The sequence below is a fragment of the Chryseobacterium sp. DT-167 genome (genome assembly GCF_058310155.1).
The window spans coordinates 1-114,831 of sequence record NZ_JBZEEQ010000006.1 but is presented as its reverse complement, the minus strand read 5'-3'; the positions used below and the strand labels follow the sequence as shown (position 1 = coordinate 114,831).

120 protein-coding genes and 3 tRNA genes (1 of these 123 only partly in view) are annotated in these 114,831 nt (G+C 34.5%); 88 read left to right on the top strand and 35 right to left on the bottom strand.

The annotated features are described in order from the left end of the window. The 6 genes from AC4FQ5_RS10040 to AC4FQ5_RS10015 all read right to left on the bottom strand — a co-directional run. On the bottom strand, positions 1–253 hold the 5' portion of the coding sequence (locus tag AC4FQ5_RS10040) for an ABC transporter ATP-binding protein (protein ID WP_491142915.1). The gene continues 1,028 nt to the left of window position 1, outside the view; only the first 253 of its 1,281 coding nucleotides appear in the window; its start codon is at positions 251–253; the stop codon falls past the left edge of the window. 68 nt (positions 254–321) lie between these two features. Then, positions 322–1,170, bottom strand: coding sequence for an ABC transporter permease (locus AC4FQ5_RS10035; RefSeq protein WP_491142913.1), 849 nt, complete (start codon positions 1,168–1,170; stop codon positions 322–324). Between the two features lie 105 nt (positions 1,171–1,275). Continuing rightward, positions 1,276–2,136 carry a glucose-1-phosphate thymidylyltransferase RfbA gene (gene rfbA, locus AC4FQ5_RS10030; RefSeq protein WP_491142911.1) on the bottom strand — a complete coding sequence of 287 codons (861 nt, stop codon included), beginning with the start codon at positions 2,134–2,136 and terminating at the stop codon, positions 1,276–1,278. After that, a complete protein-coding gene (locus tag AC4FQ5_RS10025; protein WP_491142909.1) occupies positions 2,133–2,597 on the bottom strand; it encodes a hypothetical protein in 465 nt (154 codons plus the stop codon). The genes rfbA and AC4FQ5_RS10025 overlap by 4 nt, the downstream gene beginning before the upstream one ends. 1 nt (position 2,598) lies before the next feature. After that, positions 2,599–3,678, bottom strand: a complete 1,080-nt coding sequence (gene rfbB, locus AC4FQ5_RS10020; RefSeq protein ID WP_491142907.1) for a dTDP-glucose 4,6-dehydratase — start codon at positions 3,676–3,678, stop codon at positions 2,599–2,601. A 116-nt stretch (positions 3,679–3,794) separates the two neighbouring features. Next, on the bottom strand, positions 3,795–5,105 hold the full coding sequence (locus tag AC4FQ5_RS10015) for a UDP-glucose dehydrogenase family protein (protein WP_491142905.1): 1,311 nt from the start codon (positions 5,103–5,105) through the stop codon (positions 3,795–3,797). Positions 5,106–5,375: 270 nt separating this feature from the next. Between AC4FQ5_RS10015 and rimP the strand changes: the two genes are divergently transcribed. The 4 genes from rimP (at position 5,376) to AC4FQ5_RS09995 (ending at position 12,754) form a co-directional block, all read left to right on the top strand. Further along, positions 5,376–5,843: a ribosome assembly cofactor RimP gene (rimP, locus tag AC4FQ5_RS10010; RefSeq protein WP_491142903.1), complete on the top strand. Its 468-nt coding sequence runs from the start codon at positions 5,376–5,378 to the stop codon at positions 5,841–5,843. Positions 5,844–5,861: 18 nt separating this feature from the next. Then, positions 5,862–7,097, top strand: a complete 1,236-nt coding sequence (gene nusA, locus AC4FQ5_RS10005) for a transcription termination factor NusA (protein ID WP_491142902.1) — start codon at positions 5,862–5,864, stop codon at positions 7,095–7,097. Between the two features lie 79 nt (positions 7,098–7,176). Next, positions 7,177–10,170 carry a translation initiation factor IF-2 gene (gene infB / locus AC4FQ5_RS10000; protein WP_491142900.1) on the top strand — a complete coding sequence of 998 codons (2,994 nt, stop codon included), beginning with the start codon at positions 7,177–7,179 and terminating at the stop codon, positions 10,168–10,170. Positions 10,171–10,360: 190 nt separating this feature from the next. After that, positions 10,361–12,754 carry a hypothetical protein gene (locus tag AC4FQ5_RS09995; protein ID WP_491142898.1) on the top strand — a complete coding sequence of 798 codons (2,394 nt, stop codon included), beginning with the start codon at positions 10,361–10,363 and terminating at the stop codon, positions 12,752–12,754. Positions 12,755–12,860: 106 nt separating this feature from the next. Here the strand turns inward: AC4FQ5_RS09995 and AC4FQ5_RS09990 are convergent, their stop codons facing one another. Both AC4FQ5_RS09990 and AC4FQ5_RS09985 read right to left on the bottom strand, forming a co-directional pair. Continuing rightward, entirely contained in the window at positions 12,861–13,601 is a 741-nt protein-coding gene (locus tag AC4FQ5_RS09990) for a DUF6261 family protein (RefSeq protein WP_491142897.1), read from the bottom strand. Between the two features lie 165 nt (positions 13,602–13,766). Beyond that, positions 13,767–14,120, bottom strand: a complete 354-nt coding sequence (locus AC4FQ5_RS09985) for a helix-turn-helix domain-containing protein (protein ID WP_491142895.1) — start codon at positions 14,118–14,120, stop codon at positions 13,767–13,769. 152 nt (positions 14,121–14,272) lie between these two features. Here AC4FQ5_RS09985 and AC4FQ5_RS09980 point away from each other — a divergent pair, with 152 nt between their 5' ends. The 8 genes from AC4FQ5_RS09980 (at position 14,273) to AC4FQ5_RS09945 (ending at position 20,863) form a co-directional block, all read left to right on the top strand. After that, on the top strand, positions 14,273–15,874 hold the full coding sequence (locus AC4FQ5_RS09980) for a single stranded DNA-binding domain-containing protein (protein ID WP_491142894.1): 1,602 nt from the start codon (positions 14,273–14,275) through the stop codon (positions 15,872–15,874). Between the two features lie 17 nt (positions 15,875–15,891). Beyond that, positions 15,892–16,476, top strand: coding sequence for a DUF6705 family protein (locus tag AC4FQ5_RS09975; protein ID WP_491142892.1), 585 nt, complete (start codon positions 15,892–15,894; stop codon positions 16,474–16,476). A gap of 1 nt (position 16,477) precedes the next feature. Beyond that, positions 16,478–17,050 carry a DUF6705 family protein gene (locus tag AC4FQ5_RS09970; protein ID WP_491142890.1) on the top strand — a complete coding sequence of 191 codons (573 nt, stop codon included), beginning with the start codon at positions 16,478–16,480 and terminating at the stop codon, positions 17,048–17,050. Positions 17,051–17,052: 2 nt separating this feature from the next. After that, entirely contained in the window at positions 17,053–17,637 is a 585-nt protein-coding gene (locus AC4FQ5_RS09965; protein WP_491142888.1) for a DUF6705 family protein, read from the top strand. 2 nt (positions 17,638–17,639) lie between these two features. Next, the gene (locus AC4FQ5_RS09960) at positions 17,640–18,212 is read left to right on the top strand and encodes a DUF6705 family protein (RefSeq protein WP_491142886.1); all 573 of its coding nucleotides are present in this window, start codon (positions 17,640–17,642) and stop codon (positions 18,210–18,212) included. Between the two features lie 90 nt (positions 18,213–18,302). Next, positions 18,303–19,760: a hypothetical protein gene (locus AC4FQ5_RS09955; protein WP_491142884.1), complete on the top strand. Its 1,458-nt coding sequence runs from the start codon at positions 18,303–18,305 to the stop codon at positions 19,758–19,760. Between the two features lie 17 nt (positions 19,761–19,777). Beyond that, complete coding sequence (locus AC4FQ5_RS09950) at positions 19,778–20,368, top strand: DUF6705 family protein (protein ID WP_491142882.1); 591 nt, start codon at positions 19,778–19,780, stop codon at positions 20,366–20,368. A gap of 117 nt (positions 20,369–20,485) precedes the next feature. After that, positions 20,486–20,863: a hypothetical protein gene (locus tag AC4FQ5_RS09945; RefSeq protein ID WP_491142880.1), complete on the top strand. Its 378-nt coding sequence runs from the start codon at positions 20,486–20,488 to the stop codon at positions 20,861–20,863. 123 nt (positions 20,864–20,986) lie between these two features. Here AC4FQ5_RS09945 and AC4FQ5_RS09940 read toward each other — a convergent pair whose 3' ends face one another. Further along, entirely contained in the window at positions 20,987–21,640 is a 654-nt protein-coding gene (locus AC4FQ5_RS09940) for a hypothetical protein (RefSeq protein ID WP_491142878.1), read from the bottom strand. 39 nt (positions 21,641–21,679) lie between these two features. After that, positions 21,680–23,596, bottom strand: coding sequence for a S8 family serine peptidase (locus AC4FQ5_RS09935; protein WP_491142877.1), 1,917 nt, complete (start codon positions 23,594–23,596; stop codon positions 21,680–21,682). A 135-nt stretch (positions 23,597–23,731) separates the two neighbouring features. Here AC4FQ5_RS09935 and AC4FQ5_RS09930 point away from each other — a divergent pair, with 135 nt between their 5' ends. The 9 genes from AC4FQ5_RS09930 to pckA all read left to right on the top strand — a co-directional run bounded on the left by AC4FQ5_RS09930 (position 23,732) and on the right by pckA (position 37,795). Beyond that, a complete protein-coding gene (locus tag AC4FQ5_RS09930; RefSeq protein WP_491142875.1) occupies positions 23,732–26,497 on the top strand; it encodes a SusC/RagA family TonB-linked outer membrane protein in 2,766 nt (921 codons plus the stop codon). A gap of 12 nt (positions 26,498–26,509) precedes the next feature. Continuing rightward, positions 26,510–27,928, top strand: coding sequence for a RagB/SusD family nutrient uptake outer membrane protein (locus tag AC4FQ5_RS09925; protein ID WP_491142873.1), 1,419 nt, complete (start codon positions 26,510–26,512; stop codon positions 27,926–27,928). A gap of 26 nt (positions 27,929–27,954) precedes the next feature. Then, positions 27,955–28,749: a hypothetical protein gene (locus AC4FQ5_RS09920; protein WP_491142872.1), complete on the top strand. Its 795-nt coding sequence runs from the start codon at positions 27,955–27,957 to the stop codon at positions 28,747–28,749. A gap of 152 nt (positions 28,750–28,901) precedes the next feature. Next, a complete protein-coding gene (locus AC4FQ5_RS09915; RefSeq protein WP_491142870.1) occupies positions 28,902–30,839 on the top strand; it encodes a putative porin in 1,938 nt (645 codons plus the stop codon). Positions 30,840–30,850: 11 nt separating this feature from the next. Next, a complete protein-coding gene (gene bshC / locus AC4FQ5_RS09910) occupies positions 30,851–32,437 on the top strand; it encodes a bacillithiol biosynthesis cysteine-adding enzyme BshC (RefSeq protein ID WP_491142869.1) in 1,587 nt (528 codons plus the stop codon). 37 nt (positions 32,438–32,474) lie between these two features. Then, positions 32,475–34,199, top strand: a complete 1,725-nt coding sequence (locus AC4FQ5_RS09905; protein WP_491142868.1) for an amino acid ABC transporter substrate-binding protein — start codon at positions 32,475–32,477, stop codon at positions 34,197–34,199. A gap of 57 nt (positions 34,200–34,256) precedes the next feature. After that, the gene (gene fabD, locus AC4FQ5_RS09900) at positions 34,257–35,132 is read left to right on the top strand and encodes an ACP S-malonyltransferase (protein WP_491142867.1); all 876 of its coding nucleotides are present in this window, start codon (positions 34,257–34,259) and stop codon (positions 35,130–35,132) included. Between the two features lie 13 nt (positions 35,133–35,145). Further along, a complete protein-coding gene (locus AC4FQ5_RS09895) occupies positions 35,146–36,048 on the top strand; it encodes a GYDIA family GHMP kinase (protein WP_491143103.1) in 903 nt (300 codons plus the stop codon). 130 nt (positions 36,049–36,178) lie between these two features. Beyond that, a complete protein-coding gene (gene pckA, locus AC4FQ5_RS09890) occupies positions 36,179–37,795 on the top strand; it encodes a phosphoenolpyruvate carboxykinase (ATP) (RefSeq protein WP_491142866.1) in 1,617 nt (538 codons plus the stop codon). Positions 37,796–37,917: 122 nt separating this feature from the next. Here pckA and aroQ read toward each other — a convergent pair whose 3' ends face one another. Continuing rightward, entirely contained in the window at positions 37,918–38,325 is a 408-nt protein-coding gene (gene aroQ / locus AC4FQ5_RS09885) for a type II 3-dehydroquinate dehydratase (protein WP_491142865.1), read from the bottom strand. 100 nt (positions 38,326–38,425) lie between these two features. Between aroQ and AC4FQ5_RS09880 the strand changes: the two genes are divergently transcribed. From AC4FQ5_RS09880 to AC4FQ5_RS09845, 8 genes are all read left to right on the top strand, one after another. Next, positions 38,426–38,845 carry a Fur family transcriptional regulator gene (locus AC4FQ5_RS09880; RefSeq protein ID WP_491142864.1) on the top strand — a complete coding sequence of 140 codons (420 nt, stop codon included), beginning with the start codon at positions 38,426–38,428 and terminating at the stop codon, positions 38,843–38,845. Between the two features lie 44 nt (positions 38,846–38,889). Further along, positions 38,890–40,845, top strand: coding sequence for a heavy metal translocating P-type ATPase (locus AC4FQ5_RS09875; protein WP_491142862.1), 1,956 nt, complete (start codon positions 38,890–38,892; stop codon positions 40,843–40,845). 102 nt (positions 40,846–40,947) lie between these two features. Continuing rightward, positions 40,948–41,352, top strand: a complete 405-nt coding sequence (locus tag AC4FQ5_RS09870; protein ID WP_491142860.1) for a hypothetical protein — start codon at positions 40,948–40,950, stop codon at positions 41,350–41,352. Between the two features lie 72 nt (positions 41,353–41,424). After that, entirely contained in the window at positions 41,425–41,700 is a 276-nt protein-coding gene (locus tag AC4FQ5_RS09865) for a YHS domain-containing protein (RefSeq protein WP_491142858.1), read from the top strand. Then, positions 41,687–42,370 (top strand): SCO family protein, encoded by a 684-nt coding sequence (locus AC4FQ5_RS09860; protein WP_491142857.1) that lies wholly within the window; start codon positions 41,687–41,689, stop codon positions 42,368–42,370. Before AC4FQ5_RS09865 ends, AC4FQ5_RS09860 begins: the two co-directional genes overlap by 14 nt. Positions 42,371–42,435: 65 nt before the next feature. Further along, positions 42,436–43,110, top strand: a complete 675-nt coding sequence (locus tag AC4FQ5_RS09855) for a superoxide dismutase (RefSeq protein WP_491142855.1) — start codon at positions 42,436–42,438, stop codon at positions 43,108–43,110. A 250-nt stretch (positions 43,111–43,360) separates the two neighbouring features. After that, positions 43,361–45,676 (top strand): N-6 DNA methylase, encoded by a 2,316-nt coding sequence (locus tag AC4FQ5_RS09850; protein WP_491142853.1) that lies wholly within the window; start codon positions 43,361–43,363, stop codon positions 45,674–45,676. Between the two features lie 9 nt (positions 45,677–45,685). Next, positions 45,686–46,315, top strand: a complete 630-nt coding sequence (locus tag AC4FQ5_RS09845) for a hypothetical protein (RefSeq protein ID WP_491142852.1) — start codon at positions 45,686–45,688, stop codon at positions 46,313–46,315. A 151-nt stretch (positions 46,316–46,466) separates the two neighbouring features. Here the strand turns inward: AC4FQ5_RS09845 and AC4FQ5_RS09840 are convergent. From AC4FQ5_RS09840 to AC4FQ5_RS09815, 6 genes are all read right to left on the bottom strand, one after another. Further along, positions 46,467–46,538 (bottom strand) — tRNA-Glu (locus tag AC4FQ5_RS09840). A gap of 70 nt (positions 46,539–46,608) precedes the next feature. Next, positions 46,609–46,680: transfer RNA gene (locus AC4FQ5_RS09835), tRNA-Glu, on the bottom strand. Positions 46,681–46,688: 8 nt separating this feature from the next. Beyond that, positions 46,689–46,943, bottom strand: a complete 255-nt coding sequence (rpsT, locus tag AC4FQ5_RS09830) for a 30S ribosomal protein S20 (RefSeq protein ID WP_219970180.1) — start codon at positions 46,941–46,943, stop codon at positions 46,689–46,691. Between the two features lie 73 nt (positions 46,944–47,016). Then, entirely contained in the window at positions 47,017–47,331 is a 315-nt protein-coding gene (locus AC4FQ5_RS09825; protein WP_300350248.1) for a hypothetical protein, read from the bottom strand. Between the two features lie 10 nt (positions 47,332–47,341). Then, positions 47,342–47,416 (bottom strand) — tRNA-Glu (locus AC4FQ5_RS09820). Between the two features lie 56 nt (positions 47,417–47,472). Further along, positions 47,473–48,762, bottom strand: coding sequence for an N-acetylmuramoyl-L-alanine amidase family protein (locus AC4FQ5_RS09815; RefSeq protein WP_491142849.1), 1,290 nt, complete (start codon positions 48,760–48,762; stop codon positions 47,473–47,475). A 53-nt stretch (positions 48,763–48,815) separates the two neighbouring features. Between AC4FQ5_RS09815 and AC4FQ5_RS09810 the strand changes: the two genes are divergently transcribed. The 3 genes from AC4FQ5_RS09810 to AC4FQ5_RS09800 all read left to right on the top strand — a co-directional run bounded on the left by AC4FQ5_RS09810 (position 48,816) and on the right by AC4FQ5_RS09800 (position 52,362). After that, on the top strand, positions 48,816–51,404 hold the full coding sequence (locus AC4FQ5_RS09810) for a putative LPS assembly protein LptD (protein WP_491142847.1): 2,589 nt from the start codon (positions 48,816–48,818) through the stop codon (positions 51,402–51,404). A 124-nt stretch (positions 51,405–51,528) separates the two neighbouring features. Beyond that, positions 51,529–51,909, top strand: a complete 381-nt coding sequence (locus AC4FQ5_RS09805; protein WP_129535133.1) for a RidA family protein — start codon at positions 51,529–51,531, stop codon at positions 51,907–51,909. Further along, complete coding sequence (locus AC4FQ5_RS09800; RefSeq protein ID WP_491142845.1) at positions 51,910–52,362, top strand: hypothetical protein; 453 nt, start codon at positions 51,910–51,912, stop codon at positions 52,360–52,362. 63 nt (positions 52,363–52,425) lie between these two features. Here the strand turns inward: AC4FQ5_RS09800 and AC4FQ5_RS09795 are convergent, their stop codons facing one another. Beyond that, the gene (locus tag AC4FQ5_RS09795; protein WP_491142843.1) at positions 52,426–53,955 is read right to left on the bottom strand and encodes a trypsin-like peptidase domain-containing protein; all 1,530 of its coding nucleotides are present in this window, start codon (positions 53,953–53,955) and stop codon (positions 52,426–52,428) included. 288 nt (positions 53,956–54,243) lie between these two features. Here AC4FQ5_RS09795 and trhO point away from each other — a divergent pair, with 288 nt between their 5' ends. Then, entirely contained in the window at positions 54,244–55,599 is a 1,356-nt protein-coding gene (gene trhO, locus AC4FQ5_RS09790) for an oxygen-dependent tRNA uridine(34) hydroxylase TrhO (protein ID WP_491142841.1), read from the top strand. Positions 55,600–55,662: 63 nt separating this feature from the next. Then, a complete protein-coding gene (locus AC4FQ5_RS09785) occupies positions 55,663–56,235 on the top strand; it encodes a 5-formyltetrahydrofolate cyclo-ligase (RefSeq protein WP_491142839.1) in 573 nt (190 codons plus the stop codon). Here AC4FQ5_RS09785 and AC4FQ5_RS09780 read toward each other — a convergent pair. Both AC4FQ5_RS09780 and AC4FQ5_RS09775 read right to left on the bottom strand, forming a co-directional pair. Next, on the bottom strand, positions 56,187–56,762 hold the full coding sequence (locus AC4FQ5_RS09780) for a hypothetical protein (RefSeq protein WP_491142837.1): 576 nt from the start codon (positions 56,760–56,762) through the stop codon (positions 56,187–56,189). The genes AC4FQ5_RS09785 and AC4FQ5_RS09780 overlap by 49 nt on opposite strands. Continuing rightward, the gene (locus tag AC4FQ5_RS09775; protein WP_491142835.1) at positions 56,746–57,924 is read right to left on the bottom strand and encodes a hypothetical protein; all 1,179 of its coding nucleotides are present in this window, start codon (positions 57,922–57,924) and stop codon (positions 56,746–56,748) included. The genes AC4FQ5_RS09780 and AC4FQ5_RS09775 overlap by 17 nt, the downstream gene beginning before the upstream one ends. A gap of 183 nt (positions 57,925–58,107) precedes the next feature. Here AC4FQ5_RS09775 and AC4FQ5_RS09770 point away from each other — a divergent pair, with 183 nt between their 5' ends. Continuing rightward, on the top strand, positions 58,108–58,341 hold the full coding sequence (locus AC4FQ5_RS09770) for a hypothetical protein (RefSeq protein WP_491142834.1): 234 nt from the start codon (positions 58,108–58,110) through the stop codon (positions 58,339–58,341). Positions 58,342–58,426: 85 nt separating this feature from the next. Here AC4FQ5_RS09770 and AC4FQ5_RS09765 read toward each other — a convergent pair whose 3' ends face one another. From AC4FQ5_RS09765 to AC4FQ5_RS09740, 6 genes are all read right to left on the bottom strand, one after another. After that, complete coding sequence (locus AC4FQ5_RS09765) at positions 58,427–59,197, bottom strand: TrmH family RNA methyltransferase (RefSeq protein WP_491142832.1); 771 nt, start codon at positions 59,195–59,197, stop codon at positions 58,427–58,429. Between the two features lie 33 nt (positions 59,198–59,230). Then, the gene (locus AC4FQ5_RS09760; RefSeq protein ID WP_491142830.1) at positions 59,231–60,577 is read right to left on the bottom strand and encodes a DNA recombination protein RmuC; all 1,347 of its coding nucleotides are present in this window, start codon (positions 60,575–60,577) and stop codon (positions 59,231–59,233) included. Positions 60,578–60,726: 149 nt separating this feature from the next. Further along, positions 60,727–61,482: a DUF5995 family protein gene (locus tag AC4FQ5_RS09755; protein ID WP_491142829.1), complete on the bottom strand. Its 756-nt coding sequence runs from the start codon at positions 61,480–61,482 to the stop codon at positions 60,727–60,729. 59 nt (positions 61,483–61,541) lie between these two features. Continuing rightward, positions 61,542–62,009 carry a YciI family protein gene (locus tag AC4FQ5_RS09750; RefSeq protein ID WP_491142827.1) on the bottom strand — a complete coding sequence of 156 codons (468 nt, stop codon included), beginning with the start codon at positions 62,007–62,009 and terminating at the stop codon, positions 61,542–61,544. 12 nt (positions 62,010–62,021) lie between these two features. Further along, positions 62,022–63,200, bottom strand: a complete 1,179-nt coding sequence (gene pncB, locus AC4FQ5_RS09745; protein WP_491142825.1) for a nicotinate phosphoribosyltransferase — start codon at positions 63,198–63,200, stop codon at positions 62,022–62,024. Between the two features lie 91 nt (positions 63,201–63,291). Next, the gene (locus AC4FQ5_RS09740; protein WP_491142823.1) at positions 63,292–63,768 is read right to left on the bottom strand and encodes a Dps family protein; all 477 of its coding nucleotides are present in this window, start codon (positions 63,766–63,768) and stop codon (positions 63,292–63,294) included. Between the two features lie 128 nt (positions 63,769–63,896). Here AC4FQ5_RS09740 and AC4FQ5_RS09735 point away from each other — a divergent pair, with 128 nt between their 5' ends. From AC4FQ5_RS09735 to AC4FQ5_RS09695, 9 genes are all read left to right on the top strand, one after another. Continuing rightward, complete coding sequence (locus AC4FQ5_RS09735; RefSeq protein ID WP_491142821.1) at positions 63,897–65,480, top strand: DUF8728 domain-containing protein; 1,584 nt, start codon at positions 63,897–63,899, stop codon at positions 65,478–65,480. Between the two features lie 125 nt (positions 65,481–65,605). Further along, on the top strand, positions 65,606–66,019 hold the full coding sequence (rpsL, locus tag AC4FQ5_RS09730; protein WP_027383325.1) for a 30S ribosomal protein S12: 414 nt from the start codon (positions 65,606–65,608) through the stop codon (positions 66,017–66,019). A 23-nt stretch (positions 66,020–66,042) separates the two neighbouring features. Beyond that, entirely contained in the window at positions 66,043–66,519 is a 477-nt protein-coding gene (gene rpsG, locus AC4FQ5_RS09725; protein ID WP_034962875.1) for a 30S ribosomal protein S7, read from the top strand. Positions 66,520–66,525: 6 nt separating this feature from the next. Next, on the top strand, positions 66,526–68,643 hold the full coding sequence (gene fusA / locus AC4FQ5_RS09720) for an elongation factor G (protein ID WP_491142819.1): 2,118 nt from the start codon (positions 66,526–66,528) through the stop codon (positions 68,641–68,643). A 17-nt stretch (positions 68,644–68,660) separates the two neighbouring features. Further along, positions 68,661–68,966 (top strand): 30S ribosomal protein S10, encoded by a 306-nt coding sequence (rpsJ, locus tag AC4FQ5_RS09715; protein WP_002661363.1) that lies wholly within the window; start codon positions 68,661–68,663, stop codon positions 68,964–68,966. A gap of 141 nt (positions 68,967–69,107) precedes the next feature. After that, positions 69,108–69,941 (top strand): GLPGLI family protein, encoded by an 834-nt coding sequence (locus AC4FQ5_RS09710; protein WP_491142815.1) that lies wholly within the window; start codon positions 69,108–69,110, stop codon positions 69,939–69,941. Between the two features lie 109 nt (positions 69,942–70,050). Further along, a complete protein-coding gene (locus AC4FQ5_RS09705; RefSeq protein ID WP_491142814.1) occupies positions 70,051–70,536 on the top strand; it encodes a low affinity iron permease family protein in 486 nt (161 codons plus the stop codon). Positions 70,537–70,770: 234 nt separating this feature from the next. Then, positions 70,771–71,136, top strand: coding sequence for a hypothetical protein (locus AC4FQ5_RS09700; RefSeq protein WP_491142812.1), 366 nt, complete (start codon positions 70,771–70,773; stop codon positions 71,134–71,136). Positions 71,137–71,198: 62 nt separating this feature from the next. Beyond that, positions 71,199–72,038: a GLPGLI family protein gene (locus tag AC4FQ5_RS09695; protein WP_491142810.1), complete on the top strand. Its 840-nt coding sequence runs from the start codon at positions 71,199–71,201 to the stop codon at positions 72,036–72,038. Positions 72,039–72,074: 36 nt separating this feature from the next. Here the strand turns inward: AC4FQ5_RS09695 and AC4FQ5_RS09690 are convergent, their stop codons facing one another. The 3 genes from AC4FQ5_RS09690 to AC4FQ5_RS09680 are packed head-to-tail and all read right to left on the bottom strand — an operon-like array spanning position 72,075 to position 76,193. Next, positions 72,075–74,777: a hypothetical protein gene (locus tag AC4FQ5_RS09690; protein WP_491142808.1), complete on the bottom strand. Its 2,703-nt coding sequence runs from the start codon at positions 74,775–74,777 to the stop codon at positions 72,075–72,077. Between the two features lie 19 nt (positions 74,778–74,796). Beyond that, positions 74,797–75,783, bottom strand: coding sequence for a hypothetical protein (locus tag AC4FQ5_RS09685; RefSeq protein WP_491143101.1), 987 nt, complete (start codon positions 75,781–75,783; stop codon positions 74,797–74,799). Beyond that, positions 75,783–76,193, bottom strand: a complete 411-nt coding sequence (locus AC4FQ5_RS09680; protein ID WP_491142806.1) for a hypothetical protein — start codon at positions 76,191–76,193, stop codon at positions 75,783–75,785. The genes AC4FQ5_RS09685 and AC4FQ5_RS09680 overlap by 1 nt, the downstream gene beginning before the upstream one ends. Positions 76,194–76,434: 241 nt before the next feature. On the opposite strand from AC4FQ5_RS09680, the gene rplC reads away from it, so the two are divergent. From rplC to rplQ, 28 genes are all read left to right on the top strand, one after another. Continuing rightward, positions 76,435–77,061 (top strand): 50S ribosomal protein L3, encoded by a 627-nt coding sequence (gene rplC, locus AC4FQ5_RS09675; RefSeq protein WP_491142804.1) that lies wholly within the window; start codon positions 76,435–76,437, stop codon positions 77,059–77,061. Beyond that, positions 77,052–77,681: a 50S ribosomal protein L4 gene (rplD, locus tag AC4FQ5_RS09670; protein ID WP_169320830.1), complete on the top strand. Its 630-nt coding sequence runs from the start codon at positions 77,052–77,054 to the stop codon at positions 77,679–77,681. Before rplC ends, rplD begins: the two co-directional genes overlap by 10 nt. A 3-nt stretch (positions 77,682–77,684) precedes the next feature. Continuing rightward, positions 77,685–77,975, top strand: a complete 291-nt coding sequence (gene rplW / locus AC4FQ5_RS09665; RefSeq protein ID WP_047442263.1) for a 50S ribosomal protein L23 — start codon at positions 77,685–77,687, stop codon at positions 77,973–77,975. Positions 77,976–77,997: 22 nt separating this feature from the next. Beyond that, complete coding sequence (gene rplB, locus AC4FQ5_RS09660; protein WP_050378484.1) at positions 77,998–78,819, top strand: 50S ribosomal protein L2; 822 nt, start codon at positions 77,998–78,000, stop codon at positions 78,817–78,819. Positions 78,820–78,821: 2 nt separating this feature from the next. After that, positions 78,822–79,100, top strand: a complete 279-nt coding sequence (gene rpsS, locus AC4FQ5_RS09655) for a 30S ribosomal protein S19 (RefSeq protein WP_034702850.1) — start codon at positions 78,822–78,824, stop codon at positions 79,098–79,100. Positions 79,101–79,102: 2 nt separating this feature from the next. Beyond that, positions 79,103–79,501 carry a 50S ribosomal protein L22 gene (gene rplV / locus AC4FQ5_RS09650; protein WP_050378486.1) on the top strand — a complete coding sequence of 133 codons (399 nt, stop codon included), beginning with the start codon at positions 79,103–79,105 and terminating at the stop codon, positions 79,499–79,501. A gap of 8 nt (positions 79,502–79,509) precedes the next feature. Further along, complete coding sequence (gene rpsC, locus AC4FQ5_RS09645; protein ID WP_300350338.1) at positions 79,510–80,253, top strand: 30S ribosomal protein S3; 744 nt, start codon at positions 79,510–79,512, stop codon at positions 80,251–80,253. A 78-nt stretch (positions 80,254–80,331) separates the two neighbouring features. Further along, positions 80,332–80,757 carry a 50S ribosomal protein L16 gene (gene rplP / locus AC4FQ5_RS09640; RefSeq protein WP_263003354.1) on the top strand — a complete coding sequence of 142 codons (426 nt, stop codon included), beginning with the start codon at positions 80,332–80,334 and terminating at the stop codon, positions 80,755–80,757. 11 nt (positions 80,758–80,768) lie between these two features. Then, a complete protein-coding gene (gene rpmC, locus AC4FQ5_RS09635) occupies positions 80,769–80,954 on the top strand; it encodes a 50S ribosomal protein L29 (RefSeq protein WP_047442257.1) in 186 nt (61 codons plus the stop codon). An 11-nt stretch (positions 80,955–80,965) separates the two neighbouring features. After that, entirely contained in the window at positions 80,966–81,220 is a 255-nt protein-coding gene (gene rpsQ, locus AC4FQ5_RS09630; RefSeq protein ID WP_027387210.1) for a 30S ribosomal protein S17, read from the top strand. Continuing rightward, positions 81,220–81,588 (top strand): 50S ribosomal protein L14, encoded by a 369-nt coding sequence (gene rplN, locus AC4FQ5_RS09625; protein ID WP_034684837.1) that lies wholly within the window; start codon positions 81,220–81,222, stop codon positions 81,586–81,588. Before rpsQ ends, rplN begins: the two co-directional genes overlap by 1 nt. Positions 81,589–81,608: 20 nt before the next feature. After that, on the top strand, positions 81,609–81,935 hold the full coding sequence (gene rplX, locus AC4FQ5_RS09620) for a 50S ribosomal protein L24 (RefSeq protein ID WP_034702866.1): 327 nt from the start codon (positions 81,609–81,611) through the stop codon (positions 81,933–81,935). 13 nt (positions 81,936–81,948) lie between these two features. Then, positions 81,949–82,500, top strand: coding sequence for a 50S ribosomal protein L5 (gene rplE / locus AC4FQ5_RS09615; RefSeq protein WP_491142797.1), 552 nt, complete (start codon positions 81,949–81,951; stop codon positions 82,498–82,500). Between the two features lie 3 nt (positions 82,501–82,503). Beyond that, on the top strand, positions 82,504–82,773 hold the full coding sequence (gene rpsN, locus AC4FQ5_RS09610; protein ID WP_047442254.1) for a 30S ribosomal protein S14: 270 nt from the start codon (positions 82,504–82,506) through the stop codon (positions 82,771–82,773). Positions 82,774–82,917: 144 nt separating this feature from the next. After that, positions 82,918–83,316, top strand: a complete 399-nt coding sequence (rpsH, locus tag AC4FQ5_RS09605; protein ID WP_047442253.1) for a 30S ribosomal protein S8 — start codon at positions 82,918–82,920, stop codon at positions 83,314–83,316. A 17-nt stretch (positions 83,317–83,333) separates the two neighbouring features. Continuing rightward, on the top strand, positions 83,334–83,879 hold the full coding sequence (gene rplF, locus AC4FQ5_RS09600; protein ID WP_491142794.1) for a 50S ribosomal protein L6: 546 nt from the start codon (positions 83,334–83,336) through the stop codon (positions 83,877–83,879). Between the two features lie 14 nt (positions 83,880–83,893). Continuing rightward, a complete protein-coding gene (gene rplR, locus AC4FQ5_RS09595) occupies positions 83,894–84,247 on the top strand; it encodes a 50S ribosomal protein L18 (RefSeq protein WP_047442251.1) in 354 nt (117 codons plus the stop codon). Between the two features lie 19 nt (positions 84,248–84,266). Beyond that, positions 84,267–84,788: a 30S ribosomal protein S5 gene (rpsE, locus tag AC4FQ5_RS09590; protein WP_491142792.1), complete on the top strand. Its 522-nt coding sequence runs from the start codon at positions 84,267–84,269 to the stop codon at positions 84,786–84,788. A gap of 10 nt (positions 84,789–84,798) precedes the next feature. After that, positions 84,799–84,975 carry a 50S ribosomal protein L30 gene (gene rpmD / locus AC4FQ5_RS09585; RefSeq protein WP_007839493.1) on the top strand — a complete coding sequence of 59 codons (177 nt, stop codon included), beginning with the start codon at positions 84,799–84,801 and terminating at the stop codon, positions 84,973–84,975. Positions 84,976–84,994: 19 nt separating this feature from the next. Next, entirely contained in the window at positions 84,995–85,444 is a 450-nt protein-coding gene (gene rplO, locus AC4FQ5_RS09580) for a 50S ribosomal protein L15 (RefSeq protein ID WP_491142789.1), read from the top strand. 8 nt (positions 85,445–85,452) lie between these two features. After that, positions 85,453–86,832: a preprotein translocase subunit SecY gene (secY, locus tag AC4FQ5_RS09575; RefSeq protein WP_491142787.1), complete on the top strand. Its 1,380-nt coding sequence runs from the start codon at positions 85,453–85,455 to the stop codon at positions 86,830–86,832. Positions 86,833–86,835: 3 nt separating this feature from the next. Next, positions 86,836–87,051, top strand: coding sequence for a translation initiation factor IF-1 (gene infA, locus AC4FQ5_RS09570; protein WP_034684855.1), 216 nt, complete (start codon positions 86,836–86,838; stop codon positions 87,049–87,051). 113 nt (positions 87,052–87,164) lie between these two features. Beyond that, entirely contained in the window at positions 87,165–87,281 is a 117-nt protein-coding gene (rpmJ, locus tag AC4FQ5_RS09565; protein ID WP_007839480.1) for a 50S ribosomal protein L36, read from the top strand. 3 nt (positions 87,282–87,284) lie between these two features. Continuing rightward, positions 87,285–87,662, top strand: coding sequence for a 30S ribosomal protein S13 (gene rpsM / locus AC4FQ5_RS09560; protein ID WP_050378498.1), 378 nt, complete (start codon positions 87,285–87,287; stop codon positions 87,660–87,662). Positions 87,663–87,674: 12 nt separating this feature from the next. After that, positions 87,675–88,064: a 30S ribosomal protein S11 gene (gene rpsK / locus AC4FQ5_RS09555; protein ID WP_050378499.1), complete on the top strand. Its 390-nt coding sequence runs from the start codon at positions 87,675–87,677 to the stop codon at positions 88,062–88,064. 19 nt (positions 88,065–88,083) lie between these two features. Further along, positions 88,084–88,692, top strand: a complete 609-nt coding sequence (gene rpsD / locus AC4FQ5_RS09550; RefSeq protein WP_050378500.1) for a 30S ribosomal protein S4 — start codon at positions 88,084–88,086, stop codon at positions 88,690–88,692. Positions 88,693–88,725: 33 nt separating this feature from the next. After that, positions 88,726–89,721 carry a DNA-directed RNA polymerase subunit alpha gene (locus AC4FQ5_RS09545; RefSeq protein ID WP_491142777.1) on the top strand — a complete coding sequence of 332 codons (996 nt, stop codon included), beginning with the start codon at positions 88,726–88,728 and terminating at the stop codon, positions 89,719–89,721. Between the two features lie 6 nt (positions 89,722–89,727). Further along, positions 89,728–90,255 carry a 50S ribosomal protein L17 gene (gene rplQ, locus AC4FQ5_RS09540; RefSeq protein WP_491142775.1) on the top strand — a complete coding sequence of 176 codons (528 nt, stop codon included), beginning with the start codon at positions 89,728–89,730 and terminating at the stop codon, positions 90,253–90,255. Positions 90,256–90,308: 53 nt separating this feature from the next. On the opposite strand, the gene AC4FQ5_RS09535 is transcribed toward rplQ, so the two are convergent. Next, a complete protein-coding gene (locus AC4FQ5_RS09535; protein ID WP_491142773.1) occupies positions 90,309–90,737 on the bottom strand; it encodes a hypothetical protein in 429 nt (142 codons plus the stop codon). 178 nt (positions 90,738–90,915) lie between these two features. On the opposite strand from AC4FQ5_RS09535, the gene AC4FQ5_RS09530 reads away from it, so the two are divergent. From AC4FQ5_RS09530 to AC4FQ5_RS09475, 12 genes are all read left to right on the top strand, one after another. Next, positions 90,916–91,548, top strand: a complete 633-nt coding sequence (locus AC4FQ5_RS09530; RefSeq protein ID WP_491142771.1) for a response regulator — start codon at positions 90,916–90,918, stop codon at positions 91,546–91,548. Positions 91,549–91,554: 6 nt separating this feature from the next. Next, positions 91,555–92,328, top strand: coding sequence for a hypothetical protein (locus AC4FQ5_RS09525; protein WP_491142769.1), 774 nt, complete (start codon positions 91,555–91,557; stop codon positions 92,326–92,328). 630 nt (positions 92,329–92,958) lie between these two features. Next, the gene (locus AC4FQ5_RS09520) at positions 92,959–93,747 is read left to right on the top strand and encodes a sensor histidine kinase (protein ID WP_491142767.1); all 789 of its coding nucleotides are present in this window, start codon (positions 92,959–92,961) and stop codon (positions 93,745–93,747) included. Between the two features lie 135 nt (positions 93,748–93,882). Next, positions 93,883–94,209 carry a hypothetical protein gene (locus AC4FQ5_RS09515; RefSeq protein ID WP_491142765.1) on the top strand — a complete coding sequence of 109 codons (327 nt, stop codon included), beginning with the start codon at positions 93,883–93,885 and terminating at the stop codon, positions 94,207–94,209. A gap of 33 nt (positions 94,210–94,242) precedes the next feature. Next, complete coding sequence (locus tag AC4FQ5_RS09510; protein ID WP_491142763.1) at positions 94,243–94,620, top strand: hypothetical protein; 378 nt, start codon at positions 94,243–94,245, stop codon at positions 94,618–94,620. 1 nt (position 94,621) lies between these two features. Then, positions 94,622–95,695: a hypothetical protein gene (locus AC4FQ5_RS09505; RefSeq protein WP_491142762.1), complete on the top strand. Its 1,074-nt coding sequence runs from the start codon at positions 94,622–94,624 to the stop codon at positions 95,693–95,695. 199 nt (positions 95,696–95,894) lie between these two features. Next, entirely contained in the window at positions 95,895–97,187 is a 1,293-nt protein-coding gene (gene eno / locus AC4FQ5_RS09500) for a phosphopyruvate hydratase (protein ID WP_491142761.1), read from the top strand. Between the two features lie 82 nt (positions 97,188–97,269). Beyond that, positions 97,270–98,556 carry a citrate synthase gene (locus AC4FQ5_RS09495; RefSeq protein WP_491142759.1) on the top strand — a complete coding sequence of 429 codons (1,287 nt, stop codon included), beginning with the start codon at positions 97,270–97,272 and terminating at the stop codon, positions 98,554–98,556. Positions 98,557–99,204: 648 nt separating this feature from the next. Then, a complete protein-coding gene (locus AC4FQ5_RS09490) occupies positions 99,205–100,119 on the top strand; it encodes a dimethylarginine dimethylaminohydrolase family protein (RefSeq protein ID WP_491142758.1) in 915 nt (304 codons plus the stop codon). Next, positions 100,089–100,616, top strand: coding sequence for a hypothetical protein (locus tag AC4FQ5_RS09485; protein WP_491142757.1), 528 nt, complete (start codon positions 100,089–100,091; stop codon positions 100,614–100,616). Before AC4FQ5_RS09490 ends, AC4FQ5_RS09485 begins: the two co-directional genes overlap by 31 nt. A 56-nt stretch (positions 100,617–100,672) precedes the next feature. Next, entirely contained in the window at positions 100,673–101,596 is a 924-nt protein-coding gene (gene ctlX, locus AC4FQ5_RS09480) for a citrulline utilization hydrolase CtlX (protein WP_491142755.1), read from the top strand. Between the two features lie 115 nt (positions 101,597–101,711). Further along, entirely contained in the window at positions 101,712–103,469 is a 1,758-nt protein-coding gene (locus AC4FQ5_RS09475; RefSeq protein ID WP_491142753.1) for a discoidin domain-containing protein, read from the top strand. Positions 103,470–103,623: 154 nt separating this feature from the next. Here the strand turns inward: AC4FQ5_RS09475 and AC4FQ5_RS09470 are convergent, their stop codons facing one another. Both AC4FQ5_RS09470 and AC4FQ5_RS09465 read right to left on the bottom strand, forming a co-directional pair. Beyond that, the gene (locus tag AC4FQ5_RS09470; protein WP_491142751.1) at positions 103,624–104,529 is read right to left on the bottom strand and encodes an alpha/beta hydrolase fold domain-containing protein; all 906 of its coding nucleotides are present in this window, start codon (positions 104,527–104,529) and stop codon (positions 103,624–103,626) included. Between the two features lie 32 nt (positions 104,530–104,561). After that, on the bottom strand, positions 104,562–106,844 hold the full coding sequence (locus tag AC4FQ5_RS09465; RefSeq protein ID WP_491142749.1) for a TonB-dependent receptor domain-containing protein: 2,283 nt from the start codon (positions 106,842–106,844) through the stop codon (positions 104,562–104,564). Between the two features lie 285 nt (positions 106,845–107,129). On the opposite strand from AC4FQ5_RS09465, the gene AC4FQ5_RS09460 reads away from it, so the two are divergent. Beyond that, a complete protein-coding gene (locus AC4FQ5_RS09460) occupies positions 107,130–108,896 on the top strand; it encodes a carboxypeptidase-like regulatory domain-containing protein (RefSeq protein ID WP_491142747.1) in 1,767 nt (588 codons plus the stop codon). 45 nt (positions 108,897–108,941) lie between these two features. On the opposite strand, the gene AC4FQ5_RS09455 is transcribed toward AC4FQ5_RS09460, so the two are convergent. The 3 genes from AC4FQ5_RS09455 to recJ all read right to left on the bottom strand — a co-directional run bounded on the left by AC4FQ5_RS09455 (position 108,942) and on the right by recJ (position 111,684). Then, positions 108,942–109,280, bottom strand: coding sequence for a DUF3817 domain-containing protein (locus AC4FQ5_RS09455; protein ID WP_491142746.1), 339 nt, complete (start codon positions 109,278–109,280; stop codon positions 108,942–108,944). A gap of 83 nt (positions 109,281–109,363) precedes the next feature. Next, a complete protein-coding gene (gene nadD, locus AC4FQ5_RS09450) occupies positions 109,364–109,948 on the bottom strand; it encodes a nicotinate (nicotinamide) nucleotide adenylyltransferase (RefSeq protein ID WP_491142744.1) in 585 nt (194 codons plus the stop codon). A 20-nt stretch (positions 109,949–109,968) separates the two neighbouring features. After that, the gene (recJ, locus tag AC4FQ5_RS09445) at positions 109,969–111,684 is read right to left on the bottom strand and encodes a single-stranded-DNA-specific exonuclease RecJ (RefSeq protein ID WP_491142743.1); all 1,716 of its coding nucleotides are present in this window, start codon (positions 111,682–111,684) and stop codon (positions 109,969–109,971) included. A gap of 217 nt (positions 111,685–111,901) precedes the next feature. Between recJ and AC4FQ5_RS09440 the strand changes: the two genes are divergently transcribed. The 3 genes from AC4FQ5_RS09440 (at position 111,902) to AC4FQ5_RS09430 (ending at position 114,359) form a co-directional block, all read left to right on the top strand. Next, a complete protein-coding gene (locus tag AC4FQ5_RS09440) occupies positions 111,902–112,612 on the top strand; it encodes a ferritin-like domain-containing protein (protein ID WP_491142742.1) in 711 nt (236 codons plus the stop codon). A 24-nt stretch (positions 112,613–112,636) separates the two neighbouring features. Beyond that, positions 112,637–113,446, top strand: a complete 810-nt coding sequence (locus tag AC4FQ5_RS09435) for a ferritin-like domain-containing protein (protein WP_491142740.1) — start codon at positions 112,637–112,639, stop codon at positions 113,444–113,446. Between the two features lie 97 nt (positions 113,447–113,543). Continuing rightward, the gene (locus tag AC4FQ5_RS09430; protein WP_491142738.1) at positions 113,544–114,359 is read left to right on the top strand and encodes a M48 family metallopeptidase; all 816 of its coding nucleotides are present in this window, start codon (positions 113,544–113,546) and stop codon (positions 114,357–114,359) included. The last annotated feature ends 472 nt before the right edge of the window (positions 114,360–114,831 follow it).

Here is a 114,831-nt window from a genome sequence, read left to right as displayed (position 1 = left end):
TTCCGGCGCCGTTTTTGCCGATAATTCCAACGGCACTTCCTTGCTCGATTTCAAAATTGATATTTTTGAGCGACCAAACGTACTCAGATATTCCTTTGGTGGAGCGGTCGTTGGCTTCGCCAATTTTCAGATAAGGGTTTTCTTTTCCTCTCACTTTGTACCAAAACTTATTGAGGTCGTGAGATAAAGTACCAGTTCCGACTTCTCCGAGACGATATTGTTTTGATATGTTTTCTGCCTTTAATGCAAGCATGTAATTTAAATTTTAAATTTGGTTTCTTTTGTGTTTTAGTAATCTGGATTATTACCCGTTTTGTCAATTTAAACTGTATCCATGAAAGTTTTCTCAACTTTATTGAAGATAACTGTTCCTAAAGCAAGAATAAAAAATATAATAATAGTACTCAAGCTAAGCATAAGCACTGAAAATTCTCCTTTACCCAACCATCCGTATTTGAAACATTCAAAGATTCCGGTGAGCGGATTATAGTAGGCGAGTTCTCTCCACGGTCCTTTTAGCACCGAGATTGGATAAATTACAGGAGTTGCATACATATATAAACTTACTCCAAATCCTAAAAGCATACTGAGATCTTTGTATTTTGTCGTTAATGCTGAAAAGATCATTCCTGCCCCTAAGGCAAAAGCAGCCATGAGAATAATTAAAAACGGAGTAGCCAACATCCAGATATTTGGTTGCACTTCACCTTTGAAAAGGAAATAACTCCAAAATCCTAAGAATAATAAAAATTGTACCCCAAATCTCATAAGGTTTGAAATAACTACCGAAATAGGTGTTACTAATCTGGGAAAATATACTTTACCAAATATACCTGCGTTTCCTGAAAAAGTGGAAGAAGTTCCTGTAAGGCTACTTGAAAAATAATTCCAGAGCATTACTCCGGCAAGATAAAATAGTATTTTTGGAGCCCCGTCCGTAGGTAAGTTTGCAATATTGCCAAAAATTATAAGGTAGGCTAAAGTAGTGAAAATAGGATTTATAAAAAACCAGATCGGTCCTAAAACAGTCTGTTTGAAACTTGATACAAAATCTCTTTTTACAAACATATAAATAAGATCTTTATATCGCCAGACTTCTTTGAGTTTCAGATCAAATAAAGAGTGGCTGTCTTCTATAATTTCTGTCCACTCTTGTTGTGGTTCATTCATTTGTGGGAATTTTTGCAAATTTATAATAATTAATTGATTATTACCTTTTAATACTAAACTGGGATTGATAATAGTGAGAAAAAGATTTTAATTTTAATATGGCGGTTATAAAACCAGCTTTTTCAAATACTCTCCATAACCGCTTTTGCCATACTTTACAGCCGTTTCTAGCAGCTTTTCTTCATTGATGAATCCATTTCTGAAAGCAATTTCTTCAATGCAGCCGATCTTAAAGCCTTGTCTTTTCTCGATCACGCTTACAAATTCTGATGCATCTTGCAGAGAGTCAAAAGTTCCGGTATCCAGCCATGCGGTTCCTCTGTCGAGAACACCGACCTCCAGTTTTCCTTTACTTAAATAAACATTATTGACATCCGTAATTTCCAGTTCTCCTCTTGGAGACGGTTGTATGTTTTTTGCAATTTCCACCACTTCATTATCATAAAAATACAATCCCGGAACGGCATAATTGGATTTCGGATGGGTTGGCTTTTCTTCGATAGATTTTGCTTTAAAATTTTCATCAAATTCTACAACACCATATCTCTCAGGATCTGCAACATGGTAAGCAAAAACTACACCTCCATCAGGGTTGGTTTTGTTTTTCAACAAAGTTCCCATTTCCGAACCGTAGAAAATATTATCTCCTAAAACCAGAGCTGCTGAATCATTACCGATAAATTGATCTCCCAAAATAAAAGCCTGAGCAAGACCATCCGGACTTGGCTGTACCACATATTCAATATTACAACCAATCTGTGACCCGTCACCTAAAAGCTTGATAAAACCTGCCTGATCATGAGGCGTGGTGATGATCAGAATATCTTTTATTCCCGCCAGCAAGAGTGTGGAAAGCGGATAATAGATCATTGGTTTGTCGTAAACCGGCATTAACTGTTTGCTAACCGCAATTGTCAGTGGAAATAGTCTTGTTCCTGAACCGCCTGCTAAAATAATTCCTTTCATTTATTTGGTGTTATTTTTATTTTTTCAATTTCACTATTAATATATCCGGTGAAGTTTGTGATGATAACATTATTGTTGATAAATAAATCACCTGAATTATCTATTTTCCCTTCTAAAGATTTATAAAATTCTTTTAGTAATATTAAATTTTCTTGTGATACGAATGAAAATGCATTATAAATACTATATTCCTTAAAAGCTGTAAAATCAAAATTATCAATAATGTTTTCTGCTTGTTTCTTCGTTAAAACCCTTACGTTTTTTCCATTTTCAGATTTGAACATTTTAGAATACAGATAATTCATTCCGAATTTTTTTATAGATTCTTCATAATTAGAAACTTTAACAAATTCGTCAATTAATTTAATCTGTTCTTCAGATGGCATCGCAACTGGAGGAGGATTTTGAGAAAACGCAGAAAACGAAATAATAATAGCGAAAAAAGTGAAAAATACTTTCATATTAGTTATATTGCCCGTCGTAATATTTCTGATAATCTCCGGAAGTCACATTTTCCAGCCATTCTTTATTTTCTAAAAACCAGTCGATCGTTTTTCCTAATCCTTGTTCGAAAGTTACAGAAGGTTTCCAGCCTAAATCGTTACTCAGCTTATTAGCATCAATTGCATAACGTTTGTCGTGTCCCGGTCTGTCTTTTACATAAGTAATCAACTTTTTAGAGTAACCTTCAGGATTTCCAAGCTTTTCATCCATTTGCTTGATCAATTCGTTCACCAAATCAATATTTTGCCATTCGTTGAAGCCTCCGATATTATACGTTTCTCCGGTTTTAGCTTCATTGAAAATCTGATGAATCGCTTTTGCATGATCAATCACAAACAGCCAGTCTCTCGTATATTTTCCGTCACCATAAATTGGTAATGGCTTTTCATTAATGATATTTGAAATACAAAGCGGAATCAGTTTCTCAGGAAAATGATTCGGTCCATAATTATTTGAACAGTTAGAAACGATAAAAGGCATTCCGTAGGTGTTTCCGTATGCTCTCACCAAATGGTCTGAAGCTGCTTTTGAGGCAGAATATGGTGACTGCGGATCGTAAGCAGTTGTTTCAAGAAAAAATCCTGTTTCTCCTAAACTTCCATAGACTTCATCAGTTGAAACATGATAAAAGAGATTCGTTCTTTTTTCATTTGGAAATCTTCCGTGCGTGTGATCAGGGTTTAATGTCCAGAACTCTTTGCATAAATTAAGAAGATTTGCTGTTCCATTCACATTGGTATTAATGAATGCCATCGGATCGGTGATGCTCCGGTCAACATGACTTTCTGCAGCCAGATGAATCACTGCATCAGGATTGTATTTTTCAAAAACTTTTCTCAGTTCTTCAGGCTTTGTGATATCAGCTTTTTCGAAAACGTAATTAGGTTCGTTTTCAATATCCTTTAAATTTTCAAGATTCCCCGCATATGTCAGTGCATCAAGATTGATAATCGTTGAGTCCGGATTGTTTTTTACAAACTCTCTTACAACGTGAGACCCGATGAAGCCGGCGCCGCCGGTGATGATGATGTTTTTCATTTTTTATGACATTTTTACAGAGCTATTGTTTATTATTTGAAGCTCTTTTATGTTTAAGTTAGCTTATATTTAAGAAAAGAATGTTGGTTCTTTATACTTTTACCTTTACTTAGCTTTTATATAATGGTTTTTCTTCCAATACTTTTATAATAAAAGCCATTCTGCTGTGGAGTTTCAAGCGGATACATATTTCTTCCGTCGAAGATAGCCTTGTTATTCATTTTGTTGGTCATCAGTTTAAAGTTTGGATTTTTAAATTCAGGCCATTCTGTAGCGATAAATAATGCATCTGCGTTTTCCAGCGCTTCGTACATGGTTTTAGCATACTGTATTTTGTCACCAAGAATTTTCTGAACATTTTTTTCAGCTACAGTATCGTATGCAACAATTTTTGCTCCCTTTTCTAGAAGTAAATTGATATTGTCCAGAGAAGAAGCCTCTCTGATGTCATCAGTATTTGCCTTAAAAGCAAGTCCCCAAACAGCAATTGTTTTACCTTGAATATTTCCGCCAAAGTATTTTTCAATTTCGGAAACTAGAATTACTTTCTGGGAAATATTTACATTTTCTGTGGCTTCTAAAATCTGGAAATTAAAATTTTCTTGTTTTCCGGATTTTATTAACGCTTTCACATCTTTCGGGAAACAGCTTCCGCCATATCCGATACCAGGAAATAGAAATCTGTGACCTATTCTGTCATCGCTTCCCATTCCGAGTCTTACTTTATCAACATCAGCACCCACTTTTTCACAATAATTAGCAATTTCGTTCATGAAAGTTATTTTTACTGCTAAAAATGAATTTGCCGCATATTTTGTCAATTCAGAAGATTTCTCATCCATAAAAATAATAGGAATTCCCGTATTGGTAAATGGCTGATAAATTTGAGCCATGATTTCTTTCGCTTTATCAGAGCTTGATCCTACAACGACTCTTGCCGGATTCATAGAATCTTCTACAGCAAAACCTTCTCTCAAAAATTCGGGATTAGAAACTACATCAAATTCTAATTTTGTTTTTGAAGCAATGACTTCGCTTACCCTGTCAGCGGTTCCTACGGGTACAGTACTTTTATTGACGATAACTTTATATTCTGTCATCATTTCACCGATATCATTAGCCACTTTCAAAACATAAGAAAGATCTGCAGAGCCATCTTCTCCGGGCGGAGTGGGTAATGCAAGATAAATAACTTCACTTTTATCTAAAGCTTTTTTCAGATCGGTGGTGAAAAATAATCTTTCTGCCTGTATATTTCTCAGGAACATTTCTTCGAGATTCGGCTCATAAATCGGCACAATGCCATTTTTCATGTCCGCTACTTTTTTTTCATCTATATCAACACAGTATACAGAATTTCCAAGTTCTGCGAGAGTGGTTCCTGTAACCAATCCTACATAGCCTGTTCCAACTATTGTTATATTCAAAATGTATGTTTTTTTAAAAATTCCTGACAAAAATACTAAAAATTACTTTCATGATCTTTATTAAATGAGCAACAACTTATTCAATATCATTGCAAAGGCTTATTTTTGTAAAGTCAGACTATGATATTTTTTTTAACTTATTTAATTGATTATGAAGCGTATTTGGTTATTTTGTAAAAATGTCTTATATTTGCATAAGATTTACGGAAAAATGAGAAGGCTTCGCAAGAAAGCCTTTTTTCGTACAGGTAGATTGTCATTAATAAATATATGGAGTTTAGAAAAAATATTGAAACATTATTAAGTAATTTCCTTGAGACAAGAGAGGATTTATTTCTTATTGATTTAAAGATTTCTGCAGCCGATGATGTTACTGTAATTTTAGATGGTGACAACGGTGTAACGCTGCAGGATTGTCTGGACGCAAGCCGTGCCATAGAGTTCAATGCAGATCGTGATGAGTATGATTTCAGCCTTCAGGTAATGTCTGCAGGATTGAGCGAGCCTTTGGCGACGCCTAGACAGTTTAATAAAAATATCGGAAGAGAAATCGAGGTAATGCTTCAGGATTCTTCGACAATAGAAGGTGAGCTGGCTAAAGTAGACGAAGATAAAATTACATTGATTCTCCGTTACAGAAAACCGAAAGACATCGGTAAAGGTAAAGTTGATGTGGAAGAGGAAAAAGAAATTTTGTACTCTGATATCAAAAAAGCGTTGGTAATAGTTAAATTTTAATAAAAAGAAAAAAGATAAATGGATAATATAGCGTTGATTGAATCCTTTGGTGATTTTAAAGACGAAAAAGGGATCAGTAAGATCGATCTGATGGCAATTATTGAAGATTCTCTGAAAACTCTTCTGAGAAAAAGATTTGATTCTGATGATCATTTTGATGTCATTGTAAACCCTGATAAAGGTGACTTTCAGATATTTTTAAATAAAACAATCGTTGAAGACGAAATGTCTGAAGATGATGATTTGGAAATTGAAATTACCGAAGCTAAAAAAATTGATCCTACTTTTGAAGTAGGAGAAGATTTTACCATGGAAATTCCTGTGGCTCAATTGGGAAGAAGAAATATCCTTACCCTGAAGCAGATCTTGGCTACGAAATTGCAGGAGCATAATAATGCAATGCTTTATGAGCAGTTCAAAGACAGAATTGGGGAAATCGTTACAGGAGAAATCCACCACATCCGTCACAAACACGTGATTTTGCTGGATGATGAAGATAACGAATTTATTTTGCCAAAAGAGAATCAGATTTCTTCAGATTTCTTTAAAAAAGGTGAAAACATCAGAGCAATCGTAGAAAGTGTAGATTTTAAAGGTTCAAAACCTCAGATCATTATTTCCCGTACGGCTCCGAAATTCCTTGAAAAATTATTAGAATTGGAGATTCCTGAAATTCAGGACGGAACCATTATTCTTAAAAAAGCAGTGAGAATTCCCGGTGAAAAGGCAAAAATCGCTGTTGATGCTTACGATGACAGAATAGATCCGGTAGGAGCTTGTGTCGGAGTGAAAGGATCAAGAATCCATGGTGTGGTAAGAGAGTTGAGAAACGAAAATATAGATGTAATTCAGTGGTCAAAAAACCCTGAAATATTGGTGAAGAGAGCTTTAGGAAATGTTACCATCAATAAAATTGACATCAACGAGGAAACCAACTATGCAATGGTTTATACTCCTGTTGAAGAGATTTCTAAAGTAATCGGTAAACAAGGTCAAAATATCAGACTTGCTTCTTGGTTGACGGGGTATGAAATTGACGTGTACAGAGAATCCAGTGAAGATGATGATGTTGATTTGAGAGAATTCAACGATGATATCGAACAGTGGATTTTGGATGAATTTAAAAAAGTAGGTCTTACCACTGCAAAATCTGTTTTGGATAAAGAAACGGAAAGTCTTTTGAATATGGTTGATTTGGAAGAAGAAACTATCGAAGATGTAAAACGCGTCTTAAGAGAAGAATTTGAAGATTAAAATTTCGGAATAAATTTTAATAAGCAGTAAAAAAGAATACTTTAATTTTAAGAATTAAAAAAAACAGTAAATAATATAGATGCCAAAAATAAGATTAAATAAAGCGGTTAAGGAATTCAATATATCGATGTCCAGACTAGTGGAGTTTTTACAGTCTAAAGATATCGTGGTTGAAAACAATCCTAACGCTCAATTAGAAGAAGCGGCATATTCTGCATTGGAAGCTGAGTTTGCCAAAGACGGCGAGCAACGTAAAGCTTCTCATGAGGTGGTTATTTCTAAAGTTCCGGAAGAAAAACTGGAGATCGAAGAAAAGAAAACACCTGAAGTAATAAGAGCTAAAGCTAATAAACCAGAAACCAGAATTTTAGGTAAAATTGATCTGGAGCCTAAAAAACCTGAAGCTGTGGAAGAAACTCCTACTCCGACACCTGCTGCTCCCGTTGAGGAGAAAAAAGAGGTCGTGGAAGAAGTAAAAGAAGTGGCAAAGGAAGAACCGAAAGTGGTTTCTGAAACTAAACCGACACCTGAAAAGCAGGAGTTTAAAGTGTTGGATAAAATTGATTTGTCTCAGATTGAGGGAAATAGAAACAGACCTGCCAAAAAAGATAAGCCTAAAGTTGAGGAGGTAAAAGCTGAGGTAAAACCGGTGGAGCCCGTAAAAGAAACACCAAAACCGGTTGAAAAACCAATTGAGAAAGTGGAAGAAAAAAAACCGGCACCTGTAGCAGAAGAACCTCAGGAATCTCAGAAAATTGAAACTGTTTATCAGAAGCTTGACGGACCAAAGATTGTTGGTGAGAAAATTGACTTAACTCAGTTTGCGCCCAAATCAAATTCCGGAGCTAAAAAGAAAAGAAAAAGAATTGAAAAGCCGGGTGGTCCTAACCAGAATACTGGGAATAACCAACAAGGCGGAAATAATCAAGGCGGACAAAATCGTCCTCAAGGTCAGAACGGCCCAGGTGGAAACCGTCCTCCGGGGCAAGGTGGTCCTCAAGGAAACAGACCTCCGGGACAAGGCGGTCAAAACCGTCCGGGTGGTCCGGGTGGAAACCGTCCTCCGGGACAAGGTGGTCCTCAAGGAAACCGTCCTCCGGGACAAGGTGGCGGAAACCGTTTTGGAAACAACAACAGACCGGGTCAGAGAACAATGCCTGTCGAATTAACCGACGAGCAAGTTAAAAATCAGATCAAGGAAACCCTTGAAAAACTAACCAATAAAGGAGGTAAATCTAAATCTGCTAAACACAGAAAAGATAAGAGATCTTACCGTAGAGAACAGGATGAGCGTCAGCAGGAAATTGATGCACAAGACAGAAGCTTGAAGGTTACAGAATTTATTACAGTTGGTGAATTGGCCAGCTTAATGAATGTTTCTGCAACTGAAGTGATCTCTGCTTGTTTCTCTCTTGGGGTAATGGTAACCATGAACCAAAGATTGGAAGCTGATACTTTACTATTGGTAGCAGACGAATTCGGATTTAAAATTGAATTCTCTGATGCTGATCTTGAAGAAGCAGATTCTGAAGAAGATATCGATACCGAAGAAAGCCTTGTTTCTAGGGCTCCGATTGTAACGGTAATGGGTCACGTTGACCACGGTAAAACTTCATTATTGGATTACGTCAGAAAAACCAACGTTATCGCTGGTGAATCTGGTGGAATTACCCAGCACATCGGTGCATACAATGTGAAACTGGAAAACGGTCAGAGAATTACCTTCTTAGATACACCGGGTCACGAAGCCTTTACCGCGATGAGAGCGAGAGGTGCACAGGTTACCGATATTGCCATTATTGTAATCGCTGCCGATGATGATGTGATGCCTCAGACAAAAGAAGCAATCTCTCACGCACAGGCTGCAGGGGTACCGATGATTATTGCAATTAACAAAGTAGATAAGCCGAATGCAAACCCAGACAATATCCGTCAGCAACTTTCTGGAATGAATATTCTTGTGGAAGAGTGGGGAGGAAATGTTCAGGCACAAGAAATTTCTGCTAAGATGGGGAACAATATGGATATCCTTTTAGAGAAAGTATTGCTTCAGGCAGAAATGCTTGAACTGAAAGCTAATCCTAACCGTGCTGCACAGGGAGTTGTTATTGAAGCATCTTTGGATAAAGGTAGAGGATATGTAGCCACGATGTTGGTACAAACCGGAACTTTAAAAGTTGGAGATTATGTAGTAGCAGGTAAAAACCACGGTAAAGTAAAAGCTTTGCTTGATGAAAGAGGTAAAAACCTTGAAGAAGCAGGTCCTTCTATTCCGGCAACGATCTTAGGTCTTGACGGAGCACCAACTGCAGGTGATAAATTCAGAGTTTATGCTGACGAAAGTGAAGGTAAGGCGATCGCTAACAAGAGAGAGCAGTTACAAAGAGAGCTTTCGATCAGAACCAAGAAACATACAACCCTTGAAGAATTGGGTAGACGTATCGCTTTAGGAGAATTCAAGGAATTGAATATCATCCTGAAAGGTGACGTGGATGGTTCAGTGGAAGCACTTTCTGATCAGTTACAGAGATTATCTACAGAAGAGATCAGTGTAAACATTCTTCACTCAGGTGTAGGGCAGATCACTGAGTCTGATATCAACTTAGCTGCGGCTTCAGATGCGATTATCATTGGATTCAACGTAAGAGCTGGTGCCAACGCAAAAGAATTGGCAGACCGTGAAGAAATCGAGATCAGAACGTATTCTGTAATCTATAAAGCAATAGATGAGGTAAAAGAAGCGATGGAGGGAATGCTTTCTCCGGAAATTCAGGAGCAGGTAATCGGTAATGTAGAGATCCGTGAGGTCTTCAAGATTTCTAAGATCGGAACGATTGCAGGTTGTATGGTTCTTACCGGAAAAGTAACGAGACAGTCGAAAGTACGTTTACTGAGAGACGGTATTGTGAAATTTGATGGTGAGCTCGAAAGTTTAAAACGTTTCAAAGACGATGTAAAAGAAGTTACAAAAGGCTACGAATGCGGATTAAACCTGAAAGGTTACAACGATATCGAACAGAACGATATTCTTGAAGTATATGAAGAAGTTGCTGTGAAGAAAAAATTGAAATAATTTAATTTGTAGTATTATAAAAAGCACCCGCATTTTTGATGTGGGTGCTTTTTTATGAAAGGATAACTAATATTATTTTATATTGTTGGAAGCATTTGTGATATATCAGTAATTATTACCTTAATAAAAATTAACTACTTGATTAGAAAAACGTATTTTTGAAATTCAATTTAAAAATACGAATTAAATTATGTCGAAAAAATTACTTCTATTATTTTTTATTAGCACCTTAAATTATCTTTATTCTCAGAGCAAAGCTGAGGAAGCACTACAGAAATTTGAGCAAAATTTTCCACAGGAAAAAATACATTTGCTTTTAGATAAAAAAAAGCATATTGCTGGAGAAAATTTATGGTTTAAGGCTTTTGTATTCGAAGGATATAGTCTTTCAAACATCTCAACTAATCTATTTGTGGAGTTATACGATAAAAATAAGAATATAGTGGATAAAAAAATGCTGCCTTTATTAAAGGGTGAAAGCAGAGGAAGCCTCACCTTGCCTGAAACTTTAAATGAAGATATTTACTATATTAGAGCATATACAAAATGGATGACCAATTTTAGCGAAGATTTTCAATATATACAGCCTATCGAAGTTTTTAATGTAACATCTTCAAACAAATTAATTAAAAACAATATTACGAATTGGTCAGCCTCTCTCTATCCGGAAAGTGAAACCTTTATCGACGGTGTAGCTACAAAATTTACGGTAAGATTACAGTCAAAGGGAATACCTCCTTCTGAGTGGGGTGGATATGTCGTCGATACAGAGAATCCTGATACAAAAATTATTAGTTTTAAAGGATTTGATCAAAATGTAGGATCATTTATTCTTACTCCTAAACTGAACAAAAAATACAAACTTATTGTTCAAAGCGATAATAAAATACAACAAGATATTGAGCTACCAAATGTTTCTCCTTCGGGGATTCATCTAAAGGTGACAAGCAATAAAGATGAAATTAAATATTCTTTTAATTCAAAAAATGTTTCTCAGAACTCCAAATTTTATACTTTATTGGCTACTATAAATAGCAGATTAGTCTATAAGGCGGAATTCAAAAAAATACCTACTCAAGCATATTCTATACCTACAGAAAACTTAATAAACGGAATTTTGCAACTTAGTCTTTTTGATGATCAAGGGAATTTAATATCTCAGAGACTTTGTTTTGTACAACCGGAATTATTAAAGATAAAAACACCGTCTTTAGAATTATCTTTGAATAAATCTCCGCGAAAACTAAACTCTTTCAACATTAAAAAAGATCCCAACATTAATAATTATACAGTTTTAGTTCAGGATTCTGAAGTAGAAAGCTCAGAAGACGAAAGAAGTGTTTTAAGTACACTGTGGCTTACAGGAGATATTACTTCCGATATTGTAAATCCGGCACAGTATTTTACAAAAAACAGAAATGCTGAAGCCTTAGATGCTTTACTGATTTCTGAAAAATGGAAAAGATTTGATTGGAAGAGCATAATTGCAAATATCTATCCTGTTTTAAAAAATCTGCCCGATGAGTATATTACTTACAAAGCAAAAGTGACGATTAATAATGAACCCGCAGTAAATAAGAATCTACACCTGATATTTAATGTTCCGGATTTTGGGGCTAAATTTGTGGAGGTGCAGACGGATAAAAGTGGTTTTTTTACATTAAGGGGGATGATGTTTGAAAACAATATAGATGTTGCTTACCAGTTAAGCAAAGATCAGTTAAACGATAATGACGAAGTGAAAGTTTATTTTCAGCCAAATTATAGTTTCACTCCTTATGGAAAAGCGTTACCCGAAAATAAGTTTATTCTAGTCAAAAAAATGCCTAATGAGGAGCCAGACCCTGACGTAAAAAGATATATTACAGAAAAGAAAAATCAGATTATTATTAATGAAAAAATTACGGATATTGAAGAGGTTAAAATAAAGCTGTCAAAAAAAAATAATACCGATAAACTTAATAAGGAATTAAGCAGTCCTTTATTCCGAAGTATAAATGAACAGGTTTTTGATTTCGTTAATGATAATAAAGAAGCACACACATCATCTAATGTTTTGCAGTGGCTACAAAGTAGGGTAGCGGGATTACAAGTAAATTTTGAGCAAGGAATCTATGTACCATATATAAGAGACACAAGAGCAGATATTTATCTGAATGAAATGAAGGTTACTTCAGAACAGATTTCCAATTTCCCGGTATCAAGTATTGCAATGGTAAAGGTAATTAAAGGGATGTTTTTAGGTAGCTTCAGTGGTGGTGGCGGTTCTATTCTTGTGTATACAATCAAAGGAAGTATGGTAACAGATACATTTAAAGAAAAGTTTTCGGGATTGAGAAAATATATATTTAAGGGATATGATAAGGTGACTGCTTTCAATTCACCAAAATATAACGAATCAAATTTTTCTGGACTTCCAGATGACAGGAGGTCTGTGCTGTATTGGAACCCTGATTATAATGCAGAAACCAATGAATCAAATACAGTAAATTTTTATAACAATGATCATGCAGACAGATATAAAGTAATTGTTGTGGGATTCGATAAAAATGGTGAACCATCTTATTATAATGAAACTTTGTAAATAATTGAAGATATAATTTTTAGAACGTTATCAAACAATTTAAAACACAACCGTCTGCATATTCTATACAGGCGGTTGTATTTTTTTGGTGTCAGTTAATCAAGACTTATGAGAGTGGATTTTCAGGTGCTTGTGTTGATGAGTTATCCGTCCTGTTGATGAGCAGCTTATTATACTGATCGGTCAATGCATTCAGCTGATTGATGACTGTAGCATACGGCGAAGGCGGAGTTTCTACCAATAAATGAAGCGCATCTATTCGGTCTCTCAGTGCATAATAAGCAGCATTGGTTTCTTCCCTTTTTGTTTTGATGGTTTCAGGACTCGCATCACCATATTCCTGTGTACGGGATAGATATTTGGTATTAAATTCTTCATTGGCAGTCTTTAGTTCATTCACCCAAGAGTTTAGATTAAATGAAGTGATTGCATCTGTAAGCTCAGGTTTGTTTTCCCAATCACGAAGAAGATTGTTGACAGTGGCTGTCTCTGCCTGATAGTTTAGACGCGAGATTCCGCTTCCGTAGAGCGCCAAATTGGTGAGTAGCAGCTGAGCTTTGTTTTTTTGGTCTGCATCATAATGATAAGTATAGCCAAGAAGGAAATAATAAATACCGTTGATGGCGTTGTCTCTTCTTTCATCCAGTAGTAGAAGTTCTTGTGTTTTATCACTTGCCAGTGCTTTTTTGTACAATGCTTCCAGCTCTGTTGCTTTTGTTGCCAGCGTTGTTAATTTTGATTCAATCTCTAACTGTTCCGGAGTGTTCAGGTTGATGATTCCTAAGTAGTCTTTTACGTATTGCAAATATTCTGCATTACGAAGTAATTTTAATTCAATTGCGTTCATATTTTAAAAATGTTTTGTTTTGTCTTATTTCCCGGAATACTTGTCGCAGGGGTGCAAGAGGGTTTCCCGGTTACCGGAAAGCTTGTTGCAGGGGTGCGGCAACTTTTCCCTGCTTCCGGAAAGTCTGTTGCGGGGGTGCAGGGAGCTTTCCGGAAAGGTGGAAAGCTAGTTGCTGCCCTCAGACTTATTTTTCCAGTAGTCTACCTGCTCCTTTAATTCTTTGATGCGTTCTTCGTATTGCTCGATGAGTTTTTCAGGAAGTTGATTTTGATAGATAAAACCATTATTTCCGCCATGAGTATTGTCATAATTGAAAGACATCCCATCATTGCTCAAAAAATCTAAAACACTTACATCTAAATGCCTGGCAATATCTTCTACCTGTGCAAAAGCGGGTTTGCTTTTATCGTTCTCAAAGTTGGAATAGGTTTTTTGCGAAACATTCAGAACCTCGGCAAGATATTCCTGCGTAAAGTTTTTGTTGATTCTTGCTTTTTTCAGTTTCTCACCTAGCGTCATAATCGAAGTATTTTTTTCAAAAGTACACAAAATTTCTTTTAGAAAAATAATACGGAAATCAGTAATTTTCTACCTGCGGTTATTAAAAATATTTTTTCACTTTTGTAAGGTGAATTATTTATATATTTAACCACTTAAAAACATCAAATGTTATGAAAAGAAATTTATTTCTCAGGCTCTGCCTGATGACGATAGCTTTGCTATCTCTCCCGTCCTGTCGACAGGATATTCTGCACGAGCAGGAAACTTACAATAATGCGAGCGCATTTCAGCTCACCTCCAAAAGAATCTCTTTAAACGAATCTAAGCACAAAGCAAAGCTTCTTCCTGAATTAGGGAAAGTTGAGGCTGAGTTTAAAGCTAAGACAAAAAGCAGTGCTTTTGGGAAAACAGTGAATTACGGAAACGGAGTTTCTATAAATACGGATGATGTGATCTATATTGAGAACGGACCTAATTATTATACCTATACCTTCAGAGTCAACAGAGAGAATGCTCCTGCAGATGCACCTGTAGAAAATTTGGTATTAAGTCCTCTTTTGGATGGTAGCTGGAAAGAAGTTCTCGTTACTTATGATCTTACCGCGCAGGAAAAACAAACGATGCTTTCCGGAGGTGCGGTAAACCTTGCAGGAAAAGTGACCAAGGAACTCCTTCAAAGCGGAACGTACTCATCAGGAATAATGAATAAAGAACTTGCTGATGAATGTTACCTGATGACCTATTCTTATTACACATCGTGTAGCGAAAATGCGCATCATCACGGTGAAGCAGCAGACGAAGATGGCGGGCCTTGTGAGGCTGAAACGCAATCGGTTCTGGTGGTAACTCAAGCTCTCATCTGTCCGAATCCCGGAGGAAGCATATCTAATCCGGGTGGTAATGAAAGTGGAACGACACCCGGAGGATTTAATCCAAGTGGTGGCGGATTTGGAAACCCAACCGACCCAAGCGGAAGCAATGGGAGTAATAATCCTAACCAACCATGCGATGGAAATGGAATCCCATCACAACCACAAGACCCAAGTTCTACTTTAGGAAACCAGCCTTGTAATAATGGGACGGTTACGCTGCCGAATTTGGGAGGAAGTATTAATAACCCATGCTCCAAAATAAAAGCTAAATTTGCTGATCAAAGGATAAAAAACCAATTTAATGCATTAAATACAAATGCTAACTTTGCAAAGAACCATGAAGAAGGCTTTTATGAAAAATCTTCTACTGTAAATAATTCTAATATACAAAATTATACTACCGTAAGCGGAGATCCTTGCACAGATTATATAGAGCTACCTACAGTTAAAACAGGAATTACGGGTTTTGGGCATACCCATAACGATTATAATTGTAAAGGAAACAGAAGTATACTTGCTCCTTCGGCAGAGGATATTATGAATTTTCTTTTTGTCATGGTAAAGCAGGCGGGTAATGTGTATGGAGATTTTTCCAAAGCCTACTATTTTACGGTAACTTCGGGAGGCAGCTATATGTTCCATTACTCGGGATCTGTTGCACCGCAAAATTTATCTTTTGATATTGCATCTTTAAGAAATAAATATGATGATCTGTTTGGGGATTTAAAAGAAGAATATCCCAATATGCCACAAGATAAAGTGGAAGAAACCTTTGCGAGATTCTTAAAAGAAAAAGTAAATATAGAGGGTCTGGAGGTATATAAAGTAACTCCCAATTCTGCAGAAAAGTTAGAATATGACCCCAATACAAAAACAATGACCACAACACCATGTCCATAAACTTAAAATCTACACCTATGAAAAATATATTATTAATTCTACTCATCGTAGTTTCTTGTAAATCTTTTCCTCAATCAAATTGCCAGTCAATTACCACTGTTCCGTTACGAACATATGGACTTCCGGATAAAGAATGTCATTATTTTAAAGATACCAATAATGAGCTTTCAGATTATGAAGGAACTTGGAAAGGAACTTGGAATGGGAAGACTATTTTTATTACTTTTAAAAAAATTGTAAACAATTATAATGAGACTTTAAAATATAATAGAGATTTTCTTATTGGGAAATTTAAAACAATAGATAGCAATGGAACTATTTTATTTGATAATTTAGCTTTAGCAGATAACCAGAGTAAAATAAGAGGAATTAATTTTCAAAATATAACAGGTAAATATTTGATGTCGTATAGAGATAATGATATATGTGGGATTGGAGGAGACATTTATTTAACCTTTGCTAATACATCTAAAACACAGCTCAATTTTTCATACAATCAAGATAGTATGGTTTTAAGTTCAGATTGTTATTTTCACGGCTGGTTACAAGCAGACAGACCGGAACCATTGCCAAAGCCTGATATTGTATTAACAAAACAATAGCATGAAAAATATTGTATTAATTCTACTCATCGTAGTTTCTTGTAAATCATATACCCAACAAACCATTGTACCACTACGAACTTATACAGATATTCCTGAAGACGCAGGGTATTATATGAAAGATATCAATAATGAGCTTCAGGCCTTTGAGGGAACTTGGAAAGGAACTTGGAATGGAAAAACTATTTTTATTACTTTTAAAAAAATTACTAATGGTTATAGAGAAGTGCTAAAATATAATAAAGATTATATAATAGGTAAATTTAAAACGTTAGATAGTAATGGAATTGTTTTATTTGATAATACAATGTTATCCAATAATGATGCAAAAACATTTGGAATTGGTTTTCAAAACATAACCGATAAGTATTTGATGTCTTATGTAGATAATGATGTTTGTGGCATAACAGGGAGTATTTATCTTACTTTTGCCAATGCAGCGAAAACACAGCTTAATTTTTCATACAATCAAGATAGTATGGTTTTGAATTCGGATTGCTATTTTCACGGTTGGCCACAAGCAGACAAGCCAGAACCACTACCAAAGCCAGATATTGTATTGACAAAGCAATAAGTATGAAAAATATATTTTTACTATTATTAATTGTAGTTTCATGCAAATCCTTTCCACAATCTAATTGTCAGTCTATCACAACTGTTCCGTTACGAACATATGGACTTCCGGATAAAGAATGTCATTATTTTAAAGATACCCATAATGAACTCTCTGACTATGAAGGTATTTGGAAAGGAACATGGAATGGGAAGACAATTTATATAACTTTAAAGAAAAATGTAAATAAATATGATTCAGATTTAAACTATAATTTAGACCATTTAATAGGAAAATTCAAAACATTAGATAATAATGGTAATATTTTATTTGATAATACGATGTTGTCTGATAATAATGCAAAAATATTTGGAATTAATTTTCAAAACATAACTGGCAAATATCTGATGTCTTATGTAGATAATGATGTTTGTGGCATAACAGGGAGTATTTATCTTACTTTTGCCAATGCAGCCAAAACACAGCTTAATTTTTCATACAATCAAGATAGTATGGTTTTAAATTCGGATTGCTATTTTCACGGTTGGCCACAAGCAGACAAGCCAGAACCACTACCAAAGCCAAATATTGTATTGACAAAGCAATAAGTATGAAAAATATATTATTAATTCTACTCATCGTAGTTTCTTGTAAATCATATACCCAACAAACCATTGTACCACTACGAACTTATACAGATATTCCTGAAGACGCAGGGTATTATATGAAAGATATCAATAATGAACTTCAAGCCTTTGAGGGAACTTGGAAAGGAACTTGGAATGGAAAAACTATTTTTATTACTTTCAAAAAAATTGTAAATAAATATAACACTACCATGAAATATAATGCAGATATCATCATTGGAAAATTCAGAACAATTGATAGTTCTGGTAATATTCTATTTGACAATACTCTATTGACTGATAATGACGCCAAAATAGAAGGGATAGGTTTTCAAAATATAACGGGTAAATATTTGATGTTTTATTATGATAAGGATGTATGCAGAATAGGAGGAGATATTTATTTAACCTTTGCCAATGCAGCCAAAACACAGCTTAATTTTTCTTATTCTCAAGAAAATAAATTTTTGGATACAGATTGCTATTTTTACAATTATCCTCCAAACCAATATCCCGAACCTTTGCCAAAGGGGGATTTGATATTGACGAAGCAGTAGTGAAAACCTCTGTAATGGAGGTTTTCTTAGCTCACTTCCAAAAGAATCTCTTTAGATTAAGCCCAACATAAAACGAAGCTTCTTCCTGAATTGGGGAAAGTTGAGGCTGAGTTTAAAGCTAAGACAAAAAACAGTGCTTTTGGCAAAACAGTAAATTACGGAAACGGGGTTTCTATAGATACCGATGATGTCATTTACATTGAGAACGGACCCAACTATTACACCTATACCTTCAGAATCAACAGAGAGAATGCTCCTGCAGATGCACCTGTAGAAAATTTGGTATTAAGTCCTCTTTTGGATGGTAGCTGGAAAGAAGTTCTCGTTACTTATGATCTTACCGCGCAGGAAAAACAAACGATGCTTTCCGGAGGTGCGGTAAACCTTGCAGGAAAAGTGACCAAGGAACTCCTTCAAAGCGGAACCTATTCATCAGGGATAATGAATAAAGAGCTTGCTGATGAATGTTACCTGATGACCTATTCTTATTACACATCGTGTAGCGAAAATGCCCATCATCACGGTGAAGCAGCAGACGAAGATGGCGGACCTTGTGAGGCTGAAACACAATCTGTTTTGGTGGTAACTCAAGCTCTTGTATGTCCTAATCCCGGAGGAAGCACCACCAACCCTGGAGGTAATGAAAGTGGAACGACACCTGGAGGGTTCAATCCCGATGGTGGTGGTGCAACTACAAATCCTACCGAACCACCGGGAAGTAACGGAAGTACAAATCCTGAAAATCCCTGCGGAGGAAGCGGTGTTCCTTCTCAGCCACAAGATCCCGGTTCTGCTTTAGGAAATGAAGAATGTAATAATGGGACGGTTACTTTGCCGAATTTGGGAGCTTTAGAAGTTGAGGAACAGAAAACAGATTGTGAACGCTTAAAAGAAAAAACAGATGATGCTGCATTTAAACATAAAATGGATAGTCTGAAACAAAGAGTGACACAACAAATGCCAGATCCTCATGAAACAAGCATAACCGTTGAAAAATTTAAAGGAAAAATTACATATTCTATTGCGCAAGGTCCTCCAAATTTTCAAGCAGATGGCACAAAACGTGTAATCAATACACAAAGTAATTATGATGTTGCGGGACTGCATAATCATTGTCCGGGAGGAATTCCTATCTTCTCTTATCCCGATTTAGTAAGTTTTTATAGTCACTATAAATTTCTAGTTCCATTTAGGAAGAATGAGTTTTCAATGTTTTTGGTAACTTTTAAGGGAACATCATATGCATTAAGAATGCAGGATATTAGTGTGCTAGATACTTTATTTAATGGTATTGACTTAGATACAAAAGAGGGCAAGACATTAGCAGAGAAAACCGTTAAAGAAATTTATGAAACGATTGGAAATCTCAATACGAACCAAAACTACACCGTTGATATGGCAGAAATGATGCTTATGAAAGTACTCAATTCAAAATATTTTGGCAATGGAAATTCAGTATTTTTGTATCAGCAGGAAGGTACTCAATGGAAGAAGCTAACACTAAATCCAGACGGAACCATACAGAAAATACCATGCCCTCAACCTTAATATTAAAATCAATAATTATGAAAAAAATATTCCTATTATTAAGCCTTATATTTTTATCTGTGCAATGCACAGCACAAAGTAATATAGTTGCATTAACAAATTGTGACAAACAATACGATCATAGTACAGGAGATTATTATTTGAAGGACACAACCAACGAAATGAATAAATATTCAGGCGTGTGGAAATGGACTAGTGGAAACAAAGAATTTATTCTAACATTAATAAAACAGGTGAAGCATCATTATAATCAATATGGAAATAATAATTATTACAAAGATAGATTGATAGGTTATTATCAGTATAAAGAAAATGGCTTACTGATAGCCGATACTTCATCGGATGATTTATCTAAAGATTATGTGTCAAGAGTAATTTTTAATTTAGGTTGTAATTCGCATATTTCTGCTATTAGTTTTGAAGATTATAAAAAGTATAAAAACTTTGATGTGGTATTAGAAAACCTATCGCCTACTCAAATAAAGATGAAGATGTTTGAGACTGAACATGTGATAACAGTTAATAAGCATACTGGAGAAAGAAATCCTCCTAATGATCCACAAGGTGGCAGTACTTTTCCTATGGAAATGATACTTACCAAGCAGTAATAAAAAAACCTCCAAAATGGAGGTTTTCTTCTAGGGGAAGCTGGAAAGAAGTTCTCATTACCTACAATCTTACAGCGCAAGAGAAACAGACCATACTTTCCGGAGGTGCTGTAAATCTTGCAGGAAAAGTTTCAAAGCGGAACCTATTCTTCCGGTATCATGGGAAAAGGTCTTGCTGATGAATGTTACCTGATGACCTATTCTTATTACACATCGTGTAGCGAAAATGCGCATCATCACGGTGAAGCAGCAGACGAAGATGGCGGAACTTGTGAGGCTGAAACACAATCGGTTTTGGTGGTGACTCAGGCTCTCATCTGTCCGAATCCGGGAGGAAGCATATCTAATCCGGGAGGTAATGAAAGTGGAACGACACCAGGAGGTTTCAATCCAAGTGGTGGCGGATTTGGAAACCCAACCGAACCAAGCGGAAGTAATGGCAATAATAACCCTAATCAGCCTTGTGATGGAAGCGGTATACCTTCTCAGCCGTAAGATCCAAGTTCTACTTTAGGAAACCAGCCTTGTAATAATGGGACGGTTACGCTGCCGAATTTGGGAGGAAGTTCAATTTAATTTTAATAAAAAAGAGACTGTATTATTACAGTCTCTTTTTTATTATTTGTTATTCTTTAAAAATGTTAGGATTTTAACCAAATCCTGCTCTTTTTCATAACTAAGATTATTTTTTCTTATGTAATCTTTCAAATCTTTTTGCTGATTTGAGAAGTTTTTTTCAATACTCTTTTTCGATATCTCGATCAAATTTCCGTTTGTTGACCAATAATATTTTGGTGCAACTTGCTCAAAACTAGGTGGATAATCTTGTTCGTAGTTAGTAGTAGCTTTTTTAAATTCTCTAAAAAGAGTAGTGTTCTTTTTAAATAAACCAACTTCGCTATTAACTTCTTCTAAATATTGTTTGTTCCCGTCAAGATTAAAAAGAATATAAGCTTTTTTTCGGTTTTGAAAGACCACTTTAGATAAGTTATCTTCCTTTGGCAATATGTAATTTTTACCATCTTGCTTAAATTCAAAAGAATCTGTATAGCTATTATATCTTACAGGTATATCTTTATATTCACCAATTTGAGCCAACTGAAAATCTACATTCTGATAAGGACTTCCTTTAATGTCTTTATATTCATATTTATTGTCCTTAAAATAAAGACTCTCATAGAATGAGTTTGGAGAAGAATTCAGACCTACCCCGATTTGAGAGAAAAATGTTTGAGAGCTTATAATAAAGGCGAATAAAATAAGGTTTTTCATAATTTTTTTTATAAAGATAGAGAAATATAACCAATTACATTACTCTTTAGTAAATTTAAAGCTTTTTTTAGTTCCTTTATTATTTGTATAGTTCACAAAGTAATTTCCTTTGATGAGTCGGCTAATATTTATTTTATTATCAGCGTTTTTATCAGTGAGAACCAATTTGCCTGATGCATCAAAAATGCTAACTACCAAGTTTTTTTCTTTTTCTCCAATTGTAATGAAATCTTTAGCTGGGTTAGGATAGAAGTTAACCTCGTTATCCAATTTATTTACTTCAGAAGTACTTAAAGTAGATAAATTATCACTTGTTACGATTAATGAAAAGTTTTGATTTCCTCCAGATAATGTTCCCTTGTGAGTTACGGTAATAGTATAGGTTCCAGTGGGATTATTGATATCTACTCTTTCAAAATTGTCTACATCGTTTGTAGAATTGTTACTAGCTGAATCATAAGGAGCTGCCATACCTTGTAATTTCCAAGGGTAATAAGTAACACCATCTTTAACAACTTTAATATCTAAATCATTTACTAAGTATTTAGTAGTAGGATCTACAGTTCCGGAATTGCTTGTTGGTGCTTGAGGGTCAGTCCATGAAATAGAAACTTTTAACGGACTTGTGCCACTTGCTGTTACTGTTTTTGTAAATGTTGAATTATTAGTTAAATTCAATTCTTCAATAACACTTTTTGAAGTGCTTGTTGAGCTGTTTTTATCACGGATAGCAATTGCAGATTTTTGAGCATTTACTAAACCCCAGCCAAATTCGTAATCTGGACCTATATATGACCCTGCCTCATCAGCTGTGTGCAGGATTAAACCTTTAACAGTTGCGGCTTTCATATAGTTACTGTAAAGCTGATTGTAATATTGTTGCAACAATAATACAACTCCTGTAATTCCAGGAGAAGCCATTGATGTTCCGGACATTATCCCGGTAGCAGTATCTGAGGTTGAAAGAGTAGATCGTACATTTACTCCTTTCATTGAAATATCAGGTTTAATTCTTCCATCGTCTGAAGGTCCCCAGCTACTAAATGAAGACATCACAACACTTGATGGATCAGTATATGTAGTCACTTGATTTACTGCTGCTACTGTAATTATATTTTTTGCATTGCCATGTCCAAAAATCATATCATATCCAGCTTTATTGGCAATCTGGGTAGACCCAGGAGCGGCTGTTTCATTACGATCATTGCCAGCTGACACTATAGGTAAATAAAACTGGTTATTATAACAAATATTATCTATTTGGCGAGCTCTTGAATCATAGGCACCATAAAACCATAGACTATTTAGCTGACCTAAGCCATAAGAATGATTAGATACTAAAAGTCCTGTAGATGCTTCGCCTAGCATTTCGGTCAAATCAGAATTCCAGTCATATGATTTGATGGATGAATTAAATGCTACTCCCCTAACCAAAGAAGAAATTCCTTGTGCTGAAATTGTACCAGCGACATGAGTTGCATGATCCTGATAATTAACACCATCCGATAAGGTAATTTTACTGTTTCCACCAACCATAAATTCTTGATGAGTATCTCTCGCATTGCCCCCATCCCAAACTCCAGCAGTCATATTTTGACCTTGAATATTTATGCCTAGACTACCACCACTATATAAATGAGTTGCTCTAGCTGTGGTAGCAGCACCTGCATTGGTAGTTCTTGCATATACCTTTTCTCCGTTAGGAAGAATATCTAGCAATTCTTGCACTCCTATTAATCCGATTCTGGTTGTTTTTTTAAAATCAGAATTTTGATTTAAAAAATTACTTAAACGAATTTTTCTTTCGTAATCATCTTTTTTTAGCTCACTTAATAATTTTGTATTGCCCTCTTTGTTGGAATAATATGAAATTTTTATTTTTTCTTCCTGTGTTTGTGCTTTTGAAATTATTGGAAATAAAAACAAACATCCCAATAAATATGTGTATTTTTTCATTATCAACTTAATTTTAGACAAATATATGTAAAATCTGCTATTATATAATTTAAATGTAAAATAAAAGTTAAAAAATTTGGCGGTTTTAATATTTATTAACATATTTGCACGAAATAATATTAAATTTTTGTTAATATGAATGTGAAATTACGTATGCTGAGCGCAGGAGTACTGTTCTTTATAGGAGGACAAATAGTTACAGCTCAAAACACTAAGCCTGAAAAAGATACTATCAACAAAGAAATTGAAGAGGTAGTAATTGTGAATTTAGGTTATACAAAAATGAAGAGAGAGAATACTACCAGTGATGTAGCATCTGTTAAAGCAGCTGATATTGAAAGTACGCCAGGGGCTACTGTTCAGCAGGCATTGGTAGGTAAGCTTGCCGGGGTTGATATATCTTTCGGGTCAGGTCAGCCGGGTTCCTCTAACTTCAGAGTTGATATTCGTGGTACCTCTACGATTAATGGTAGTAATACACCATTATATGTTTTAGATGGGGTTCCAATTTCTTCAAGTGCATTCCAGCTATTGGATCCTAACTCTTTTGAAGAAGTTGGTGTTATCAAAGATATCGCAACTGCTGCTCAATATGGGGCTTCGGGTGGTGCTGGGGTTGTATTGTTAACAAGTAAAAAAGGTCGCGCAAGACAAAAAGCCCTTGTTACTTATACAGGTCAATATGGTGTTTCTACAAGAGCTAACGATAAGGTTTCTCTTATGAATTCTAATGAATGGAATTCCTTTAGAAGAAGGATTGGTTTAAATAATCCGTATACAAGTCAACCTTATACGGATCAGGATATTGCTACACTTTCAAATACAAATACCAATTGGAAAGATTTAGTTTTTCAAAATGGTACATTTAACCAACATGACTTTGCTGTAACTGGTGGATCGGATACCTTTAATTATTTTACGCAAGTTGGATATTTGAAGCAGGATGGTATTATCAGACAGTCTGATTATGAAAGAACATCTGCAATGATTAATTTATTTGCTAAGCCAAGTGAGAAATTTACTTTGCAGTTTAATAATACATTTGCATATGGTGATAGAAATAATGTGAGTTCTGAGGGTGCTATTAATTTGAATAATCCTGTTGTTGCTACATATTTGGCTCCCCCTAGTGATTTGCCTTATTTGCCTAATGGACAGTATAATACGGGTGCCGGAAAGATCGGTGGTAATGCATTAGAAACAATTAATACAAGAGTAGGTAATAGAAAAGAGTTGAAATTAATATCAAGTTTAACTGGAACCTATCAACTTTTTAAAAATTTTAATATCAGACAGTTTGTAGGTGTAGATCATACATCATATAATTCTGAAGGTTATACAAACCCCAATACTTATTTAGGTTCTATCACGACACCGGGAAATGCAGGTGCCTTAAGTCGAGGAAATAGTCAGATATCAAGTATTATTAATAATACCTCAGTAAATTATAGAAACACATTTGCTGAAAAGCATGAATTAACAGCAACTGCGCTTTATGAATATTTTTTCAAAACTGTAAGATCATTCGGATATACAGGATACGGATTAAATAACTTGTATAATAATAGTCCTGCAGGAACGTTAGTCTCTGCAAATACTTTACCATCAATTACAGGGGGTAAAACAAATTATCATAGATTAGCGTTTATGGGGAATGTTTCTTATGTTTATGATGGAAAATATTCTTTCAATGGTAGTGTCAGAAGAGAAAGTGCATCAAATTTTGGGACAAATTATAAATGGGGAACTTTTTATGGTTTAGGAGGTGCATGGTTGCTTCATAAAGAAGATTTTATGAGTTCAATTGGTTTTATTAACGAATTAAAGCCAAGAGTAAGTTATGGTGAAGCAGGTAATCCCATTGATATTGAATTGATAAGTCCATATCAGACTTCACAATATTATGGAAGTGGTACATATGCTGGTGCAACTACTCTGAATCCAAGTGTTCCGGGTAATGATAATTACAAATGGGAAGTAGCAAAAGAATTAAATGTAGGATTAGATTTTGCTGTATGGAACAATAGAATTTCTGGTAGTTTAAGCTGGTATAACAGAAAAACTTCTGACTTGTATATTACTTATAGTTTATCTGGTACAACAGGCTTCTCTTCCATCAATAATTATAATGGAGGTTCGATGGAGAATAAAGGTTACGAGGCGAATCTTAATCTAACTGTCGTAAGCACTCAAAATACTTCAGTTAAGTTATTTGGAAACTTTAGCCAAGTTAAAAATAAAATTACCGATTTAGGTGGCGTTACAGAGTTTGAACAAGGAACTTCTATTATTCGTGTTGGTGCTCCATTTGGTACGCATTATATTAATGGATGGGCCGGAGTTGATGCTTCAAATGGACAACCATTGTATTATGATGTGAACGGGAATGTTACTAACCAATTTAGAGACGAAGATCGTACCGCTAACTATGGATCGTATAAACCTGAAATTTTTGGAGGATTCGGTGCTGAATTTAGATATAAAGGTTTTACTGCAAGTGCTAACTTCAGATATAAAGCAAAATATTTCAGATTTAATAATGAGTCCTATTTCTTAGAGAATGCAAACTTTGCACAATATAATTTGTCTACAGTTATGAATACAATGTGGACTACTCCAGGGCAAATTACAGAAGTACAAGGGTATCAATTTCCTAGACAATTTAGTTCTAAAGATATTGAAGATGCATCATTCCTAAGATTACAGGAGGTAAGATTAAATTATCATATCGATGGTAAATTCCTCGGATTTATGAACGGAATCGATGTATTTGCAATTGGTAATAATTTGTATACATGGACAAAATGGACAGGATTAGATCCTGACGATAGTAACAACATTGGGACATACGAATATCCATTTTCTAGAACAATCACGTTTGGTTGTAAGTTTAATTTCTAAAATTTGAAAATTATGAGAATTAATAAAATAAAATTTTTCTTTGTAGGTATTGCCTCACTTGGTTTAGTAAGCTGTACCGATATTGTAAATGATCAATTAGATCCTGATGGAGTAATTGAAGAAAACGTATTCAAAACTTTAAAAAACTCTGAGCAGGTTTTATTAGGATCATATTCTAGAATGCCGTTAGGAGCCAACTTATATGCTCAGTCGTTGATTACGGATGAGTTAAAATTTAACCAGCAGAATAATGGTCAAGGTAAAGAAGTTCATTCCTGGACTTTTACTGCACAACAAGATGAGTTTTCTAGCGTTTGGTATGGTGCATACGGATCAATTTCCAATGCTAATAAATTGTTATTGAATTTTGATAAAATTCCAGCAACTACTCCTGCTGATATTGCTTTGAAAGATCAATTAAAAGGTGAAGCATTGGCAATAAGAGCATTTAACCACTTTTTACTAGTGAGACTTTTTTCTCCTAAGTATCAGGCTAGTGCTTTGGGGGTGCCATATGTAAAAGGTGACGATATCTATGCACAACCATCAAGACCAACGATGCAAGAGACATATGCACAAATTTTAAATGATTGTAATGAAGCATATCCATTGTTAGCGAATGTTCCAACAACTGTCAAAAATAGATTTAATCAAGGTGCAGTTAGAGCTATGCAAGCATATATCTCACTTGAAATGAATAATTTTGATCAGGCGATCACATTTGCTAACCAAGCATTATCTTTTAACAGCGCCTTAGCTAATACTCTAGCAACTGTACAAGCAACCTGGACAGACACAAATACTTCAGAATTGCTATTTTTCCAAACTAATATTGCCGGTTCAGCATCAGCTGCACCAGGAGCATATTTTACAACTAACTTGCTAACTAGCGGTGGAATTCTTTATTGGAATCCTAGCGTCACATTATATAACAAATTTGCGACAGGCGATTTTAGAAGAACTAGATATTTTGCTGGAACCCCTACATCTCCTTACAATACTTTTATTGTAAATAAATATCCTGGTAGTTCAGGTAACTACGGTATAAATAATATAAAAGTTTTCAGAGTGGCAGATCTTTACATGATCTTAGCTGAGGCACATGCAAGAAAAGCTGCGCCAGATTTAACTGCATCATTTACAGCATATTCAACTTTAAGAACAGCAAGAAATGCGGGTGCTTCTGTAGCTTTTACGGATCAAAACGATGCCGTAACAAAAATATTGGACGAAAGATCTAAAGAATTTGCTTGGGAAGGATCTCGTCTTTTTGATCTTAAAAGAAATGGTAGATTAATTACCAGACAAGGTGTAGATATTTATATCCTTAACCCAGTTGCTACTTTGAGCGATTTGAATAGATATACATTCCCTATTCCAACTTCTGAAACGCAAGCGAATCCAAATATTCAGCAAAATCCAGGGTATTAATTATTAATTATTAAAAATTTTTAAAAATGAAAAAAATATTGTTTTTATTAATAGGCTTCATGACGATTTTCTCATGTAAAGATGCAGAACCCGAAGTTTATGACGGCCAAAGTATGCTGAATTTCAATAAAGGCGTTGCTGGAAATGGCTATGTTCTTAGTTCGGCAACATACAGTGATTATAAGATCAGCTATGGTAGCATAAAACCTGTAGAAGGTAATCATCAAGTTCAGATCAAATTTGATGCTTCTAAGTCTACAGCAGTATTAGGTACTGACTTCCAGATTATAAATGCAACAGATGAGTTATCAGCTGGAGAAGTTGGAGGCGAGTTTACTATTAGAATCTTTAAAGCTAGTGCTACACAGGCGGGAAAAACAGCAACATTCACACTTGGTTCAAGCACTTTGACAAATGCTGTTTTTGATCAAACATTTACACTTAATATGTCATTGACTTGTCCTGTTACGTCTTTTGTTGGTAATTTCAACAACAGTGAATCATTTTGGAATAATCCTGGGACTACAGTAGAAATAGTTGAAAATCCAGCTGTTCCAAATCAATTATTAATCAAGGACTATTTAGATGTAGGTAAAGACTTAGTTTTAAATTATAATCCTACAACTTTTGCTGTTACTTTTGCCGACCAAAATACAGGTTATTTTAGTAGTGCTAATAATGGTTATATATGGCTAAGACCAAGTACAGTTACACCTTCGACATTTAATCCTTGTACTAGAGTAATGACATTGAATGTTTTCTATTATATTCCTAATGTTGGAAGCTATGGAGATAAAGTAGAGAAGTTTTTAGGTCTTTAATCACAGACATAAAACTATTTAAAAAGACCGCCTCATGGGCGGTCTTTTTCTATTAAAGTTTAATAGAAAATTATATAATCACTACATTTTAAAGATTTATAATATTATCGTTGTTATTCAAATTTCTTACTTTTGCTGTACAAAAAAAATACATGAAATACATTCTCCTCATCATATTTTTCTTCGGCTCATTCCTCAAAGCCCAGGTTATCGTCAACAAAACAGATTCTAATCGACTGGATGAAAAGTTGTCAGATACTTTGGTAATTGATTCCGGTACCAAAGACTCTTTAAAAATATTCAAACCAACCATTCAGGATTACCAATATCAGACTCAATTTTCTGAGAAGAAAGTTTTTGATACCGTGATGACCTTTGATAAAACGAATGTTTTTTCACAATATAACAATCGTGATAATTTCGGTAGAGTCCAGTTTGCTAATATCGGTGCAGGTTTCAATCCTCTGTCTTATGAAGTAAACGCAGAAGGAAACCTTTCATTATTGCCATCAAATAAGTCTTATGGAATTTTGGGTGTCAATGATATAAAGTATTATGATGTAAAAACTCCTACCGCAACGTTCATTTATCATACCGCAATGCGAAATGGTGCTGCGTTACAATCTACATACACACAGAATATCGGGAAGAGATTTAATTTTGCTGTCGAATATATGGGATTGCGTTCCGAAGGAATGTACAGAAATTCACTGGCGGCAAACAACAACACTTTATTTTCCGGACATTATATTTCCAAAAGTGGAAATTATGAGCTTTTTGCTCACTACCTTCACCAGAATGTCAACAATCAGGAAAACGGAGGAATTGCAGATGATGAGCTTTTTCAATCTGGCAATAGCGAAGCGAATAAACAAAATGCACAGGTAAATTTAGAATCCTCAAGTTCGCAGTTTTCTTACCGCCGGTATTATTTGAGTCATCAGTTTACGCCTTTCAATTCTGAAAAATTCCCTTTCAGAATAAGGCATACATTATTAAATCAGGGGAATAAATATTACTATTTTCAGGATGCTTTAGAAAACTATTGGTACAATACAGCTTCACAAATTGTTGATGAATTTTCTCCTTCAACAAAAAAATATTCCAACAATTTCAGCAATACGGTAAGCTTGGTTTTAGATAATGAAAAATTTAAACTTGATGCTGGTATACGATATCAGATGTTGAAATTTGGTTTGAACGAAATTGATTTACCTCTTGTAGATGTTCCGGCAGAGTTGAAAGAAAACAGATTGGGTGCTGTAGGAAATCTGCAGGTAAAATTATTTGATAAATTTCAGCTAAATTCATTTTTAGAGTTTTCAAACGGAAGTCAGTTTGGGAATTATCTGAAAACAACAAATAACGTCAAGTTTGAGCCGATCAAAGACTATTTTGTCAATGCTAAGATTAATTTCCAAAGTGTTTATCCATCATTCAACTATCTTGCGAATTCTTCTGCGTATAAGAGGTTTAACTATTATCTACAGGATGCCAAGAATCAGGCAGTCACAGAAATTGGAGGAAGTATTAATTTAAAATGGTTTAAATCTGAATTGTTTGCCAATTATTTCAGAATAGATAATTATACCTATTTTGATTCTTCAGCAATGCCTCGTCAAAGTGACAATTCATTAAATATTTCTCAAATCGGAGGTGATGCAACGTTTAGCTACAGAAAATTTCACTTAAATACTCGGGTTCAGTTCCAGAGTGCTTTAACGAATAAAGAACTTCTTCCGATGCCTTCATTTATTGGAAGAGCAAATTTATTCTTTCAGTCAAAAGCATTCAAAAATGCTGCAGAAATTCAGGCGGGGATCAAAGTTTATTATTTTTCAAAGTTTGCATCGAGAGAATATTTCCCTATTCTCAACGAATATATCCTTCCGACAGCCGATTCTTTCTCTATTGGAGGACAGCCTATCGCAGATCTTTATATCAACATGAAGGTAAAAAAAATGTTTTTCTTTATCGAAGGACAACAAATGGGAACGCTTCTTTCATATAACAAAGCCTACGCTTTTCCGCATTATCCGGTCTATGATTTCAGACTGAATATCGGAATTGTATGGTATTTGTTCAACTAAATTCAATCACGTTGAAAACAGTCAATAAAATAGCATTTACCGATATCGAGAGTATTCCTCAATTGGTCAGAGATTTTTTAAATCAGGAGATTGAAGGGTTTGAAAAACAAACTTTTTCATTTGATAATTTTACTCAGCAGATCCATCAGAAACAAAACTCTTTTGACAATTCTCAAAGAGAAATCATTTATAAAGCATTCTCAGATCAGCTTTCAGAATTAAAACTTTCATCCAAACAGAAAGAAAATATTGTGAGTTTAAAATCTCCTAATACTTTTACTATTACGACAGGACATCAATTGAATCTTTTTTCAGGACCAGTCTTTTTTGTGTATAAAATTTTACAGACCATTAAAACCTGTATGCATTTAAAGCAAAAATTTCCGGATTTCAATTTTGTTCCGGTATATTGGATGGCTTCAGAAGATCACGATTTTGCTGAGATCAATCATTTCAAAACAGAAAGTAATTACTACGAAATCAACGAAAAATCTGGCGGAGCAGTTGGCAGAATAAAAATTAGTGATACTTTTTTTATTTCTGAGTTTGAAAAGGAATTCAAAGATTCTATTTTCGGAACAGAACTGATTTTAATGCTCAAGGAAGCATATAAAGTTGGAAATACTTTGACTGAAGCAATACAGATTTTAGTTAACCGATTATTTTCAGAATTCGGATTATTGATTCTTGACGGAGATTCCAAAGAATTAAAAAATCAGGTTAAAGATATTTTTAAAGATGAATTGATCAATTTCAGTTTACGTAAAACCTCAAAAGAAAAAGTGAATTTTCTGACAGAAAAATATGGTAAAGTTCAGGTAAATCCGAGAGAAATTAATTTGTTTTATCTTTCGCAAACCAGAGACAGGATAGATTTAGATGGTGAAAATTATGTCATTGTAGATAAAGATCAGAAATTTACAGGAGAAGAGATTTTAGCTGAGTTAGAAAATTTTCCGGAAAGATTCAGCCCAAATGCGTTGATGCGACCGGTTTTCCAGGAAAAAGTTTTACCCAATTTGGCTTACATCGGAGGAAACGCTGAAATTATGTATTGGCTTGAATTAAAAGATTATTTTACAAAAATCAATATTCCTTTTCCGATTTTGATTCCCAGGAATTCAATGCTGTTTGTCAAAGAGAAAACTTTAGGTAAAATCGGAAAACTGGATTTGAAAATTGAGGATTTCTTCCAGAATTTTACTAAAATTACCAACGCAAAAATTTTAGACAATAATTCTATTCTTGAAAGTCTTGATGAAAAAGAAAACAGCTTAATTCATAATTTTTCAGAATTGAAAAATTTAGCCGAAACCACCGAAAGATCTTTCGGAAATATGGTGAAAGCAGAAGAAATTCGGCAGCTTAAATCTTTTAAAAGAATGAAAAAAAGACTGCTTCATGCAGAAAAAATTAAGCAAAACGAATTGCTTGAACGGTTAGAAATGTTATTTTTAGATGTTCATCCGGCAAAAACATGGCAGGAAAGAATTTTTAATTTTTCTGTGTTTTTTGCTGATTATGGCTACTCGTGGCTTGAGTCTTGCCTGGAAGAAATGGAAGTGGAGCAATCAAAATTAATAATTGTTGCCATTTAATTTTAAAGAAGTATTTTTGTACATTATAATATCGAAAATGATTAAGAGGTTTTTTTTACTGTCTGGTTTATGTATGTTTTTGAGCATCTCTGCTCAGAAGACGCACACGGTTGTAAAAGGTGATAATCCATACAATATTTCAAAGAAATACGGAATTACTATTGATGAGCTGCTAAAGCTCAATCCGAAAGTCAAAGACGGAAAATTGGCAATTGGAGATATTCTTAATGTGAAGACGGGAAATACTGCTGCCACGAAAGTGACTTCTACATCTTCATCTGCTTCAAAAACAGGGAAAATCTATCTTCAGCCAAAACAAACAATTTACGGTATTACAAAGCAGTACAGAATTTCTGAAATGGATTTAAGAAAATTAAATCCTGAATTAGATTCTCATATGAAAATTGGTGATGAAATTACATTACCTCTTGACAGCATCAAAAAATATGGAGGTAATCAGACTGCAGTTGTGACAGCAAAACCTGTTGAAACACCGGTAGAAACTATACAGCCAAACAATACAAAAACCAGAATTGACTCTGGAAATGAAAAGTCTACCACAATTTATTCTTCTTCAGGTCAGGATGAGTACGCAACATATACTGTTGAACAAGGAGATACCGTTTTTTCTATTGTTAATAAATTTGGAGTAACCATCGACGAATTAATTGCTTTAAACCCTGATTTATCAAGAGGTCTAAAAACAGGAATGGTTCTTAAAATCAAAAAATTAGACGCAGCATATACTAAGAAAAGTGGTGATGCATTGAGTGTAGTTTTAATGCTGCCTTTTGGTTATAGCACAAACGAAACTCAGTACAGATCAATGGCAATGGATTTTCTTACCGGAGCAAAATTAGCGATCGAAAGAAATGCAGCAAGCGGACAGAAACTGGATGTAAAAATTGTTGATTCGGGTAATGAAGCTTCCTTTAAAAATTCTTTAACGCAGATTAATCCGAATAATACAGATTTAATTGTTGGTCCGTTCTTCAAATCAAATGTAATTGATTTGCTGGATTTTACAAAAACTCAGAAAATTCCTGTGGTTGCGCCATTTGCAAACTCTCCGGAATTATACAATTACAGCAATTTGATTATTGTGGAAACTAATGATCAGACTTATTCAGACAAAATTGTTGAGGAAGTAAAAACAGTTTATTCTGATCAAAAAATTTATATTGTGGCAGATTCTAAAAAAGAAAATGCCAATTATATAAAAGCCAATCTCGAAAAAGCTGTTAAAAATGCTAATATATCAATAGTAAATTCTGCAGCAGACATTCAGCTGGATCAAAATATGATGACCGGTCAGTCTGCACCGGTGATCGCAATTTTGGCAAGTGATAATGATAATGTAGGGGAAGGTTTCTCAAGCAGAATGATTGCACTTTCAAAAGAAGTTCAGGGGATGAAAGCATTCAGCTTATACTCGGTACCAAGCTTTGAGAAAAAAGTTGATGAGCTGAGCCAGGCAAGTCTGGTGTATCTGATGGACAGAAAAATCAATACTGACGGAGGTTTCGAGAAAGAAATATTGGCAGCATATAAAGCTAAATACTGCAAAGCTCCTGGCAAATATGCCGTGATAGGTTTTGATGTGATGAATGATATGTTGACAAGAGAAAATAAAAAAGGCGAAATTTTCAAGCAGATGAATAAAGTGCAGACGCAGCTTGCCACAAAATTCGAATTTGTAAAGTCAAAATCAAACGGGGCTTATGTCAATACCGGTTTCAGGGTAATAAGATTAGTTCCGTAATACTGAAAGTAGTTCTACTTTTAAAATATATATTTGTATTAATTTTTAAATAAATAAATGAAAGCACTTGTATTTCCTGGGCAGGGTTCACAGTTTGTAGGTATGGGAAAAGAATTGTACGATTCCCGTAAAGACATCAAAGATCTGATGGAATATGCCAATGAAATCTTAGGATTCGATATTATTTCCATTATGTTTAATGGGGCAGATGAAGATCTGAAAAAAACTGAGGTTACCCAGCCTTCAATATTCATTCACTCGGTTGCTGCTTTGAAAGCGGTAAACGGTCTTGGCGCAGAAATGGTTGCAGGTCACTCTTTAGGAGAGTTTTCTGCTTTGGTAGCCAACGGTGTTTTGTCTTTTGACGATGGTTTAAAACTGGTTTCTGAAAGAGCAAAAGCAATGCAGGAAGCTTGTGATGCAAACCCAAGTTCTATGGCGGCAATTTTAGGATTAGATGATGCTAAAGTGGAAGAAATCTGCTTAACTATAGATGGAATTGTGGTTCCTGCTAATTACAACTGCCCCGGACAATTAGTAATTTCCGGTGAAACTGTTGCTGTAGAAGAAGCTTGTGTAAAATTGAAGGAAGCCGGAGCAAAAAGAGCACTATTGTTGCCTGTAAACGGAGCTTTTCATTCACCTTTAATGCAACCGGCTCAGGAGAGATTGGCTGCTGCAATTGAGAATACAAAATTCAGGAAAGCAACAATTCCTGTTTATCAGAATATTACAACGACTGCGGTAACTGATCCCGAACAGATCAAAAATAATCTGATCGCTCAGTTGACAGGTCCCGTAAAATGGACGCAGTCTGTGCAAAACATGATCAAAGATGGTGCTACCAATTTCATCGAAGTAGGACCTGGAAAAACTTTACAAGGATTAATTAAAAAAATTGACGGCGAAGTTACATCGGCTTCCGCAATTTAATGTAAATAAAGAAATGGGCGAGATCTATTCACCAGGAAAGCTGATGCTTACTTCAGAATATTTCGCTGTAGACGGAGCTCTTGTCTTGGCTATACCCACAAAGTTAGGACAAGAGTTTTTTTTTGAGGAAAAGCATGACGGAAAATCTCTTATTTTCTGGGAAGCGTATCATCAAAACAAATTATGGTTAAAAGCGGTCATTGATTATAAAAACTGGCAGATCTTAGAAACCAATATTACTTCAAGCGCAGAGTTTATTCTTAAAACTCTTAAAAATGTTCAGAGTCTTTCTGAAATTCAGTTTAAAAGCACACAAACCTATCTTTTAAAAACAAATCTTCAGTTTCCTGCAGATTATGGTCTCGGCAGTAGTTCAACATTAATGAACAATCTTGCTGAATGGTCAGATATTGATCCTTTTCATTTAAATTCCATAAGTCTGGGCGGAAGCGGATATGATATTGCGGTTGCAAAAGCAAAGTCGGCGGTACTTTATCAAAACAAACCTGAAATACATTTTGAAAAGGTAAATTTCAATCCAAAATTTAAGAATGAACTGATTTTCATTCACTTAAATCAAAAGCAAGACAGCCGCGAAGGAATCAATCTTTACAAGTCTAAAACGAAGTCTCAAAATTTGGTAAATGAATTTTCTGATCTCACAAGAAATATTTTATTGTGTGATGAATTAGATAATTTTTCTGACCTAATGACGATTCATGAACAACGTATTTCTGATTTTATTGAAATACCGACAGTTAAATCAATTTTTTTTGCAGATTGTGCAAAATTTGTCAAAAGTTTGGGTGCTTGGGGAGGTGATTTTGTAATGAGTGCAAAATTTGAAGGCTATGAAGACTATTTTTGGGGAAAAGGTTTTTCAACTGTTTTTGATTGGGATGATTTAATTATTTGATAGTCAATTAAATACATATATCATTTTTTATTTGTCATTTTCGCTTATATGTTTATATTTATCGAAGTTTAACAAATAGTTAATATAACTAAGGTTAAGCAAACAAAAAGAAACAGAAAATATAAGTAAAATGAAAAACGCTAAAATCATCCAGGATTTACAAAAATTAGGGATTAAAGGAGAGTATGAATTAACTTATAATCCTTCGTACGAAGAGTTATATCAAGCTGAAATTTCACCTGAAAATCAAGGGTTTGAAAAAGCTGAGCTTACAGAATCCGGTGCAGTATCTGTACAGACAGGTATTTTCACGGGACGTTCACCTAAAGACAGATATATTGTTCAGGATGATGTTACGAAAGATACTATTTTCTGGGACGGTAAAGTAAATCTTCCTACAACTCCTGAAATTTTCGAATCTTGTAAAGATTTGGTTTTAACTCAACTTTCTCATGCCAAAAAAATCTATGTTGTCGATACTTTTTGTGGTACAAATACAGATACAAGATTAAAAGTAAGATTTATCGTTGAAGTTGCTTGGCAGGCGCATTTCGTGACCAATATGTTTATCCGTCCTTCACATTTTGAATTGGAAAATTACGGAGAACCGGATTTCACAGTAATCAATGGTTCAAAAACAACAAACCCCAATTGGGAAGAGCAGGAATTAAATTCTGAGAACTTCGTAATGTTCAACCTTACCGAGAAGTTGCAGATCATCGGCGGAACCTGGTACGGCGGAGAAATGAAAAAAGGAATGTTTGCCATGATGAATTATTACCTTCCATTGAAAGGAATGGCATCAATGCACTGTTCTGCAAACGTTGGGGAAGAAGGAGATGTAGCGTTGTTCTTCGGACTTTCGGGAACAGGAAAAACGACTTTGTCTGCAGATCCTAAAAGATATTTGATTGGTGACGATGAGCACGGTTGGGATAACAATGGAGTTTTCAACTATGAAGGCGGATGTTATGCTAAAGTAATAGATTTGTCAGCAGAAAAAGAACCGGATATTTTCAGAGCAATTAAAAGAGATGCACTTCTTGAAAACGTTGTAGTTAACAACGGAATCGCTGATTACACAGACGGATCTATCACAGAAAACACAAGAGTTTCTTATCCTATTTATCATATTAATAAAATTGTTTTACCGTCTAAAGCAGGTCATGCAAGTAAGATCGTTTATCTTTCTGCTGACGCTTTCGGAGTCTTGCCTCCGGTTTCTATATTAGATGAAAACCAGGCTCAGTATCATTTCCTTTGTGGCTACACTTCAAAATTGGCCGGAACTGAAAGAGGAATTACAGAACCGGAACCGTCTTTCTCTCCTGCATTTGGTGAAGCATTCTTAACATTACATCCAACTATGTATTCGAAAACATTGATCGGAAAAATGAAAGAGCACGGTGCAAAAGCCTATTTGGTGAACACTGGTTGGAATGGTACAGGAAAAAGAATTTCGCTGAAAGATACACGAGCAATCATTGATTCAATTATCGACGGATCAATTGAAGATGCAGATAAAACAATCATTCCTATAATGAATTTGGAAATCCCGACTTCATTGCCGAATGTTTCTGAAGGTATTTTAGATCCGAGAGAAACATATAGTGATGTTGCAGAATGGGAAGAAAAAGCAAAAGATCTTGCTGCAAAATATATCAAAAACTTCGAGCAGTACTGTGGTAATGACGAAGCCAAAAAGCTGATTGCTTCTGGTCCTCAATTGCAGGAACAGACCATTTAGAAATAGTGAAGAGCCTCATCGATTGATGAGGCTTTTTTTTATTTGATTGAAAAATCTGCCAGAGCAAGAGTCACACAATAATTTGTATGTTGACCTGTGAAAATCTGTGAAATCCGTGGGAACTATTTCAAACTCAATAATGCCAATCGGTATCCCTCCATCCCGAAACCGGACAAAACGGCATCCGTACAAGCAGCTGTTACAGATTTTTGACGGAATTCTTCTCTTTTGTAAATATTACTGATGTGGACTTCTACTTTTGGTTTCTGGATATTTTTTAAACAGTCTGCAATCGCATAAGAATAATGTGTGAAAGCTCCGGGATTAATAATCACCGCATCAAAATCATCTTCCTGAAGTCTGTTTATCAATTCACCTTCAATGTTTGACTGGTAATAGGTCAGTTCGTGAGAAGTGAATTCAGACTTTAATTTTTCCAAATAATCTTCCATAGAAACAGTTCCATAGATATCAGGTTCTCTTGTGCCTAAAAGATTCAGATTCGGGCCGTTGATAATTAAAACTTTCATAAGATAAAAATAAGAATTCTTTTTGTTTTAAACTTAAAAAGATGAAGTCTGAAAGTTTTTCGCTAACTTATAATTTCAAAAAATCTGAGCAGATCTTATCATGAAAGAAGAAATCGAAAGCAAACTGATTGACAAAAATACCAAGCCTACAAGCATGAGGATTTTGGTGTACGATTTTTTGAGTTCTCAAAATGCAGCTCTTTCGCTATCTGAAATCGAAAATTATTTTGAAAATGCAGACAGAACGACTATTTACAGAACTTTGAAAACCTTCGAAGAAAAAGGAATCGTTCACAGCATTCAGGAAAATGCAACCACCAAATATATGCTTTGCCATGATGACTGTGATGAGAAAACGCATAAAGACTGGCATCTTCATTTTTATTGCAAAATCTGTAAACAGACGACCTGCAAAGAAGATATTTCAATTCCGGAAAATATTCAAACCAATTTCAGGATTGATGAAATAAGATTTTTCGCAAAAGGCATTTGTGAAAACTGTCTAGAAAGTTTGCAATAGTATTGCATTAGCTTTACGGCTAAATTTGCTTAAAATTATTTGTTATGGAAGAATGTTGCAGCACAAAACCAAAGAAACAGCATGATCACTCAGAACATGACGGTCACGATCACGAGCATTCTCATGATACGGGAGATCAAACGATTTTCAGGATGTTTCTTCCGGCGATTATTTCGTTTTCTTTATTATTGCTTGGAATTTCGTTCGATCATTTTATTGAAAATAATTGGTTTAATGGCTGGGTTCGTCTTGTTTGGTATTTGATTGCCTACATTCCTGTCGGAATTCCTGTTTTAAAAGAAGCATATGAAAGCATCATTCATGGAGATGTGTTTTCAGAATTTTTTCTGATGGGAATTGCGACAGTCGGCGCTTTTGCGATTGGTGAATATCCTGAAGGTGTTGCGGTGATGCTTTTCTACTCTGTTGGTGAAGTTTTCCAGGCAATGGCAGTTACAAGAGCGAAGAGCAATATTAAATCACTTCTTGATCAACGTCCCGATGAAGTTACCGTTTTAAAAGACGGAAAACCTCAAGTTGTAAAAGCCGAAACTGTCATTGTTGGTGAAATCATTCAGTTAAAATCCGGCGAAAAATTAGGTCTGGATGGCGAATTGATCTCGGAAAAAGGTTCTTTCAATACTTCTGCATTGACCGGAGAAAGCAAGCCTGATACAAAGTTGAAGGGTGAAAAAGTTTTAGCAGGAATGATCAATTTAAATACAGTCAGCCAAATTAAAGTTACTGCAGCATTTAAAGACAGTAAACTGAGCAAGATTTTAGAACTCGTTCAGAATGCGACCTCTCAGAAAGCTCCTACAGAATTATTTATCAGAAAATTTGCGAAAATTTACACACCGATTGTGGTTTTCTTAGCGATCGGAATTACTTTTCTACCTTATTTATTTGTAGATGATTATGAATTTAAAAAATGGTTGTACAAAGCATTGGTTTTTCTTGTGATTTCCTGTCCGTGTGCTTTGGTGATTTCAATTCCGTTGGGATATTTTGGAGGAATCGGAGCGGGAAGCAGAAATGGAATTTTAATTAAAGGAAGCAATTTCTTAGACGTTCTCGCCACTATTCAGAATGTGGTGATGGATAAAACCGGAACGATGACGGAAGGTGTTTTTAAAGTTCAGGAAGTTCATTTTAATGATGGATTTAATAAAGATGAAATTTTAAAATTAATCAATGCTCTGGAAAGTCAGAGTACGCATCCTGTTGCAACCGCAATTCATGAGTTTGTGGGCGAAGTTGATCATTCAATTCAATTAGAAAATGTAGAAGAAATTGCAGGACACGGCTTGAAAGCAGTCATTAATGGCAAAGAATTGTTGGTTGGTAATTTTAAATTACTCGAAAAATTCAATATTCAGTTTGATTTTAAACCTGAAAATATTGTTTACACGTTAATTGCTGTAGCTTATGATAAAAAATTTGTTGGTTATCTTACCATTGCTGATTCTATAAAAGCTGATGCTCAATTCACAATTAATAAATTAAAATCTTTAGGTGTAAAAACAACAATGTTGAGCGGAGATAAAACTTCTGTTGTAAAATATGTTGCAGATCAGTTGGGAATCGAAAAAGCTTATGGAGATTTGCTTCCCGAAGATAAAGTGAATAAGGTAAAAGAACTGAAATCTAAAAATCAAAGTGTAGCCTTTGTCGGTGATGGCGTCAATGATGCTCCTGTTGTCGCTTTAAGTGATGTCGGGATCGCAATGGGTGGATTGGGAAGTGATGCAACGATTGAAACGGCGGATATTGTTATTCAGGATGATCAACCGAGTAAAATTCCGATGGCAATCAATATCGGGAAGCAGACCAAAAAAATTGTGTGGCAGAATATTATTTTAGCTTTTGCTGTAAAAGGAATTGTTTTAGTTCTCGGCGCAGGCGGAATTGCAACGATGTGGGAAGCCGTTTTTGCTGATGTCGGAGTTGCTTTGCTGGCGATTTTAAATGCTGTGAGAACTCAAAGAATGAAGTTTTAATTTGTAAAATAATCTCGCAGATTACTCAGATTTTCACAGATCTTTTTAGAAATTTTTCATCTGATATTTAAAAGATATTGATGATATTCATCATAAATTAATATGGAAACAGATTTTGCGTGGTATATTTGTAGTAAAGAGTCATCATTGAAATTTTTCATTTCATTTTTCATCATTTTTACCATTGCAATTCGTCCGGTTTTGCCTTTGATCAATTATGCGGTGAACTATGAATACATTGTGAAAAATCTTTGCGAAAAGAGGGACGTGATCGATTCAACGTGTAAAGGGAAATGTTTTGTAAGTAAAGAATTGGTGAAAACTGAAAAACAAAATAATTCTCAGACTGTCAAAATTTCTGTTTTAGATGTCTTTCTTTCAAGCGAAATTCTCTCTTTTTTAAATGATAATCTTTTTGATGATCTAAATTACATAAAGAATTCTTTGTATTCAAAAAATCATGCTTCAGAATATTTTTCAGAAATATTTCATCCTCCTTTAGCTTAACCTTACTCTTAGTTTTGATTTATTCAAGACTTACTTTTCATTTTTATTATCATTAATTTCAATTTAAAATAAATGAAATCAATATTCATTTTGACAGTGTTTCTGTCAGTTTCAGTAGTGTCCTGCGTTCAGGATGCTCCAAAGGTTAAACATAAAAAAAGTATGAATTCTGCAGGTAAGAATTTAACAGATATAAAAGTTGTAAACAAAGTAGATTTTATCTGCCAAATGGAAACGGCAGGTTTTACTAAAGATACAATGATCTATAAAAATAAAGTGTATGGTTTTTGCAGTGCTTACTGCAAAGACGAATTTAAAAAAGATCCAGAGAAATATGTCCAAAAATAATAGTCCAAAAACAAGTTCAAAATCTAAAGTAATGATTCCTTTAGTGATTTTAGCTCTTCTGTTTTTGGGTATCGGTTTTGGGATGAGCTATTTTAAGAAAAGTCTTTATACCGTGATGAAAGTTCCTGATTTTGAACTTACAGATCAGAATAATCAAAAGATCACCAACAAAGATATGCTCGGAAAAGTATATCTCGTAGAATTTTTCTTCAGCAAATGTCCCACGATTTGTCCTGTGATGAACAGTAACATGAAAGCAATCGAAAGCACAATCAATAATCCTGATTTCGGTATCATTTCTATAAGTATTGATCCGGAAAATGATTCTCCGGAAACTCTGAAACTTCATGCAGATAAGATTGGTGTAAAATCAGCGAACTGGCATTTTCTGACAGGGAACAGAGATTACATTGGTAAATTAGCAGACGAGTTCAACATATATGTCGGAGATAAAGATAATGAAAGCGAAAGCCTGAACCACAGTGGAATGATTGCCTTAGTAGATCAGGAGGGAAACATTCGATGCAGATATAATAAGGAGAATATGCCGATTCTATATTATTCAGGATTAAATTACGAAGATACTGAAGGGAAAATCCCAAAGTTGACTGGCAAATATCATCCTGATAAAGAAATTTTAATTGAAGATATCAGAAAATTATTGAAATAATACGATAAGTTTTATAATTAGTTATTCAAACCCAAGAAATAAATATTAACCATAAATAAAAAGTTATGAAAATTTTTAAAGTAGCTGCTTTTACTGCAGTATTTGCAGCGCAATTTGCTTTTGCACAATTCAAGCAAACACCTTTACCTTATGCATATAATGCTTTGGAAGGCAATATCGATGCACAGACCATGGAAATTCATTATTCAAAACATGCAGCAGCTTATGTGAGCAATCTGAATAAAGCAATCGCAGGAACTCCACAGGAAAAGCAGACGTTATTCCAGATTTTATCTAAAGCGGGAACGTTGCCAATGGCTGTAAGAAATAATGCAGGCGGCCATTACAATCACGAATTATTCTGGACGGTTCTTACACCCGAAAAAAACACTCAGCCTTCTGCGAAATTATCTAAAGCAATTACCGATGCATTCGGAAGTATGGAAGCTTTTAAAGAAAAAATGAGCAAAGCCGGTGCAGATCGTTTCGGTTCTGGATGGGCTTGGCTGTCTGTTGATAAAAGCGGCAAATTGTTTATTTCTTCAACACCAAATCAGGATAATCCTTTGATGGATGTTGTAGAGGAAAAAGGAACTCCAATTTTCGGAATTGATGTTTGGGAACATGCTTACTATTTAAAATATCAAAACAAAAGAGCTGATTATTTAACTGCTATCTGGAACGTTACCAACTGGAAAGAAATAAGCAGAAGATATGATGAGGCTGTAAGCAAGAAGTAATTACAAAAACTTTAAATTAAAATGTAGCATATCCTAAAAAGATATGCTACATTTTTTTTATCCATATAAACCACTTAAAAAATCAGTGGTTTTTTAGTAGCCCGTATACATAACAATAAATAATCTATACACGTCAAGTTTTGTCGCATTAATGTTTTACTTTTGTAATTGAAAAAAAATATATAATTTCAAATTTTTCTAATATTTGTTAGTTAAATAATAGATTCTATATCTGAAAAATACTTCTATAGTGAATGATTTAATAAACATAGATACTTGGACATCTAATTTCGGACTATTGCCCATAAAGCTAAATCCTTTGTTACAGGAGGATAAATTTTTAATGCTTAATGGTGGGTTAGGTGATTTTTGTTTGAAAACTTCTAATGAATATAATCTGGAAGAAATTTATACGGAATCTTGGTCAACAAATACTAAAAATTATCTAATATTAGATAATGATTTTGTCAAAGTTAGAAATTGGTATGATAATAAAATTGAGAATATACCGATTAATAAAATTGAGTTTAATCTTAATCAATTTTATAAATACTTAACAGCTAAATCGTACAAAACTCAAAATGATGTTGTTCCTTTTATACTAGATATTTTCAGGCAGTTAAGAAATCTAACATTTGAAAATTCAGATGCTTCGGAAGCTTTAAATTTATTATTTACTTTATTAATAAGTTTAGAAGAAGACTACACTAATATTGACGTTGATAAGTGGAAAATTTCTACTGCTCACTTTCCAGATAGATTTGAATATTTTGTAGAACTGATAAATCAAGGTATTCGTAATATCAAGCCAAATTTAGATTTGATTTTAAGACATACTGCTGGAGTATTGTTTCAAGAGGCTCATAGAGAGGTTATTTATTTCAACCCTCAAAGAGATTTATTTGGAGGAGTTTCTAATAAGCTTCTAACAAAAGTTGATGCTTATTCAAGTATTCATTATACACCACAGTACATTGCAAGAACAATAGTTGAGAATGTTCTTAAAGATTTTGATTTATTAACACCGCAAATAAAGATTTTGGATCCGTCATGTGGTTCATCTGAATTTCTTGTTGAAATGTTAAAACAACTGAAAAATATTGGTTATAGTGGTAATATTTTAATAAATGGTTTTGATACTTCTGAGAGTGCAATTCGTACCTCAATATTTTTGTTGAATTATGAGAATAGGAATCAGTGGAATGGACAATTGCATATCAATATTAAAAAGGTTGAAGATTCACTTACTGAAGATTGGGGTGAGAATGATATAATTTTAATGAATCCACCTTTTGTTTCTTGGGAATTGTTAAAAGAAAAATCTAATAGAGATAGTGTTTTAGAGGTATTACAGTCTGTTGTAAAAAGAGCAAGACCTAATCAAGCAAGTGCTTTCTTCTACAAAGCTTGCAATTCATTGAATCAGAATGGTCAAATTGGATGTATAATACCTAGTTCAATTTTTACGTCAGAAATTTATTCTGACTTAAGAGGTGAGTTAACGAATAGGTTTTCATTTAATATATTAGCGAAGTTAGGAAATTATGTATTCGAAGATGCATTGACAGATGTAAGTCTTTTTATTGGTAGAAACAAAAATAACGTTCAATTGCCAAAGTTAATCTGGACTAAAAATGAAAAAGGCGTTGTTCAGAATGCATTGAGAGATTTTCGAAAAATGAGTGCTAATAATGAGCAATCAATTAGTAATAAAAATTATAGTATTTATACTCCAACCCATTTTCCTATTCTGAAAAATAATTGGAAGATTATTTCCTTGGAGGAAAATCATTTTATTAAAGAATTACATATCTTCAATCTTGCAGGAAAATTGTCTCCCATATCCGATATTTTTAATATTAATCAAGGTGCATTATTAGGTGTAAAAAATGTGTTTAAAATTAGCTTAGAGGAATACGAAAGCTTTAATTCTGATTATAAAATTTTTTTTAGACCTATTGTAACTAATGATTCAATTAAAACGGGCAGATTAATTATTCACGAATATGTTTGGTTTCCTTACAATAAACATGGTGCAATAATCCAATCAGAGGATCAGTTAAAAGATGTAGAGTTTTATAATAGCAATTTATTACCCAACAAAGAGATTTTACAAAAAAGAAGTGGAATTGTTAATTGGTGGGAATTGACAAGACCAAGAAACTGGCAATTTGATAAAGAGGAACGGTTATTTTCAAATAGATTTGGTAATTCGAAATCTTTTGCTTTCGATAAAAGTGGTGATTGTGTAATTGAAGAAGGAAATGCTTTTATTCCTAAAAAGGCTTTTATTAAAGACTATTATTATTTTTATTTAGCATGTTTTAGTAGTAATATTTTTGATAAATTACTTTCGATTTATTCAAAGCCTATAATGTCAGGGTATGATTTAGGTAAAATACAAATTAAAAACATCCCTGTGCCAAATATTCATGAAAATAATATAATAGAAAGCGAGGCATATAACAGACTTGTTGAGTTAGGAAAAGAATTAGAAACTGGCAATACTTATGTAAAATCGGTAATAGATGATATTTTAAAATCATATTTCTATCCAAATATTTAAGGTTAAAATATGAGTGATTATCTAGGTATTATTGACAAAGTGAATAATGATTGTAAAAATCTTTTCACTGAGAGTTTTAAACTAATTCCATTTACAGGACATCATAATATTTCTGTTTTTAGAATCGAAGGTAATTCTTATGGATTGAATAGATATGATTCAGAACCCGTAAAAGTTCTTAGATGGTTTAATAATTTTTGGATTTTTGTAGAGATTAAATTCATCAGAGAAGATATTAAAGATAGTAGAAAGTTAATACAGTTTACTCATATCAATATTTCACTGTCTGTATATGAAGGAGAAGATAGTGATAATAGAAAAATTCAGCTTTTTAGAGCAGAATGGGATGATATGAATAATCCAACTGAAAAACATTCTCAACCACATTGGCATATTACCTCCAGCCAAGCTATTGAAAAAACTTTTGAGGAATATTCGAATCATTTAGATAATGGTGATTTTATATCAATTTTAGAAGAAGTTAAATCGAGTATTTTTGATGTTAAAGGTATTCATTTTGCAATGAATGGTAATTGGCAAAATAATCAAACACACGTGCACAGCATATCTGATTCAGAAATTGTTTCTAAGTGGTTTAAAGGCATTTTAAGCCATATTAGAATAGAATTGGAAGACTAAATAATATTTTGAATGATTAGGCCAGTATATTGTTCGTTTAAGTTTACGGCTTTTTCAAGATGAGTGCGATAATACTAAACCAATATCATTTGAAAAATCAGAAGAATTGAAATAAAAAAACCATTGAAATTTATCAATGGTTTTTGTTTAGTAGCCCGTAGGGGAGTCGAACCCCTCTTACCAGGATGAAAACCTGAGGTCCTAACCGATAGACGAACGGGCCATCTACCATCACGTTACAAATAACGGGTTAGTATTTTGAATTTTTAAAAGTTTCAATTCTTTTTTATAAGTAGCCCGTAGGGGAGTCGAACCCCTCTTACCAGGATGAAAACCTGAGGTCCTAACCGATAGACGAACGGGCCTACTATAATTACGCTAACTTGTTAACGTGCTTAGTCAATTTGCTTTTCAAATTAGCCGCCTTATTCTTGTGAATAATGTTTTTCTTAGCTAATCTGTCTAATAAAGAGATAACTTTTGGCAATTGCTCAGTAGCTGCAGCCTTATCTTCTTCATTTCTTAATACTTTCAAAGCTGTTCTAGCAGTCTTGTGATAGTATCTGTTACGAACTTTTCTTTTTTCGTTTTGTCTAATTCTCTTTAGTGCTGATTTATGATTTGCCATATCGTTCAAATGTGAGTGCAAATTTATAAACTTTTTTTATACCAGCCAAATTTATTTTTAAAAAATTTAAACTTTATTCTGAGAGGTATTTTTTGAGTTTATCTAATGCTTGTTCTAGTTTTATATTCTGTTGTTCTTTTTCTATTTTTCTGATTGTGCTTGTCAGCATATTCAGTGCGTTGTTCCATTCCCCAGTGGTATTGGTGAAAGTTATTCCGTCGATCAGTACCTCAAAGGCACTTACTTCACCGTTCCTGTAAAGTCTGAAACTTATTTTATCATCTCTGCCTGTAATCCCTTCTTCATTGATCTTTAAATCGTAACTTTTTGGGTTCGTGTGGATTTTTTTAAAAAGCAATTTTGCTTCCTGAATCTTTAAATCCGGCATGATATAAATTTGGTAGTCTATAGGAGAATCGAACTCCTGTTGCAAGGATGAAAACCTTGAGTCCTAACCACTAGACGAATAGACCAAATTTTGAGGTTGCAAAAGTATTAATTAACTTTTAAACTTCAAAATTATTTTTCTTTATTTATTAATTTTTTGAATGACTGTGTTTTTCACTCCTTTAGATTCCAGGTCTTTCTGAAGTTTTACAGCATCTTCCAAAGAAGAAACTTTTCCGTAGGTGTAATAGAACATACCATTATTTTTCTCTCTTTCCACGTCTTTTAATGTCTGCAAAATGAAAGAATTGGCGCTTAATTTATCTTTTCCGGTGTAAACTTCGATAGTATAATATCCTGTATTTAGCTTTTGGTTGGGCATAAATCCTACTGCATAAGCATTTCGGAAACCTGCATCTTTTGCTGTCTTAATATTAATGTCACGGATCGAAGCCATATTGGTCACGCTGTAATAATATTTGTAGATGCCATTTTCTTTTAAAGGAAGAATGTAATTTAGTCCCTTCAAAGCAGGATCATCTTCATTATATTTCACTGCAGATGTCATTAACAGTATTCTGAAATCATTCTTTAAAGGAACTTCCTCTTTTTTCTCAGGTTCAGGCTTTTTTGATGCAAGTGATCCTCCTGATTTTCTGTCGATCGCCTTTTTGTAATCAATAATTGCATCATAAATACTTTCTGAAATCTCGTTCTGACCTTTTTCGGATGCCAAATAATGGCTTTCTTCAGGGTGATTGATGAATCCCGTTTCAATAAGCACTGAAGGCATTGCATTCATACGCAGAACGTGAAGGTTTTTTTGCCAGACTCCTCTTGAAGACCTTTTGTCTTTATTGACAAAGTTGTTCTCTACAAGCCCGCCAAGCAAAAGGCTGGATTCAAGATATTTGCTTTGCTGAAGTTTTAAGGCAATCAGCGATTCCGGTGATCTTGCGTCATATGTACCAAAAGTCTGCTTATCTTTTTCGTCAAGGTAGATTACGTCATTTTCACGTTTTGCTACTTCAAGATTGGTGTCGTTCTGATCGGGACCCTGTACGAAAGTTTCTGTTCCGTAAGCGGTTGGTCTTTGAGAAGAATTACAGTGTACGGAGATGAAAAGATCAGCTTTGCTTCGGTTGGCAAGGTTGGTTCTGTCAGATAATGATGGGTATTCGTCGATTTTTCGGGTATAAATAACTTTAAAATCTTTATTTTTCTCAAGCATCGAACCTATTTTAAGAACAATGGCAAGGGTAATATCTTTTTCTGCAATTCTTCCTATATCACTATACGATCTGTTCGCACCATGATCGCTTCCCCCGTGTCCAGCGTCTAAAACGACAGTGAATTTTTTTTGAGAATAAGCAAATTGTATGGAAAGAGTCAGAAGAAATGCTAAAATTATTTTAAATTTTCGTGTGTACATCTTACAGTTTTAAAAATTATATTAATTTTGAGCCTAAATTATATAAAACAAAATTGGACAAAACCGTCTTCAAAAATATATTACAAATTTTAATTATCCTAATTTTTAACAGTTTTTTAGCACAGCAAACTCCTAAAAAATTAACGGAAACTACGGTAGTTAAAGATACAATTTCCAAAAAGGATACCATTATTGTACAGAAGGAAGCATTAGATGATGTACTCGACACAAAAGCCGATGATCAGCGTAGAGATGTTCCGAAGAGAATGATTTACCTGAACAAAAATGCTCAGGTGAAATATCAGGATATGCAGATTGATGCCGATTACATATCTATTGATGAAGCCAAAAGTCTCATTTTTGCACGAGGTAAACTTGATTCTTTAGGGAAGGTAATAGAGCCTGTAATCACAACTCAGGCGGGTAAAAAGTATGAAACCAACGAATTTAATTATAATTATAAAACAAAGCAGGCAATTGCTTACAACGCAAGAACTGAAGAAAGTGAGGGCATAATTGTAGCCGAAAAAACCAAAAAGTACAATGATTCGGTTTTCTTTATGAGAAGAGGTTTGTTTACAACTGACGACTATTTTATAAAGAAAAAAGATTCTTTGGCAGATTACCATTTGTTGGCGCCGCATATAAAAATGGTAAAAGGGAAAAACAGCAGTTCTGTAATTACAGGTCCTGTACAAATGTACATTGAGCAGGTTCCTACTCCGCTGATTATGCCGTTTGCGATCTTACCTTTCTCGGATAAAAGATCTGCAGGTATTCTGATCCCGAGTTTTGGGGAAAGAGAAGATGTAGGATTTTTCTTAAACGGAATAGGATATTATCAACCTATCGGAGAACATTTTGATCTTAAAATTTTAGCAGACATTTATACAAAAGGGAGCTGGAATTTGCGCCCGGAGATGAATTATCTCAAAAAATACCGATATTCCGGAAACTTTGCTGCAGATATTGGGACTACCGTCCGTGGAATAAAAGGTTTAGATGATTACAGCAAAACAGGAACATACAGAATTGCGTGGAGACATACGCAGGATACAAAAGCAAATCCGTTTCTTACGTTTTCTGCTTCTGTGGATGTGACGAGCACTACATTTTATAATAATACTGTGAATAACAACTATATTATGAATGAGAGTGTACTCAGAACTCAGCAGAATTCTACACTTACACTCACTAAAAGATTTTTAAAACTTCCCGCAACGATCACAGGAACAGCATCATATTCTCAGAATTTCGCGACAGGTTTTGCAGATTTACGTTTGCCGCAGATGAATGTAGCTATTAATCAGTTTTATTTATTTGGCTCAAAAACAGGCGTAAGATCTGGTCTTTTAGAAAATATTACGGTGAATACAGGTTTAAATTTAACCAATTTTGTGAGTACGGGTGAAGGCGAACTGTTTACAAAAGCAATGTGGGATAAATTACAGACCGGTATTAAAAACAATATTACATTAGGTACCAATACAACAATTGCAAAATATTTCACATTCAGTCTGGGCGCGAATATCGACAATGCATTAACTACAAAAACACTGACAAAATTCTACGATCCTATTCAGAATAAAGTAGTGGATCAGGTTAATAAAAAAGTGGCAGGTTATTCTACATTTTCCACAACGGCGAGTTTACAGACACAGCTTTACGGGCAGGCAAACTTTAAAAAAGGTTCTTCCATAGAAGCAATAAGACATATGATGACGCCGAGTATAGGTTTTACCTATTCTCCTGACTTTGGCGGTTCAGGTTTCGGATATTTCAGGAATTATTACGATGCGAGTGGAGCATTAACACCATATTCGATATTTGATAACGGAATTGTAGGTGCACCAACATCCGGATTGGTAGGAGCTTTAGGTTTCAACATCGGGAACAATATTGAGATGAAGGTAAGGTCTAAAAGTGATTCTACAGGAGTAAAAAAGATTAAAATCTTTGAATCTTTAAATCTTTCCGGAAATTACAACTTCGCAGCAAAAACGCATCCTTGGTCAGTGATTTCAATCAATGGACAGTCTTCCTTTTTTGATAATAAATTGAGTGTTAATACAAGTCTGACTTTAGATCCTTATAAGACGATTTTTATTCCCGGAGAGGAAACGGGAATCAGAACAGAAGAATTTGGAGCATTTAGTCTTCAGGGGTTCAATGTTCAGCTGTCTTATCCTTTAAGCAGTGAACTTTTTGGTGAGAAAACAGATTATGCGAAAAAATATGGCTCGAAAGGTGAAATCCGAAACGAAAATTATTATTTCGATGATGATAATTACGCTCATTTTGACCAGGCATGGACATTGAACGTAAATGCAAACTATGCCTATTCCAGAGGAGCTACGAGAACATCAAATAAAATCGCATCAATCGGTTTGGACGGAAGCATTAAGCTTACCCCTTACTGGAATATCACCGGGAGTACCCATTACGACATGGTGACCAAAGATCTTGCATATACAAGAATTGGCTTTTCAAGAGACCAGCGGAGTTTTACCATCAATTTTAACTGGGTTCCTTTCGGACAATATAAAGTTTATGACTTTTTTATCGGAATCAAGGCAAATATTTTAAGTGATGCTCTGAAATACAAAGACAGAAGCTTTACCCAGCCAAATCCTCCTTTTTAAGATCATATTGATTTTAGAATTTAAATTTTATATTTGCACCGAAATAAAACAAGGCTAAAACGGCATGATTTTCACTGATCATAAAGCAGCCAAAGGAAAATCAAATAATTAATAATCTCATCATATGAAAAAAATAGTATCTACTGTAAATGCTCCTGCAGCGATCGGTCCATATTCACAGGCAAACTTTGCTAATGGAGTTTTATATATTTCAGGACAGATCCCTGTAGATCCTGCAACAGGTAAACTGGTAGAAGGAATTGAAAAAGAAACACACCAGGTCATGAAAAACCTTGAGGCAATTCTTACTGAGGCCGGAATGACTTTCAAAAACGTTGTAAAGGCAAGTATTTTCCTTAAAAGTATGGATGATTTTGCGGTAATGAATGATATATATGCTTCTTATTTAGATGCTGAGAGTTACCCTGCCCGTGAAACTGTTCAGGTTTCCTGTCTTCCGAAAAATGTGGATATTGAAATTTCTATGATCGCACATCAGGATTAAATGAATTTTCTAAGAAATACATTTGCTATTATGGTAGGTCTTGCGATTGCAGGGCTTATTATCACTCTTGGTATAAGAGCTTTCCCCAAATGGGTGACCTTTGAAGCTTTTGCGCCATTTGAGCATTGGCAAAAATTTCTAGAGAGTATGAAACACGATGATGCGTTTTTCGGTTTTCTGCTTTTTATTTCTGGATTGGGAAGTACCGTGGGTGGTGTTGCTACAGCAATGATCGTAAAGTATGCGAAAGTTGCCTACGCTATTCTTATCGGTTTCATCATGTTGTTTATCGCAATGCTTGACGTAATTGTCTTTCCGTATCATCCTACTTTTTATAAAATCTCAATTTTTCTGATCTTTTTTCCTTTTGCGTGGATGGGAGGTAAAATTGTAGAAATCATTTATGAAAGAAAAAAGAAACGGAGAATTGCTGATAAAATGAATAATCAATAAATTTTAAAGAAATAAAAAAGCGCGGCAGTCAAAGACTGCCGCGCTTTTTTGTGATGAATCCTACTAAGGCATTTTAAATCCTTTCGTATAAATTCTACCGTAGTTATCTACAAATTTCACCTGCACATTTCCTTGGTATTTATCTAAGATCTTTTCTACATCTTTCTGTGAATTTACTGGTTTTCCATTGATTTCGATTACTATGTAATCATCAACAACGCCTATTTTAGCCATCTCGCTTCCCTCTGTTACATTCTTGGTGACAACACCGCTGTTTAAGCCGTATTCAGTTTTAAATCTGTCATTAAGAGGTTCGAAATTTGCTCCTATTTTTTCAGTTACACTCAGATCAGCTTTTGATCTTGCAGTAGTACCTCCATTTTGGTCTTTTAAAGTTACTGTTGTGACGTTTTCTTTTCCGTTTCTCAAATAAGTAACCTGTACTTTATCTCCGGGACGTTTGCTACCAATAGAAATAGTGAGATCAGCAAAATCTGTAATTTCCATCTGGTCTACCTTTACAATAACGTCTCCTGCTTTTAATCCTGCATCCTGAGCACCACTGTTGGGAGAGAATCCTCTTACATAAACACCCGAACCTACTTTTAAATTAGCCTTCTCATTTTGATTATAGCTTGTTACCTGCTGCTGGTCTGATAGATCTAAAGAATTTACCCCTAAGAAACCTCTCTGTACAATTCCGAATTTCTTAATATCCTCAACAACTTTTCTTGCTAAATTTGCAGGGACTGCGAAACCATACCCTTGGTAATAACCTGTTGTAGAAGAAATCGCTGAATTGATTCCAATCAAATCTCCGTTCACATTTACCAATGCACCTCCTGAATTTCCAGGGTTGATGGCTGCATCTGTCTGAATAAAGCTTTCAATCGGATTAGCTGCCTTTCCCTGAGCTCCCAAAATTCCGATTCCTCTTCCTTTCGCAGAAATAATACCTGCGGTTACTGTTGAGTTCAGTCCTAATGGATTACCCACTGCCAAAACCCACTGTCCGACATCGATATTGTCTGAATTCGCAAAATTTAAAAATGGCAGACCTTTTTCTTCTATTTTTAATAATGAAATATCCGTATTAGGATCTGTTCCTACCAATGTTGCGATATAAGATTTTTTATTGCTTAAAACAACTTCAAGTTTGTTTGCACCCGCCACAACGTGGTTATTTGATATAATATAACCGTCAGGCGAAATGATCACACCAGATCCCATTCCTGATGGCATATTGTCAGGTGTCTGTTGCTGCTGTCTTTGTCTCTGCTGACCTCTTCCTCCGAACGGATCACCAAAGAAATAATCAAAAAGATCCTGATCAGATGCTCTGTTTGAACTTCTGGACTGATAGTTTTTAATTGTTACTACAGCCGGAACTGTTGTTTTTGCAGCTTTTACAAAATCATCACCCACAGCTTCAGTATTCATTCCTACAAAAGATGCGTTTTTTGAGCTTGTAAAATAAGATTGGTCAACATTGTCTGAATCATGACCTATGTATTGTTGTATGCCAACTGTGGTAGCTCCTGAGATAACCCCTACAACGGCAAATGGTAAAAGTTTTTTGAAAGTACTCTTCATTGTATTATCTTCTTTGTTTTAATTTATAATATTGTTGAACACAAATTTAATGCTAAATAAGTATGCAATTAATATGCTGTGTTTCAATTTTAACTAAAATTTAACGAGAATTGTTGTATTTTATATATTAAGTCATAATTATTAAAAGCTTTATTAACAAAGCTTAAGATTTACTTAAAGAAAACTGACATTTTTTCCATTTTTAGAATCTGTCATTTGTCATTATGTAACTCAACTGAAAAATATTATCTTTGCGAAAATATTTTTCTCACTTAAAACGTTTATAGCATGCAACTGTATAACACCTTAAGCGCAGAAGAAAGAGCCCAGCTTATTGATGAAGCCGGTAAGCAGCGACTTACTTTGTCTTTCTATGCGTATGCCAAAATTGAAGATCCCAAAAAATTTCGAGACGACTTATTTATAGCCTGGAATGCACTTGATGCACTTGGTCGTATTTATGTAGCCCATGAAGGAATTAATGCTCAGATGAGTGTTCCTGCAGATCATTTAGAAGCTTTCCGCAATACATTAGAAGCATATGATTTTATGAGAGGAATTCGTCTGAATGTAGCTGTTGAGCAGGATGATCATTCTTTCCTGAAACTGACGATCAAAGTAAGAAATAAAATAGTTGCCGACGGGTTAAATGACGATACGTTTGATGTTACCAATAAAGGTGTACACTTAAAAGCAAAAGAATTCAATAATTTATTGGAAGATCCCAATACGATTGTTGTGGATTTCAGAAACCATTACGAAAGTGAAGTTGGTCATTTTGAAGGTGCAATCACTCCGGATGTAGAAACTTTCAGAGAAAGTCTGCCTATTATCAACGAGCAATTACAGGATTTTAAAGAAGATAAAAATCTATTGATGTACTGTACGGGCGGAATTCGTTGTGAAAAAGCGAGTGCTTACTTCAAACATCAAGGTTTTAAAAATGTTTTCCAATTAGAAGGTGGAATTATAGAATATGCACGTCAGGTAAAGGAAGATGGTGTTGAAAGTAAATTCTTAGGAAAGAACTTTGTGTTTGATCACCGTTTAGGAGAGAGAATTACCGATGATATTATTTCGCAATGTCACCAATGTGGAAAACCTTGTGACAATCACACAAATTGCGCGAACGACGCCTGTCATTTGTTATTTATTCAATGTGATGAATGTAAGGAAACTATGGAAAATTGCTGTTCAACAGAATGTTTAGACATCACTCATTTACCAGCAGCTGAACAATTAAGATTAAGAAAAGGATTACAGGTCGGAAATAAAGTTTTCCGAAAAGGAAAATCTGATGCCTTAACCTTCAAAAACTCCGGAGATTTACCCGATAAACCTTTAGCAAAAGCCATTTCTAAAAATATCCGTCAAAAAATTTCAATTAAAAAGGCATTGATTGGAAAAGCAGAACATTATTACACTAAGTCAAAAGTCGCACAGTTTTTAATTGAAAATAATGAACTATCAGTTGGTGATAAAGTTTTGATTTCAGGACCGACAACCGGTGATCAGGAAATTACGATTACTGAACTTTATGTAAATGGAAATACTTGTGAAACTGCAAAAATAGGAGATCAAATTACTTTTGAACTTCCGTTTAGAGTTCGTCTGTCAGATAAATTGTATAAAATCTTAGGATAATAATATTGATATATAGTTTTAAATTTTGCGCTCGACAAGGCGCATTTTTTTATAAATTTGAGAATGAAAAAATCTGAAATCAGAAATTTATATCTCGAAAAAAGAAAATCTTTTACCGATGATGAAATTTTTTTGTGGTCGCAAAAGATTTTCGAAAACTTTGTCAGTTATTTTAAGCCGGTTCCGGAGCAGAAAGTCCATATTTTTATTCCGATTAAAAAGTTTAAGGAAATTGATACTCAGATATTCATTGATTATTTTTTGAGCCGGAATATTCGTGTTTTTGTGCCTAAAATTGTTGATACGAAACTGATTTCTGTTGAGATTTTTTCTGAAACAAAATTTGAGATCAACAATTGGGGAATTTCCGAGCCTCTTTCAAATGAAGATTCTCAAATTTACGATTTCGATTTTATCATTACACCACTTTTATACTGTGACAAATATGGGAATAGAGTAGGCTACGGAAAAGGTTTTTATGATACATTCTTTTCAATGGTTTCCAAAAATTCAAAAAAAATCGGAATCAATTATTTTGACTCCGATAGTATGATTGATGATGTCTGGGAAAATGATTTTCCTGTCGATTATTTGGTTACTCCTACCGAGGTGCTGTCTTTTTTCAAAGGCTGCTGATAAAAATTCACAAAATAAAATTTAAATTCTTTTTTTAAAGATTTGGAAACCAAAGTATATTGAGCATTTTTCTCAAATATACCAATTGATCTGTTCTTATTATCAAAATATTCTACATTGAATTTTGCGAGATCCAATGTGTCTTTATCCAATATTTCCTGATAAATATTGATGTTGTTGACTTTCACTTTTTTTACCTGCAGGCTTTCAAGTTCCTTAAAGAGCACATTGAATGTCGTACTGTCCGGTTTCTGAAAGTATTTTTCAATTTTAGAATAAATTGCAGTATCAATTTCAGTATTTTTCTCACCAGACAGGTAAAGTGTTGACAGATCTAAAACGTCCTGTACTTTCTGAAGAGTAATTGCGTTGATTGCCTGAGTACTGTCCATCTGAACAGTTTGATTGTTGGTATTTCTTAATTTGTCCAGGTCGCTGACTGCGGAGGTGTCTTCTTTTTTGACACAGGAAATAACAGCAAGAACAATGAGTATGGAGAAAAACAAAGTTTTATGGATTGTTTTCATTGGTTGATATTTTAAATTTGATAGATATGATTTTGCCCTTTTTGTCTCTCTTCATCTCAATCACGTTGAGGTTCTTCAGTGACGTGGTAGGTGTGGTTACAAGAGTGATATAATCCTGTTTGTCCAAAGATTCCAGTCCGTAGATATCGCTGTCATACACCTGCGTAATTACCGCTTCATTGCTGATGAGATTTTCCAGCTGCTTTCGTTTCTGTTTGACAAGATTAAATTGTTCTACAGCGTTTACGCCTTTTACATCTTTAGTTGAGAAATAGTAAACCGCCATTTTATAATCGTCCGGTTTCAGCTCTATAGTTTCTTCTTCGGGTGCATTTTCCAGATTTCGGTTGATTTCCAGGTTTTCATACATCGTAGAGCTGATCTGCATTCTGATACTTTTGTCTTTGCTTGGATAATGAAAACATTCACCGGGTTTTATCCTGAAAAATAAAGGAGATTCGTTTTCTTTCAGTACTTTTATTTCAATCGTACTTTGAACTTTCTGGTTTCTGTCTGCATCTGTAAAACAATATGTATATGTTTTTTCAAAAATTTCATCTTTGAATCCTAGAAGTCCGAGTAAAATCACAAAAACTGAGCTTGCGGTGATCCATGCTGCTCGTTGATAGGTTTTATTAAGTGGCTTTTCAGTCTTATTTTCATTAAAATTTTCTACAACTGTTTTTTGTTCAACGGTTTGGTTTTCAGTATTGTTTTTTTGTAAATCATTGATTTCAGGTACCGAAGTTTCTGTTTTTTTATGAATATTTTCAGATTTGGGCAAATTTATTGCGCTTGAGACTGTTTTTTCTAATTCGAGGCGTTCGTCTTCGTTGAAATCCTGTTCGTCCTGTAACATTTCTCCGGCAAAAAGATGCTGCTTTTTAAACTCGTACCATGAGCTGTAACCTGCATAAATACTCAATAATGTGAGCATATCGATGCGGGGTAATTTGGTTACCGGTGAGTTTTTAAAATAGGTGTAAAAAGATTTTTCGCTAATGTTTCCTTTAGCTTTTTTGCGGAGGTCTTCCTGGAAATATATAATATCAATTCCCTTCCATTTAGATATATCATCATAAGAAGGGGTGTATTCTTTCAAATATTGAGCCTGAACGTCCTTTTTCAGCTGCTCAAAATGTAATAAATCTAAATCAGTCAATTTTTTAATAAATGATTAAAGTGTTGATTTTCAGTATTATTTATTTGTAAAACTGTTTTACAAAGGTATTACAATTATTTTTCATAAACAAACTTTCTATCTGCTATACCTTTGTCTTGTTCAAATAACCGAACAGAGAAAAAGATTTAAAAAACAATATTAACAAATTAAATTTAATTTATTATGAAAAAGTCATTATTCGTAGCTGCTATCGCTGCAATCTCATTAGTTGCTTGTAAAAAAACTGAAGCTACTTCTACTGAAGGAACTAACGATTCTATCGAAGCTAACGCTGATTCAACTCAGAACGCTATCGATTCTACAACTAATGCTACTGTAGATTCTACTAAAGCTGCTGCTGATGTGAAGAAAGACAGCGTTGAAGCTAAGTCTGATTCAGCTAAAGTTAAGAAGTAATTTCTAGCTACTGCTAAAATAAAAGAACCGTTTCGCCCAGCGAAGCGGTTTTTTTATGTTTAATTTTTTAATTTTAATAAAGATTCTAATTCTTCTTCTTTTGCTTCAAAGCCTCATAGCAGGTAATTGCAACAGCATTACTCAGATTCAAAGAATCAATACTTCCCGACATGGGAATCAAAGTGTTCTTTCCTTTACCTGACCAGAAGCCACTTAAACCGGAATGTTCGGTGCCAAATAAAACGGCAGATTTCTGTGTGAAATCTCTTTTATAAAGATCTTCCGAAGTTTCATCCATAATAGTTGTGTAGATATTAAAGTTGTTTCTTGTCAAAAACTCAAGTGTTTCCTGATTTTCAGATTGGAAAACTTCCATCCCAAATAAACATCCTACACTTGACCGGATCACATTTGGGTTATAAAAATCGGCTTTTGCATCAGTGACGATCAATGCATCAACACCAAAAGCTTCGCAGCTTCTCAGTATTGCTCCCAGATTTCCGGGCTTTTCAACACCTTCTACAATGATAATGGTTGAATTTTCTTTGGGTTTGAAAGTATTTAGCTCGGCTTCTTTTGCTTTATAGACGCCAATAATACCTTCTGAGCTTCCTCTGTATGCTATTTTTTCGTAAACTTTTTCAGAAACAAAATGAATTTTTTCTTTTGGAAGCTGACTGCTGAAAATACTTTCACAAACGAAAAACTCTATAGCCTCAAAATTATATTTCTGAGCTCTTTCGTTTTCCTGCTGTCCTTCAACAACAAAAACACCGGATTTTTTTCTGAATCGGTTATCCGTTAAAAGCTTGGTAATGTTCTTTATTTTTTCGTTTTGAAAACTTTCGATTAGCATTTCGCAAAATTATGGAAAATTTGGCAGAAAGTTTTATTCAGAAAGATCAATTTGGTTTTCTGCACTGTCAATTAAAGTCTGTGGGAGAGATTTATTGATCTTATTTTGTAGCCCCATATTTTTTAGATCTTCAGCCCGCTTGATAAGATTTCCTCTTCCCGTATATAATTGAGCAAATGCATCATTATAAGTTTTTTGAGCAAGATCTATGTTTTTGCCCACCTTTTCTAAATTATCTACAAAACCAACCAGTTTATCATATAATCTTGCTCCGGCTTCAGAGATTTTTAAAGCATTCTGACTGAGATCATCTCTTTTCCATAAGTCGGAAATGAGTTTTAAAAATGCAATCAGATTGGTGGGACTTACGAGGATAACGTGTTTTGAGTAGGCATAATTCCATAGATTCTGATCGTTTTGAACCGCAATTAAAAATGCGGGTTCGATTGGAATAAACATAATCGTAAAATCCAATGATTCACTGATGTGATCATATCTTTTTCTGCTTAGATCATCGATGTGCCTTTTAATTGAACCAATGTGAAGCGTCGTCAACTGGGCCTTTTCTTCCGCAGATTCTGACGAATTCATTTTTTCATAAGCATTCAAAGAAACTTTTGAATCGATGATGACCAATTGATTTCCAGGTAATTTCAAAGTGAAATCTGGACGTAAACTGTCTCCGTCCTCATTTTTGATAGTTTGCTGTTTGAAATACTCCCTGTCTTTTGTCAGTCCGGAATCTTCAAGAATTCTTTCCAAAATCATTTCGCCCCAATCTCCTTGAGTTTTTGTTTGCCCTTTTAAAGCATTTGCCAGATTGTTGGCTTCCTGACTGACTTTTGTGGTCTGTTCGAGCATCAATTTGATTGTACTGTTTAACGAATGTCTTTCACGGGCTTCGTTTTCATACACTTCATTCACTCTCTTCTTGAAATTTTCTAAATTTTCGCCTAAAGGTTTTAATAATGTATCTAAATTTACCTTGTTAGCTAAAGTAAATTTCTCACTTTTTTCCTCTAAAATCTTATTGGCTAAATTTTCAAATTGTAGTTTCCCTTCTTCCTGAATTCTTTTTGTTTCTTCTTTTTGAGCTTTTAAAAAAGTATTTTCGGCGGAAATTTTCGCAAATTCTGCTTTTAAATCATTCATTAAATCAGATTGATTGAGATTGATTTCTTTTTCTTTAGCAATATTTTGGGAGAGCTCATTAATTTTCAAAGTAGAATTTTCAAGATCTGAATTGCTTTTAATGAACAGATTATTGAGCTCATCATAAGAATTTCTAGAAACCGTTGAAGATTTTAAGATAAAATATAAAATTACAGCGCCAAGAATTCCTCCGGAAATAAATCCGATGATTAAATAAGTCGTCTCCATTTTTCAAAATTACTAAAGAAAAGTTCAAAATTTTTATGGGAAACCATAAGATTTTTATTTAGTGATTTTTTCAATTTAATCTAAAACTATTTTGTGAAACAAACTGTCTGGATTCCTTCTGAATGACAAAGTTCTATAGTTAACTGAATCTATGTGTTTTTTGTAGAAGCCAAAATCTGAATATTCTTCTCCACATCATTGCTTTCACATTTCTTGAGTTCTTTTGCCAATGCAGAAGAAAGTAATTTCGGATTTAAAATTTGTGAAGCAACTTTTGCTGCTGCATAATCCACAATATTAATGACGGATTCTCTTAGAAAATTTGGCGTATTTGATGCAATAACTGCGGTTGCCCATGAAGTTTCTCTTGCCTTTGAAATGGCAAAATCTAAAATTACATTATCTTTTCCGTTGGAAAGTTTGTCTATGAGATTGACGGGATAACAAATCTTATTCAGCGAATCCTGAACATTTTGGTTGATCAATGCAATCACAGAATTGATGTTTTCAAAATCTTTTTTCAGCGGATTTATTTTTCGGTAGGGCATTACAGAAGCTGCGGAAATTCCCAAGTCCAGATTAATGTGCGCATTCATTCCAAGAAAAATGTGCTGTAAAATAAGAAGGTCTTTGTTTTTAGTAGCTTCAAATGCGAGATACCAAGCGTTTGTACATTTTTTTCCTTTGCTATAATTTTCCCAAGCTTCAAGGTATCGGTTGGCAAAAGCGAGATCAAGCAAAGTCATTCTTGCGTTGTCTTCAAATTTTTTCTGCTGAATTCCTTTTAAAACCTGAGCGGTCATAATCCGGTAAGTGCAGGCAAAATATCCGACCGGACTTTGATTTTCTTTGCTCCAAATAATAATTTCATCTAATTTTTTCAGAACTTCTTCAATGGTTTTCATGTCTGGTTTAGTTTTAATTAAAGATAAGAAAACCTCACAAATCTGCGAGGTTTAAATATTTAAGGGTTTTCTTTTGCGATCTCATCATGATGTTTCAGATACAAAGGCAGCGCTGCAGAACCGTACCAAGGGAAAATTTCATAACTGAAAACTCCGGCAGCAACTGCAGGATCTGTTTTTACCCATTGCTCGGCTTCTTCTTTAGATTTTGTATTAAAAATAAACATTCCGCGATAATCCCGTTGATTTTTTCCGGAAAATGGACCTGCAATCGTTATTTTCCCTTCTTTAGCGAGTCTGCCGATATTTTCCATGTGACCTTTCATCAGTTCGCTCATTTTTGTTTTGTCTTCAATTTTTGCAGTTCCGGTAGTGAGCATTACGATTACGTAAGGTTTCATCCCATATTTATCCGCACCTAAAGAGTCTGCTAATTTTTGATTGAATTTTGGCTTTTCTGTTGTCTTTTGAGCAAACGATAAAGCAGCTGTCAGAATTGATAATGTTACGAAAAATTTTATTTTCATCTTGTATTTATTTTAATCTTTTATTCTTAAAAATTCTTTTGCCAGTTCGATCATTTTCGGATCTCCTGTATATTTTCCGTGTTCGTCGGAAAGTTTTACGGTTGGAATCCATTCTTTATTCAATGATTGCACCCCGATTAATTTCATGACGATATTCATTGGTTTTAAACCTACATCATTGGTGAGATTGGTTCCGATTCCGAAAGAAACACCGATTTTTCCTTTGCAGTAATTCGTAATCTCTTCTACTTTTTCAAGATTTAAGTTGTCAGAAAAAATAATGTATTTAAATAAAGGGTTGATTCCGTTGCTTTGATAATGAGCAATCGTTTTGTCAGCAAACTCAAACGGGTCTCCACTGTCGTGACGTACACCATCGAAAAGTTTAGCAAATTTTTTGTCAAACTGCTGGAAGAAAACATCAGTTGTGTAAGTATCTGAAAGAGCGACTCCCAAATCGCCGCGGTAAACATCAACCCAGTGTTCAAGAGCTAATTCGTTTGCCATTTTGAATCCAAATTCGGCCCCATGGAACATGAACCACTCGTGAGCATGGGTTCCTATTGGTTTTACACCGTATTTCATTGCGAAATGTACGTTTGAACTTCCGATAAATGTTGAATCTTTTTTTTGTGTCAATGCTTCCATCACAAGATTCTGTACTTTGTAAGAATGTCTTCTTCTTGTTCCGAATTCTGCGAAATTAACTCCTAGATCGTTCAGTGAATTTGCTTTTTCCAAAGTTTTATTCATTACTACCTCATTAGAATCTCTTTCCATATGATTCATCTCATAATGGAGCTCGCTGATTAATGATAATAACGGAACTTCCCAAAGAATCGTTCTGTACCAAAGCCCTTCAACGATGACTGAAAGCTCGTTTCCGGTCTGAACGATTTTTACTTCAGAAGGATCATAATGATAGCCTTCAAGAAAATCGAGGTATGGTAAATTTAAATAAGGACAGGTTTTGACAAGAAATTTTTTCTCTTCTTTAGTAAGTTTTAATTCTGCCATTTTTGCAACGGTTTCTCTTAAAGCAACATCAAAACCTTCCGGAAAATGATGCTTTCCTCTGTTGATAAATTCATATTTTACAATTTGGCTTGGAAAGAGTTTTACCACTGCGTTTTGCATGGTAATTTTGTAAAAATCGTTGTCGAGTATAGAATTAAGTCGTATTTCGGGCATATGTGTATTTTTAACGCAAATATAGTGATAAAAAATAAAAACCGTCTAAATGTAAGACGATTTTTAAATATTTTAATTGTTTTCTTTAAGATTATTTTCCTAAATAAGAGTTGTACATCCAGACTTCTTTTTCCTGTTCGGTAATATAATCGCTCATTTGGGAGTTTGTACCCTCATCTCCGGCTTTGTCGGTGATGTCTAAAAGCTCTCTTTGAAGATCGATTACCACTTTAAATGAATTTAAGATAATCTCAACACTTTTATTACCATCGCTTACTTCTTTACTTTCCTGAATAGTAGAAACTTTTAGATAATCAGAATAATTGTGTGCCGGTGTTGCGCCTAAAGTCAGAATTCTTTCAGCTATTTCATCAATTTTTAAAACCAGACTGTTGTAAAGTTCCTCAAATTTTGGGTGAAGCGTAAAAAACTGCTCACCCTTAATGTTCCAGTGGGAGCCTCTTGTATTTTGGTAAAAAACGGAATAATTTGCCAGTAATATATTAAGTTTTTCTGAGATGTTTTGGCAATCGCTTTCTTGTAAGCCGATGATGTTTGAATTTTTCATAAGTTTATTTTTTAATATGTCTAAAAGCAGGAAAAATTGTGCCGAAATACCACAAAAAATATAGATGATAACTATCGCAGAGTTTTAAAGTAAAAAATTCGTGAAGTTTTCTTAATATTGCGGGCAATATGAAAAGTTTATTGACTAACTGCGGTTTGTTTTTCGGCGTTTGCATGATTTATATTCTAATGATGCTTTCCAAAACCGAAAATATTTTTACTTATACAGTTGATGATGCCTATATTCATCTGGCAATTGCTAAAAACTTTGCTTTGCATAGGGTATGGGGAATGACGCCGTATACTTTTTCATCATCTTCCTCATCACCGATATTTACTTTTATATTAAGTGTTTTCATTTTTATCTTTGGAAATCATGATATTATCCCATTGATTTTTAATCTGATTGTTACGGTTTTTGTAATTTATTTTCTTCATAAATATTATAGCCAATATTTTCAACAAAATAAAACGGTAATTATTGCAGTTCTTTTTACATTGTTTTTTGCGGTTTTCCATCTGCAGATTTTGTTGGGAATGGAGCATGTATTGCAGGCTTTCTTGTTTGTTGTGAATATTTACTTCTTTCAAAAATGGGTTGTATCAGGTTTTAAGAAAACGGAATCTGCTTATTGGTTTTACTTTACCATCGCACTCCTTGGACTTGTGAGATTCGAAAGCATGTTTTATTTCGTATCGTTAGCATTTGTTTTTGTGTGTCTTAAAAATTTCAGGAATGTGGTGTTGACTTTGGTGTGTGGTTTTTTGCCTGTTTTGATTTTCGGATATTTTAATTATCAGGAGTGTGGTTATTTTTTTCCTTATTCAGTTGTGGTAAAGGGTTCTACGTTTGATTCTTCAGGAGATTTCCTTCCGCAGATGAAATATCTTTTTCTTGATAAGGTTTTTTTTAATATTACATTTTATAAAGTTGGTCTGTTTTTTCTTCTGATTGTAGCTGTCCTTATATATAGAAACTATAAAAATAAGATTCCTTTTTATCAGTTGATTCTGAATAATTTTTTACTGATTGTATTGTCATTTACGCTGATGCTGCATGCATTTTTCGGGAACTTTCGCGGATTTTTTCGTTACGAAACCTATATTTCGGTTGCTTTTGTCATGGTACTGATCCCGAGGTTAAAACATTTTTTTGTGAATCCTTTGTTTGAATTTAAGAAAGATAAAATAATAGGGCTGTTCATCATTTGCAATGTTCTGTTACTGATGTACAAATGCAAATTTTCACATTATATGATCATCAATGGAAGCCGTAATATTTACGAACAACAGATACAGTCTGCTAAATTCCTGAAAAAATATTATAATACCTCTAAAGTTGTAGCAAATGACATCGGCGCAATATGCTATTTTTCAGATATTCATTTGCTGGATATTGTTGGTTTAGGATCTAAAGAAATGATTCCTTTCAATGAAAACGAAAAAAACTTTGATTATAAATTTGGTAATTTCGTTAAAGAATATTCTCTTAAAAACAATTATGAGCTGGCAATAGTGTACGAAGAGTGGTTCAGCGGCTATGTGCCTGAAAGCTGGAAGAAGGTTGCTGTTTTGACAATAAGTGACAATGCAAATGCGGCTATGGATCATGTGGTAATTTATTCTATAAATCCTGAAAATTATGATCAGCTTAAAAATAATGTGAAAAACTTTGGATGGAATAAGAATGTCCGGGTGAGGATTATTGAGTAATTGCTATTCGGATCATCAGAGAATTAATGAATTAAAACTTCAGGAAAAAAACAATATTTCAGTATAACTACTTGTAGATTAAAAAATTATTACTATTTTTGCACCCTAAAATAAAAAGCAATTAAATGCCTACTATTCAACAATTAGTTAGAAAAGGAAGAGTCGCACTCACCAAGAAGAGTAAATCGGCTGCCCTTGATTCTTGTCCACAAAGACGAGGTGTATGTACGAGAGTATATACTACCACTCCTAAGAAACCTAACTCTGCACTTAGAAAAGTTGCAAGGGTGAGACTTTCAAACGGTAAAGAAGTCAACGCCTACATCCCGGGCGAAGGACATAATCTTCAAGAGCACTCGATAGTATTGGTACGCGGCGGAAGGGTGAAAGACCTACCGGGAGTACGTTATCATATCGTAAGAGGAGCATTAGACACTGCAGGTGTCAGCGGAAGAACGCAGAGAAGATCAAAATATGGTGCTAAGAGACCAAAACCAGGTCAGGCAGCAGCTGCGCCAGCTAAAGGAAAGAAAAAATAATCATTAAATAAGGTACAGAAACAATGAGAAAGACAAAAGCGAAAAAAAGACCGTTGTTACCAGATCCGAAATTTAATGATCAATTGGTAACTAGATTCGTAAACAACTTGATGCTAGATGGTAAAAAGTCTATCGCATTCAAAATATTCTATGATGCATTAGATATCGTAGAAACTAAAAAAGGAGAAACTGAAAAGACAGCCCTTGAAATCTGGAAAGATGCATTAACTAATGTTATGCCTCACGTAGAAGTACGTTCCAGAAGAGTAGGTGGAGCTAACTTCCAGATTCCTATGCCGATCAGAGCTGACAGAAAAATTTCTATGGCAATGAAATGGTTAATCCTTTACTCTAAAAAGAGAAACGATAAGTCAATGGCTTTGAAATTGGCTAACGAAGTAGTAGCTGCTTCAAGAGAAGAAGGTGCTGCTTACAAGAAAAAATCTGATACTCACAAAATGGCGGAAGCTAACAAAGCTTTCTCACACTTTAAATTCTAATTAGAAATGAGTAGAGATCTTAAATTTACAAGAAATATTGGTATTGCTGCGCACATTGATGCCGGTAAAACGACCACTACAGAAAGAATCTTATTCTATACAGGGGTAAACCACAAAATTGGTGAAGTTCACGATGGTGCTTCTACAATGGACTGGATGGAGCAGGAAGCAGAAAGAGGTATTACGATTACTTCTGCTGCAACTACTTGTTCTTGGAATTTCCCAACTGATCAGGGAAAAGCTTTACCTGAAACTAAACCTTATCACTTCAACATCATCGATACACCGGGACACGTTGACTTCACAGTAGAAGTAAACAGATCTTTGAGAGTATTGGATGGATTGGTATTCCTTTTCTCTGCTGTAGACGGAGTAGAGCCTCAGTCTGAAACAAACTGGAGACTTGCTGACAACTACAAAGTAGCAAGAATGGGATTCGTAAACAAAATGGACAGACAAGGTGCTGACTTCCTTAACGTGGTAAACCAGGTTAAGACAATGTTAGGATCAAATGCAGTTCCAATCGTTTTACCAATCGGTGCTGAAGAAGATTTCAAAGGTGTAGTTGACTTAATTAAAAACAGAGCGATCATCTGGGATGAAGCTGGACAAGGTGCTACTTTCGAGGTAGTTCCAATTCCTGACGACATGAAAGATGAAGTTCTTGAATACAGAGAGAAATTAGTAGAAGCTGTTGCTGACTATGATGAGACTTTGATGGAGAAATTCTTCGAAGATCCGGATTCAATCTCTGAAGACGAAATCAACGAAGCGCTTAGAAAAGCTACTATCGATCTTTCTATTATCCCAATGACTTGTGGTTCTTCATTTAAGAACAAAGGAGTACAGTTTATGTTGGATGCAGTATGTAAATACTTGCCTTCTCCATTGGATAAAGATGATATCAAAGGTACTGACCCAAGAACTGACGCTGAAATTTTCAGAAAACCAGACGTAAAAGAGCCTTTCTCGGCTTTAGCATTTAAGATTGCTACCGATCCTTTCGTAGGAAGATTGGCATTCTTCAGAGCATACTCTGGAAGACTGGATGCAGGTTCTTATATCTTAAACACCCGTTCAGGAGATAAAGAAAGAATCTCAAGAATCTATCAGATGCACGCTAATAAGCAAAATCCTGTAGAATATATTGAAGCAGGAGATATTGGTGCTGCGGTAGGTTTCAAATCTATCAAAACAGGAGATACAATGTGTGACGAGAAAAACCCAATCGTTCTGGAATCGATGGTTTTCCCTGATCCGGTAATTGGTATCGCTGTTGAGCCTAAAACTAAAGCTGACCAGGATAAAATGGGTAATGCTTTAGCTAAATTAGCAGAAGAAGATCCTACTTTCACAGTGAGAACTGACGAAGCTTCCGGACAAACGATTATCTCTGGTATGGGTGAGCTTCACCTTGATATCATTGTTGACCGTATGAGAAGAGAATTCAAAGTTGAAGTTAACCAAGGTCAGCCTCAGGTAGAATACAAAGAAAATCTTACAAGAGTTGCTCAGCACAGAGAAGTTTACAAAAAACAATCTGGTGGTAAAGGTAAATTTGCTGATATTGTATTTGAACTAGGACCTGCAGAAGAAGGTAAAGTAGGTTTAGAATTCATCAATGAGATCAAAGGTGGTAACGTTCCTAGAGAATTTGTTCCTGCAATTGAAAAAGGCTTTAAAGCTGCAATGAAAAACGGTCCTTTGGCTGGTTTCGAAGTTGAAGGTATTAAAGTTACTCTTAAAGACGGATCTTTCCACGCGGTGGATTCTGATGCACTTTCTTTTGAAATGGCAGCTAAATTAGGATTTAAAGAAGCGGGACGTGCTGCTAAGCCGGTAATTATGGAACCTATTATGAAACTGGAGGTTGTAACTCCGGAAGAATATATGGGTAATATCATTGGTGACCTTAACAAGAGAAGAGGTACGATCAGTGGACAAGAAGAAAAGAACGGTGCCGTTGTAATCAAAGGTTCAGTTCCACTTTCTGAAATGTTTGGTTATGTTACTACTCTAAGAACACTTTCATCAGGAAGAGCTACTTCTTCTATGGAATTAGAGAAATACCAGGCTACTCCTCAAAACGTTGCTGAAGATATCATTGCTAAAGCAAAAGGTTAATTTTTTAAATCAAAGAAATGTCACAAAGAATCAGAATAAAACTAAAATCTTACGATTACAATTTAGTAGACAAGTCTGCTGAGAAAATCGTAAAAACGGTAAAGGCTACTGGTGCTGTTGTAAACGGACCCATTCCATTACCTACAAATAAGAGAATCTTCACTGTGTTGAGATCTCCGCACGTAAACAAGAAGGCTAGAGAGCAGTTTCAGTTATCAGCTCACAAGAGATTGATGGATATCTACTCTTCTTCTTCTAAAACTGTGGATGCTCTAATGAAATTAGAGTTACCTTCAGGTGTTGATGTTGAAATTAAAGTATGATAAATTAGCTTTTAGCTTATCATCTTAAATATAAATCCCTTTTCGAAAGAAAAGGGATTTTTTTTGAAACTATTTTAAATTTAATACTATTATGTATTGCAAGGTTCTATTTAATTTATATCTTTGTAAAAATTTACAATAATGAAAGCAATATTATTATTTTTTGTGTTGATTAGTTTGTCGTTAGCTGGACAGACCCATCGTTTTATTTATGAATATCATTACAAAGTAGATTCAACTGATATAGAAATGCGAAAAGTAAGTATGGTTTTGGATGTGAATCCTGACAACGTGAAATTTTATAATTATGATTTTGTTGTTACAGACTCTACAAACAAAACAAAAGGGCAGAACCATATCATTTGGGACGATACTCCCGCCCTGATCAGAAAGAACAATTCGAATGTCAGTTCAAATTATATTCATGTTCAGAATATGTTTATCGTAGATACAGAAGATCATATTGATTGGAAACTTTCGGATGAAACGAAAAATATCGGGAGTTACAAATTGCAGAAAGCAACTACAAAATTCGGAGGAAGAAACTGGACAGCCTGGTTTACAAAAGATATTGCGCTCAGTGAAGGTCCCTATAAATTTAAAGGTTTACCAGGAATGATATTTGAAATTTCTGATGATAAAAATAATTTTAAATTTTCTTTAGTTAAAAGCTATAAACTTGCAAAAACTTACGACACAACTTCAATTATCGAAAATTTTTCAGGCCAAAAACCTGTTAAGATCACTGAAGTAAAACTTAAAAAGCTAATGCTTGATAATTACAACGATCCGCTTCATGAGTTTAAAGAACATATCAAAAACAATACTGATCCTACAGCAAGATTTATGGTGATGGGAATTGAAGTTAAAAGTCCTGAGCAAATAAAAGAATTATCTGAGATGATGCAGAATCATATCAGAAAAAGTAATAATCCAATCGAGCTCGACAAGGCCATTCATTATCCGGAAAAATAATCTGTTAATTGATAGAAGCGGAGCAGCCTTAAAATTCTATTTAAATAACCCAAAAACTCCACCAATTAGGCGGAGTTTTTGTTTATATTTAAAAATAAAATTAATTGTAATGTCAAAGTCAGATAAAAGCATTTTTGAAAAATTTTCAAACTGGGCTACAAAATTTACAGGGAGTTCTTACGCTTTCATTGGTGCAGTTGCCATAGTTGTGATTTGGGCAGTTTCGGGACCTGTTTTCAAGTATTCCGAAACCTGGCAATTGGTCATCAATACAGGAACAACCATTATTACTTTTCTGATGGTTTTCCTGATTCAGAAGTCTCAGAATAAAGATTCAAAAGCCATTCAGATCAAATTGAATGAATTGATTGCAGCCAATGATAAGGCAAGTAATAGAATGGTTGATATTGAAGATCTTACCGAAAAAGAATTAGATCAAATTCATTGTTATTATGAAAAACTGGCAGATTTTGCTGAAGAAGATACAGATATTCATGCTTCACACTCAATCGATGCAGCCAAACGAAATCAGGATAATAAGCATGATGCATTCAGGAAAAGACACAATGAATGGCTTTTAAAAAAAGAGGAGTAAGAGATATTTTAACAGCGAAATACAATCCTTTTAACATTTGTTAACTTTTTGGTATTCTCTATTTGTTTTAATAAAATATTATAATTATAAATTTATCATATATATTTTATTATTAATTAAAATCTATAGAAAGTGATTTAAATAAATGTTAATTATTTTACTTTTATGTGTTATTAATTGGTGAAATATCAGTCTTGGTTTTAATTTTGAAATGTTAAAACAAAAAATAACATTATGAAAAAAAATCTTTTTATTGCAGCTTTGGGAGTTGCAGGTTTTATGAGTGCAGAAAGCAAGCCTTTTCACGGATTTGAATTGGGTTCTTTGAAGAACATTAATTTAAAAGATAACAAAAATAAAACAGAAAATGTGAAACAAGAAAAAATTGTTATTGACAATCCAAAAGAACTTATTACATCAATGATGTTTTTTTATACTTGGGAGAGAGTACATTCTCCATGTGGTCAGATATATTTTTTAGATTTAGATCAATATACAGATGACTATAACGGATTGATTGCCTTTAATAATGATGTGGCATATTTCAATGCTCAAAAATGTAATGGAAATACCGGTCTAAGTAATGGTATTGTATTTTAAAGATTTATAAGCGAATTTTCCAGGATGATTTTTTCATCCTTTTTTTAATTAAAAAAAAGCATATGAGGATTTTAATTATAGTTTTGACTTTGTTGTTATGCAATGTTTTTTATTCACAGCAAACAAAATTTCCAAGTGAATTTAAAATGAAAAGTAGTCTGTTTTCTGTAAATAATTATGGAAAAAGTACATTGAATATTTATTATCAATTTACTTTTTCAGATAGTGGAAAATCCTTAGCAATTCCCCGAGAGACAATTTGTATTTTGCAGACAAATGATAATTTCACAAAATTTAGTGATTTGACATTAATAAAATTAGATTCTTTAAGAGAGAAATTCAGTCATCAAGATTTTGTAGATGCTGAAGATTTGAATCAAATGCTAAAATATAAGATACTTTGGGGAAATATTAGTTTGAAAAAACTTAATGATAAAATAGTGACTCATCAAAATAGGATTAATAGATTATACGAATATGACGAAGAAATCCCTGATTTTAAGTGGCAACTCGAAAAAGGGCAGAAAAAAATTCTTGGATATGATTGCAAAAAAGCATCTGTGAAATACAGAGGGAGGAATTATATTGCTTGGTATTCTACAGAAATTCCGATAAATAATGGACCTTATGTTTTTCAAGGACTTCCGGGATTAATTTTAGAGATTGAAGATGCTGAGCAAATATTTCATTTTTTGGCTCAAGGAATTGATAAAAATCAAATGGATATTTATCTGGAAGATGAAAAAAGTGTTTTAAAAGTAAGTCGACAGAAATTAAGAGAGATTAGAAAAACTTACTATGAAAATCCAGGTGCTTTTCACGGAAACGCATATAATGAGGATGGAAGTAAGATTATTACAAAATCAAATCCTATTCCATATAATCCAATAGAATTGGAATAAATAAAGCCTTACAAATTTGTAAGGCTAATTTTTAATTTATCTCTTCATAAAATAATCAAAATAACTACAACTTCCCAAAAGTGTTCTCGCAGTTTCTGTATCTGAATATTGAGATTTCATTTGGGCAAAATAAGTTCGGTATTTCTGGTTTTTCAGGTCCTTCATCTGCTTTTGATAAGCGTCATTTTTCTCAGACCATTTCGGATCAGAATAGTCAATGTTTGCCTGGTTTTTGGCTTCATACTGATAATATTTCCCCTGTTCGGCACTTGCCATCTGGAAAAGCAATCTTGCTTTCTGTTCTTTGTTGCCAGAAATAGATAAAGCTTTTTTATAATAATTTAAAGCTAAATCAAAATTGTCTGGCTCGATATAGGTAGTTGAAGTGAAATTTTTGTAATAATATTGATAAGGTGTTTTCTTATCGGTACTCCAGAAATCGTATTTTCCGCCGTTGCTGTTGTCGACATCCATAACAAATACTTCACGGTAATATCCTAAAACAGAAGTGTTGTACAATAAATTTCCGATCAGCTGATTGGCTTCGGCAGCTTTCTGGTCTTTACCGTTTCCTGTTTTTTTAAGCTGAATCAACGCTTCGGACAATTCCAGCTTACTCATCATTGGTTTAATGTACGGAAATGCAGAATAGTCTTCAGCTCTCATACTTTCGGCATCAGAACTCTGGAAGCTTTCCCAAACATTGTGACCAAATATGAGGTTCGGAATATTTTTAAAACCATCATAATTGGTTCCGTCATAAACCAGTTTTTCATATTTATTGGTATTCGGATTATATCTTTCATAATCTCCTCTAGGAATTCCTGAGAAATTCTGTGCTTTCTGATAATAAGATTTAGCTTTATCAAAATCAGCCAGCCTCATCGCTCTGTCACCATAAATTACATTGAAAAACGCATCGATATTCCCGACGTCATCCATGTTTTTGGCAATGATCTGCTGCTCAAACTGAGTTTTATCTGTCTTTCTGTAAAAGTCTTCCACACTTTTTACCAATGTAGAATTCGGATTATATTGAAGGTCAGACAATTTATTGTTCATCAGGAAAGATTTGCCATCTTCACCCTGCAAAAAGTAACGGTTTGCCAAAACGTCTTTCAGAAAAGAATCGGTAGAAGGAACAGAGCCATAGTAATCATAGCCGACATCATTTGTGCTGTCTTTTTCGATCTTCTTTTCAGCGAAATACTCTGCATAATCTTTCATCAGATGATCCTCATATTCTGCCGTGATTTTTGGTTGCGAAACGATGTCGTTCAAAACTTTCATTCTCTTGATTTCTTCAAGATATTCAGGATTACTGGTTTTTATTTCATCTAAAATTTCGGTGCTTGCTTGGTAATCTTTCTTTAAAAATTTAAGATAAGCATCTGCAATCTGCCAATATTCGTCATTTGATTTTTCTTTGGTTTTCGCAGTGAATGTTTCAAGCTGATCAAGAAAGTCTTTTTGATTTTCGTCGTAATAATAACTCTGGTTTTTGGTGTAAAACGGAATTCTGTTTGGGTTTTCCAACAGTTCATCATCGCTTTGATCGTTTTTACTTTCGTCTTTTGTCTTATCCGATTTTGAACTGAACAGATTTTTGAAGAATAATACGATTTTCTGCCAGAAGCTTAATTCTTTAGGTTTTGCTTCTTTTGTTTCAGCAACCTTCGCAGAAGTTTTCATATCTCCTGTTTTAGCAGAATTTTCTGATTCGTAGTAGTAAGTCGGAAGGTAACTTCTCTCAAGCTCATTAATGCTTCTCGCCGCCATCACTTTCAGGATTTCCGAATTGGGATCAATGTCGTACATTTTCTCCATCATCGGAATCGGATTGGTGAAATCTTCATAGCCTAAAAGAAAATAAGCCATGTTTTTTTCATCATTGGTTCCGGCTCTTTTCAGAATATTGTTAAATGATGCGGTATCTGAAAGTTTCATCGAAACAAAAGCACCTTCTTTTCTGCTCTTGCTGTTTTTGAAAACCTGGAAAAAATTCCAGTTGGCATCACTTCCCATTTGCAAGCCCCGTTGTGCTCCTGCGAGTTGATCAAGAGCCATATAATATGCAGCACCTTTCAGTGGAATCGGCTGAACATAATTTTTGAAAGCCTGAAGTGCCGCCTCATAATTTCTTGTATAGTGATTGAAACGCACGAGCTGAAAACCGTATCGCTGCTTAATCTCCGGAATTCTTGCGGCATTATATAAAGAAGTCAATGCAGAAATTGTTTTTGCATAATCTAAACTGGTTGCATTTTTATCGCTTTCGTTTTCCCGGTAATAAAAAGAATCTGCAGTTTCTACATAGTTGATCTTCATGTAAGGCTCAAGATATTTTGCCTCGATCAGATAATCAATTCCTTCACGGTATTTCTGGTAAGAATTTGCCCCTAATTTTTTAAGTAAAATATTGCCTGAATTTCCTTTTTTTAAATCATTCAGATCGTTCATCGGGAGTTTATTCACCAAAAAATCTGTTTCAGAATAGCTCAGCTGATTATTGAAAAATTTTCTCCACGATTCTATATTTTCGTCAGGAATCTGAGATCTTTTAAAATCGGTGTAAAATCTTGATGAATAATTATGGAGAAAAGGCAGATAAGATTTGTCTTTAATGATACTCTGAGTAAATAGATTAAAGTAATCATAGTCGGGATCTGCCCAGGCGCAGGCTTCAGATTTTGTGTAAAAGAGTGACGCTACTGCTAATGAAAGAATATACTTTTTCATATTTATTTGGTGTTTTATTTTAAAATGATGTTTTCTGAAAATTTCGGTCACCTACAAATTTACTATCTAATTGATAATATATGATGTTGTAACTGCTTATTTTTTTATCTAAAAACTGTACCACTTCTTTGATCTGGTCATCAGATATTTCTTCAGCTTTTATTTTAAAGCCTTTATTCAGGAAATTTCCAAAATAGAAACCGTCTTTCAGAATTTCAATTTCGTTGTCTGAAATTCTTTTAAAATTTTGATTTTCCAAATCTTTCTTAGACAAAGCGTTGATCAGTTTGTGTTTTCCTAAGTGGTTGGTTACAATTCCCCAAGAATAGATGGGAAGTGCCACTTCGATATTTTTTAAAGGATAATCTTCCAATTTAGAGAGGTAGCTTTTGAAAATATTAATGTCTAAAATCGAATTTTTACCTGAATTTTCTAAGGGTGAAGAAGTAGAGTAGCACATCAGGTATACTTTTTCAACAGGCGGAATTCCCATTAGATTTTTATCTTTCACCTGATGCAGTCGCAGCGTACAGGTAATTTCTTTTCCTGAAATCTTTTTTAGTTCATTGAGAAAATTAAAATAATCATCTTTTGTTCCGGCAGTCCAGTCGCAGTCGATCTGAATTTCGTTGCTTGGAGCAAGTTGATAATCTTTACCTTTCTTCTGAATTAAATCATAAATGCTTTTTGCAAGGAATTTTATTTCTTCATTTTTAATTCTAAAAAAAGTTTGATTTGTGATAAAAACTGTAGGGATGATTTCTTTTTCTGTACTAAAACTTTTGTCTTTAGTAATAACAGCAACCGGTTCAAATTTTCCATTAACTTTATCAACGTCAAAAAATCTCGTGCATAAAAAATGGGTGGTAGATTCTGCCAATGCTTTTCTCTCGATCTGATCTAAGGCAAGATTCGTTTTCCAATAATAAAACGTGTAAGGATGATTTTGCTTTTGACTGCACGAAATAACCAGAAAGAAAGCAAAAAAGATTTGTAAAATTTTCATCATTTATAAAGAATGCTTTCGCAATTACAGTTCAGTTCCGCCATTTCAGAAATTGGGCAGCAGTCGTCAGATTTTTTAATGTTCCCTTCTTCATCAGTTAGATAGATTTTCTGCTGATCAAATTTCACATAAAAAGTTTCATTGTACGTTTTGAAATGTACTTTCATGACTTTTGGATTGTATTTTCCGGCGTTGATCTCTTCTTTGGTTTCTTTTTGATCTGCCTGATTGATCTGTACGAAGCCAAAATGCACATTTCCATTTTTCTTGATATCCAAGTAATAAGCGGGTGTTCCCGATCCGCTTGCACCCTGTTCGATATTAAAATCTCTTTTTCCGGTGAAAGGTATAGACTGAGCAAAGGAAATGATGCAGGTAAAAAGCATTAATATGCTGAGAATATTTTTCATATTACTTTTTTCTCAAAATTAAAGAATTATTTAAAAGAATTTCGTTTCAAAATTCATGCAAATCTCTAAATCATTAAAAATCAAAATATTTTGCAATATATATTTGTCAAATTAAATTTTATTCATACATTTGCACACTCATTTTAGGGGAGGAATATGCCCAATTCAAACTTGGTAATTATTTGAGAACTCGAAAAATGAACGTGAATACAAGGAAATTTTATAACATATTATATAAATAATGTCAGGTATTATTGGAAAAAAAATCGGGATGACTTCTCTGTTTGACGAAAACGGCAAAAATATGCCGTGTACCGTTATTCAGGCTGGTCCTTGCTCGGTTTTACAGGTCAGAACCATTGAAAAGGACGGATACAAATCTGTTCAGTTAGGTTTCGATGACAAGAGTGAAAAGAACGTTGGTAAAGCGTTGGCTGGCCATTTTAAAAAGGCTGGTTCTGCTCCTAAAGCTAAGTTGGTGGAATTCTACAGAGAATTCGTAGACGAAGTAAAAGTAGGAGAAGAAGTAAAAGTTGATCTATTCTCTGAAGGAGAATATGTTGACGTAACAGGAACTTCAAAAGGTAAAGGTTTCCAGGGTGTTGTTAAAAGACACGGCTTTGGAGGTGTAATGCAAGCTACTCACGGTCAGCACAACAGATTAAGAGCTCCAGGTTCAATCGGTGCGGGATCAGATCCTTCGAGAGTATTCAAAGGAATGAGAATGGCAGGTAGAATGGGAGGTAAGCAGGTAACTGTACAAAACCTTCAGGTATTAAAAGTGGATCAAGAACAAAATCTTTTAGTAGTAAAAGGTGCTGTTCCGGGAGCTAAAAATTCTTATGTAATTATCAGAAAATGGAACTAGTAGTATTAAATACATCAGGAAAAGAAACCGGAAAAAAAGTAACTCTAGACGAAACAGTATTCGGAATTGAGCCAAATAAGCACGCGGTTTACTTAGAAGTAAAACAATATCTTGCTGCTCAGCGTCAAGGTACTCATAAATCAAAAGAAAGAAGCGAAATTACTGCTTCTACTAAAAAACTTAAGAAGCAAAAAGGATCTGGTTCTGCAAGATACGGTGATATTAAATCTCCTACATTCAGAGGTGGAGGTAGAGTATTTGGTCCTAAGCCAAGAGACTACAGATTCAAATTGAATAAAGCTCTTAAGAGATTAGCTAAAAAATCTGTTCTTTCTCAGAAAATGAGAGACAACAGCATCAGAATTGTTGAAGGATTGAGCATTGCTGCTCCTAAAACTAAAGATTTCATCACTGTATTGAATGCATTGGCATTGAATGATAAGAAATCTTTATTCATTCTTCCTGATACGAACAAGAATGTGTATTTATCTTCAAGAAACTTACCTAAGACTAAGGTTATGAAATTCAACGAAATTTCTTCTTATGACCTAATCAACGCAGGTGAGATCGTTTTCTTAGAAGGTGCAGTTGAAAAATTCCAGGAAAATTTAAAGAAATAAATCATGTCACTAATTATTAAACCAGTTATTTCAGAAAAAGCAAACTATCTTACAGATTTAAGAGGTGCTTATTCTTTCTTAGTACAACCTAAGGCGAATAAAATCCAGATTAAAAATGCAATAGAGCAAGCTTATGGTGTAAAAGTAGCAGACGTTAGAACCATGATTTATGCGCCTAAAGTTTCTTCGAAATACACGAAAAAAGGTCTTCAAGTAGGGAAGACAAACAAATTGAAAAAGGCGGTTATCACTCTTGCTGAAGGAGAAGTAATCGACATTTTTGCTGTAAATTAATTATTAATTATAAATAATAGTAATGTCTGTTAGAAAATTAAAACCTATCACCCCAGGACAGAGATTCAGAATTGTAAACAATTTTGAGGAAATTACTACCAACAAACCAGAGAAGTCTCTAACTGTTGGTATTAGTAAGTCAGGTGGACGTAACCAAACTGGTAAAATGACCATGCGTTACACCGGAGGTGGACACAAAAAGAAATACAGAATTATCGACTTCAAAAGAAACAAACATGATGTTGAAGCAACGGTAAAAACTGTAGAGTACGATCCAAACAGAACTGCTTTCATCGCTTTAGTTGAATATGCAGACGGAGAAAAGAGATATATCATCGCTCCAAACGGGATCAAAGTTGACCAAAAAATCATTTCTGGTGAAAGCGTAGAGCCTAATGTAGGTAATGCGATGAAATTGAAAAACATTCCTTTGGGAACTGTGATTTCTTGTATCGAAATGAAGCCTGGTCAAGGTGCAATCTTAGCAAGAAGTGCTGGTTCATCAGCTCAATTGACTTCAAGAGACGGAAAATATGCAATCATCAAATTGCCTTCAGGAGAATCTAGAATGATCCTTACTGAGTGTTATGCAATGATTGGATCTGTTTCAAACTCTGATCATCAGTTAACAGTTTCAGGTAAGGCTGGTAGAAGCAGATGGTTAGGTAGAAGACCTAGAACAAGACCGGTAGTAATGAACCCTGTAGATCACCCAATGGGAGGTGGTGAAGGTCGTTCATCTGGAGGTCACCCAAGATCTAGAAACGGAATGCCGGCTAAAGGTTACAAAACCAGAAAGAAAAACAAAGCGTCTAACCGTCATATCATATCTAAACGTAAATAATTATGGCAAGATCACTTAAAAAAGGACCATTCATTCATCATACTTTAGATAAGAAGGTTCAGACAAACATCGAGTCTGGTAAGAAGACAGTTATCAAAACTTGGTCTAGAGCATCAATGATCTCTCCGGACTTCGTAGGACAAACTATTGCAGTACACAACGGGAAATCTTTTATCCCGGTTTATGTTACAGAAAACATGGTTGGTCACAAGCTAGGCGAATTTTCTCCAACAAGATCTTTCAGAGGTCATGGTGGTAACAAAAACAAAGGAAGTAGATAATCATGGGATCAAGAAAAAGAGAAAGTGCATTAGCACGTAAATTAACAAATCAAGATGTAGTAAAAGCATTACATAACGATTGCCCTTCATCTCCAAGAAAGATGAGATTAGTTGCTGATATCATCAGAGGGGTAGAAGTTGATAAAGCTTTAAGCATCCTAAAATATTCAAAGAAAGACGCTTCAAACAAATTAGAGAAAGTATTACTTTCTGCGATGGCCAACTGGCAGTCAAAGAACGAAGGTGCTGATATCGAAGAAGCTAATCTTATCGTTAAAGAAATTTTTGTAGACAGTGCAAGACAATTGAAGAGACTGAGACCAGCTCCGCAAGGTAGAGGGTACAGAATCAGAAAAAGATCAAACCACATCACACTAATCTTAGGTACAAAAGAAAATTAATTCAAGGTATGGGACAGAAGACAAATCCAATTGGTAACAGATTAGGTATCATCAGAGGATGGGATTCTAACTGGTTTGGCGGAAACGATTATGGAGACAGAATCGCGGAAGACTACAAAATCAGAAGATACCTTGAAGCAAGATTATCTAAAGGTGGAATTTCAAAAATTTATATTGAAAGAACCCTGAAATTAGTAACAGTAACAATCACTACAGCCAGACCGGGATTAATCATCGGTAAAGGAGGTCAGGAAGTTGACAAGTTAAAAGAAGAATTGAAGAAACTTACAAAAAAGGATATTCAAATCAATATTTTCGAAATCAAAAGACCTGAGCTTGATGCAGTATTAGTTGCAGACAGTATCGCTAAGCAGATCGAAAACAGAATCTCTTACAGAAGAGCTGTAAAGATGGCTATCGCGTCTACAATGAGAATGGGTGCTGAAGGGATCAAAGTTCAGATCTCTGGTAGATTGAACGGTGCTGAAATGGCAAGATCTGAGTCTTTCAAAGACGGAAGAATTCCATTATCAACTTTCAGAGCAGATATCGATTATCATATCGGTGAAGCGTTGACTCAATACGGTAAGTTAGGAGTTAAAGTTTGGATCATGAAAGGTGAAGTTTACGGAAGAAGAGATCTTTCTCCACTAGTAGGACAACAGAAGAAAGGTGGTCCTTCAAATGGCGGAAACAGAGGAGGCGGAGACAGAGATAACAGAAGACCTTCCAGAGATAAAAAAAATAATTAATAAAATTTTAGAGGATAGTTTTTAAATGACCGTTACTTTTTTAAAATCTAAATTCTAAAATCTAAAATTTAAGAAATTATGTTACAACCAAAAAGAACCAAATTCCGTAGAGTTCATAAGATGAAAATGAAGGGGATTGCTCAAAGAGGTAATCAACTTGCTTACGGAACTTTCGGAATCAAAGCTACAGAAGGTGCTTGGATCACTGCTAGACAGATCGAAGCTGCTCGTATCGCTGCGACAAGATATATGAAAAGAGAAGGTCAACTATGGATCAAAATATTCCCGGATAAGCCTATTACCAAGAAACCAGCCGAAGTAAGGATGGGTAAAGGTAAAGGTGCTGTAGAATATTGGGTAGCTGTAGTAAAACCAGGTAAAATTATGTTTGAAATCGGAGGAGTATCTTACGAGATCGCAAAGGAAGCTTTAAGACTTGCTGCACAGAAATTACCTGTAGTTACCAAATTTGTAGTTGCTAACGATTTTGTTAAACCTCTTTAATCTCTGAAACAATGAAACAAGCTGAAATTAAAAATCTAAGCGCTGAAGATATTCAAGCAAAATTGGCTGAAGCTAAAGCTCAATTCTCAAAAATGAAATTGGCTCACAAAATCAGTCCGCTTGAAAATCCAATCCAAATCAGAGATTTGAGAAAGACAATCGCAAGACTAAACACTGAGTTAACTAACAAACAATAATCCTTTTTACAATGGATAGAAATTTAAGAAAAGAAAGAATCGGAGTGGTTTCCAGCAATAAAATGGAAAAAACTATTGTTGTTAGTGAAACTACAAGAGTAAAACACCCGATGTACGGTAAATTCGTTTTGAAAACGAAAAAATATACTGCACACGACGAGAACAACGAATGCACAGAAGGAGATACAGTTCTTATTCAGGAAACTAGACCTATGAGCAAGAGTAAAAGATGGAGATTAGTAAGAATCATTGAAAAAGCTAAGTAATGTTACAAACAGAATCAAGATTAAAAGTTGCTGATAACACAGGTGCTAAAGAAGTACTAGTGATCAGAGTTCTGGGAGGTACCAGAAGAAGATATGCTTCAGTTGGTGATAAAATCGTAGTTACTATTAAAGATTCTACACCATCAGGAAACGCTAAGAAAGGTCAAGTATCAAAGGCGGTAGTAGTAAGAACAAAAAAAGCAGTCAGAAGAAAAGATGGATCTTACATCAAATTTGAAGACAATGCTTGTGTTTTACTAAACGCTGGAGGAGAGATGAGAGGAACACGTGTTTTCGGACCCGTTGCTCGTGAGTTGAGAGACAAAGAATATATGAAAATCATTTCATTAGCTCCTGAAGTACTTTAATATTTAAAATTTTAAAAAAAATGTCAAAGTTAAAAATAAAAAGAGGAGATAACGTAATCATTACCACTGGTAAAAAAGATATCAAAGGTAAAACTGGTGAAGTTATTGAAGTGATCAAAAAAGAAGGAAAAGACCCTAGAGTAATCGTTGCAGGACTTAACATCGTTAAAAAACACGTTAAGCCTTCAGCTTCAAATCCTCAAGGAGGAATTACAGAAAAGGAAGCTTCTATACATATCTCAAACGTAGCTTTAGTTGGTAAAGACGGGAAAGCTATCAAAATCGGTTACAAAATCGACGGAGATAAAAAAGTAAGAATCGACAAAAAAACGGGTGAAACTTTATAATTTTAAATAACACATGGAATATATAGCAAGACCCAAAAAAGCATATCAAGAAACGATTGTTCCTGCAATGATGGAAGAATTCGGATACAAATCAGTAATGCAGGTACCAAGACTAGAGAAAATTATTTTATCTCAAGGTTTAGGAGATGCTACTGCTGATAAGAAAATCATCGATTATGCTGTTGAAGAGCTTACAAATATTACCGGGCAAAAAGCTGTAGGTACTATTTCAAAAAAGGATGAAGCTGCTTTCAAATTAAGAAAAGGTATGCCTGTAGGTGCTAAAGTAACTCTTAGAGCCAGCAAAATGTACGAATTCTTAGACAGATTGACTTCTTCTGCTTTGCCACGTATTAGAGATTTTTCTGGTATCAAAGCTGACGGTTTCGATGGTAGAGGTAATTATAACTTAGGTATTACTGAGCAAATTATCTTCCCTGAGATCGTAATCGACAAAGTAAAGAAAATCCAGGGGATGGATATTACTTTTGTTACAACTGCGAAAACAGATAAAGAAGCTAAAGCATTATTAACTCACTTCGGTTTACCTTTCAAAAAGAACTAAGAAATGGCTAAAGAATCAATGAAAGCGCGTGAGCGCAAAAGAGAAGCTACTGTAGCTAAATACGCTGAGAAAAGAAAAGCTCTTAAAGAAGCTGGTGATTACGAAGGACTTCAAAAATTACCTAAAAACGCTTCTCCTGTTAGACTACACAACAGATGTAAATTGACAGGGAGACCAAGAGGTTACATGAGAACCTTTGGTATTTCCAGAGTTACTTTTAGAGAAATGGCCAACAACGGTCTTATCCCTGGAGTGAAAAAAGCTAGTTGGTAATAATTACTAATTAAAACCGGGACAATTAAGTTGTCTGGATACTAAAAATAAAAATATCAGACCGAAGTTTTCTGACGTCTGATATTTTAATCTTTAAGTCCCTTCAATACTGGTTGTCTTTAACCAATAATTTAAAATAGAAAAATGGTAACAGATCCAATTTCAGATTTCCTAACAAGAGTAAGGAACGCACAAAGCGCAGGCCACAAAGTGGTGGAAATTCCTGCATCGAAAATCAAAAAGGAGCTTACGAAAATCTTATTTGATCAAGGGTATATCTTAAACTACAAGTTTGAAGATAACGCTGTTCAGGGGACTATCAAAATCGCTCTTAAGTACGACAAGCAAACAAACAAGCCTGCCATCAAATCTATCCAGAGAGCTTCAAGACCAGGTCTGAGACAGTACAAAGGTTCTGCGGAACTTCCAAGAGTACTGAACGGTTTGGGTGTAGCGATTATCTCAACTTCAAGAGGAGTAATGACAGATAAGAAAGCTAGAGAAGAAAAAGTAGGCGGTGAAGTAATCTGCTATGTTTATTAATTTTTAATCAAAGGAAAATGTCAAGAATTGGTAAAGCAATTATAACAATTCCAGCTGGAGTTACTGTCACTGAGAAAGATGGCGTAGTAACTGTAAAAGGTCCTAAAGGAGAATTGACTCAGGAGCTTACAGAAGGAATTACTTTAGAACAAGAAGATGGAGTGCTTACATTCAGCAGACCATCTGATTCTAAACAACACAGAGCGCTTCACGGTTTGTACCGAGCGTTGATCAACAACATGATTATTGGAACTGCTGAAGGTTTCACTAAAAAGTTGGAATTAGTGGGAGTAGGATACAGAGCTTCTCACTCAGGTCAAAAACTTGAGTTGGCTTTAGGTTTCTCTCACGGTATCGTTTTAGAACTTCCAAAAGAAGTGACAATTGATACATTGACTGAAAAAGGTAAAAACCCAATTATTACTTTAACGTCTCATGACAAGCAACTTCTAGGAATGGTTTCTGCAAAGATCCGTTCATTCAGAAAGCCTGAGCCATACAAAGGAAAAGGTGTAAGATTCGTAGGAGAAAATGTTAGACGTAAAGCTGGTAAATCTGCTTAATAAATTTTAAGAAAATGGCACTAAGTAAATTAGAAAAAAGAATAAGAATAAAAAGAAGAGTAAGAGGGAAAATCTCTGGATCTTCTGAATTGCCAAGATTATCTGTATACAAGAGTAATAAGGAAATTTACGCTCAGTTAATAGACGATAAAGATGGTAAAACTTTGGCTTCAGCTTCTTCAAGAGAAAAAGGTGTAGATGCTAAAGGTACTAAAAGTGAAATTTCTGCTGCTGTAGGTAAAGCTATCGCTGCCAAAGCTATTGCTGCTGGAATTGAAGCTATTGTATTTGATAGAAACGGTTTCGTATACCACGGTAGAGTGAAGGCTCTGGCTGATGGTGCGAGAGAAGGAGGACTTAAATTCTAATCATTAAATTTCGGAAAATATGTTAGGACTAGATAATATAGAAAGAGTAAAACCGGGAGGATTAGAATTAAAAGATCGTCTCGTATCCGTAAACAGGGTAACAAAAGTAACTAAAGGGGGTAGAGCTTTCGGATTTTCTGCAATTGTTGTTGTAGGAGACGAAGCTGGTACTATCGGTTTTGGTTTGGGAAAATCTAAGGAAGTTGCTTCTGCTATTGCTAAGGCAGTAGAAGATGCTAAGAAAAACTTAGTAAAAGTTCCTGTAATGAACCATACAATTCCTCACCAGACTGCTGCAAGATATGGTGGTGCAGATATCTTCCTGAGACCTGCTTCTCACGGTACAGGTCTTATCGCCGGTGGTGCGGTAAGAGCGGTATTAGAGTCAGCTGGTATTCACGATATCCTTTCAAAATCTAAAGGATCTTCAAACCCTCACAATGTGGTAAAGGCAACTTTCAAAGCATTGTTAGACATCAGAAGACCAGAAGAAATTGCAAGAATGAGAGGAGTTTCTCTAAGTAAAGTGTTTAACGGTTAATAAATATACAATGGCAACAATTAAAGTAAAACAAGTAAGAAGCGCTATTGGTAGAACAAAAACCCAAAAGAGAACGCTTGAAGCATTAGGATTTAAGAAACTTCACCAAGTTGTAGAGCACGAAGCTACGCCTTCTATTTTAGGAATGATAGCTGCAGTTAGTCACTTACTTGAAGTTCAAAAATAATTTTTAAAATAATTTTAAAATGAATTTAAACAACATAAGACCTGCTGCAGGTTCTACTTTTAGTTCAAAAAGAATTGGTAGAGGACAAGGTAGTGGAAAAGGTGGTACATCTACAAAAGGTCACAAGGGTCAGAAAGCAAGAGCTGGTTATTCTCAGAAAATCGGTTTCGAAGGTGGACAGATGCCTTTACAAAGAAGATTACCTAAATTCGGTTTCAAAAACGTAAACAGAAAAGAGTATAGAGCAATCAACCTGGATGATATTCAAAACTTAATTGATACTAAATCTTTAACAGGAGATATTACAAAAGAAGTTTTGGTACAGAACGGTTTGGCTACTAAGAACGAAATAGTGAAAATTATGGGTAGAGGAGAATTGAAATCTGCGGTTTCAATTTCTGCTGACAAATTCACTAAATCTGCTGAAGAGCTAATCTCTAAAGTAGGTGGAAAAGCAATTACCTTATAATATTACTAATGAAAGAATTTATACAAACCCTTAAGAATATTTGGAGCCTTAAAGAATTAAGAGATAAAATTCTCTTCACTTTAGGTATTATCCTTGTGTATAGATTCGCATCTTTCATCTCTTTACCTGCGATTAATCTTGCAGAAGTAGGAGATCTCTTAGAGCATTATAAAAATCAAGGCGGTAACAAGCAAGGAGCAGGTCTCCTTGGCTTGCTTTCGTCGTTTACGGGTGGGGCTTTCAGCCACGCTTCCGTGATGGCGTTAGGTATCATGCCTTACATTTCTGCTTCTATTATTGTTCAGTTGATGGGGATGGCAATTCCTTATCTTCAGAAACTTCAAAAAGACGGAGAGTCCGGTAGAAATACATTGAATCAGATTACCAGATGGTTAACGATTGGGGTTTGTCTTGTACAGGCACCTTCTTATTTAACTTCTATTACTCAGTTATTCTTACCGTATGCTCAGTTCCAGTCTGCATATTTTGTAGATCCAAACTCTATCATGTTCTGGTTACCAAGTATTGTAATCTTGGTTGCAGGCTCTGTATTTGCAATGTGGTTAGGTGAAAAAATTACCGATAAAGGTATTGGAAATGGTATTTCTATCCTTATTATGGTAGGTATTTTATCTAGATTACCGGAAGCATTTGTACAGGAAATCGCAGTACAGAACGGAAAAGGAGGATTAGGATCAATCATGATTATGGTTGAAGTAATATTCTGGATGTTGGTGGTTCTTTTAGCAGTAGTGTTATCTGTTGCGGTAAGAAAAATCCCTATTCAGTATGTAAGCAGAGCTCAGGCAAGAGGAGGTGTAAATAAAAATCTTATGCAGGGAGCAAGACAGTGGATTCCATTAAAAGTAAATGCGGCCGGAGTTATGCCGATCATTTTTGCTCAGGCATTAATGTTTGTACCGGGCTTATTGACAAAATTTGATGAGTCTAATACTTTTCTTGCAGGTTTCAAAAATGTTTTTAGCTGGCAGTACAATGTATTGTTCGCACTATTAATTATTATCTTTTCATTTTTCTATACCGCAATTACAATTCCGGTGAACCAAATGGCTGATGATTTAAAGAGAAACGGAGGTTTGGTACCAAAGGTAAGACCGGGTAAAGAGACAGCTGATTATTTAGATGACATTTTATCAAAAATTACCTTGCCGGGTGCAATATTTTTATCTATCTTTGCAGTCCTTCCGGCAATAGTGCATGGAAGTCTTGTTCAGACAGATGCGTTTGCCTTATTTTTTGGGGGAACTTCGTTGCTAATTATGGTTGGGGTGGTATTAGATACTGTTCAACAGATTAACACTTATCTGCTGAATCATCATTATGATGGCTTAATGCAGTCTAAACTATCAAGATCGACTGGATATTAATTTATGGCAAAACAGAAACATATTGAACAGGATGGCGTTATTACGGAAGCACTTTCGAACGCCCAGTTCCGTGTAGAGCTAGAAAATGGGCATATACTTATCGCTCATATTTCTGGTAAAATGAGAATGCATTATATTAAACTTTTACCTGGTGATAAGGTAAAACTAGAAATGTCTCCTTACGATTTGACAAAAGGGAGAATTACATTTAGATATTAAACAACTGCCAAATGGAATCTTCTGATCTCCATTTGGCTATTGTTAAAAATAAATATATTTTAAATGTAATCGGAAGATTATGTTTAATTATAGAAAAAAAATAAATATTTCAAATGAAAGTTAGAGCATCAATTAAAAAAAGAAGTGCTGATTGCAAAATCGTTCGCAGAAAAGGCGTTCTGTTTGTAATCAACAAGAAGAACCCAAAATTTAAACAAAGACAAGGCTAAATTATGGCGAGAATTTCAGGTATTGATTTACCAAAAAACAAAAGAGGTGTTATCGGTTTAACTTACATCTACGGAATTGGAAGAAGCACATCTTCTGAAATCCTTAAGAACGCCGGTATCAGCGAAGACAAGAAAGTCAACGAATGGAATGACGATGAATTGGCTGCAATCAGAAATTACATCACTGAAAACATTAAAGTAGAAGGTGAGCTTAGATCTGAAGTGCAATTGAACATTAAGCGATTAATGGACATAGGATGCCAACGAGGAATACGTCACAGACTAGGACTACCTTTAAGAGGCCAGAGAACGAAAAACAACTCGAGAACCCGTAAAGGAAAGAGAAAAACAGTTGCTAACAAGAAAAAAGCAAGTAAATAATCGTTAGGAATTATGGCAAAACAAACTAAAGTAGTTAAAAAAAGAAAAGTAAAAGTTGAAGCTATTGGTGAAGCGCATATTCAGGCTTCTTTCAATAACATCATCATTTCTTTAACAAATAAAAACGGAGAAGTTATCTCTTGGGCATCTGCCGGTAAAATGGGGTTCAGAGGTTCTAAAAAGAACACTCCTTTTGCTGCTCAAATGGCAGCTGAGAATTGCTCTAATGTAGCTCACGAAGCTGGTTTAAGAAGAGTAAAGGTGTATGTGAAAGGTCCGGGTGCAGGTAGAGAATCTGCTATCAGAACTATTCACAATTCAGGTATCGAGGTTAGCGAAATTATTGACGTTACTCCTATGCCACACAATGGATGTAGACCACCAAAAAGAAGAAGAGTTTAATTTTTAGAATTTACCCATTATGGCAAGATATATTGGACCTAAAACTAAGATTGCTAGAAAGTTTGGCGCTGCAATCTACGGAGATGATAAAAACTTCGAGAAAAGAAAAAACCAACCGCCAGGACAACACGGTCCTAACAAAAGAAGAGGTGCTAAAAAATCAGAATACGCAGTTCAGCTAGCTGAAAAGCAAAAAGCTAAATATACTTATGGTATTTTAGAAAGACAGTTTGCTAACTTATTTGAAAAAGCACACAGAAGTAAAGGTGTAACCGGGGAAGTTTTATTACAGCTTTGCGAATCAAGATTGGATAACGTTGTATACAGATTAGGTTTTGCTAAAACCAGAGCTGGTGCAAGACAGTTGACTTCTCACAGACACATCACAGTGAATGGTGAGATTCTTAACATCCCTTCTTATTTGGTAAAAGCAGGTGATGTAATCGCTGTAAGAGAGAAATCAAAATCTCTTGAAGTAATTACTGATTCTTTAGCTTCTAAAGCAAACTACGAGTGGTTACAATTCAACGATGAGAAAAAGCAAGGTACTTTCGTATCTGCTCCTGAGAGAATCCAAATCCCGGAAGACATCAAGGAACAGCTTATCGTCGAACTTTACTCTAAATAATTTTTTAATCAAATTTTTGCTCAACCCAATAATATGGCAATTTTACAATTCATAAAACCCGATAAAGTAATTCTACTTAACTCTGATGAATTTAAAGGTCAATTCGAATTCAGACCTCTAGAACCAGGTTTCGGGCTTACAATCGGTAATGCTTTGAGAAGAGTGTTGCTTTCTTCTCTGGAAGGATACGCTATTTCATCTATCAAAATAGAAGGTGTAGAGCACGAATTTTCAACGATTCCAGGAGTAATAGAAGACGTTACCGAAATTATTCTTAACCTTAAGCAGGTAAGATTAAAAGCTACGGCAGAAAACCAGACTAACGAACAGGTTGTTGCTAAAGTTTCCGGTCAAACTGTAATTACTGCTGGTGATTTAGGCAAATCAATCAATGGTTTTGAGATTCTTAATCCAGAATTGTTGATCTGTAACCTAAACTCAGATGTAACTTTCGAAATCACGTTTAATATAGAAAAAGGAAGAGGGTATGTACCTTCTGACCAAAACAAGTCAAACAATGCTCCTGTAGGAACTATTGCTATCGACTCTATTTTTACGCCGATCAAAAAAGTGCAGTACAGCATTGAAAATTATCGTGTAGAGCAAAAAACAGACTACGAAAAATTAGTATTAGATATTGAAACTGACGGTTCTATAAGCCCTCAGAATGCTTTGACTGAAGCTTCTAAGATATTGATTTATCACTTCATGTTATTCTCTGATGAGAGAATCACTCTAGAAACTGAAGCTGTAAAGGCATCTATCCAATACGATGAGGAAACTCTTCACACAAGACAACTCCTTAAGTCTAAATTAGCAGATATGGATCTTTCTGTAAGAGCCCTGAACTGTCTGAAGGCGGCTGAAGTTGAAACATTGGGAGAATTGGTTTCTTACAGTAAGTCTGATTTGATGAAATTCAGAAATTTTGGTAAAAAATCTTTGACAGAACTAGAAGAATTAGTGCATTCAAAAGGTCTTAACTTCGGTTTCGACGTTGCAAAATATAAATTAGACGCTGATAATTAAATAATAATGAGACACGGTAAAAAATTCAATCACTTAGGAAGAACAGCTTCTCACAGAAGCGCGTTACTTTCTAATATGGCTTGTTCTCTGATTGAGCATAAAAGAATCAACACTACTGTAGCTAAAGCTAAAGCTTTAAGAGTATATGTTGAGCCCCTATTAACAAAAGCAAAAGAAGATACTACACACAACAGAAGAATTGTTTTTTCATATCTTCAAAGTAAAGAAGCGGTTACTGAATTATTCAGAACTGTAGCTCCGAAAATCGCTGAAAGAAACGGTGGTTACACGAGAATCATCAAGACTGGTTTCAGACCTGGTGATGCTGCAGATACTGCTTTGATCGAGTTAGTTGATTTCAATGAGCTTTATAATCCTAATGCTGAGGAGAAAAAGACGACAAGAAGAAGCAGAAGATCTACAACAGCTACTAAAAAAGAAGCTGTAGTTGCTGAAGCTCCGGCAGTAGAAGAAAAAGTTGAAGAGCCAAAGGCAGAAGCAACTGATTCTACTGAAGAAAAAGCTGGTGAATAATATTCTTCAGATATATAAAAAACCGCTCAGATTCTGAGCGGTTTTTTTGTGTTTTATATTTTGGTTTTTACCAATTCTATTATGTTGTCACCCTGATGAAGAATCAGGCTGTCTCCTTTTACTGTTGCCTTCATCTCTGCTTTTTCATAACTAGTTTCAGTGCCGGTTGATTTTACTTTATCCAGAACAAATGTCTTTTTGTTGCTCGTAATCGAAACATTACTTTCTTTAGGGTCATAATTATAAACAACTTTTACTAATGATCCGTCAGTAGCTTTATAAACATAATCTGTTTTGATGGTCTTTTTACCGTTTACATCTACATTGTATCCGATCGTAGAATCTACTTTTCCGTTGTCTGCAAGAATGATTTGCTCTGAAGAATCACCTTTTACAATGCCTTTATTTCCACTCTCATTTTTTTTGCAGCTTATTAAAAATAAGGCTACAGAAGTTGCAGCAATAAGAATTCCTTTTTTCATTGAGTTTATTTTTGAAATTATTAATTTAAATTAATCTTCTATATATAGAATTTTCATTAAATTTAATAAAAACAAAAAACAAACCAATAACTGTTAACTCAAATTTTAAAATTACACAAAAGTGTAATTGTTTACTCTTTGTTTTCTGTTGAAATTTGTCTTAACGAAATCAATAAACATGAGCATTTCCATAGCCATAGTAGAAGACGAAAAAAACTACAACAATGCGTTGAAGAAAGTGATCGATTACCAAACCGATATGGAGGTGATCGCACAGTTCTTTGATGGAAATGCTGCTCTCAAGAATTTATCTACCCTTTCTCCCGATGTAGTTATGATGGATATCCAACTTCAGGATATGCTGGGAATTGACATTATCGGAAAGTTGAAAAAAGATATGTCCACAACTCAATTCATCATGTGTACAAGCTTTGAGAATGACGAAATGATTTTCAATTCTCTCAAAGCCGGTGCAATGGGATATTTGATCAAAGGCGAAAGTATGGATAAAATTCTATCATCAATCCGCGACGTTTACAACGGAGGCGCTCCTATGAGTTTTTCAATAGCAAGAAGAGTTTTAACTCATTTTGAAAGAAAAACAATTGAAGTAAAAGATTTTGAAGAGCTTACAAAACGCGAAACAGAAATTGTAGAACTTCTATCTCAAGGTCTTCTCTATAAAGAAATTGCTGATAAGATATGTATAAGCATTGATACCGTAAAAAAGCACGTCGGAAATATCTACAGAAAACTTCACGTAAACAATAAAGTGGAGGCTATTAATAAATTTAACCATTTTAAAAACTAAGAAATTATGAAGAAAAAAAATTTAATACCATTTTTGATCTTATTAGGTGTATTGTCATCAATATTTGTAGTTAGCGTGTTTCAATATCATACGGTAGTTAAGCCTTCTCTATATAAGACACCTCCAGAAATATTGAATGATATGAAAAAAAGATATTTAGCTTCAGGAAGGACATCAGAAAAAATATCCTCATTCACAAAACAGATTGAATTTCCTATAAGTTCTTTCACCACAATTATGGATGAAAAGCTGAATTATGAAATTACAGATACCTTAAGAGTACATTTTGTTCAAATAACGCCTGCTTTTATTACAAAGGTAAACGATGCACAATTTAAACAATACGAAAATAAATTATGGATTGCTTTTGAATATGTAGATAAAAATTCTAATAGAATAGGGAATGTCTTTTTATTTAATAACAAAGGAAAAAAATATATAATAGATAATGATTTAGCCTTATTAAAGTCGGCATACAGTAAAAATATACAGTCTGAAATAAATGATTTGGTAAAAAATTCTGATACAAATACTGACTATGCCAAAGTAGGAATTAATGAACTGAGTACATATATCAATGATATTAAAACAAGCAGTCTATTTTCAATTATCTATCCTGAAACAATGAAAATAGAGTTAACAGAATCTAGTACAACTAAAAAAATAGATCAAGCAGGTTATTTTACTTTTTTTACGGATGTTTATAGTAACTGGGGAATAGAAATTAAAAATCTCTCTGATTATGATATGAATTCTTTGTGCCCTCCAAACTGTCCATAAATTAATGTTAATTTTAAATAAAATATATGAAGCTTTAGTTTTGCTTATGTTCTTATATTCAGTTTATCTGAGTGTAAAAGGAAAGACAAAATTAAATTTTCATTTCTTCATTTATATTTCAGCGGTTCTTTTTGTTGATATTTTTTTAATTAAGATAAGGCAAAAGTTTTTAATAAATTCTAATTATGTATTTTTCGTTTTTATTATTGTTTCATACATTTATTTTTATTTTTTCTTTTTAAAAAACTTTAGTGACAGGTTTTATAAAAAGGTTTGGACGATTGTTTTTTTTATCTTTCTTTCCTTGACATTAATCTTTCAGATTGGGAATAATTTTTCACAACTTAGTTCAATTACTATAGCACTTCTTCCTTTATTCTACATTTTTGGAAGTATGGGGTGGTTTGCATATCTGCTTAATCAGGAAGTTAAAGGGAAAATTTTCGATAAAATGGCATTTTGGATTAGTAGTGGATTATTAATTTGGGGAGTGTTTTTTATTTTCAGAGGTTTACCGATGTATTATTTTAATAATACGGATCCTAAATTTTTATATGAGATTTCCAATGTGTTTACTATAATTAATATAATAACTTATTCACTTTTCTTTCGCAGTTTATTTTGTAAGCAATGAAAAATCTTCCAATAGAAATTAAAATAGTATATATAGTTGCCATAGCAGTTATGATGTTTTTCGTTGTATTCATCATATTTGTTGTTCTAATGTACAACCGTAAACAACTTTTATATCTCAAAGAAAAGCAACTTCAAGAATCAGAATACGAAAACCAACTCCTTCAAAAAGAACTTGAAAAACAAAAATCTATAGAACTCGAACGTGAACGTATTTCCCACGACATGCACGACGATCTTGGAGCAGGAATTTCTGCATTAAAACTTCAGGCAGAATTTTTAAAACAAAAAGCAGAAGATGAAGATTTAATAAGCGACATTAATGAACTTCTGAAAACATCCGAAGAAATGAACATTTCTATGCGTGAAATGCTTTGGAGCTTAAATTCAGGAAACGATACTGTTGAAAGTTTCGTTGAATATGCTAAAATTTATGCGGAGAGTTTTTTGAAAAAAACACACATTATATTAACTTTTGATAGAGATAAAATTATCTCGGAAACACCTATCTCAACAGAATTAAGACGTAATATGTTTCTATGTATCAAAGAAGCTTTAAACAATGCGTATAAATATAGCGGTGCAGATCAACTAAAGCTTTCGTTTATTCAGGAAAATAAATATTTGATTATGGAAATATCAGATAACGGAAAAGGATTTGATCAAGAAAAAGCCTCAGGAAACGGTCTCCGGAATATGGATCGTAGAATGAAAGAATCACGTGGAACATTTGAAATTTCATCCACAAACAAAGGAACTTCTATTTTATTCAAGATTAACTTATAATCTCCTTTGAAAAGTATTAAAGCAGCATCATTTTTATGATGCTGCTTTTTTTGTTTTGAAAATCACCCCTTTGTGTAATTGATTAGAGTTATAAATTATTAGAAATTTGAAGTATAAACTTTAAAACTAATAACGATGAAAACTTTAATTAACAATGACAGTATTCAAGATTTAGAAACCGAATTACAAAAAAACAATGATCTTCAAGAGAGATTTAAAGCAAATCCAATTGAAGCAATAAAAAATGTTGAAACGAAAAATCCAAAAGATACAGACTATTGGATCTACCGAATTATTGTGATTGCTCTTGGAGTTGCAGTAGTTACCATTATTATTGGACTCGTATTAATTTCCATGAGAAAAATCACTCTCGAAAATCAATTGATAACAATTTTTACCGCAATATCTTCAGGCGCAATAGGTGCATTAGATGGACTTTTGGCGCCTTCACCAAACCGATAATAACAATATTTTCAACTAAAAAATTCTAAAATCATGAAAAAAGAAATTAACATCAATCCAGTAAATGGAAATGTGAGTGTAAATGTAAAAACTACAGGTTTAGTAGGAGCGGGATATCATTTGGATGTTTTCGAGAAAAACAGCAATAATGTAATTTTCAGATATTCGGGAACAAACGTGTACGATCATGACGATTGGCGTGTTCTTCCCAATTCCGCAGAAATGAATGTTAACAGAGTTATCATGTTGAATACCACAGTGGTTCCTGCTGAAAATGATCCTGTTGAAGAAAAGAAATTTACAATTCGTTTACAGATATTTCAGAAAGGGAATATGATAGACGAAGCAGTGATTGCTGATAAAATTACAAAACAGCATAAAAAATTTATGACATTGGTAAAACTGATTTAAAATGAAAACAATTATCATCGTATTATTAATGTTTCCTTTGCTAACATTTGCGCAGAATCCTTCCGATAGTCTTGTCAAAAATTACAAACTGAATTTTGCACTTCCGGATAATCCTGCCTTTAAAGCTTTAGGAACAGAACCAAGCAATATTTTAAGACCATCATTAACTCAAGACTTCTCTTTCGTTGCATCCGAATTTTTTGATGGCAAAAATTTAATTATTCCAACATCTTTCGGTGTTGAAGTCAGCCCGATATTGCTTATGAACACTGAAACCATGACTTTAAGCCAATTCAGGAAACATAACGCATGGAAAACATCACGCTTTTCATTAGGAACTCTTAAAGATTCATTGAAAACAAGAAATATATCATTAGGATATAGAATTACGGTAATCAACAAAGGGGATTTGCGTACAGATACTGAAGGTCTTGAAGAGTTTCTGCAAAAAGTTGCAGTTGCAAAATCAAAACAGCGAGCCGATCTCGTAATAGAATTCTTAAACGTAAATAATCTTCAGATCTTTAGTATGACTCATGAAGATAGTTTGAGGATGGAAAAATATGTTCAGGATAATTTCAACGAAACAGATGATGAGTTTGAAGAAAGAATTAAAAAGTTAAGAGAAGAATACAAAAATAATCATTGGAATGCAGAAAAGCTTGATTTTGCTGCTGCTTTCGTAGGTCAGTCCTCGGATTCTTTAGTATCAAATGTTTCGTTCCGTAATTTCTCCGTTTGGAGTACATATGCTTTACGGATCAAGAAATTTGCTCAGGTTTTAGTGGGTGTAAATTATCAACTTAATAACTTGCTAGATAAAGATTATCATTCAGTAAGTATTTCAAACAGGAATTATTTTGGCAGCAACAGAATTAAATTCTTTTTTGAAGAGCAGTTGAAATACGATCAGTTTCTAGGAGATAAAACAAATCTTCTTCTAAATCTTGGAGCTGAAGCAAATCTTAGCAAAGGATTTTGGATTGATCTCAATGCAGGTTTCATAAAAGATTATAATAATAATTCGTCTGATTTTGTCTCACAGCTCAGGTTCAGATATACATTACCGGAATAAAAATTACCGCCTCTTATGATAGAGGCGGTTTTTAGTTGTGAATAGATAAGTTACATATAATCTATTTTAAATAAAGACTATATTTTGAATTTATTAAAATTAACTAAAATTTAACTCAAAAAACATCAATTACCATATTTCGAATAACGAAAAAACTTATTTTTTAATTAAATTTGTCTAAACTATAAATAAACAAAAAATGAGTTACATTTCTTACATAGAAGCGAGACAGATTTTGGATTCAAGAGGGAATCCTACAGTGGAAGTTGATGTATTTACAGAAAGTGGTGCGATGGGTCGTGCTGCCGTACCTTCTGGAGCATCTACCGGAGAACATGAAGCAGTAGAATTGCGTGATGGCGGTTCTGAATGGATGGGAAAAGGTGTTTCTAAAGCTGTAGAAAATGTAAGAGAAGTGATTGCTCCTGAGTTAGTGGGTCTTCCTGTTTATGATCAGAATCTTTTAGACCAAATCATGATCGATTTAGACGGAACTAAAAATAAAGGAAATATTGGTGCTAACGCAATTCTTGGTGTTTCTTTAGCTGCTGCAAAAGCTGCTGCTGCTGAACTAAAAATGCCGTTATACAAATATATCGGTGGTGTAAATGCAAATACACTTCCTGTTCCGATGATGAATGTAATCAATGGGGGTTCTCACTCAGATGCGCCGATTGCTTTCCAGGAATTTATGGTAATGCCGGTAAAAGCAGATTCTTTCTCTCATGCATTGAGAAAAGGAACTGAAATTTTTCACAACCTTAAAGCGATTCTTCATTCAAGAGGTCTTTCTACTGCGGTAGGTGACGAAGGTGGTTTTGCACCAACTTTCAAAGGAACTGAAGATGCTTTAGATACTTTGCTTCAGGCTATTGAAAAAGCTGGTTACAAACCAGGTGATGATGTAATGATTGCATTAGATTGCGCAGCTTCAGAATTCTACAAAGACGGAGTTTACGATTACAGAAAATTCCAGACTCCGGATGCAGCTCAGTTTACAAGCAGTGAGCAGGTTTCTTACTTGGCTGAATTGGCAAACAAATATCCAATTATCTCTATCGAAGATGGGATGCAGGAAAATGACTGGGAAGGTTGGAAAATGTTAACCGATAAAATCGGTGACAGAGTACAATTGGTTGGGGATGATTTATTTGTAACCAATGTTGAGAGATTAAAAAGAGGGGTTGATGAGGGAATTGCTAATTCAATTTTGGTTAAAGTAAACCAGATCGGTTCTCTTTCTGAAACAATGGCAGCAGTGCAAATGGCTCAACACAACAAGTTTACATCTGTAATGTCTCACAGATCTGGAGAAACCGAAGATTCTACAATTGCTGATTTAGCAGTAGCAATGAATTGCGGTCAGATCAAGACAGGTTCTGCTTCAAGATCAGACAGAATGGCGAAGTACAACCAACTGTTGAGAATCGAAGAAGCTTTAGGTGATACAGCTTATTTCCCTGGTTTAGAAGCTTTCAAAATAAAAAGATAAAATAAAATAAAAAAAACAGCAAACTTTTTTAGTATTGCTGTTTTTTGTGTATTTTTAAGAAATTTAAATAAAATATTATATAATGTCAGACAACAAAGTTATATTGAATTATGACGGTAATTCGTATGAATATCCTATCGTAGATAGTACAATCGGAGACAGAGGAATAGATATTTCAAAATTAAGAGATCAAACGGGTCTTATTACCTTAGATTTAGGGTACAAAAATACAGGTGCTACATTAAGTGAAATCACTTATTTAGATGGTGATAAAGGAGAATTATTCTACAGAGGTTATCCTATCGAGCAGATTGCTGAGAAGTCAAACTTTACAGAAGTAATGTATCTTTTGTTACACGGTGATTTACCTACAACAGATCAATTCAATACCTTCAACGGGAATATCAAAAAATATAACTTCGTAGCAGAGGAGATGAAAAAAATCATCGATGCTTTCCCTCGTTCTGCTCATCCAATGGGAGTTTTGTCTTCTCTTACTTCTGCTTTGACTGCTTTTAATCCTAAAGCTGTTAACGTAAATTCAAAAGAGGAGATGGATCTTGCTGCAGAATTGCTGATTGCTAAATTTGCTCACCTTGCTGCATGGACGTACAGAAAAACTTTAGGTTTGCCATTAAATCACGGAGATAACAACCTGAATTATGTAGAGAATTTCTACAAAATGGCTTTCAGACAACCAAATGCTGATTTTGAAATCAACCCTGTAGTTGTTGAAGCTTTAGATAAATTATTGATTCTTCATGCGGATCATGAGCAAAACTGTTCTACATCTACAGTAAGAATGGTTGGTTCTGCTCACACAGGTCTTTTTGCTTCAGTTTCTGCCGGTATTTCTGCACTTTGGGGTCCGCTTCACGGTGGTGCGAACCAGGCAGTTATTGAAATGCTTGAATTGATCGAAAAAGATGGTGGAGACGTTAATAAATGGGTTGAAAAAGCTAAAGATAAAAACGATAGCTTCCGTTTGATGGGATTCGGACACAGAGTATATAAAAATTTCGATCCGAGAGCAAAAATCATCAAAAAAGCTGCTGACGATTTGTTAGTTGCACTAGGAATTGAAGACAAAGCTCTTGATATTGCAATGCAGCTAGAAAAAGTAGCTCTTGAAGACGAATACTTTATCGAAAGAAAATTATATCCAAACGTAGATTTCTATTCTGGAATCATCTACAGAGCGTTGGGAATTCCTACAGAAATGTTTACAGTAATGTTTGCATTGGGAAGACTTCCGGGATGGATCGCTCAATGGAAAGAAATGAGATTAAAAGGAGATCCGATCGGAAGACCAAGACAGGTTTACCAAGGAGCTCAACAAAGAGATTATATCGATATTGCAAACAGATAATATTGTTTTCTCAGATAAATTTAAATCCCAAAGTTTACTTTGGGATTTTTTGTTGACCAATCTTCTATAATTATTAATGATTAAAATGTACTATTGATTATTGCGTTTTAATAAAAGCATAATGATTGTAGAAAAAAAGTGATTCAATCGCTTAAGCTCCGTAGGAGCGCCATGTCTATAGAAATGCATCCCCTATCAGTCGAGCTCCTTAAGAGCGGAATGTTTGTAACAGAAAATGGTTTCTTGTGAATGGCAGCTCAACTTACACATAAATTTAAAACCAAACAATTGTCCGAATGTTTCAAATAATAACTTACTACACGTTTTTGGGTAATAAAAAAATAGCGAATGATGGAATATTTTGCCTGACTATAATTAATTTTGTAACAAACAACATATTAGTATTTTCAGTTTAAAGATTATATAATTTAATTTTCGTTCTCTATACATTATTTATATCTGGAAAATACGGATTCGATAGATAAAATTTGATGATATACAGGATTTTTAAAACTAAAATCCTGCAAGCGAATTACACACATTTTATTCAATATTAAATTTTTGACTTCGATGTTCTTTAATTATATTTGTGGCTGATGCTATGTAATCAATGCTTTACTTAAAGCTTAGACATTAGACGTATTTTTTATGAAACTAAATATTAAAAACGAAACCGGCAGACTAAAATCAGTAGTTCTGGGACAGCCCAATTCGATGGGTCCCGATCCCACTTTAGAAGAAAGTTATGATGCCAAATCATACCATTCCATTCTGCACAATATTTATCCTAAAGAGAAAGATATTATTGAGGAAATGGAAGCTTTTGAAAAAGTATTGAAAAAATATGATGTTGAAGTTCTTCGTCCGAGTATTATCAAAGATTACAATCAGGTTTTCGCAAGAGATGTTTCATTTGTGATTGAAGATAAGATGATTATTTCCAATGTCATTGCGGACCGCGCAGACGAACAGGATGCATATCGCTCCATCTTTGAAAAAGTAAAATGGCGTGATATCATCAATCTTCCCGACACTGCCCATATCGAAGGCGGAGATGTCATTGTATGGAATGATTTTATTTTCATAGGAACGTGTTTCTCACAAGATTACAGAAATTACAAAACAGCCAGAACCAACGAATATGCCATAGAAATTCTGAAAGAATATTTTCCGAAGAAGAGAATTCTCGATTTTGAACTGAAGAAAAACGACAGAGAACCTTATCAGGGAATTTTGCATTTAGACTGTACATTTAACCCGATCGGAAATGATAAATGCATCATTTATAAAAACGGTTTTGTAGACGAAAGTGATTACAACTTAATCATCGATATTTTCGGAGAAGAAAACTGTTTCCACGTTACAGATGAAGAAATGTTTGAGATGTTCCCGAATATTTTTTCGATTTCTCCGGAAGTTGTCGTTTCAGATAAATCATTTACAAGAATGAACGAGCATCTTAGAAACGAGTGGGGAATGACTGTTGAAGAAATTCCATACAGAGAGATTTCTAAAATGGGAGGTTTGCTGAGATGTTCTACGATGCCTTTGGTAAGAGAGTGATGGTTTTGAACATTTTAAAGAAATCAAAAGGAATACTTCTTTTTATAATAATAACTTCTTGTTCAAAAAAAGTTGAACATACTTACGAAGATACTTCTTATCAAAACTGGGAAAACCTTGAGGTCGAAACAGGATACCAAACCATTAAAATTTCCAAATTCTCTGATTCGGCAGAATATGAAAATATAGTTTATAAAAAAGGTATTTATGATATTCCACCAAAATATGAGATAGACAAAAAGCAAAAATATAAAGTTTACTTTTCAAAATCTGAAAAAGATAGCTTAGCTCGATATATTTACGAATCAGTTACAAATCCAAAATTTACCGATATTCTTGCAACTGATTACGTTGGAAATGTAAAGTTGAAATTTGATAGAGAAAATATGAATTTAATTTGTGAATATAAATCTGTTGGAATGTGGAATGAAGTTTCGGAAAACACAAAGAAAATATATGAGCTAATAAAATCGAAAGTTGAAATTTCAAAACAGTAAAAAGCTTTCTGGTATTTTGCCGAAATAACTATTCAATAATAACTAAACCACAAACAATGCAGACAACAGATACAGTACTCATGATAGAGCCGATTGCATTCGGTTACAACGCAGAAACAGCAGAGAACAATTACTTTCAGGTAGAGCAGAAAGGAGCAGATATTCAGTCAAAAGCTTTGGCTGAATTCAAGATTTTTGTTGAAAAACTGAAGAGCAAAGGAATTAATGTCATCACAATAAAAGATACGATTGATCCTCACACTCCGGATTCTATTTTCCCAAATAACTGGGTGAGTTTTCACAACGATGGTAAAGTAGTTCTATACCCGATGTTTGCATCCAACAGAAGAGTAGAACGACGAGAAGATATTATCGAAAGTATTAAAGAACAGGGGTTTGAAGTTGCCGAAATCGATGATTGGTCTTTACCGGAAATTCAGGGACACTTTTTGGAAGGAACAGGAAGTATGATTTTTGATCACGATAACAAAATTGCTTATGGTTCAGTTTCTTTACGATTAGATGAAAATCTGTTCAGAGAATTTTGTGAAAAATATAATTTCACACCTGTTGTTTTCCACTCTTTTCAGACGGTAGGCTCAGAAAGACTTCCGATTTATCACACCAATGTAATGATGTGTGTGGCAGACAAATTTGTTGTGATTTGCTTAGATTGTATCGATGATGAGCTTGAAAGAAGCAAAGTTATTGAAACCATCAAAAATTCAGGGAAAGAAATCATTGAAATTTCTGAAGAACAGATGAAGCAATTCGCAGGAAATATGCTTCAGGTTCAGAATAAAGAGGGCGAAAAGTTTTTGGTAATGAGCCAGACTGCTTATCAGTCTTTAAACCCTGATCAGGTTTCAAATATCGAAAAATATTGTGAAATCATTTATTCAGATCTCAATACCATTGAAGTAAATGGTGGCGGAAGCGCACGCTGTATGCTTGCTGAGGTTTTCCTTCCGAAAAAATAATTTTTTAAGTTATCTGCAACACAACTTCTGATATTAATGTCAGAAGTTTTTTTATGTTTTGAAAATTCAGGCAACAGTTTAAAATTCTTAAATTTGTAATAGTATAAAGAAGATTATGATTAAAAAGCTATACTTAAATTTAGCGATTCTGCTAAGTTTTTCATTTAATGCACAACAAAAAACATACTGCAACCCGATCAATATTGATTATGGCTATACGCCTTTTGAGGTTTTTTCAAAGCAGGGAAAACACCGTGCTACGGCAGATCCGGTAATCGTCAATTTCCAGAAAAAACTGTTTCTTTTTTCTACCAATCAGGAAGGATATTGGCACAGCGACAATATGCTCGACTGGAAATTTGTCAAAAGAAAATTCCTGAGAGATAATAAATATACCCACGATTTGAATGCTCCCGCAGTCTGGGCAATGAAAGATACTTTATACGTGTACGGCTCAACTTGGGAATCTGATTTTCCGATTTGGAAAAGTACGAATCCTACTGTAGACGACTGGAAAATTGCAGTTGATACGTTGAAAGTTGGAGCTTGGGATCCTGCTTTTCATTATGATGAAGATAAAAACAAACTGTATCTGTATTGGGGATCGAGCAACGAGTGGCCGCTTTTGGGAACGGAAGTGAAAGTGAAAAACTTACAATCTCAAGGTTTTGTAAAACCTATTTTAAGACTAAAACCCGAAGATCACGGTTGGGAACGTTTCGGGGAATACAATGACAATGTTTTTCTGCAGCCTTTTGTGGAAGGAGCTTGGGTGACTAAGTACAAAGACAAATATTATATGCAGTATGGTGCTCCGGCGACAGAATTCAGCGGATATTCTGACGGAGTTTATGTTTCAAAAAATCCTCTGGAAGGTTACGAATACCAACAGCACAACCCGTTTTCTTATAAACCGGGAGGTTTTGCAAGAGGAGCAGGACACGGAGCGACTTTCGAAGACAATTTTAAAAACTGGTGGCACGTTTCAACGATTTTTATTTCCACTAAAAATAATTTTGAAAGACGTTTGGGAATCTGGCCGGCTGGTTTTGATAAGGATGATGTGATGTATACAAACACTGCTTATGGCGATTATCCGACTTTACTTCCCCAGTTTGCACAGGGAAAAGATTTTTCGAAAGGACTTTTCCCTGGTTGGATGTTGCTGAATTATAATAAGCCTGTTCAGGTTTCGTCAACTTTGGGTGGTTATCACTCTAATAATGCAGTGGATGAAGATATTAAAACATACTGGAGTGCAAAAACAGGAAATTCCGGAGAATGGTTTCAGACAGATTTAGGTGAAGTTTCTACAATTAATGCGATTCAGGTCAATTATGCCGATCAGGATGCAGAATTTATGGGAAAAACTGAAGGCAAAATGCATCAGTATAAAATCTACGGATCAAATGATGGCAAAAAATGGAAAGTTATTGTCGATAAAAGTAAGAATACAAAAGACGTTCCCCACGATTATATCGAATTGGAAAAACCAGCCGAAGCAAGATATTTAAAAATGGAAAATCTCAAAATGCCGACAGGAAAGTTTGCATTAAGCGGTTTCAGAGTGTTTGGAAAAGGAGCGGGTGCGAAACCTGCAAAAGTTCAGAATTTTGTTCCGTTAAGAGCTGATGCTAAAAAATATGGCGAAAGAAGAAGTATCTGGATGAAGTGGCAACAGAACTCAGAAGCAGACGGTTATGTTATTTATTGGGGGAAATCTCCCGATAAGTTATACGGAAGCATAATGGTATATGGTAAAAATGAATATTTCTTTACCGGGGCCGACAGAGTAGATTCTTATTACTTCCAGATTGAAGCTTTTAATGCAAATGGAATTTCTGAGAGAACGGATGTTGTAAAATCGGAATAGGTTTTAATTTTTAACCCAAAAGAACTGTTGCATCAGGTTTGTTATTCCGCAGGAATTTAAACATAGAAATTAGAATTAATCTGTACTTAGATTCTTCCGGAATGACAAAATGAGTATTTAATAAGATCGCTTTGGAAATTTTCAAAGCGTTTTTTTATTTGATCTGCTTTAGAAATTCATCAATTTTATTAATTAAAAACGGTGAATTTTTCTCGTTGTCCCAATCAAGATGACCGCCGGAAAATTCGAAAGACTGATTATAGATTCCATTTTTATTCAAAGCCGAATCTAAAATTGATTTTTGTGATAATGGAATGACCTGATCATTATTTCCATAGAAAGAAATGGTTGGTGGTGACTTTTCGTTGATCCAATACACCGGATTTGGAATGTCTCTATTGGTAAGATCAGTCGGAGTAGGCGTTTTCAGGTCAATCATATGCTTTTCAATAAAATCATAATCAGAATAGTGGGTAAAATCTTTGTGCAATAAATCTGCGGGTCCCACAATATTGGCGATAGCTTTGATGTTGTGATGATGCTTAAAATCAAAAAAAGAATTGTAGCCATATAACATTGATAAATGCGCTCCTGCACTGTTTCCCAGTAAAATGAATTTTGCATTTGTCCCAAATCTTTTCACCAATAAACCGAGTACACTATCAATATCATCAGTTTGATTGGGAAGAGCAAAAGAGTTTATATCTGCCAAACGGTAATTAATATTTGCAAATGCATGATCAGGAAGTTTCTGCATTAATGATAATGTAAAAAATGTAAGATTAGATTTATCCCCTGCTTTCCATCCACCGCCATGAATGATGACGAAAATTTCTTTAATTGAATCTTTATTTTTTGGAATATATAAATCTAATTTTTGTTCAGAATCGGTTCCATAAGAGATATTCATTTCTTTATCAAACGAAATGTCTTTTCCGAGATTTACCGTTTTTTCTTTACATCCTACAAATATTAAGATGAGTAAAAGGATTACCAGAGATTTATTCATACTCATAAAGATAGAAAAACCCACCAGTTTCCCGGCAGGTTTCTCGTACAAAATAATATATATGAAGAATGATTGTTTTATTTTTATCTCGTTCTGTTTTTGATGGCGTCAGACGCGCCTTCGATGTCTCTTACTTTTTTCACTTTCTGATTTCCGAAATTGTAAGTAATACTGAATGTTCCGCCTCTTCTGAACTGGTCGTTTCTGACATAATTGTAATTTCCGTTAGCCTGGTAATCTTCAATTTCTACGATATTTGTTCTCAAAACATCAGTTACATTCAAGGCAAACGTCCAGTCGTTCCAGTTTTTCTTGATGCTTAGATCCAGGCTCATCAGGTTTTTCAGCATTCCCAATTCTATCTGCTGCTTATCTACGAAGAAATAATTAACTCCCAGGAACCACGTTTTCTTTTTGTCAAGGCGAATAGTGTTGTTGGTTTGAATGAGGATACTCGTAGAGCTGATCTTATTTTCATACGTAGGAAACACATCTCCTGAAGTTGGGTCAACGCTTAGACTTCCGTTGTTTACGTTTCTTTGAAGACCAATGTTGAAATTCATTGTAAGGTATTGTTTGAAAAGTGTTTTCTGAATTCCAATCATTGCAGACATTTCCTGTTTGTCACCGAAATTAGTGCGGATGTATCTCAACTGTTTGTAAGAATCCATGATCGGCTGACCGTTTGATCCCAGAACCGGATTTCCGTTTTCATCTCTTCTAGGCTTCAGAATATCTCTCTGCAAAGGCACCTGTGTGATGGCATCTTTTATTAATGAATGATTGATAATCAAAAAATATGAGCTTTTAAACATATAAGTCAATTCATGGCTATATATTGAAGATGCTTTTACAAAAGGATTGTTTTGGGTGTAATTGTCCTCCGTAAGAATGTTTCTCACAGGATTAAGCTCCCAGAAACTAGGTCTTCTCATTCTGCTAGAAAAAGCGTAAGAAATATTATTTTTATCATTAACAGCATAATTGAAACTCAGATACGGAAGCAGATTATTATAATCTCTCTCAATTTTTCTGTATTCCGGAGCAGCATTGTCTGATGTACCCAAACTGCTGGTTATCTCGTAGCGTGTACCGATCTTTCCTGAAAATTTATCCGAGAATTTCTTTTCCAGTGTCAGATAGGCACCAAAAATATTTTCATCATATATAAAATGATTAGGTGCAAATTCCGGTGTTTCACCTTCTATAAATGTGTCGTTTTTTGTATCGTTATCCGTTTTAGTTTTATTAAAATTTCCGCCAATGGCTACTGTGAAGTCTTTTTTAAACTTCTGAATGTAATCTGTAGTTCCGGAAAAATTATTAATGATCTGCGGCAGATTCTGATAAATGGTCTGGCTTAATAATCCGTCATTTCCTTCAGCATCAGATAAAAAGGTTTTATTATCAGTAAACTGGAATCTTCTGTAATTCAGGTAGGCCGCATTTAAATTTAGTTTGCTTCCCAGCGAATCGGTTTTCAGTTCATAATTCAGATTAACCGAATTGTTGTAGCTTCGGGCATCTTCTTTATTTCTTGAATTGGTGTAATTGGTAATATAAGATTGCGTTTTTGTATCAAGAGAACGAATAGTATTGAATAAATTGACTGTAGAGTTGTAACTTTTGTTCGCACTGGAATTCCATGACAAAGCCAGATTGCTTTTTTCTGTGAGTTGATAATCTAAATTGAGGTAACCTCCGACATATTGATTAGGATCATCAATGTTTCCCACAGATTCATTAGATGAAGAAGCATTTCCGTTTCGCAAAATATAGCTTTGTGCCTGAATATTATCACCGCCGTAAAGATTAGAACTTATTCCCAGTTTATCTTTTCGGTAATTCAGCGAAAAACTTGCTGAGCTTCCGTTGTATTTATTTTGGGAATTAGACATTCTCATGTTTCCGCTTGTGCCATCGCTCATTTTCTTTTTGAGAACGATATTGATGATTCCGTCTGAAGATTCTACCTGAAACTCACTTCCGGGAACAGTAATCACTTCAATTTTCTGGATATTTTCTGCAGGAGTATTTTTTAGGAATTGAGTAACAGATTCTGCATCCATATTGGTTTTTCTGCCATTGATGTAGATCAGTGCGTTGTTTTTTCCTGCAATCTTTAGTGTCTTGTCGTCTGTTGTAGAAAGCAGAGGAGTTTGTCTCAACAAATCAAAAGTTGTATTTCCTTTGGCGACTGGTGATGCGGCAACATCGTAAACAAAACGGTCGCTTTGTTTTTTGAAGACCTGCTTTGTTAAGACAACTTCTTCGATTTTTTTTGTTTTTAAAGTATCAGATTTTTTTTCCTGAGCAAATGTCAGTCCGGTGAAGAATATAGCGGCGATAAGAAGTGGCGTTTTCATGATTTTGAAGTTTAATAGTTTATAGATGCTTGTATTTGTTATTATTTAACATTGCAAAGATATGTAATAAATTTAGTATCATGCAATACAAAGTAGTAAAAATATTTTATTTTTATTTGTAACTGTTTGTATATGAGTTACTAAAATTTTATAATTAAAAAAATACTTCTTTTTATTTCTACATAATTAGACAATCAAAGAAGCGATTTTGTTACATCATAAAATAAATTATTAAGTTCACTTTTTTTTGAGTAATTTAGAGTTCACAATAAAACGTAATAATTTATGACAAAACTTTACTCATTATTCATGATTTTAATGATTCTTGTATCATGTAAAAGCGATTCTTTTATTGATCTCGAAAATCAGCAGCAGGGAAATCAGGAAACAAACTTTAACTTTGGAAATTCAGCACAGAGAAATTTTCACGGTTTGGTTTTATCAACAGATGGAACACCTGTTTCCGGAGCGACGGTTACTATCGGATCAGCAACTGTACAAACCAATTCTAAAGGAATTTTTGTAATTAAAAATGCCGATGTGAAAGAAAATTTCGCTTACGTAAAAGTAACGAAAACTGGTTTTGTAAATGGTTCCCGTACAATGGTTCCTACCAACGGAAGCAACAAAATCAACATTATGATGATTCCTGCAACCAACACTTCTACCATTGCTTCAGGTGCTACTGCTACAGTATCTTTACCAAACGGAACAAAAGTAAAATTCGACGGAAGCTTTAAAGATGCTAACGGAAATGCATACAGCGGAAATGTAAATGTAGCCATGTTTCATCTGAAACCTTCAGATCAGTATCTTAATGAACTGATGCCCGGATCTTTACTTGCAAACAATATCGGAGGAAATGCAAGAGTAATGGAGACTTTCGGAATGCTGCATGTACAACTGACAGGCGCTTCCGGGCAAAATCTTCAGATTGCTAATGGTCATACTGCTGAAATGACAGTGGCGATAGATGCTACTCAAACTTCAACGGCTCCTTCTACAATTCCGTTGTGGACATTTAACGAAACTACAGGAATTTGGCAGGAAGAAGCTTCCGCAACAAAGATTGGAAATACTTATGTAGGAAATGTAAGTCACTTTTCTTGGTGGAATTGCGATGCACAGTTTCCTCAATGTATTTTGAATGTTCATATTCAAAATTCTACCGCATTGCCATTGAGTAATGTAACGGTAAGAATATTTAGACAAAACCAGAACTCTACTTCCGCAATTACAGATGGAAACGGAAATGCATCGGGAATCGTACCTGCTGGTGAAAATTTAACTTTGAAAATTCTTGATGCTTGTAACAATGTAATTGTCACCAATAATATTGGACCTTTTGCAAATAATTCTAACAATACACTTCCTGCAATTACAATCTCTCAGAATTTGAACAATATTATTACAACAACAATTACAGGTACCCTTAAAGATTGTTCTGGTAATAATGTAACTAACGGATTGGCGTATTTATCTTATGGTTCAAGCACAAATTATTTTTCCGGCTATTCTGCAGTCGTAACTAACGGAGGCTTTTCTTTTAATGTTTTAGGTTGTGCATCAAGCCAGCAATTAACATTTCTAGGTGCAGATTTCACCAATCTTCAAACTACAGGAAATATTAATTTTACCGCAACTTCGCCTACAACTAATCTGGGTAATCTTACTGTTTGTACCGCTACGACAGAATTTGTTAATAGCCAGACAGATACTCAGGCTATAAAATACTTTATCACTCCAATTTTTGCAAGCAATTATTCGCAATCTCCAATCGGGGGTGGAGGATTAAATGTAAGTTCACAAAATGCGACAGGCAGTTTTTATTTAACTTCCCAAAACATATCATCAGTAGGAACATATATCTCAAACTTTAGTATAGAATCTTCTGGAGGAGTTATTCAGGCGAATGGAAATAATCTTACGCTACAAATAAGCAATTTTGGTGCAGTAGGGCAGTACATTGATTTTACAATAAACGGAACTTACGCCAATACTACAGGTTCACATACATTGAGCGTAACAGGACACGTCATCAGAGATAATTAAATTTAAAATTATACTAAAAAAGAGGCTTCCAAAGAGCCTCTTTTTTTATTCTCTGTCAAAACGAGCCAGTTTTTTATCGATCCAAATTGTAGCAAACGGAAAAAAAGCAGCGATCAAAGCGAAGACGGTATCTTCATCGTCCCAGGTGTATATTTTTCTTACGGATGGTAAAAATAAAAGGTAAAGCGTAAAAAATAATCCGTGAATACTACCAATTGTACTAATGTAAATAATTGGTAAAACTCCTTCAGGATCAGTTCGTATCCAGATCATTGCTGTAAACAGAAAAAACCATGATATAGCTTCTGCCATACAGATTTGTTTAAACCATTTAATGAGTTTTTCCTGAGGATATTTTGAGAAAAAATTTTCGATGAATTCCATGTTACTAAAAAATTAATTTTGCCTAACTTCTAACTTCTAACTTCTAACTTCTAACTTCTAACTTCTAACTTCTAACTTCTAACTTATTTATAAAAACTACTTCCGTCCAAATACTCAAAAACCTCCGGTGGAAGCATCGGTCTCACATTTTTACCTTCTTTGATCATATTACGGATCTCAGTTGCAGATAACTCAACCACGGGAGCTTTGATCATAGAAATATTTTCGTGCTGCAGATATTCAGAATCTTTTTTCTCGCCTTCAAAAACTCTCGGATAGACGATGATGTGATGGTTTTTAATTAAAACTTCAGAATTTTTCCATTTGTGAAGCCCGTTGAGGTTATCTTCTCCCATGATCAGACTGAAAGAATAATCAGGATGTTTTTCCTGGAGATACGTTAAAGTATCAATCGTGTAACTTGGTGTAGGTAAAGAAAACTCTACGTTTGAAGCACGCATTTGAGGATAATTTTTTACTGCAAGCTGCACCATATCGAGACGGTTGTGATCTTTCAGAAGTGATTTTTTTTCCTTAAAAGGATTCTGTGGACTCACTACAAACCACAATTCATCCATGTCAGAATTTTCAAGAATATAATTAGCCAAAATCAAATGACCAATATGAATCGGGTTGAAAGAACCGAAAAATAAGCCGATTTTTTTCAAAGTTGAGGTTAAGTTTAAGGTTAGTCTTCTCTGAATTTCACGTCTCTTATATTTAAATAATGCGTCACATTACCCTTCCAGTGATTTTCTTCTAAAGTAAATGCAATATCGAAAGATTTATTCCTGAAATCATCCGCAAACTGTCCGAGTTTAAAGCCGACACATTCTATATTTCTTCCTGTAGATTCCTGTTTGATATAGAATTTAAGGTGATTGTTATCTTTTCCCATAGTTTTCAGATAGCCTGCAATCTTTTGATTTCGCAAAACCAGATTCGGCTTCATATTCTGAGGACCAAATGGTGCCAATTTTCTGTGAAAATTGATAAAATCTCTGTTGATTTCGTCGATTTCTATATCAGCATCTATAGTAATTGAAGGTTCTTTTTGATGATCTTTTATTTTTTCGGCAACGGTTTTTTCAAATTTAATTTTGAAAGCATCAAACTTATCTTTTTCCATAGAAAGTCCGGCTGCAGCGTGATGTCCGCCAAATTTCAGAAAATATTCCGAGCATAAATCAAGTGCTTCATGTACGTCAAAATCTGAAACAGATCTTGCAGAAGCTACCATTTCACCGTTATTTCCATCTGTGAAAACTAACGTAGGTTTATAATAAGTTTCTATAAGCCGTGATGCAACAATTCCGATTACTCCTTTGTTCCACTCCGGATGATAAACAATTGTGGTGTATTTTGTTTCCTGTTGAGATTCTATAATTTGTTTTAAAGCAGATTCCGTAGAAAACATATCCAGTTCTCTTCTTTCATCATTCAGATTCATGATGTCTCCCACAATTTGCTGGGCGTGCTTCAGATTGTCTGAAACCATGAGTTCTACTGCGGCTTTTCCTTGCGAAATTCTACCTGCAGCATTGATTTTCGGAGCAATTTCAAAAACAATATTTGAAATTTCGAAATGTGAAAGCTTATCTTCAGGAATCAATAATCTCAGACCCAAATTGCGTGTTTTTCTGAGAACTTTCAGTCCCATTTTTGCCAGAACCCTGTTTTCACCGGTCATCGAAACGATATCTGCTGCAATAGAGATGGCAAGAAGATCTGTCAGTTCAAACAATTCCGTTTCGGGGATTTTGTAAATCGTATTTAGTCCCTGACACAGTTTAAAACCAACTCCACATCCGGAAAGCTCCTTAAAAGGGTATCTGCAGTCGCTTCTTTTTGGATCTAAAACAGCTACCGCATCAGGAATTTCGTCTCCGGGTAAATGGTGATCGCAAATAATGAAATCAATATGTTTTGCTTTCGCATAATTAATCATATCAATTGACTTGATTCCGCAGTCTAATGCAATGATCAGAGAAAAACCGTTTTCTTTAGCAAAATCAATTCCTTCGGTAGAGATTCCGTAGCCTTCAGAATTTCTGTCGGGTATATAGAAGTCTAAATATTTTTTCTGAACAATTTTTCTTAAATAAAGATAGGTAAGTGCAACAGCAGTGGTCCCGTCAACATCGTAATCTCCGTAAACCATTATTTTTTCACCGTTTTCAATGGCTGTTGCAATACGCTCAACTGCTTTTTGCATATCTGCCATCAAAAAAGGATTGTGGATATCTGTCAGGTTGGGCTTGAAAAATTCGCGCGCTTTCTGATAATTGTCAATTCCTCTAAGAACCAACAGTTTGGATTCAAAAGTTCCAAAACCAAGCGACGAACTCAATCCGTCAACAGTTTCCTCATCAGGTTCGGTTTTATAAATCCATTTTTGACTCATTTCACAAAAATAAGTAAAATTTATTTTAAAAAAGATTGAATTTTAGCTACCACACAAAAGTATAATGGTATTGTAATTGTGTATGGTTCAATGTTTTTTGATATTTTTTGAAGATTAGTTTAATAAAAATTCATTTTTTTTAAAAATATGAAAACCAAATTAAAACTAATGTCGTAGATATCATTAAAAGTAACTAAACCCTTCTAAAAATAATATTATGAAAAAACCAATCTATGTTTCTAATCAGGGAGCTACCCTGGATACCAGCAGAAGAAACTTTTTAAAACTAAGCGGCATCGGTATTGCCGTTGCCGGGCTTACTTTGGTAGGCTGTAATGATGACGATTTTGAATATAATGATAATAAGATATTCGATTTGGGTGTGGGCGATGTAGGTGTTCTGAACTATGCATATGCTCTTGAACAGTTAGAAGCCGATTTTTACACGAAAGTTGTCAATAACTTTTATGCAGGAATTTCAAATGCGGAAAAAGAAGTTTTAACAGATTTGTATCACCACGAGGTAATTCACCGAGATTTTTTCAAAGCTGCAATTACAGGTGCAACTCCAAATGTTTTACCGACACTTGAATTTCAGTATCCTAATGTAAATTTCAATGACAGAAACTCTGTTTTGGCAACAGCAAAAGCTTTGGAAGATACGGGAGTGGCGGCTTACAATGCTGCAGGTAAATATATTACCAACCCAACTTATCTTGTACTTGCCGGTAAAATTGTTTCTGTAGAAGCTAGGCATGCATCAGCAATCAGAGATTTGATTAATCCATTAACTGCAGCCTTCTCCGGAGATGATGTTGTTGATCCTGTTACAGGTCTTGATGTAGCGAAAGAACCGAAAGATGTCGTAGCGGCAGCCGGAGGATTTATTAAAACTCCATTTACCTGGAAAGAAAGAGGTATTAACTAATTATTCACTTCAAAATCTATTATTATGAACATTTTAAAACTATTAGATAAACTTTCTGACGATTCTTTTTTCACAAAACAAACGTCAAGATTAGACAACCTTTCAGATCTTTCTACATTCGGTAAAAAAGCGGCAGTTGCAGCATTACCTTTAGGATTAGGAAGCTTTATGGCAACTTCTGCAAAGGCTGAAACCAAAACAGAACCAACTTTAGCCATGAAAAGTGCGTTGACAGATGCTCTTCAGCTAGCTTTAACTTTAGAATATTTAGAAGATGAATATTACAGAATAGGATTGCAGACTGCAAACTTAATTCCTACGGCAGATAAAGTAGTTTTTCAGCAGATTTCAAAACATGAGGCAGCCCACGTTACATTTCTTAAAAGTACATTAACGTCATTGGGCGTTACTCCAGGTGCAAAACCTACTTTCGACTTTACAGCGAATGGTGCTTTTACACCTTTTACAAATTATCAACAGTTTTTAACTCTTGCCCAGGCTTTTGAAGATACAGGGGTAAGAGCTTATAAAGGACAGGCCGGAAACGTAATGTCAAACGGGACAGTACTTCAGGCAGCTTTACAGATTCACTCTGTAGAGGCAAGACATGCATCTATGGTTCGTAGAATGCGTGCAAACAAAGGTTGGATCGAATTGGCGAATGGGGGAAATATGCCTGCAGCGACCAATCCTGTATATAATGGAGAAGATGTAACAATGCAGGCAGGATTCAATACTGCAACGGTCTTTGGTGCAGCTGCAGGTTCAGCAGCATATGATGAGGTATTGACAGGAGCAGAAGCTACCGCAATTGCTACCTTGTTTATTGATTAATTTAATTTATATAGTTTAGATTAGATCCTTTTTCGGCAGTTCTCCGGAAAAGGATTTTTTGTAAAAAAGTATTATCTTAGTTGACTAAACTATATTTATGAAAAAAATTATTATCGGAGCGCTATTCCTAGCCTCGCTAAATGCAGTTCATGCACAGAAAATCAATCTCGGAAAAGCTACAGACATCATTTCTAAAGGAGCAAAAGCATTAACTTTTACCAATGAAGATGCAATTAAACTTTCAAAAGAATCTGTAGATTATATGGATAAGAAAAATGTGATTGCAGGACCAAAAGATCCTTACACCGTTAGATTAAATAAGCTTTTTGCTAAACATAAGTCTCAGGACGGACTAAATCTGAACTATAAAGTGTACAAAGTTAAAGACATGAATGCTTTTGCCTGTGCAGATGGAAGTGTACGCGTTTTCTCTTCATTAATGGATGTTATGACCGACGCTGAATTGTTGGCGGTTATCGGGCACGAGATTGGTCACGTTAAAAATCAGGATACAAAAGACGCTATTAAGTCTGCTTATTTAAAAGCTGCTGCTTTGGACGTTGCTTCTTCCGCTTCTTCCACAATTGCAACATTGAGTGACAGTCAGGTAGGAAAGATGGCAAATGCATTTTTAGAAGCTTCTCACAGTAAGACGCAAGAGTCTGAGGCTGATATTTATTCTTATGATTTTATGAAAGCTAATAATTATAATGTGGTAGGTGCTTATACTGCATTCAAGAAATTAGGATTACTTTCCGAAGGTGCGACCGCACAGTCAGGTTTACAGAAAATGTTTAATTCACATCCTGACAGCAATAAAAGAGCTGAGGCAATCAAAAAGAGAGCAGAGAAGGACGGTCTTTGGAAAGATCCAGGTACAGTTTCTCTTCCAACAGCAAAATTGACAAAGTAAATGTGATACATATAATAGTAGGAAGTCCGATTTATGTCGGGCTTTTTGCATTTAAGAGGAATGGTTTACTGTAATAATACTATCAGTCGAGCTCCGTAGGAGCGGCACGTTTGTATACAATTAAAGATAAAAAAAACTAACAATTAAAATTTATGATTCATGAATAAAACTTCAGGAAGAAAATTCACAACCGTACTTATTCAGATAATCGCCCCTTTAATGACTACAAATCAAACTGATCAATCCCCCGAACCATTTGCCTTACTGATTCCTCCCCCTCTCCAACCCTCCGACACCCCCTCTCTCCATCTCTCCAGCACTCCGACGCTCTCCCTCCCCAACATTTTTACCTTAGGTATTTTAAAATTTTCCTTCACGGTTTCAATCTCTTACGATTGCATATTAATTTAAATTAAACATAATGTTAAATAAGTTTGGATTGTAAGGGTATGAATTGCTACTTTTGCCCCAC

What these genes read in the sequence shown, in the direction of transcription:
- rpsC (WP_300350338.1), top strand. Translation starts at nt 79,510, where the DNA reads ATGGGACAGAAGACAAATCCAATTGGTAACAGATTAGGTATCATCAGA.
- AC4FQ5_RS09960 (WP_491142886.1), top strand. Translation starts at nt 17,640, where the DNA reads ATGAAAAATATATTATTAATTCTACTCATCGTAGTTTCTTGTAAATCA.
- AC4FQ5_RS09475 (WP_491142753.1), top strand. Translation starts at nt 101,712, where the DNA reads ATGATTAAAAAGCTATACTTAAATTTAGCGATTCTGCTAAGTTTTTCA.
- AC4FQ5_RS09815 (WP_491142849.1), bottom strand. Translation starts at nt 48,762, where the DNA reads ATGTACACACGAAAATTTAAAATAATTTTAGCATTTCTTCTGACTCTT.
- AC4FQ5_RS09530 (WP_491142771.1), top strand. Translation starts at nt 90,916, where the DNA reads ATGAGCATTTCCATAGCCATAGTAGAAGACGAAAAAAACTACAACAAT.
- rpsM (WP_050378498.1), top strand. Translation starts at nt 87,285, where the DNA reads ATGGCGAGAATTTCAGGTATTGATTTACCAAAAAACAAAAGAGGTGTT.
- AC4FQ5_RS09690 (WP_491142808.1), bottom strand. Translation starts at nt 74,777, where the DNA reads ATGAAAAAGTATATTCTTTCATTAGCAGTAGCGTCACTCTTTTACACA.
- rpsH (WP_047442253.1), top strand. Translation starts at nt 82,918, where the DNA reads ATGGTAACAGATCCAATTTCAGATTTCCTAACAAGAGTAAGGAACGCA.
- rplN (WP_034684837.1), top strand. Translation starts at nt 81,220, where the DNA reads ATGTTACAAACAGAATCAAGATTAAAAGTTGCTGATAACACAGGTGCT.
- rpmC (WP_047442257.1), top strand. Translation starts at nt 80,769, where the DNA reads ATGAAACAAGCTGAAATTAAAAATCTAAGCGCTGAAGATATTCAAGCA.
- AC4FQ5_RS09430 (WP_491142738.1), top strand. Translation starts at nt 113,544, where the DNA reads ATGAAAAAAATTATTATCGGAGCGCTATTCCTAGCCTCGCTAAATGCA.
- AC4FQ5_RS09760 (WP_491142830.1), bottom strand. Translation starts at nt 60,577, where the DNA reads ATGGAGACGACTTATTTAATCATCGGATTTATTTCCGGAGGAATTCTT.
- AC4FQ5_RS09985 (WP_491142895.1), bottom strand. Translation starts at nt 14,120, where the DNA reads ATGACGCTAGGTGAGAAACTGAAAAAAGCAAGAATCAACAAAAACTTT.
- AC4FQ5_RS09965 (WP_491142888.1), top strand. Translation starts at nt 17,053, where the DNA reads ATGAAAAATATATTTTTACTATTATTAATTGTAGTTTCATGCAAATCC.
- rpsQ (WP_027387210.1), top strand. Translation starts at nt 80,966, where the DNA reads ATGGATAGAAATTTAAGAAAAGAAAGAATCGGAGTGGTTTCCAGCAAT.
- rplC (WP_491142804.1), top strand. Translation starts at nt 76,435, where the DNA reads ATGTCAGGTATTATTGGAAAAAAAATCGGGATGACTTCTCTGTTTGAC.
- aroQ (WP_491142865.1), bottom strand. Translation starts at nt 38,325, where the DNA reads ATGAAAGTTTTAATTATCAACGGCCCGAATCTGAATCTTTTAGGCACA.
- AC4FQ5_RS09860 (WP_491142857.1), top strand. Translation starts at nt 41,687, where the DNA reads ATGTCCAAAAATAATAGTCCAAAAACAAGTTCAAAATCTAAAGTAATG.
- AC4FQ5_RS09905 (WP_491142868.1), top strand. Translation starts at nt 32,475, where the DNA reads ATGATTAAGAGGTTTTTTTTACTGTCTGGTTTATGTATGTTTTTGAGC.
- AC4FQ5_RS09535 (WP_491142773.1), bottom strand. Translation starts at nt 90,737, where the DNA reads ATGAAAAAAGGAATTCTTATTGCTGCAACTTCTGTAGCCTTATTTTTA.
- pncB (WP_491142825.1), bottom strand. Translation starts at nt 63,200, where the DNA reads ATGCCCGAAATACGACTTAATTCTATACTCGACAACGATTTTTACAAA.
- AC4FQ5_RS09685 (WP_491143101.1), bottom strand. Translation starts at nt 75,783, where the DNA reads ATGAAAATTTTACAAATCTTTTTTGCTTTCTTTCTGGTTATTTCGTGC.
- fusA (WP_491142819.1), top strand. Translation starts at nt 66,526, where the DNA reads ATGAGTAGAGATCTTAAATTTACAAGAAATATTGGTATTGCTGCGCAC.
- rpsG (WP_034962875.1), top strand. Translation starts at nt 66,043, where the DNA reads ATGAGAAAGACAAAAGCGAAAAAAAGACCGTTGTTACCAGATCCGAAA.
- AC4FQ5_RS09990 (WP_491142897.1), bottom strand. Translation starts at nt 13,601, where the DNA reads ATGAACGCAATTGAATTAAAATTACTTCGTAATGCAGAATATTTGCAA.
- eno (WP_491142761.1), top strand. Translation starts at nt 95,895, where the DNA reads ATGAGTTACATTTCTTACATAGAAGCGAGACAGATTTTGGATTCAAGA.
- nusA (WP_491142902.1), top strand. Translation starts at nt 5,862, where the DNA reads ATGGATAATATAGCGTTGATTGAATCCTTTGGTGATTTTAAAGACGAA.
- AC4FQ5_RS09750 (WP_491142827.1), bottom strand. Translation starts at nt 62,009, where the DNA reads ATGAAAATAAAATTTTTCGTAACATTATCAATTCTGACAGCTGCTTTA.
- AC4FQ5_RS10035 (WP_491142913.1), bottom strand. Translation starts at nt 1,170, where the DNA reads ATGAATGAACCACAACAAGAGTGGACAGAAATTATAGAAGACAGCCAC.
- AC4FQ5_RS09825 (WP_300350248.1), bottom strand. Translation starts at nt 47,331, where the DNA reads ATGCCGGATTTAAAGATTCAGGAAGCAAAATTGCTTTTTAAAAAAATC.
- AC4FQ5_RS09785 (WP_491142839.1), top strand. Translation starts at nt 55,663, where the DNA reads ATGAAAAAATCTGAAATCAGAAATTTATATCTCGAAAAAAGAAAATCT.
- infA (WP_034684855.1), top strand. Translation starts at nt 86,836, where the DNA reads ATGGCAAAACAGAAACATATTGAACAGGATGGCGTTATTACGGAAGCA.
- rplD (WP_169320830.1), top strand. Translation starts at nt 77,052, where the DNA reads ATGGAACTAGTAGTATTAAATACATCAGGAAAAGAAACCGGAAAAAAA.
- AC4FQ5_RS09455 (WP_491142746.1), bottom strand. Translation starts at nt 109,280, where the DNA reads ATGGAATTCATCGAAAATTTTTTCTCAAAATATCCTCAGGAAAAACTC.
- rpsK (WP_050378499.1), top strand. Translation starts at nt 87,675, where the DNA reads ATGGCAAAACAAACTAAAGTAGTTAAAAAAAGAAAAGTAAAAGTTGAA.
- AC4FQ5_RS09855 (WP_491142855.1), top strand. Translation starts at nt 42,436, where the DNA reads ATGAAAATTTTTAAAGTAGCTGCTTTTACTGCAGTATTTGCAGCGCAA.
- rpmD (WP_007839493.1), top strand. Translation starts at nt 84,799, where the DNA reads ATGGCAACAATTAAAGTAAAACAAGTAAGAAGCGCTATTGGTAGAACA.
- rpsN (WP_047442254.1), top strand. Translation starts at nt 82,504, where the DNA reads ATGGCTAAAGAATCAATGAAAGCGCGTGAGCGCAAAAGAGAAGCTACT.
- infB (WP_491142900.1), top strand. Translation starts at nt 7,177, where the DNA reads ATGCCAAAAATAAGATTAAATAAAGCGGTTAAGGAATTCAATATATCG.
- AC4FQ5_RS09705 (WP_491142814.1), top strand. Translation starts at nt 70,051, where the DNA reads ATGTCAAAGTCAGATAAAAGCATTTTTGAAAAATTTTCAAACTGGGCT.
- rpsS (WP_034702850.1), top strand. Translation starts at nt 78,822, where the DNA reads ATGGCAAGATCACTTAAAAAAGGACCATTCATTCATCATACTTTAGAT.
- AC4FQ5_RS09735 (WP_491142821.1), top strand. Translation starts at nt 63,897, where the DNA reads ATGAAAAGTTTATTGACTAACTGCGGTTTGTTTTTCGGCGTTTGCATG.
- rplR (WP_047442251.1), top strand. Translation starts at nt 83,894, where the DNA reads ATGGCACTAAGTAAATTAGAAAAAAGAATAAGAATAAAAAGAAGAGTA.
- rplP (WP_263003354.1), top strand. Translation starts at nt 80,332, where the DNA reads ATGTTACAACCAAAAAGAACCAAATTCCGTAGAGTTCATAAGATGAAA.
- AC4FQ5_RS09865 (WP_491142858.1), top strand. Translation starts at nt 41,425, where the DNA reads ATGAAATCAATATTCATTTTGACAGTGTTTCTGTCAGTTTCAGTAGTG.
- AC4FQ5_RS09525 (WP_491142769.1), top strand. Translation starts at nt 91,555, where the DNA reads ATGAAGAAAAAAAATTTAATACCATTTTTGATCTTATTAGGTGTATTG.
- recJ (WP_491142743.1), bottom strand. Translation starts at nt 111,684, where the DNA reads ATGAGTCAAAAATGGATTTATAAAACCGAACCTGATGAGGAAACTGTT.
- AC4FQ5_RS09755 (WP_491142829.1), bottom strand. Translation starts at nt 61,482, where the DNA reads ATGAAAACCATTGAAGAAGTTCTGAAAAAATTAGATGAAATTATTATT.
- rplE (WP_491142797.1), top strand. Translation starts at nt 81,949, where the DNA reads ATGGAATATATAGCAAGACCCAAAAAAGCATATCAAGAAACGATTGTT.
- AC4FQ5_RS10025 (WP_491142909.1), bottom strand. Translation starts at nt 2,597, where the DNA reads ATGAAAGTATTTTTCACTTTTTTCGCTATTATTATTTCGTTTTCTGCG.
- AC4FQ5_RS09485 (WP_491142757.1), top strand. Translation starts at nt 100,089, where the DNA reads ATGTTCTACGATGCCTTTGGTAAGAGAGTGATGGTTTTGAACATTTTA.
- rplV (WP_050378486.1), top strand. Translation starts at nt 79,103, where the DNA reads ATGGGATCAAGAAAAAGAGAAAGTGCATTAGCACGTAAATTAACAAAT.
- AC4FQ5_RS09695 (WP_491142810.1), top strand. Translation starts at nt 71,199, where the DNA reads ATGAGGATTTTAATTATAGTTTTGACTTTGTTGTTATGCAATGTTTTT.
- AC4FQ5_RS09440 (WP_491142742.1), top strand. Translation starts at nt 111,902, where the DNA reads ATGAAAAAACCAATCTATGTTTCTAATCAGGGAGCTACCCTGGATACC.
- rpsJ (WP_002661363.1), top strand. Translation starts at nt 68,661, where the DNA reads ATGTCACAAAGAATCAGAATAAAACTAAAATCTTACGATTACAATTTA.
- AC4FQ5_RS09545 (WP_491142777.1), top strand. Translation starts at nt 88,726, where the DNA reads ATGGCAATTTTACAATTCATAAAACCCGATAAAGTAATTCTACTTAAC.
- rimP (WP_491142903.1), top strand. Translation starts at nt 5,376, where the DNA reads ATGGAGTTTAGAAAAAATATTGAAACATTATTAAGTAATTTCCTTGAG.
- trhO (WP_491142841.1), top strand. Translation starts at nt 54,244, where the DNA reads ATGCAACTGTATAACACCTTAAGCGCAGAAGAAAGAGCCCAGCTTATT.
- AC4FQ5_RS09845 (WP_491142852.1), top strand. Translation starts at nt 45,686, where the DNA reads ATGAGTGATTATCTAGGTATTATTGACAAAGTGAATAATGATTGTAAA.
- rplW (WP_047442263.1), top strand. Translation starts at nt 77,685, where the DNA reads ATGTCACTAATTATTAAACCAGTTATTTCAGAAAAAGCAAACTATCTT.
- rplO (WP_491142789.1), top strand. Translation starts at nt 84,995, where the DNA reads ATGAATTTAAACAACATAAGACCTGCTGCAGGTTCTACTTTTAGTTCA.
- AC4FQ5_RS09975 (WP_491142892.1), top strand. Translation starts at nt 15,892, where the DNA reads ATGAAAAATATATTATTAATTCTACTCATCGTAGTTTCTTGTAAATCT.
- AC4FQ5_RS09710 (WP_491142815.1), top strand. Translation starts at nt 69,108, where the DNA reads ATGAAAGCAATATTATTATTTTTTGTGTTGATTAGTTTGTCGTTAGCT.
- AC4FQ5_RS09680 (WP_491142806.1), bottom strand. Translation starts at nt 76,193, where the DNA reads ATGAAAAATATTCTCAGCATATTAATGCTTTTTACCTGCATCATTTCC.
- rplF (WP_491142794.1), top strand. Translation starts at nt 83,334, where the DNA reads ATGTCAAGAATTGGTAAAGCAATTATAACAATTCCAGCTGGAGTTACT.
- AC4FQ5_RS09460 (WP_491142747.1), top strand. Translation starts at nt 107,130, where the DNA reads ATGACAAAACTTTACTCATTATTCATGATTTTAATGATTCTTGTATCA.
- AC4FQ5_RS09980 (WP_491142894.1), top strand. Translation starts at nt 14,273, where the DNA reads ATGAAAAGAAATTTATTTCTCAGGCTCTGCCTGATGACGATAGCTTTG.
- AC4FQ5_RS09930 (WP_491142875.1), top strand. Translation starts at nt 23,732, where the DNA reads ATGAATGTGAAATTACGTATGCTGAGCGCAGGAGTACTGTTCTTTATA.
- AC4FQ5_RS09765 (WP_491142832.1), bottom strand. Translation starts at nt 59,197, where the DNA reads ATGCTAATCGAAAGTTTTCAAAACGAAAAAATAAAGAACATTACCAAG.
- pckA (WP_491142866.1), top strand. Translation starts at nt 36,179, where the DNA reads ATGAAAAACGCTAAAATCATCCAGGATTTACAAAAATTAGGGATTAAA.
- AC4FQ5_RS09795 (WP_491142843.1), bottom strand. Translation starts at nt 53,955, where the DNA reads ATGAAGAGTACTTTCAAAAAACTTTTACCATTTGCCGTTGTAGGGGTT.
- AC4FQ5_RS09520 (WP_491142767.1), top strand. Translation starts at nt 92,959, where the DNA reads ATGAAAAATCTTCCAATAGAAATTAAAATAGTATATATAGTTGCCATA.
- AC4FQ5_RS09780 (WP_491142837.1), bottom strand. Translation starts at nt 56,762, where the DNA reads ATGAAAACAATCCATAAAACTTTGTTTTTCTCCATACTCATTGTTCTT.
- AC4FQ5_RS09915 (WP_491142870.1), top strand. Translation starts at nt 28,902, where the DNA reads ATGAAATACATTCTCCTCATCATATTTTTCTTCGGCTCATTCCTCAAA.
- rpsT (WP_219970180.1), bottom strand. Translation starts at nt 46,943, where the DNA reads ATGGCAAATCATAAATCAGCACTAAAGAGAATTAGACAAAACGAAAAA.
- fabD (WP_491142867.1), top strand. Translation starts at nt 34,257, where the DNA reads ATGAAAGCACTTGTATTTCCTGGGCAGGGTTCACAGTTTGTAGGTATG.
- AC4FQ5_RS09740 (WP_491142823.1), bottom strand. Translation starts at nt 63,768, where the DNA reads ATGAAAAATTCAAACATCATCGGCTTACAAGAAAGCGATTGCCAAAAC.
- AC4FQ5_RS09490 (WP_491142758.1), top strand. Translation starts at nt 99,205, where the DNA reads ATGAAACTAAATATTAAAAACGAAACCGGCAGACTAAAATCAGTAGTT.
- AC4FQ5_RS09800 (WP_491142845.1), top strand. Translation starts at nt 51,910, where the DNA reads ATGAATTTTCTAAGAAATACATTTGCTATTATGGTAGGTCTTGCGATT.
- AC4FQ5_RS09935 (WP_491142877.1), bottom strand. Translation starts at nt 23,596, where the DNA reads ATGAAAAAATACACATATTTATTGGGATGTTTGTTTTTATTTCCAATA.
- AC4FQ5_RS09925 (WP_491142873.1), top strand. Translation starts at nt 26,510, where the DNA reads ATGAGAATTAATAAAATAAAATTTTTCTTTGTAGGTATTGCCTCACTT.
- rpmJ (WP_007839480.1), top strand. Translation starts at nt 87,165, where the DNA reads ATGAAAGTTAGAGCATCAATTAAAAAAAGAAGTGCTGATTGCAAAATC.
- AC4FQ5_RS09995 (WP_491142898.1), top strand. Translation starts at nt 10,361, where the DNA reads ATGTCGAAAAAATTACTTCTATTATTTTTTATTAGCACCTTAAATTAT.
- AC4FQ5_RS09870 (WP_491142860.1), top strand. Translation starts at nt 40,948, where the DNA reads ATGGAAACAGATTTTGCGTGGTATATTTGTAGTAAAGAGTCATCATTG.
- AC4FQ5_RS09510 (WP_491142763.1), top strand. Translation starts at nt 94,243, where the DNA reads ATGAAAAAAGAAATTAACATCAATCCAGTAAATGGAAATGTGAGTGTA.
- rplQ (WP_491142775.1), top strand. Translation starts at nt 89,728, where the DNA reads ATGAGACACGGTAAAAAATTCAATCACTTAGGAAGAACAGCTTCTCAC.
- AC4FQ5_RS09435 (WP_491142740.1), top strand. Translation starts at nt 112,637, where the DNA reads ATGAACATTTTAAAACTATTAGATAAACTTTCTGACGATTCTTTTTTC.
- AC4FQ5_RS09940 (WP_491142878.1), bottom strand. Translation starts at nt 21,640, where the DNA reads ATGAAAAACCTTATTTTATTCGCCTTTATTATAAGCTCTCAAACATTT.
- AC4FQ5_RS09950 (WP_491142882.1), top strand. Translation starts at nt 19,778, where the DNA reads ATGAAAAAAATATTCCTATTATTAAGCCTTATATTTTTATCTGTGCAA.
- rplX (WP_034702866.1), top strand. Translation starts at nt 81,609, where the DNA reads ATGTCAAAGTTAAAAATAAAAAGAGGAGATAACGTAATCATTACCACT.
- rpsL (WP_027383325.1), top strand. Translation starts at nt 65,606, where the DNA reads ATGCCTACTATTCAACAATTAGTTAGAAAAGGAAGAGTCGCACTCACC.
- rplB (WP_050378484.1), top strand. Translation starts at nt 77,998, where the DNA reads ATGTCTGTTAGAAAATTAAAACCTATCACCCCAGGACAGAGATTCAGA.
- rpsD (WP_050378500.1), top strand. Translation starts at nt 88,084, where the DNA reads ATGGCAAGATATATTGGACCTAAAACTAAGATTGCTAGAAAGTTTGGC.
- AC4FQ5_RS09875 (WP_491142862.1), top strand. Translation starts at nt 38,890, where the DNA reads ATGGAAGAATGTTGCAGCACAAAACCAAAGAAACAGCATGATCACTCA.
- rfbA (WP_491142911.1), bottom strand. Translation starts at nt 2,136, where the DNA reads ATGAAAGGAATTATTTTAGCAGGCGGTTCAGGAACAAGACTATTTCCA.
- AC4FQ5_RS09805 (WP_129535133.1), top strand. Translation starts at nt 51,529, where the DNA reads ATGAAAAAAATAGTATCTACTGTAAATGCTCCTGCAGCGATCGGTCCA.
- AC4FQ5_RS09970 (WP_491142890.1), top strand. Translation starts at nt 16,478, where the DNA reads ATGAAAAATATTGTATTAATTCTACTCATCGTAGTTTCTTGTAAATCA.
- rpsE (WP_491142792.1), top strand. Translation starts at nt 84,267, where the DNA reads ATGTTAGGACTAGATAATATAGAAAGAGTAAAACCGGGAGGATTAGAA.
- AC4FQ5_RS09465 (WP_491142749.1), bottom strand. Translation starts at nt 106,844, where the DNA reads ATGAAAACGCCACTTCTTATCGCCGCTATATTCTTCACCGGACTGACA.
- ctlX (WP_491142755.1), top strand. Translation starts at nt 100,673, where the DNA reads ATGCAGACAACAGATACAGTACTCATGATAGAGCCGATTGCATTCGGT.
- AC4FQ5_RS09700 (WP_491142812.1), top strand. Translation starts at nt 70,771, where the DNA reads ATGAAAAAAAATCTTTTTATTGCAGCTTTGGGAGTTGCAGGTTTTATG.
- AC4FQ5_RS09880 (WP_491142864.1), top strand. Translation starts at nt 38,426, where the DNA reads ATGAAAGAAGAAATCGAAAGCAAACTGATTGACAAAAATACCAAGCCT.
- AC4FQ5_RS09770 (WP_491142834.1), top strand. Translation starts at nt 58,108, where the DNA reads ATGAAAAAGTCATTATTCGTAGCTGCTATCGCTGCAATCTCATTAGTT.
- AC4FQ5_RS09920 (WP_491142872.1), top strand. Translation starts at nt 27,955, where the DNA reads ATGAAAAAAATATTGTTTTTATTAATAGGCTTCATGACGATTTTCTCA.
- secY (WP_491142787.1), top strand. Translation starts at nt 85,453, where the DNA reads ATGAAAGAATTTATACAAACCCTTAAGAATATTTGGAGCCTTAAAGAA.
- AC4FQ5_RS09495 (WP_491142759.1), top strand. Translation starts at nt 97,270, where the DNA reads ATGTCAGACAACAAAGTTATATTGAATTATGACGGTAATTCGTATGAA.
- rfbB (WP_491142907.1), bottom strand. Translation starts at nt 3,678, where the DNA reads ATGAAAAACATCATCATCACCGGCGGCGCCGGCTTCATCGGGTCTCAC.
- AC4FQ5_RS09515 (WP_491142765.1), top strand. Translation starts at nt 93,883, where the DNA reads ATGAAAACTTTAATTAACAATGACAGTATTCAAGATTTAGAAACCGAA.
- AC4FQ5_RS09895 (WP_491143103.1), top strand. Translation starts at nt 35,146, where the DNA reads ATGGGCGAGATCTATTCACCAGGAAAGCTGATGCTTACTTCAGAATAT.
- AC4FQ5_RS09505 (WP_491142762.1), top strand. Translation starts at nt 94,622, where the DNA reads ATGAAAACAATTATCATCGTATTATTAATGTTTCCTTTGCTAACATTT.